The sequence below is a fragment of the Arthrobacter sp. zg-Y919 genome, from assembly GCF_030142045.1.
Lineage (GTDB): Bacteria > Actinomycetota > Actinomycetes > Actinomycetales > Micrococcaceae > Arthrobacter_B.
On the sequence record NZ_CP126242.1, the window covers coordinates 1428309 to 1541847 of the forward strand.

A 113539-nucleotide genomic window follows, 5' to 3' on the forward strand; every position below is an offset into this window, starting at 1 on the left:
TGGAGCGTGTCTGACCTTGCGTTCAAAATCTCCGTCCGCCACCCCGGCAGGACCGGTACGCCCGCCGGAACCGCACCCCTCGGGTGCGGTTCCCCCGCCGGTCCCTGCCGAGTTGGTCCCCGCCCACGTGGCAATCGTGATGGACGGCAACGGACGGTGGGCCAACCAGCGCGGCCTGCCCCGCACCGAGGGACACCGTGCCGGCGAAGCCGCGTTGCTCGACGTGATGGCCGGCGCCATCGAGATGGGCATCAGGCACGTCTCGGTCTACGCCTTCTCCACCGAGAACTGGAAACGGTCACCGGAGGAAGTCCGCTTTCTGATGGGCTTCAGCCGCGACGTCCTGCGGCGGCAGCGGGACCAGCTCAACGAATGGGGAGTGCGGATCCGCTGGTCCGGCCGCCGCCCCAGGCTGTGGCAGAGCGTGGTCCGGGAACTGGAAACGGCCGAAGAAGCCACCCGGACCAACACGGTATGCACGCTGAATATGTGCGTGAACTACGGCGGCCGGGCGGAAATCGCCGACGCCGTCGCTGCGATTGCCGCCGACGTCCAGAAGGGAAAGCTGCGTCCCGGATCGATCTCGGAAAAAACCATCCAGAAGTACCTGGACGAACCGGACCTGCCGGACGTGGACCTTTTCCTGCGTACCTCGGGGGAGCAGCGCTTCTCCAACTTCATGCTCTGGCAGTCCGCCTACGCCGAAATGGTTTTCATGGATACGCTCTGGCCGGACGTTGACCGGCGGACCCTGTGGGAAGCGGTGGAAATCTACGCCCGCCGGGACCGCCGGTACGGCGGCGCCGTGGACCAGGCGGCCGGGTCCGTTACGGGAGCATAAACGCCCGGGCCCACCGCTGGATGCCGGTGTAGACCCGGGTACGGACAGGCAGGGCGGAAAGCAGGGTGTCGTGCAGGGCGCCGTCGAACCGGTACACCGTGACTTCCGGCCCGAGCAGGACACCGCGCTGGACCATCAGGTTCACGTCCAGCACGCTGTCGGTGCTCAGCATCCGGGGATTCCAGGTGGCGGCGACCGTCGACGCTGCGGAAGCCAGCAGCAGCACCGGCACCCGGATGTCCAGGCCGCGGGCCACCCGGGCGTGCCCCGCCAGCACTGCCTTGATCCAGCCGGCACGGACCGGGAAGCTGAACGGCGGCCGCCACTGCGGATTCACATCCCATTCTCCGTCCATTGACGAGCTGATGCTCCGGAAATAAAAACCGAACTCGGGGATCTTCAGCCGGGTCCGGGGCCGCCGGCGGGCCACCGGTTCCAGCAGCCCGCTGGTGGCGAAGCGCAGGATCGAACTGCCGCTGAGCTCCAGCCAGGGGCTGTTCAGGATCAATGCCTGCAGGCGGCCGGGAAAACGGTCTGCCCAGAGCGCCGCGACCAGCCCGCCGGTCGAGTGGGCCATTATCGTGGTCCGCATGCCGGCGCCGTACCGGGCCCGGACATCCACCGCCATGGCCGCCAGCGCGGCTTCGATGTCGGCGTCATACTCCGCCAGGTCGCTCACATACCCCTCGGACTGGCCGGGGCGCAGGCTCCGGCCGTACTTCCGCAGGTCCAGGGCATAAAACGGGACACCCTGTGCGGCCCAGAAGCGGGCCAGATCGGCCTGGAAGAAATAGTCGCTCCAGCCATGCAGGTACAGGACAACGTCGATATCTCCGTCGATATTTCCGTCGATCTTGCTGTCGCCCGGTACAGGAGGTACGGGAGGAAGATAGGTGACCAGGGTGGCAACCACCGGGCCTTCGTCATCTGCCCCCAGATCCAGGGTGAGGCTGTGGAACCCCTCGCCTAGACCATCGGGTTTCCAGGTGGGGTGCTCGTGCCGCATGCCTTCGACAATAGCCGACCCCCGGGCGGATTATCCCCGGGGGTTTGGCACGCGCTGCCGGGTCTGCAATCTTTGACCTATGCGCATTTATCCAACCTTCTTCCGGCTGGTTTTCTCGGGCATGGACCCTGAACTGGCACACCGGATCGGTTTCGACCTGATCCGTGCGGCGGCCCGTACGCCCGCCGGGCCGGTTCTGCGGCGGCTGATGCGGCCGTCGGCGGTTCTGCGGACCGAAGCCCTGGGACTGACCTTTCCGTCGCCGTTCGGTCTGGCGGCGGGATTCGACAAGGAAGGTTCGGGCATTGCCGCCCTGGGCAACCTGGGGTTCGGGCATGTCGAGGTAGGGACCGTTACGGCGCAGGCCCAGCCCGGCAACGCCAAGCCGCGACTGTTCCGCCTGGTCGAGGACCGGGCGGTGATCAACCGGATGGGGTTCAACAACGACGGGGCCGCGGCGGTGGCGCCGCGCCTGGCGAAGGCCCGGAAATCGCTGACGAAAGCCTTCGGCGATCCGCGCCCGGTGATCGGCGTCAACATCGGCAAGACGAAGACCGTTGACCTCGCTGACGCCGTCGCGGACTACCTCGCCAGCGCCCGGGAGCTGGCCCCGTACGCCGACTACCTTGCCGTGAACGTCAGTTCCCCCAACACGCCCGGCCTGCGGCTGCTGCAGGACATTTCCTCGTTACGCCCGCTGCTGGCCCAAGTGGGCAGCGCGGCCGACGAGGCCGCCGGACGGCATGTGCCGCTGCTGGTCAAAATCGCACCGGACCTCACCGACGCCGATATTGACGACGTCGCCGAGCTGGCACTGTCGCTGCAGCTGGACGGGGTCATCGCCGTCAACACCACCGTCACCCGCGAGAACCTGGTGACCGATCCGGAACGAGTGATTGCCTGCGGTGTAGGCGGACTGAGCGGTGCGCCGCTGAAGAAACGCTCCCTTGAGGTCCTGCACCGGCTGCACGCCCGCCTGGGCCAGGACGGCCCGGCCATCATCTCCGTCGGGGGAGTGGAAACCGCCGCGGACGCCCAGGAACGGCTGGATGCCGGGGCCGCCCTGGTTCAGGGCTACACCGCGTTCCTCTACGAGGGGCCGTTCTGGGCCGCCCGGATCAACCGCGGCCTGGCCCGGTCCGCACGCCGGGCAGCCAAGGGCTGACCCGGCCTGGGCTGAACCGGCAAGGACTGACCCGGCAAGGGCTGACCCGGCCAGGAGTGAGCCAAAGAGGGACTTAACGAAAGAAGGGCCGCCCGCGGGCGGCCCTTCTTTGCTGTGGAGCGGGAACTGTCAGGACGGGTACTGGCCGCGGCCAACCTGCGGTTTGGGAAGGCGGAAACGCCGGAGCTGGAGGGACCGGGACACCCCGTACCAGACGTCGCCGGAATTGGGGCCGCCGAACTTGGCGGTCAGCCGCTTGCGGATCTGGCGGCGCAGCATAAAGCTGTCCGCAATGACCAGCAGGATTAGCACCCAGAAAGCCGCCATGACGATCAGCTGGACGTCGATGTTCTGGATGAAGCTGAAGAGGACGAACACAAGTGCCGCGATCATGATGAACTCGCCGACATTCCAGCGGGCATCCACGATGTCGCGGACAAACCTGCGGTTGGGGCCCTTGTCCCGCAGGGGAAGGTAGCGTTCCTCACCGGTGTCCAGGGCGCGGCGGGTCTTGAGCCGCTCTTCCCGCAGGGCCTCACGGTTGGCCGCCTTGGCAGCCTTCCGGTCGTCGGGGACCAGCGGGCGCCGGCGTGCGGCTACCTGGTCCTTGCGGCGGGGCGTAGGAGCACCTTTACCCACCCGTACATTGGCTGCCTGTTCAGCGGCAGCTGCCTGGTCCACAGGTTCCTGCGCGGTGGGCGCTTCTTTCTTTCGTCCAAACACACCCCAAGGATACCGTGAAAGATTGTAGGGTTTTGGCTATGACTTCCAACCCCGCCCAAGACGCAGTTCCCTCGTCCCCGGACATCCACGAGGACGCTCTCCGCTCCAGCGTCGCCGCGGACTTCCCGCGGACCGTCGAGCAGCTCAAGTCCCTGGTCAGCATTCCAGGCATCGCCTGGGACTCTTTTGATCCCGAACACCTTAACCGCAGTGCCGCCGCCGTCGCCGAGCTGGTCCGCGAAGCCGGCATCGAGGATGTGCAGGTGCTCCGCGTGGATAACAACGGGACTCCCGGCGGCCCCGCCGTCGTCGCCCGCCGCCCGGCGCGGGAAGGCGCGCCCACTGTGCTGCTCTACGCCCACCACGATGTCCAGCCGCCCGGAGATCCGGACCTTTGGGACAGTGAGCCCTTCACCGCCGAGGAACGCAACGGGCGGCTCTACGGCCGCGGCGCGGCGGACGACAAGGCCGGCATCATGGCGCACATTGGTGCGCTGCGGGCCCTTGAGGACGTGCTGGGGGAGGAGTCCGGCGTCGGCGTCACCCTGTTCATCGAAGGCGAGGAAGAGGCCGGATCCCCGACCTTCCGGACCTTCCTGGAGACCTACCAGGACCTGCTCCGCGCCGACGTCATTGTGGTTGCCGACTCGGGCAACTGGAAGGTAGGCGTCCCGGCGCTCACCACGAGCCTGCGCGGACTGGTGGACGGCACGGTGGAGGTCCAGGTCCTGGACCACGCCGTGCACTCGGGCATGTTCGGCGGTCCGGTACTGGACGCACCCACCCTGCTCGCCCGCCTGATCGCGACCTTCCACGACGACGCCGGCGACGTCGCCATCTCCGGGCTCGTCTCCACCGATGACGCCGCCGTGGATTACCCGGAGGAGGACTTCCGGGCGGATTCATCCCTGCTCGACGGCGTCCGCCTCGCGGGAACCGGTTCCATTGCCTCGCGGCTCTGGACCAAGCCCGCGCTGTCCATCATCGGGATCGACGTACCCACGGTGGCCATGTCCTCGAACACCATCCAGCCCAAGGCACGGGCCAAGTTCAGCCTGCGCCTGGCCCCCGGGCAGAGCCCGGAGGCCGCCATGGAAGCCGTGCAGGCACACGTGCAGGCCAACGCCCCGTTCGGTGCCAAGGTCACCTTCACCCCGGGGGAGCAGGGCAATGCCTTCGCCACCGACACCACCGCCAGCGCCGCACGCACCGCGCTCTGGGCCCTGGAACGGGCGTGGGGAGTGCAGCCGGTGGAATCCGGCATGGGCGGCTCTATCCCGTTCATTTCAGACTTGGTGGAACTGTTCCCGCAGGCGCAGATCCTGATCACCGGCGTCGAAGATCCGGATTCCCGGGCCCACAGCGCCAATGAGTCACTGGACCTGAACGATTTCCGGAACGCCATCCTGGCCGAAGCGCTGCTCCTTGCCCGCCTGGGGGCCGTCGCCGGCTAGGCGGCAGGACACAGGCAGGTGCCGGGTGGGAATCAACATTGCCCGGCACCTGTTAGATCGTTGGGGGACAGCAGACGTACCATTGAGACACTGGTCCCGGCCCGCGGCAGGCGCATAAGGCTTGCCCGCGGATAGACCAGCTGAGGAAAGAGAGAAACTATGAGCGTTTCCACCAGCGAAAACATCACCACCGCAGCAGAGGCGGAACTGCCCGTACACGAAGTGCTGTTGTCGGATGTCGCAGCGCAGAAGGTCCGCAGCCTGCTGGAGCAGGAAGGCCGCACCGACCTCCGTCTCCGCGTGGCTGTGCAGCCCGGAGGCTGCTCCGGACTCATCTACCAGCTCTACTTCGACGAGCGTGTCCTGGACGGCGACGCCGTCCGCGACTTCGACGGCGTCGAGGTCATTGTGGACAAGATGAGCGTTCCGTACCTTTCGGGCGCATCGATCGACTTCGAAGACACCATTTCGAAGCAGGGGTTCACCATCGACAACCCCAATGCCGGCGGCTCGTGTGCCTGTGGAGATTCCTTCCACTAGGACCCATCGCTCCGGCGGCCCCGTAATAGGAGCATTAATGGCCCGGCGCGGCGGTGATCTGTCACTGGATCGCCGCGCGTACGGGTAAGCTCTACACGTAGTAGTAAAACTAATGTCCGTAACCGGGAACTTTTTTGTGCCTGGGACGGACAGCACTTGCACGCAACAAGAGGAAGGGCCGTCTGTGAGTTCGCAGGACCGAACCAGCAGCCGACGCGCCAGGATCTTAAAGATCTCAGCCGTAACGTCGGCCGGCGCGTTGTTTTTATCGGGGTGTTCATCGGAGGCTCAAACGGGCTGGTTGCCGTCGGACCGCGACACCACTAACCACACCGGCCGCATTATTGACCTGTGGGTCAACTCGTGGATTGCCGCACTGGCGGTTGGTATCCTCACCTGGGCTTTGATCCTGTGGTGCATGGTTGCCTACCGCCGCCGCAAGAACGAGACCGGGTACCCGCGCCAGCTCAGCTACAACCTGCCGCTGGAAATCTTCTACACGGCCGTCCCGCTGTTCATGGTTTTGGTGTTGTTCTACTTCACCAACCAGGACATCAAGGCGATCAATGCGACCAGCGATGACCCGGACCGGGTCATCATTGACGTCCGCGCCAAGCAGTGGTCCTGGGACTTCAACTACGTCAACGAAGACAAGTACTACCAGGGCACGCAGGTCAACCTCGACGGCACCGAAGTTTCGGCCGACGAGTTCCCGACCCTGGTGCTCCCCGTTGACCAGACCATCGAACTGCAGCTGAACACCCGCGATGTGCAGCACTCCTTCTGGGTGCCTGCCTTCCTGCAGAAGATGGATATCTACCCCGGCCGCACCAACGTCATCACCCTCGAAACCGGCAAGACCGGAACCTTCGACGGTAAGTGTGCGGAGCTGTGCGGCGAGTACCACTCCGAAATGCTCTTCAACGTAGAGGTAGTCTCCGAGGCGGAGTACGACCAGTACGTGGAAACCCTGCCTACCGGCCAGGTCACCGGCGACTACGACCGGCAGTACAACTCAGAATCAAGCGAAGTTAGGAGGTAGGAGGACGCTATGACTACTCTCGAATACACTTCGGAAGATTCCAGCACCAGGGTTGCACCCCGCGTAGTACCCGTCTCCAAGGGACGCATCGTCGTCAGTTGGATCACCTCCACTGACCACAAGACGATCGGGTACATGTACCTGATTTCGTCATTCATCTTCTTCTGCCTCGCAGGCGTGATGGCCCTGGTCATCCGTGCGGAGCTGTTTGAACCCGGTATGCAGATCCTGCAGACCAAGGACCAGTACAACCAGCTGTTCACGATGCACGGCACCGTGATGCTGCTGATGTTCGCCACCCCGCTGTTCTCCGGCTTCGCGAATGTCATCATGCCCCTGCAGATCGGTGCACCCGACGTCGCCTTCCCGCGGCTGAATGCCCTCGCGTTCTGGTTCTTCCTCTTTGGCAGCACCATTGCAGTGGCCGGCTTCATCACCCCGCAGGGTGCCGCGTCCTTCGGCTGGTTCGCCTACACGCCGTTGTCCAGCACCACGTTCTCTCCGGGTGTGGGCGGTGACCTCTGGGTCTTCGGCCTGGCTCTCTCCGGCTTCGGCACCATCCTCGGTGCGGTCAACTTCATCACCACGATCATCTGCATGCGTGCCCCGGGCATGACCATGTGGCGGATGCCGATCTTCACCTGGAACACCCTCGTGACGGCCATCCTGGTCCTGATGGCGTTCCCGCCCCTGGCGGCAGCACTCTTCGCCCTCGGCGCCGACCGCCGCTTCGGAGCGCATATCTTCGATCCCGAGCGTGGCGGTGCCATCCTGTGGCAGCACCTGTTCTGGTTCTTCGGCCACCCCGAGGTCTACATCATCGCGCTGCCGTTCTTCGGCATCGTCTCCGAGATCTTCCCGGTCTTCAGCCGCAAGCCGATCTTCGGCTACAAGGGCCTGGTGTACGCCACCATCGCCATTGCAGCACTGTCGGTGACTGTCTGGGCGCACCACATGTACGTGACCGGCGCGGTCATGCTGCCGTTCTTCGCCTTCATGACCATGTTGATTGCGGTGCCCACGGGCGTGAAGTTCTTCAACTGGATCGGCACCATGTGGCGGGGGTCCATTACGTTTGAGACGCCCATGCTCTGGAGCATCGGCTTCCTCATCACGTTCCTCTTCGGTGGCCTGACCGGAATCATCCTGTCCTCCCCGCCGCTGGACTTCCACGTCTCGGATACGTACTTCGTGGTCGCCCACTTCCACTACGTCATCTTCGGCACCGTCGTATTCGCCATGTTCGCCGGCTTCTACTTTTGGTGGCCCAAGTGGACCGGCAAGATGCTCAACGAACGCCTGGGCAAGATCCACTTCTGGCTCCTGTTCTTCGGCTTCCACGGCACTTTCCTGATCCAGCACTGGCTGGGCGTGCTCGGTATGCCGCGCCGCTACGCCGACTACCTGGTGGAAGACAACTTCACCGCGATGAACCAGTTCTCCACCATCGCCTCCTTCGTCCTCGGTGCTTCGATGATCCCGTTCTTCTGGAACGTGTACATCACCTGGCGCCATGGCAAGAAGGTAGAAGTGGACGATCCCTGGGGCTTCGGTGGCTCGCTCGAATGGGCAACATCCTGCCCGCCGCCGCGGCACAACTTCACCTCGCTGCCCCGGATCCGTTCGGAGCGTCCGGCCCTGGATCTGCACCACCCCGAGCTGCAGCAGCACGTCACTGACGATTCCGCCGCTGCCAAGGTATTCGGCCCCGGCGACCGGAAGGAAAAGGTCTAATGAAGGTTGAGACTAAGCTCTTCGCTTACATGACGCCGTTCTTCATCGTCGTCGGTGTGGTCTACGGCTACCTGGTCGAGTGGACAGAACCCGTTGGGTATCTGGCACTCTTCCTCACCGGTGGTATGTCCGGCATGATCGCCTACTACATCGGCTTCACCGGCAAGCGGGTTGGGCCCCGCCCCGAGGACCGCCTCGACGCCGAGATCCACGAGGGTTCCGGCGAGCAGGGCTTCTTCAGCCCCTGGAGCTGGTGGCCCCTGCTGCTGGGTGCCTCTGCAGCTATCGGCTTCCTGGGCATGGCAGTGGGCTGGTGGATCCTGTACATCGGTGCCGGCCTCGCCGTCGTCGCACTGGTTGGCTGGGTCTTCGAATACAGCCGCGGAAACCACGCCCACTAGGGCAGGCATAAGCAACAACACACGAAGGAAGGACCCGCAGGAAACTGCGGGTCCTTCCTTCTTTTGTGCCGGTTGGTTGCCGGGCTGGCAGACAGTGGCCCGCCAGCCTGCCAGTCGCCGGGCGGAACCGGTGTGGGGGAGCGGCGCCCCGTCCTGAGCCCCGGGGGAGTGGTGGACGGCGGCAAGCCGGTATTCTGGGACGGCAGCAGTTTTCCCAGCCGAAGGGGCAGAGTCGAAGCATGCGTAGTAACGGTCTTCCTGCCCGTCCGGGATGCCTGCGGTGAGTAACCGCCGGCTGCGCCTGATTACCGAGGGCATCGACCCTGCCGCGGGCGTTGCCAAGCACGTACAGCTCCAAGGCATCCTGCGCCGGTTTGTCGAAACGCATGCCGGGGCAGGGGAGATCATTCCGTCGGAACGGGAGCTCTCCGAGCACTTCGCCGTAGCCCGGATGACCATCCGGCAGGCAGTCGATGCACTGGTTGCCGACGGCGTCCTGGAGCGCGTCGTCGGGCTGGGCACCTACGTCGCCCGCCCGAAGATGGACCTGCAGGTACAGCTGACCTCCTACTCGGAGGAAATGCACCGCCGTGGCATGGTCCCGGACGCCCATGTCCTCAGCTTCGAACAGATCGGCGCCTCACAGCTGGTCGCACGTGAACTCCAGATCGAGCCGGGCCAGCCGGTGATCCGCTTCCGCCGGCAGCTGCTGGCCGACAGTGAGCCGATGAGCGTCGACGAAAACTTCATCCCGGCCCACTACGTTCCCGGCATCCTCGAGGAGGAGCCGCCTACATCGCTCTACAACGTGCTGAGCGAACGCTACGGACTGGTCATGGAGTGGGGCGAGGACACCATCGAGGCGACGGCAGCCTCTGCTTCCATCGCGCGCCTGCTCAACGTGGAGCTAGGCGCTCCGGTGCTGAAGATCCAGCGCCACGCGTACGTGTCGCGGGCGATGGTGGATTATTCGGTGTCTTATTACCGCGCCGACCGTTACAAGCTCTGGGTGCCGCTCCAGCGTCCCGGAGTGCGTACTCCGCGTTCATACCACCCGCACCGGCACCCAAACGCCTGAGACCCCCCCGGGAGCCTGCTGCGCCCCGGTTAGACCCCACTGCAGGAAGAGGAACACCACTATGGTCACCATTCGGATGTACAAGCGCGACGACGCGGGGGTGCTCCATTTCCGGGAGGCACTCTACGACGAGGATGACGGGCAGCTGATGCTGACCTCCGGGCCGGTGGGCTACGAAGGGTCAGCCAAGGTCCAGGACGTGGCCCCGGAGGCCGCCGAAGATCTGCTGCACGCCTTCGCCGTGGCCTCGGAAGAGGACGGTTACGAGGACATCCTGCCCGCAGACCAGCACTGGGTGATTGTCCAGTACGCGCTCAAGACCGCGGCGGGGACCGAGCGGGACCGGTACCTCGAACACAAGGCCACCCAGGCCATCTCCTCCTACTTCCTGTGGCGGGGACTGGGCGAGGTGGACCACACGGAGTTCGCGCCGTACAGGCTCAATATCTACTGCCTGGTCCCGGACGTGAAAAAGGCAGTGGCCGGGCTGAAGGTGGTGCTGCGGGATCCGCTGCTGGACTTCACCAAGCTGACCATCGGTTCGGCGCCCGTGTCGGACCCGGCGGCACTGAAGCAGCGCTACCCGCTTCCCGCGAAACGCCCGTTCACCCTGGCATAGCGGATCCCCCCGGCCGTGCCCCCAGAACTGGCACCGCAGGACCGGGGGAGCGGAAGCAAGACATAACAGAAGGGCCCGACCGGATCATCCGGTCGGGCCCTTCTGTTATGTACGGTTGCTCAGTTACCGCTGTTCGATCGATGCCTGGTCGTCGGCCTTGGCCTCAACCTCGGCAGGCGATTCGTGGTGGTGCGCATTCTCGAGTTCGGAAGGCGTCACCGGTGCGACACGGTCTTCGAAGAAGAAGTGCGACAGCTTGGCGCGGCGCTTTTCCTTTCCGGAGATCTTGCCGTTGGCGTCCGGCTGGGCCGGGATCACCTTGTGCGAGTCGAAGTCCACCAGGCGGTAGCGCTTGTACTCGTCCAGCGGCTCATGGACCTCGATGTACTCACCGTGCGGGAGACGGACAATGCGTCCGCTCTCAACACCGTGCAGGACAATCTCGCGGTCCTTGCGCTGCAGCGCCAGGGCGATGCGGCGGGCGATGATGAAGCCCAGGACCGGACCAACGAAGAACAGTACCCGCAGCCAGTACGTCACATCGTTCAGTGACACGTGGAAGTGGGTGGCAATGAGGTCCGAGCTGGCGGCTGCCCACATCACGCAGTAGAACGTGATGCCTGCGACGCCGACGGCGGTCCGGTACGGAGCATTGCGCGGGCGGTCCAGCAGGTTGTGGACACTCTTGTCCTTGGTCAGCCAGGCTTCGATCCACGGCCACATGAACAGCAGCGTGAAGACGAGGCCTGCAGGGCCCAGGGCGGGCAGCAGCACGTTCAGCGAGAGCGTGTTGTCACCCCACGGGAACGGAATGACCCACTCCAGCGGGAACGCGCCGATGAAGCCGGGCATCAGGCGCAGGGCGCCGTCGACCCAGCCGATGTACCAGTCAGGCTGGGTACCGGCGGACACGGGGGAGGGATCGTAGGGACCGTAGTTCCAGATCGGGTTGATCGTGAAGAAGCCCGCAATGATCGCGATGATGCCGAAGACGATGAAGAAGAAGCCACCGGCCTTCGCTGCGTAGACCGGGCCCACCGGGTAGCCGACAACATTGTTGTTGGTCCGGCCCGGACCGCGGAACTGGGTGTGCTTGTGAATGACCACCATAAAGAGGTGGATGGCAATCATCAGCAGGATCAGCGCCGGCACCAGGAGGATATGCAGCATGTACAGACGGCCGATGATCGCGGTACCCGGGAACTCACCACCGAAGAGGAAGAAGCTGATGTACGTACCAACCACCGGAACCGACTTGATCACACCGTCGATGATGCGCAGGCCGTTGCCGGAGAGCAGGTCATCGGGGAGGGAGTAGCCGGTGAAGCCAGCCGCGAGGGACAGGATCAGCAGGACGCCGCCCACCACCCAGTTGAGTTCACGGGGCTTGCGGAAGGCGCCGGTGAAGAAGACGCGGAGCATGTGCACCGAGACGGCTGCGACGAACAGCAGGGCCGACCAGTGGTGCACCTGGCGCATAAAGAGGCCGCCGCGGACATCGAAGGAGATGTTCAGGGAGGACTCGTAGGCCACGGACATTTCCACGCCGCGCAGGGGCACATAGCTGCCTGCGTAGTGTGTTTCGGCCATGGACGGGTCGAAGAAGAACGTCAGGAACGTTCCGGTCAGCAGCAGGATGACGAAGCAGTACAGCGCGACTTCACCGAACATAAAGGACCAGTGGTCAGGGAAGACCTTGCGGCCGAATTCCTTGACCATGGCGGAACCGCTGACCCGGGAGTCAACGAAGTTCGTGATGCGGCCCAGACGGGTTTTGGCCTCGTACGGGGTGGCAGAGGGAACACTCATGGTTAGCCACGCTCCCAGTAGCTCGGTCCGACAGGTTCGTGGAAGTCGCTCTGGGCGACCAGGTAGCCTTCGTCATCGACGGCGATCGGCAGCTGGGGCAGCGCGTGCCCCGCCGGACCGAAGATGACCTTGCATTCCTGCGTCACGTCGAAGGTCGACTGGTGGCAGGGGCACAGAAGGTGGTGCGTCTGCTGCTCGTAGAGGGCAACAGGGCAGCCAACGTGCGTGCAGATCTTGGAGTAGGCGACAATGCCGTCCACTGCCCAGTCCTCGCGCCCGGGGGACGGGTTAAGGTCCTCGGGGTTCAGGCGCATCAGCAGGACGACGGCCTTGGCCTTTTCCTCCAGCTTGTGCTCGGGCAGGTCATTCAGGCCATCGGGGATGACGTGGAAGGCCGAGCCCAGGGTGACATCCGAAGCCTTGATGGCCGTGCCGCTGGGATCGCGGGTCAGGCGGGTGCCCTCTTTCCACATGGTGTGGCGGAGGGTGTTGCCCGGAAGCGGACCCAGGTCGCGGAAGACGGCGATAGCCGGCAGCGGTGCCAGGATCATGGCGCCGAGGAGGGTGTTGCGGATCAGCGGACGGCGCTTGATGCCCGTTTCCTCGATGATGTCCCCAACCATCTTCTCGGCAATGACGCGGTCCTCTTCGGGACGGATTTCATGCCGTTCTTCCACGATTTCGTGGTCCGGCATAAGCGTCTTGGCCCAGTGGACAATGCCGACGCCGATGCCAAGCATGGCGAAGGCGGTGCCCAGTCCCAGGAGGATGTTCTGCAGCCGCAGTTCGGCGATGCTGGCATCGTCCAAGTGGATGCTGAAGTATCCGATGAAAAATACGATGGTGCCGATGATCGACACGATGAACAGGCTCGCCACCTGCCGCTCCGCCCGCTTTTCGGCGCGGGGGTTTGTGTCGGCTAGACGAGGGCGGTGTGGGGGAAGTCCCGGATCCTGGAACTTCTCCTCATCTCCCTGGCCAGCCGTAGCGACGGTGCCCGAGGTGTTCGGACTGCCGTGACTATGGTCGCCCATGATCCCCCTCATCCTTCTCTGAAAACTGCATTTATAGACCTATATGTAACTGTGATGTCACCCGTGGAGGTGAGCGCGGCTGTGGCTAGGAAGACCGGGAGGTCAACCAGATGGTGAAAGCGATGATGATTCCCAGACCAGCGGTCCAGATGAACAGACCCTCGGATACCGGACCCAGCGAGCCCAGCTGGGCTCCACCGGGGGAGCCGCTGGACTCGATGTCCTTCAGGAACGTGATGATGTCCTGCTTGTCTTCGGGGGTGATGTTGGTGTCGCTGAAGACAGGCATGTTCTGCGGACCCGTGACCATGGCCTCGTAGATGTGCTTTTCGCTGACGCCGTCCAGGCTCGGAGCGAACTTGCCGCGCGTCAGTGCGCCACCGGCGGCGGCGGCGTTGTGGCACATGGCGCAGTTCACGCGGAAGAGCTCGCCGCCGTTGGCGGATGCTTCTTCATCGGAGGTGTCGGCCTCAAGGTGTTCCGAGTCCGGAACGGAGGGGCCGGCACCAAGGCTGGAGACGTAGGCGGCCAGCTCAGCGGTCTGCTCGTCGTCGAACTGGACGGGCTTCTCCTGGGCCTGGGGGCCCTGCATGGCCATCGGCATACGGCCGGTTCCGACCTGGAAGTCGACCGACGCTGCGCCGACGCCTACCAGGGAGGGGCCGTTTTCCGTACCGGTGGCTTCAATGCCGTGGCACGTTGCACAGTTGGCGACGAACAGCTTCTCGCCCTCGTTGACGTCTTCGGCAGTGTACGTGGTGGTTGCAGCCTGGGCCTGGTTGGCTCCATTGGCCACGGCATAGAGACCACCCGTAACGAGGAGTCCCAGCAGCAGCAGCGCGACTGCTGCGAGGGGATGGCGCCGCCTTTGCGATAGTGCCTTCACTTCGTAGTTCCTAACTTATGTGGTCTTTGGGAAACAGGTGCCACTTTGAAGTATTTCGTGGGGTGCGGGTCCTCAAGCAGTGTTACTTGAGGAAGTAAATGATGACGAACAGGGCAATCCAGACCACATCAACGAAGTGCCAGTAGTACGAAGTTACGATCGCCGAGGTTGCTTCGAAGTGTCCGAAGCGCTTGGCGGCGTAGGCACGGCCGATGATGAAAAGGAACGCGATCAGGCCGCCGGTCACGTGCAGGCCGTGGAAACCGGTGGTCAGGTAGAACGCGGAACCGTAGGAGTTCGACGAGAGGGATACACCTTCAGAGACCAGCATGGCGTATTCGTAGGCCTGTACGGAGACGAAAATCGCTCCGAGTACGAAGGTCAGCAGGAACCACTCAGTCATGCCCCAGCGGGAAAGCTTCAGGAGCCCTCCGGTGCGGCGTGCCTGAAGACGTTCTGCGGCGAAGACGCCAGCCTGGCAAGTGAAGGAACTGGAAACAAGGATCACCGTGTTCACGAAAGCGAACGGGACGTTCAGCTTCTCGGTCTCCATGGCCCACAGGTCGCTCGAGGTCGAGCGAAGGGTGAAATACATGGCGAAGAGAGCAGCAAAGAACATCAGTTCGCTGGAGAGCCACACCACGGTTCCTACGGAAACCATATTGGGGCGGTTCAGCGTGGGGTGAGCCGGGGTACTGGGGGCATGGGTCGCTGTTGTCACATAGACATTATGGCGGTAAAACTGCCCAGTTCTCCAACAGATCAGGGCCAACGGCGCGTCCCCAGCCGACCCCGCCGCCCCGGATCCCTGTATTGGCGCGGAAATAGCCGTCCCAGAAAGAAATCAGCATTTTCTACGAATCGTAGATAACCTAGGGTGTGTGACTACGATTCCGAGTTCCGGTGACACCTGGCCGAGCCTGATTACCGCGCTGATCAGCCGCGAAAACCTCTCCACCGAGCAGACCCGCTGGGCCATGTCCACCATCATGGCGGGCAACGCCACCGACTCGCAGATTGCGGGGTTCCTGGTCGCCCTGCGGGCCAAGGGCGAGACCGTGGACGAGCTCACCGGGCTGGTCGAGGCAATGGTCGCCAGCGCGCGGCCCATCAACATTCCGGGAGAGACCCTGGACATTGTGGGCACCGGGGGAGACCGGCACAACACCGTGAACATCTCCTCCATGGCGGCACTGGTATGTGCCGGGGCTGGGGCGAAGGTGGTTAAGCACGGTAACCGAGCGGCGTCGTCGGCCTCGGGGTCCGCGGACGTGATCGAGGCGCTGGGGGTCCGGCTGGACCTGTCCGTCGACCGGGTGGCACAGGCTGCCGTCGAGGCCGGGATCACCTTCTGCTTCGCCCAGGTCTTTCATCCGTCCATGCGCTTTGCCGCCGTGCCCCGCCGCGAGATGGGGGTGGCCACGGCCTTCAACTTCATGGGGCCGCTGACCAATCCGTCCAATCCCAGTGCCTCCGCCATCGGCGTCGCCGACGCCCGCCTGGCGCCGCTGATGGCCGGCGTGCTGGCCCGGCGCGGGGTGCGGGCCCTGGTGTTCCGCGGCGGTGACGGTCTGGACGAGATGACGACCACCGGTGTCTCCACTGTCTGGGAGGTCCGTAATGGCACCGTAGAGGAGTCCGTAGTGGATCCCCTGGATCTCGGGATCAGCCGGGCCACGCTGGAGGACCTGCGGGGCGGTGACGCCGCCGCTAATGCCGCGGTGGTGCGCAGCGTGCTGGCGGGGGACAAGGGGCCGGTACGTGACGCCGTCGTGCTGAACGCGGCCGCAGCCCTGGTGGCGCTGGACCGGGATGCCGACGGGCCGCTGACGGACCGCCTGGCCCGCGGACTTGTCCGTGCCTGTGACGCGATCGACAGCGGTGCCGCCCAGGCCGCGCTGGACCGGTGGGTGGCCGTCACCCAGTAAGCGGGTCCGGGCCGCCGGCAGTGGTCAGCGGATGCGACTAGCTGTCGAAGCCGAGCGAAAAAGCCGCGTCGAGGTCGTGCTGGGAGTAGGCCCGGAAGGCAATCTGCGTGGTGGTGCCGATGACGCCGTCGACCTTGGACAGGCGGTTGGCAATTGCGTCGGCCAGGTCCTCGTGCCGCTGCACTCGGGCGATGGCGATCAGGTCGCATTCACCGGTCACGGAGTAGACCTCGCTGATGCCGTCGATCTCGGAGATTTCCTCCGCGCATTCCGGGATCCTGGCGGAGTCGGTCTGGATGAGTACAAAAGCGGTGATCATGGCGGGGCCTTCCTAAACGCGGTGGTGTCGACTGCTGCTCTCTTTGAGCCTAGTGGATGGAACGGTGCCGGCGGCCGGAAATCACGGTCCACGCCAGGCGCCGGCCCAGCAGGAACGCGCCCAGCACCACGAGGGTGACCACCTGGAAGCTGACGGCGGTTCCACCCCCGGCCAGTGCGCGGAGGCCCAGGCCGGCGGCGACGGTTCCCAGCCAGATGATGGTGCCTGCAGGCCACAGCTGCGCCGGACGGCGCCAGGCGCGCATGGCCCCCCACGAGAGCAGGCAGGCGATGAGGAACGGCAGCGCGGTGGCCAGGATGCCGGGTACGGTCAGGCCGTGCTCGTGGCTTTGGCGGCCGAGGGCGGCAAAAACGATGATGAGGACAAGGTCCATCCCCAGCACTGCCGGCCATCGTGCGGCGTTGACGGTGTTGGCGGCGGGGGTGGCGGACGGTGCGGCAATTCGGGTCACGGAGAGTCCTCCGGTGCGGTGAGGGTGCGGTTTTCGCGGACGTAGGGGCCGAGGAGTTCCCGAACACGGTCCTCGACCATCTCCGGCCCGGTGCCGGACTCCAGCAGCCGGGTGGACGAATGCACGATGGCGTTGATGAGTTCGGCCGTCACCAGCGGATCCGGAACGCCCATCGCGGTCAGCGTCTCCACCAGCGGAGTGAGCAGCTGGCGGTGCATCATGGCACTTTGGTTGTCGAGTTCCTCGCCCGGGGCGACGGCGGCCAGCGCGTTCCCGACGGCGTGCTCACCCTCCGCCACCAGGCGGATGTTCGTGAGCACGTAAGCCATGATGCGGTCAGCGGGTTCCGGCTCCGCATCCATTGCTTCCCGCACCCGCTGCGTCCAGCGCGGGAAAACATCCAGCACCAGGGCATGGAGGAGGTCCTGGCGGGACTTGTAGTACTGGTAGGCGCTCGGACGGGCAAGGCCCGCCAGCGCAGCCACGTCGGCCATGCTGGGGGCCTCGCCGGTGCGGGCCAGGAGGGTGCGTGCCGCGTCCAGCAGCGCCCGCTGCTGTGCCGCCCGGTGTTCGGCCACCGTGGGCGCAGTGATTCGGGGCACTTATGCCCTCCTGTTCGTGCTCTGGCTAGCTTGAGAGGCGTCCATCCACCATCTCGACGACGCGGTCGCAGTGGTGCAGGACGTCGTGATCGTGCGTCACCATAACTGTAGCAACGCCGCGCTCATGGGTTTCCCGGGCGAGCAGGGCAACCACTTCCTGGCTGCGGGCGCGGTCCAGTGCGGCGGTCGGCTCATCCACCAGCAGCAGCGACGGCCGGTTCACGAGTGACCGCGCAATCCCGACCCGCTGGCGCTCCCCGCCGGAGAGCTGGTCGGGGCGGCTGCGGGCCTTGTGCTCCATGCCTACGGCCGCGAGGAGTTCCAGGGGATCGAGAGTGTCCCGGGAGCCCGCAAGCTTCTGTATCAGGCGCAGCTGTTCGGCGGCATTCAGCGCCGGAATCAGGTTCCCGGACTGGAACACGAAGCCGATCTCCTGCAGGCGGAACCGCGCCCGGGCTGCTTTGCTGAGCGAGCCAAGGTCCACGTTGTTCACCCGGACGGTCCCGGAATCAGGGGTGGTGAGGGCTCCGGCCACGGCCAGTAGGCTGGACTTTCCGGCCCCGGACGGGCCGACGACGGCTACCATCTCGCCCGGCCGGACGCTGAGGGAGACGTTATCCAGGGCCTGAACCGTGCTCTCGCCGTCGCCCAGGGCTAGGTTGGCCGACTCGACCAGCAGTCCGCCGGTACGCGTGCCGGCATTGCGTTCTTCGGTTGCGGTGCTCATCTCTGTCCTCCAAGGGCTGCCAGGGGATCTACGCGGGAAATCCGGACGATGGCCAGGGCGGCGCCCACCAAACCCAGGGTGATCGTCAGGACCGTGGCCGTCAGGATGGGAGTGGCCTCAAGGGCGAAGGGCATGGCCGTACCGCCCAGTCCGGCACCCATGGCGAGGCCGGCCAGTATGCCGACGATGGTGGAGGCGACCAGGATGATGGCCGCCTGGAGCAGCCCGTCACGCAGCAGGTATCCGGTGGAGGCGCCCACAGCGCGCAGCACCGCGAGTTCATACTTCCGCTGGATGGTCCAGACCGTGAAGAACGCGCCCACCACCAGGGCACAGATGGCGTACAGGAAGATCTGGATCATTTCCAGGGTCATGGTTTCGGCGGAGTAGCCGGGGGAGGCGTTGAAGGATTCCGCCAGGGTCGAGGTAACTGTTCCGGCGGCTTCATCGCCGGCGGCGAAATCGATCTCCACACCGTCGGCTGCCTTCAGGGCAATGGTGCTGGCGGTGTCGAAGTCGACGCCGGACACGGTATCAGCGGTCGGCGCCCCGGGGGCACTCTGTCCGCTGGCCAGATACTGCCAGGTGTCCAGCGGCAGGTAGGCCAGGTCAACGTGCCCGAAGGTCTCCTGCCCATCGGTGTAGCCCACGACGGTCAGTTCGACGCCGATCCGTTCCAGGGTGACGACGTCGCCGATGTCCAGGCCTTCGTCGGCGGCGGTGGCGGAAACGACGATCTCGTCGGGGGCGGCAATGCTGCGGCCTTCACCGACCGTCGGCGCCAGGAAGGAACCGTCCTCGATCCCGAACAGCGCCAGGTCCACCTGGGTGCCGTTGCCGGTGGTGCCGTTCATCATGGCGGTGCCCATCAGGGCGGCCTCCGCGACGCCGGGCTGTTCGGCCCACACCGCAGCCTGGTGCTCGTCCACCACACTGCGGGAGAAGGCATTGTCGGTTTTGGTGCCTTCATTGAAGGCAAAGGCGGTTGCCGGCATGGCCTTCAGGCCGGACACGCCGTCGTTAACGAGTCCGGAGGACAGACCGGACAGCAGGACCATAAGTACGGCAATGAGCGCGACGACGCCACCCATCAATCCGAACCTGGCCCGGGCAAAGCGCAACTCGCGCAGCGCTAGGAACATCGGAACCCCTTGATTGAATCGGAACGTTGCCAACACGGTGTTGGTAACATACCAACATAATGTCAGAAAGAGTCGGCCGGGGTGAAATGCGCACCCTGCACTTGCCGGGGCCGGGGGGTGGCTGACATGGATGCAGTTCGTCTGCTGTGCTTGTTCCATGCCCAGGCATGGAACTTCGGCACGCGGCTCCGGACGTCCGGCCCGACGGTGGAGGTACGTGCGTCGGCTGGGCATAGTGGTGCTGCTGGTGCTGATTTTTGAATACGTCGTCCTGCCGCAGCTGGTGGGCACCGACAATGTGCTCCGGTCATTGGTCCGCTTGCCGCTGTTCGTGCTCGTCGGGGCCGTGTGCCTGGAAGTGGGCTCCTGGCTCAGCTACAGCGCCCTGACACGGGTCGTGCTGCCCGGCACCTCGCGGCCCTCTTATTTCACGCTGGTACGGATCGACCTGTGCGACACCGCCATCAACCATGTGGTGCCGGGTGGGGGAACGACGTCGGCCGCAGCCCGGTTCCGGCTGCTGACCCTGGCCGGGACGCCGCCACAGGATGCGCTCAGCGCCGCCACCATCCAGGTTCTGGGTGCGAACCTGGTGCTCGGCGCCTTGTTCGGGCTGGGGTTGCTGTCCATGCTGGGGAAGGTGAATACGAGCCGCGACTACGCGGCCGCCGGGATAGTGGTGCTGGTGCTTTTCGCAGCGGTGGTGGCGCTGCTGACCATCCTGGACCGGCACCTGCAGGGGGCGGTGCGCACAGCGCGCGCGGTGGCGCGGGCGGTTCCGGGGCTCCATGAGGACTCCGCCGAGAGGTTTGTCCGGACGGTGGCAGATGAAACACGGATGTTCCGTGCCCACCCGCGCCGGCTGCTGGCCGGGATCTCACTGGCAACACTGCGGTGGATCCTCGATGCCGCCTGCCTGTGGGTGTTGCTGGCCGCGTTCGGCCACGTGCTGGGGCCGGGCGAGCTGCTGGTGGCTTATTCGCTGGCGGGGCTGGTGGCGATGGTTCCGCTGACCCCCGGTGGGGTGGGCCTGGTGGAAGGGCTGCTGGTGCCTACGCTGGCGGGCTTCGGAACGCCGTCGGGCATCGCGGTCCTGGGCGTCCTGTCGTGGCGGATCATCCAGTTTTGGCTGCCGATCCCGGTGGGGGCGCTGGCCTATCTGTCACTGCGATTTGGGGTGCTGCGCCACGGACACCGCGGACGCCGGGAGATAGTCCTCACCGGCGCCCGCGGTGCCGCGGCTCAGCAGGCGGGCACTCAGGACCAGATGTCGTCCCCGCGCAGCGTGGCGTCGGCGCCGCCGTCGGTGTAGATGGTCTGTCCCGTGGTGTGGGTGTTCTCCTCGGAGGTCAGCCAGACCAGGAGACGGGCGATGACCTCCGGTTCGGAGTGGCCGTTCAGCGGCATGGGCACATTGGCATCCACCATGGCCCGTCCCTCAGGAGTGGACAGCAGGTCGCGCGTCATGGCGGAGGTCACGGTGCCGGGTGCCACGGCGTTCAGCGGGATGCCGGCGCCGGCAAAGGCGGGGCTGATGCTTTCGCGGCGGACCCAGCGGCTCAGGGCACGCTTGCTGGAGGGGTAGTTCAGGTAGCCGGTCTGGGGACCGGCGTCGGCGAGCTCCTGGCCGATCCGCAGGGCTTCCTCTTCGTTGCCGGCGAGCATGGCGTCGACGAGTTCGGGGGAGTTGGCCTGCAGGCTGGCCATGGAACTGACGACGGCGGCGCGGGGTGCGCTGCTCTTCGCCAGGGTCGGAGCCAGTTCGGTCAGGAAATCGGTGACGCCGAAGAAGTTCACGGCAACGGTGATCGGGGCGGGGGCGGAGATGCCGGCGCAGGCGATCACGGCGTCGACGTTGCCACCGGCAAGTTCAATAGCTTTGGCGACGGCGGCGGAGCGGCCCTCGGGCTTGCTGAGGTCCGCTTCGACGTCGGCGTTGCGCAGGTCGACACCGATGACGGTGTTGCCGCGCTCCTTCAGGATGGCGGCGGTGGCTGCTCCGATGCCTGAAGCTGATCCGGTCACAATATAGGTTCTAGTCATGTTTACAGTGTAGACCTGTCAGGCCTGCCGGTGGGCTTCAGTGGAGCAGCTGCTGCCAGTCCGCGGGCACCCGGTCGGCGGGTCCAGGAACGGACTGCCCGAACGGATGGTGTGCGGGCGGGGCCAGTTCCGGTCCGGCGAAGACCGAGGAATCCGCATAGTTCCAGAACCAGTCCTCGCCGGGCTCGAAGCTCCGGATCACGGGGTGCCCGGTTTGCTGCTCATGCAGGGTCGCGTGTTGCCCGGGGGAGCTGTCGCAGCAGCCGATGTGCCCGCATTCGGCGCACCGGCGCAGGTGGTACCACCACCCCTGGAGCTGGTCGCATTCCACACAGCCGGGACCGCTGGGTGGTACTTCCTGGTTGATGCCGGGCAGGGGATCCATAAGGGTGCTCCTTCCGTGTTGCACAGCTGTCGGTGCACTGGCGGAACTGCCGGCGCCGTGCACTCCACGCTAGCCATCCGGCCGGCCCGGCAACAGGTGCAAGGTTTCCGGTGGCGCCTGACGACCTGCAGATGGTGTCCCCTTAGAGGGATGCCGCCCGGCGTTGCAGCACCTCGCGTTCGCGGAGGTTCTTGGCGAGGCGTGCAGCCGTGGTGAATTCCGCACGGGCTTCGTCGGTCCGGCCCAGGCGCGCGAGCAGTTCGGCGCGCACACTGGGCAGCAGGTGGGACCCGGACAGCGTTCCCTCCAGACCGTTCACGATGGCGAGGCCCGCCTCGGGGCCGGTGGCCATCGATACCGCTACGGCACGGTTGAGTTCGACCACCGGGCTGGGGGAAATGCGTGCCAGCGCTTCGTAGAGGACCACAATGCGCGGCCAGTCGGTGTCGTCCGCGCGGGCGGCGGTGGCATGGCATTCGGCGATGGCCGCCTGCAGGGCGTAGCTGCCCCGGGCTCGGCCCAGTCCGCCCGCCAGACGGTCGGCGCTGGCCAGTGATGCCCGGCCGCGTTCTATCTGCGCCCGGTCCCAGCGGGTGCGGTCCTGGTCCGCCAGCAGGACCGGCCCGCCGTCAGGACCCGAGCGGGCAGCGAAGCGCGAGGCAGAGAACTCCATGAGGGCGACCAGGGCATGTGCTTCGGGTACCCGCGGAATAAGACCGGTGAGGATCCGCCCGATCCGCAGTGCCTCGGCTGCAAGGGCCGGGCGGGTCCAAGTCTCTCCGGTGGTTGCCGCGTACCCCTCGGTGAACATCAGGTAGATGACGTGCAGCACGCCGCGCAGCCGCGGCGTCCATTCATTGGGTTCGGGCGGCTCAAAGGGAACCCGGGCTGCGGCAAGGGTTTTCTTGGCCCGGACAATGCGCTGCTGCACTGTGGCCACCGGCACCAGGAACAGCCGGGCGATCTCCTCGGCGCTGAGTGAGCCTACGACCCGCAGCGTCAGCGCAATCTGCGCCTCGGTGGAAAGCACCGGATGGCAGGCAGTAAAGAGCAGCCGGAGCACGTCGTCCGGCAGTGGGTCCCACTCCGGGGCGGCCTCGTCCTGAATCCCGCGTGCCAGCAGTTCGTAGCGGTCCTGCAGCAGCCCAGCCCGCCGCCACCTGTCAATGGCCCGCCGTTTAGCCACGGCAGTGATCCAGGCGCCGGGGTTGCGGGGAATGCCTGTCCGGCTCCAGGCGACCAGCGCGTCGGCGACGGCGTCCTGAGCCGCGTCTTCAGCCAGGCCGACGTCGCCGGTCACCCTGGCCAGGGCGGCAACAATCCGGGCCCCTTCGATGTGCCAGAGCGCATCGACCCGACCCCTGACTGCTGCCTGATCCACGGTTACCTGTTTTCTACTTGTTTTCCGCGTTCAGCTTCTCTTCTTCCTTCCGCCACAGCTCTTCCTTCTGGATGTATTCGTTGTCCGCAAAGTCGGCGAAATCGGAGGCTTCCGTCACGCGGCGCACTTCCAGCTTTGATCCGGGACCCAGCGGGCAGCGGCGGGCCCACTCGGCGGCTTCCTCGCGGGAGCCCACCTGCACGATCCAGAACCCGTTGAAAAGCTCATGGGTTTCCCCGTAGGGCCCGTCGGTGATCAGCGGCGGATCCTCGGCAAAATCCACCACGAATCCGCTGCCCTCGGAGATATCCGCCAGGCCTTCACCGCCCAGCATCACGCCGGCGTTGATCATGGATTCGTTGTAGGCGCCCATCTGGTTGATGATCTGCTCGAAGGGGATGTCCTTGGAGGCTTTCACTGCCTCGTCGGTGGCCCGCATGGTGAACATGTACTTCATGGCACTCTCCTTGCTGTCTGATTCCTGGAAGGTGCTGCTGCGCCTCCTACTATGACGTCGAGCGGGCAGGATGAATATCGACAGCGCGCAAAAAATCTTTTCCTCCTGCCGTGCCTGAGGGCCCGGGCGGAACTATTGCGCGAGCTCCCAGATATGGCCGTCCGGGTCCTGGAAGCTGGCGGTACGGGGACCCCACGGCCGGTCCATCGGCCCGTTAAGCAGCCGCACCCCGCGCCGGACAAGGTTCTCGCACAGGGCGTCGACGTCCCGGACCGGAACGGTCAGCTGGAAGCGGCAACCGGCTCCGGCGCCGCCCACTTCAGCGGGAGCGATCAACTCGGGCGCAGCCGTCGTCACCAGAAGGTTGACGAGGACGTCGCCGAACTTAAAAACCACCGAGTCCTCGTCTTCGAAGATCACTGGAAGGCCAAGGATGTCCTGGTAGAAATACTTCGCGGCGGCAGTATCCTCGACGAACATCGTGACGGCGGCGATGCCTGTGGCCCATGGCTGCATGCGAAACTCCTCTGTCTGGCTGCGATGCTCCATGCGGCACGGTAACTTCACCGGGGACCGGCACGCAACGGGCAGCGGAGGCCCGTTGGTTCCCGAAGTTCCCTGTGCGGACGACGGCGTTGTCCGCACCCGATTGCGCCCCGCGTTCCGGGCCGGGAGGCGGGGTTCTACAGTGTGGTGCATGGCCGTGATTCAGGTGCGCCTCCTGGGGCAGCCGTCAATCGAGTGCCCGGCCGGTGACGGGAGGCAGCCCCGTGGTCGGAAGGGCTGGGGGCTGCTCACTTACCTGCTGCTGCACCGCACTCCCACACCGCGCGGCCAGCTCGCCGCGATGCTGTTCCCCGATGCCGGGGATCCACTCGGGGCCCTGCGCTGGCACCTGTCGGACCTGCGCCGCGTGCTGGGCCCCGGCTCGGTGCTGCAGGGCGATCCGCTGATTCTGCGGCTGCCGCCGTCATCGTCCTGCGACGCCGACACCGCCACACCCTGGTCAGCGGACACCCCGTCCGCCGAACTGCTCGAGCGGCTGGAGTTCGCTGACTGTCCCGGTTTCGATACCTGGCTGACCGTGGAACGCCACCGGCTGCGGCACTTCGTCGAAACAGCGGCCTACGAAAGGGGCTTGGCTGCCCTCGCCGACGGCAATACCGGAAGTGCCGTGAAGTTCGCCGCGCAGGCCGTCAGCCTGGACCTGCTCAACGGGGACTTCCACGCACTGCTTGTCCGCGCCCTCCTGGCCGGCGGGGACCGCAGCGGAGCCCGGGAGCAAGCCGCCCGGTGCACCCGCCTTTTTGCCGAACAACTTGGTCTGGGCATGCCCGCTGAAGTCCAGCAGGCACTGGCCGCCCCGGATGTCAGGATCAGCGCCCTGCCAGCCACCGGCGTCGCGGTCAGGTCCTACCTGGAAGCGGCCGCGTCCTGTCTCGCCGCCGGTGCCACCGCATCCGCACTGGCGCACCTGCGGGTGGCCGGCGGCCTGGCCGAACGGACCGGGGACCGCCAGCTGCAGGCCGAGGCGCTTCTGGCCCTCGCCGGCGCCCTGATCCACGGTGCCGGCGGCCGCGGCGCCGAGGTCGCCGACCTCCTGCACCGCGTGGTGTCACTCTCCGGGCCGGACGGCAGCCCTGCCGTGCAGGCGGCCGCGTACCGGGAACTGGGATTCCTCGCCGTGCAGCGCGGCTTTCCGGCGAGCGCGCTTCGCTGGCTGGACCGGGCGTTGGCGACGGCGGCGGGACTGGCGGACGAAACGGCCAGGGTATTGGGCGTCCGCGGCATGCTCGCCACCGATACCGCTGACTATCCCGCAGCCGCCGATGCGCTGGGCAGATCGGCGGGATTGAGCACCGGCATCCACCGGCAGGAGGTGTTTGCGCATGCCATGCTGGGCCGGCTGTACCTGCTCACGGGGCAGCACCGCACCGCCGCTGAGGAACTCGACGCATCCCTGGTGCTCCTGGCACGTGAGCACTGGGCCGCGTTCCGGCCGCTGGTGGAAGCCCTGCGAAGCGAGGCATACCTGCTTTCCGGTGCTTCTTCGGAGGCGGAGGAGATGGCCGACCAGGCGGTCGCGCTGGCCGAGGCGATCGGGGACCGCTGTTATCTGGACGCGGCGTTCCAAGCCAAGGCCCGGGTCCTGCTCGCTGCCGGCGAGCGGGCTGCCGCGGGAGAATGGATCCGCCGCGGGCTCCGCCCCGATCCTTGGTACCGCTGGTTCCGGGGACGGAACCTGGACCTTGCCTGCACTGTGGCGCTGCATTCGAATCCGCCGCTGGCACTCGGGTACGCACGGGAACTAAGTGAATTGTCCTGCCGCTACGGCCACGATGAACTCACTGTCCGGGCCTATTCTTTCCGGGCGGCGCTGGGGGACTCGGCCGTGGAAACGGCTATTCCGCTAATGGCCGCCCGGATCACCAATCCCCGGCTGCGGGCCGATCTGGCCGACCTTGCACACGGCACCGCACACGCCGGGGTCGAACACTGAGAGGGTCAGAGAGCACAGGGGCGGGATGTAAGCCCCGCAAACACAAGGACGTGAGGATCATGACGGAAACGCAAACCAGTCCCGACCGGGAACTGAAGGCGAGGCTCCGGGCGGTGTGGGCGCTTGGGAACTACACAGCCGTAGCCACCGAGATCATTCCCGGCCTGGGGCCGGTGCTGGTGGAGGCCTGCGCCATTACGGACCGGGATGAAGTCCTGGACGTCGCGGCAGGTACGGGCAACGCAGCAATTCCGGCTGCGGAGACCGGCGCCAACGTGACTGCCTCGGACCTGACACCGGAACTCCTGGAATCAGGGAAACGGATAGCGCGGTCCCGGGGAGCGCACCTGAGCTGGGTGATGGCCGACGCCGAATCGCTTCCGTTCGCGGACGGCTCCTTCGACGCGGTCATCTCCTGCGTAGGAGTGATGTTCGCCCCGCACCATGGGCAGGCGGCGTCGGAAATGGCGCGTGTGTGCCGGCCGGGCGGACGGATCGGGCTGATCAACTGGACCCCGGAAGGTTTCATCGGGCGCATGTTCGCTACCATGAAGCCGTACGCGCCGCCTCCGCCTCCCGGAGCGCAGCCACCGCCATTGTGGGGAAACCCCGAGCATGTGGAGTCGCTCCTGGCGGGCAAGGTGCAGAATTTCACAGCCGCACGCCGGACCCTGCGTGTTGACCGGTTCGAGACGCCGGCGGATTTCCTGGGCTTCTTCAAAACGAATTACGGTCCCACTATTGCGGTGTACAAATCGCTTGGGGACAGCCCGGACCGCGCTGCTGCACTGGATGCGGAGCTGCTGGACCTGGTGAGCCGTTTCAGTTCCGTCGCCGGCACTACGGCCATGGACTGGGAGTATCTGCTGCTCACCGCGCGTCGCGCTTAGGGGAGTGGGATGGGGGAGTGGCCCTGGGTCCGCGCCGATCAGGAAGCCCGCCGCGCACAGCTCCCACTGCCTGCGGCGCATGTGACTGGAGGGTTCACGTCTTACCCATACGTCACAGACCTTGGGATACTGACGGAACCAGTAGCGCCTTGTGTACAGCTGATGTTGCCTACGGGCGATCCAGCCAGCATCAGCTGTACACAAGCGGCACGGACCGGCGCCCGTCGTGAAGCAGGGATGCTGCCGGAGAGGCGGCTCAGGGAATTCGGTCACCACCCGGGACCACAGCCACCAGCACCGCACCGCACCGGACCGGAGGAAATCCTGCCGGGGAACCCGGGGTTAGGGGAGTGGCTCCGGGGGAGCGGTGCCAGGGGAGCGGATCGCCCAGCCCGCGCAGTTCCTAGGCGCCAGGTCCGCTGATCGACACCTCGCCGGTGTTCAGAGTCTGCTTGAGGCAGTCTGCGATGCGCTGTGCATCTTCCGCCGTTGCCGATACAACCAGCCTGATTCCCAGATGCGACGACGGGAAGTCGGCGGACTGCAGTGATTCTTCGATGCTTGGATCATCAAGGCACTGGCTGTATGGGCCGCTGCGGGGACCCGTAACCCCGAGATTCCAGCGGTCGCTTTGTGGGGTCTTTGGTTCGGAAGCAGCACCGCCGGCGCCGCAGCCCACCATGGACAGCACGACGGCACCCGCGATAACCGGGGCTAAGGTCCAAAGCCGCATGATTCCTCCTGGCTTCGCGCGGTGCTGGCGATGGCAGCGACCCTACACGAGACCACGGCTGGCCTCCGTGTGCCGGTCCGGCCGGTTCAGCTTTCTGGCGCCAATGTGTGGGCCCGTGGGCGATCTACTGTACAGATAACGGCCTTATAACCGCCGCATAAGCCCGTTATCTGCACACTAGATGACCGGTTGGTCCGGATAAGCCCGTTATCTGCACACTGAACACCGGCCGCACGGAAGCAGTCACCAGAGGCTGCACCCGGGCGTCCGTCGCGCACAGGCTCCCGCAGTCTGATGGCATTCTGTTTGGAGGAGTCCCATCCGACTCAGGTGGCAAAGAACTTGGAAGCCCGGTCAGGCCGGCCCCGGGGGACCTCCTCCTGAACGCTAGTTGACATAATGTGGATTATCGGCGTTTACGTTGGGGTCCCGAAAGGAGCCAAACCGCCATATATGCCCGTGAACGTCTATGTGCCCGAAACTGACGCTAATCCCCCGGTTTTGAGCGCTTTTGAGTGCATTTTGGTGCTGCGGTGGTGTCCGGCCGGCCGCTGGAGCTTTTGAACAGTTGGACGGCACGATGCGGCATCCGGCTGCACCTGCGGCCTGATGGCCTGGAATGCGTAACCTGGTTCAGCAATTCCGGTCCTCCGCAGACCATCCGGACCGCACAGCGATGAGTTGACATAACGTCCTCCGGACAGCCGGACGGCTTCTGGTGCGGGTTGACATAACCGCCTGCCAACACTTCCCCGCAGCTGAAACCGTTGAAGGTGGTCCACCTTTTTCCGTCCGGCCGCACACCATGCTGCCGCCTGAATCCGGTTGACATAACGCCTCCCACCAGCCGCAGGGACGGGTTGCATGGTTGACATAACCTAGCTGCCGGGCACTGTCCTGCCGCGGAGCCGAACCGTGCACTGAGGCTACCCCGGCGGGAATACCAAAACCCGACGGGATGTTGGTCACTTTCGAGGCGAATTAAGCAATCCGGGGTCCGCCACACCTGTACGGTTTGGTGCAGCGACTTACGTTGCCCTATATGATCTACGCTTCACCCCCCACAATCAGGAGATAAGCACAAGAAAATGGCTACCGATTACGATGCCCCGCGCGTCAAGGAAGAAGACCAGCCGACAGACTCCCTGGAGGGTCTGAAAGCTCAGCAGCGCGGCGGAGCGATGACAGCTGTCATCGATGTCGAAGAGTCAGATGCCATCGACGGGTTTGACCTTCCGGGAGCTGACCTTTCCGGCGAGGAACTCCTCATCAAGGTAGTTCCCCCGCAGGCTGACGAGTTCACCTGCATGTCCTGCTTCCTGGTCCGCCACCGTTCGCAGATTGCCCGCGAAAAGAACGGCGAGGCCTACTGCGTGGACTGCGAAGGCTAGGCTCTCTCCCAAGCCGCACAGCCGGGTACCGCCAGACGGCGGCCCGGCTGTTTGTCTTTTAACGCAGCATCTTCCCCATAGACTCTGCGCATGCCCACTTCCCTTCCCTCATCGGCCCTGCCCCTCACTCCGGCGGACCTGGCTCTCGTGGACCTGGCGCGGCGGACCATCGACGCCGCCACCGACGCCGGGCCCGGCGAAGACGGTATTCACACCATGGGTGCGGCAGTCCGCACGGCCGACGGCCGCATGCACGGCGGCGTGAACCTCTATCACTTCACGGGCGGTCCCTGCGCCGAACTTGTCGCCCTGGGTGCGGCACGGGCGGCGGGAGCTGGCGATCCCACCTGCATCGTCGCCGTCGGCAACCATGGCCGCGGCGTTCAGAGCCCGTGCGGCCGGGACCGGCAGGTCCTGGCCGATTACTACCCCGGGATCCGCGTGATTGTGCCGACGCCGGACGGTCCGGTCAGCATACCGGCGGCAGACCTGCTGCCGCTGGGATTCGTCCCGCCGGCGGGATAACTGCGCCATGCCCACCTCTCCCCTGCTTCGGCCCTGGACAATGGCCGACGCTCCCGCCCTTCGGGCGGCCTTTGCCGCCGACCCATCGCTGGAGTACCAGTTCGGCGCCCGGTTCGACGACGTCGGCCAGGCCGAGGCGTATCTGGTGGCGCATCCTGCCGTGTCCCCGCAGCGGCGAAGCTTCGCGGTTGACGTGGACGGCACGGCAGTGGGCAGTATCGACGTCAGCGCCATTGACCCCCGGCACCAGACCGCCTGGGTGTCCTACTGGGTGGCGCCCTCCGCCCGTGGCCGTTCGCTTGCCGCGCGGGGTGTTGCGGCAGCAGCACAGTGGGCCTTCGGCGACGGCGGCCTTTTCCGCCTGGAGCTGGGACATCGGACCAATAACCCGGCGTCGTGCCGGACGGCGCTGCAGGCCGGGTTCAGGCGTGAGGGTGTTGAACGGGCGAAGCTGCAGTACGGCGGAAGGCGTTTTGACGTGGAGACCCATGCCCGGCTGGCCACCGACCCCGTTCCCGCCGCCGCTCCCCTGCTGTTTCAGTCCCCCGGGCCTTCAACGTCCTGAAGAACTTCGTTGCGGCGCAGGAACCAGGGCCGGAACGGCGGATCGAAGCGCGCAAACCGCGGGCTGCCCAGGACCGTGAACCCCTCGGCAGTCACCGCCGACTGCAGGGCCGCGAGGTGGCCCTGCACATTAGACTCGCTCCAACGCCCCGTAAACGCCGCCGCGGCGGCGGCCTGCCCGGGCACCGGAACAATACTGACGGCTGGATCCTCCGGAACGGGTGCGGTCGAAGCGGTCAGATCCGCGGGCAGCACGAAGGCCACGCAGAATGCGCCCGGTATCGGGCTGGGTTCCATCAGGACCGGTGCGGTCATGGCCAGGCCCGGACCTGCCCGTTGGGCGGAAGCCGGCCAGCCGCTCGACTCCTGACCGTACGACGCCGGGAACGAGCTTCGTCCGCTGAGATAGGCGTACAGGTACCGGAAACCGGCGTTCCCGGCGCCCTGGAACCCTGAGTTCACGGTGACCTGGGCAAGCAGATGCGCCGGATAATGGCGCAGCTCAAAACCGGGAAACCGCCCCAGGACCGTGTACTGCTGCTGCTGGACCATGGTGGAGCCGACGTTACGCCGCCCCGCGGCACCGGAACACAGTAAGGGCCACTAGGATAAAGCGGTGCCCACAGATTCCACCACCCTGCTTCGCGACCTGGTCCTGCCGATGCTCGAGCAGGAACTCGTGCCGATAGTCCAACTGGGGCACCCGGCCCTCCGCCGCGCTGCACTGCCATTCGACGGCGAACTCGATGCCGTTGAACTGGAGGCCCTCGTCGCGCTTATGCGCCGGGTCATGCACGCCGCACCCGGAGTCGGCCTGGCGGCACCGCAGCTGGGTATTCCCCTGCAGATCGCCGTGCTGGAGGACACCTACGACGTCGGAACCGAGGCTGCAGCGGTGCGCGAGCGGGTGCCCCTCCCCTTCTTTACGATCATCAACCCCCGCTACGAGGCCGACGGCGATGAGACGGCTGAGTTCTACGAGGGTTGCCTCTCCTTCGAGGGCTACCAGGGCGTAGTCCGCCGCCCGCGGTCAGTCGTGTTGGACTACACCGACGCGCAGTCCCGGCAGCACATGGAATGCTTCAGCGGCTGGCAGGCCCGGATAGTCCAGCATGAAACGGACCACCTCTACGGCACGGTGTACGTGGACCGTATGCTTCCCCGCTCGCTGTGCAGCAATGCCGAGTACACCCGCCGTTGGGCCTCGCCGGACATCGACGAGGCCCGGCGCGTACTCGGGTTCTAGCGGCCCGGCTGCTTAGATCCGGGCGGGTTCCCGGCCCGCATCCAGTTCCGGTTCCGGTTCGACGGCCTGTTCCGGGGCCGGATTCTGCGGTGTCGGCAGCCAGCGGGCCCACCAGGCCAGCAGGTGCTCAAACCGCTGCCTCCGGTGCCAGGGCGTTCCGCTGCGTGAGAGTTCGTGGTTCTCGCCCGGGAAAAGCAGGAGGTCTGTGGGTACCGAGCGCAGTTTCAGGGCAGTGTAGTACCGCTGGGCCTGTTCCACCGGGCACCGCAGGTCCTGTTCGGAATGGACCACAAGGGTGGGGGTCCGCACCGCATCGACGCAGGCCATCGGACTCTGCGCGGCGACGCCGGCAGGATCGGTCCCCGTATACCCGGCGCTGAAGAACCAGCCGATGTCTGCCGAACCCACAAAGGACAACGGGTCCAGGAACCCGCGTTCCACCACGGCCGCGGTGAACCGGTGGTCGTGGGCAATGGTCCAGGCCGTCAGGTAACCGCCGTAGGAGCCGCCCATGATGCCCAGCCGGTCCCGGTCGAGTTCGGGATGGGCGGCCAGCGCGCCGTCCACGAAGGCCAGCACATCGGCGAGGTCATGGGTGCCCATGGCCTCCTTGATGCTCCGGCCGTGTGCCTGTCCGTAGCCCGCCGATCCGCGCGGATTGCACATCAGCACGGCGTAGCCGGCGTTCGTGTAAACCTGCGTCTCGTCGAAATACCCCCAGCCGTATTGGGCAAAAGGACCGCCGTGGATGTTCACCAGCACCGGGTGCGGTCCCGGCCCCTCCGGCAGGGCGAGCCAGCCGTGCACCGGATAGCCGTCACGGGAGGGATGGGTTTCCTCCACCGGGACCGCCACTGAGGTCTTTTGCCGCAGCGCGTCGGAGAAATCGGTAACCGGACGTATTCCGCCGCCACGTTCGACGTCGACGATGGCCAGGTCGCCGGCGGTGTGGGGGTCGGTATAGGTGACCACCACCGTGCCGCCTGCCGAGCCCGCGGACTCCACGACCCGGGGGCCGGAAACCAGCACCTCCACTCCACCGCGGGGATCGGCTGCGAGGAGTTCGCCCGTCCCGCGGGTGCGGTTGAACACCAGCGCCTCAGCAGCGTTATGGGGCACGATGGTGCCTTCGGCCAGGTCCACCGTCTCCGGATCGGTAAGCCGGCGGACCGCTGCCGGGTCCGCCGTCGGCGCCACGTAGAGCGCGGTATTCCGGGCCACGAAATCCGTACCCGTGGCGGAGACCTCCTGACCCAGATAGAAGAGCCAGTGGCCGTTGGCGCTTTCCACCGGGTCGGAAACCGACAGCGGGTTTGCGGGGTCGTGCGTGGTGAGCCGGCGCAGCCCGGTCCCGTCCGGGCGGATACTGAAGACGTCCGACACCAGGGAGGCATCTGCGTCCGGCGAGGCAGTGAACAGGATCGTCCCGCCGTCCGCGGAAAACACCGGCTGAACGTGGTCGACTCCATCGGAGGTCAGCTGTACGGCTTCGGGTACGCCGGATGCAGTCCGGGCGTCACCGTCCGTGGACTTTGCCCGCCCGCGGGGAGCAATGTACGGCTCGGCATCGAGGTCCGGCAGGGCCAGATGGAAGATGTGCAGCGGTTTGTCCGCGGTGTAGCCCACCCCGTTCATCCGGTACTTGAACGTGGTGATAAGCCGGGGATCCTCACCGTCCGGCCCCACGCCGTCCGTGGTCCCGTAGCGGCCTTCCTCCGGCACCCGGGCGGAAAACACCACGCTGGAGCCATCGGGTGAAAAACTGAACCAGGACACCACCAGCTTCGCGTCGGTCAGCCGCACGGGCTCGCCGCTGCCGGCGCCCAGAACGTATAACTGCGCCGCCTCCCCCGGCGCCGCCCGCAGGAAGCCCAGGCACGAACCGTCGGCACTGTACTTCGGGGAGGTGTCGCGGAAACCGCGGGTCAGGCGGCGCGGCCTGCTCCCCTGTGTCAGCGGCACCCGCCACAGCTGGCCGGTGTAGGCATCGGCCCCGAAGTCCGGACGGGTCACCGAGACCACGCAGTGCAGGGCATCAGGGTGCACCGCCGGGGCGGACAGGGAATTCAGGAGAGGCAGGTCACATGGTTTCACGCTCCGAAGCCTAATGTCCGCGGCGGCCACCGCCAACTGCCGCCTTTAGGATGGAAACATGTCCTCCCTGCCACCGCTGGTATGTCCCGTATGTGGCAGCAGCCTCGAACCAGACGACCTTTTCCGGACACTCAGCTGCCCGGATGGACACCGCTACGATGCGGCCAAGCAGGGGTACTTCAACCTCCTCACGGGTGGCGGGACCAAATTCCAGGCCGATACCGCCGCCATGGTCCAGGCGCGTGCGGATTTCCTGGCGGCCGGGCATTACCTGCCGATGGCCGCCGAGCTGGGACGGATGGTCTCCGATGCCGCTCCGGAGGCCGGCGTCGTCCTGGATGCCGGTGCGGGGACCGGCTATTACCTCGGGGAGGTCCTGCGGACGCTGCCGGAGGCGTCCGCGGTGGCGCTGGATATTTCCAAGTACGCCCTGCGCCGGGCCGCCCGCGCACTGCCTCGAAGCTACGCGCTGGTGTGGGATGTCTGGCGCCGGCTTCCGCTGCCGGATGCCTCCGTGGATGTGATCCTGAATGTCTTCGCGCCGCGCAACCCGGCCGAGTTCCGCCGGGTCCTGGTCCCCGGCGGGCTCCTCGCCGTAGTGACCCCGCAACCAGGACACCTGCAGGAAATCCGCGGCAAAGCGGCCATGCTTGGGATCCCCGCCGAGAAGGAGGAGCGCGTTACCGCGTCCCTGGGCGCCGGTTTCACTCCCCTGCATACCAGCCACTGCACCTACACCATGCAGCTGGCGCGCACCGATGTCCGCAACGCGGTACTGATGGGTCCCTCTGCCCGGCATCTGGCACCTGCCGCCCTTGAAGAGACCATCTCCACGCTGCCGGATCCCCAAGCGGTCACCGCCTCCTTTTCCCTCCAGACATTCCGGGCGGGCTGACCCGCGCAGACTGACCCGGACGGCGGAAACGTTATCCATCCGTCTCCGGGATCCCTAGGTCTGTGGTGCGGACTCGGGCAGAATGAACTAAACGCGCGGCACCGCCGGTTGCACACGCCGGCTGTGGACGCCCGCTGTTTAGTCCGGGGAGGCTCCGGGGTAAGGGGAAACCGATGCAGGAAATCTACGAATGGCTGCTCAGCTACGGCTGGGCCCTCTGGCTGGTGCTTTTTCTGGGCTTCGCCGCGGTGGAAGCCCTCACCCTGGACCTGTTCTTCGCGATGCTTTCCGTCGGCGCACTCGCGGCCATGCTGACGTCCTTCTTCGCCGCACCGTTGTTCCTGCAGGTGGTGGTGTTTGCCGTGGTAGCCGTGCTGATGATCGGCGCGGTCCGGCCTTTCGCCCTCAGGCACCTTCAGCACAGCACGAAGGATCAGCTGTCCAACATTGACCGGATCGTGGGCGCTCCTGCACTGACCCTCGAATCCGTGACTGCTTCATCCGGCACCGTAAAGATCGGCGGGGATACCTGGAGCGCCCGCAGTGCCGACGGGTCCCTGCTGCCGCCCGGCGTCGCGGTGAACGTGGAACGCATCGACGGCGCCACCGCCGTCGTCGTCCCGGCAGCGGACACCGGAACGGCAGCCACGCACTGAACCTTCCCCGCACAGCACCGCCGCTGTCGGAGGACCAACCGCGGGATCCGCCCGGATGCCGCTGAACCCAAGGGGGAACATGGGTACCGGAACAACCGTCCTCATAGTAGTTCTAGCCGTCCTGGTGGTCTTTGTCCTGGTCATCCTGGTCAAGGCCGTAAAGATCGTCCCGCAGGCGCGGGCGGGGGTGGTGGAACGCCTCGGGAAGTACCAGCGCACCCTGAATCCCGGCCTGACCATCCTGATTCCGTTCGTGGACCGGATGCTGCCGCTTCTGGACCTGCGTGAACAGGTCGTGTCCTTCCCACCGCAGCAGGTCATCACCGAGGACTCACTGGTGGTCTCCATCGACACCGTTGTCTACTTCCAGGTGACGGACGCACGGGCAGCCACCTATGAGATCGCCAATTACATCCAGGGCGTCGAACAGTTGACCATCACCACGCTGCGGAACGTGGTGGGCGGACTGAACCTTGAAGAGGCGCTGACCTCACGTGACCGGATCAACGGACAGCTGCGCGGCGTCCTCGACGAGGCGACCGGGCGCTGGGGCATCCGGGTCTCCCGCGTGGAGCTGAAGACCATTGCGCCGCCGCTGACCATCCAGGATTCGATGGAAAAGCAGATGCGGGCGGAACGTGAGCGCCGGGCCACCGTGCTGACGGCAGAGGGCAGCAAGCAGTCACAGATCCTTACCGCTGAAGGGCGCCGGCAGGCCGCCATCCTGGCCGCCGAGGGCGACGCGAAAGCGGCGATCCTGCGGGCCGACGGTGAGGCCCAGGCCATCGCCAAGGTCTTTGGTGCGATCCATAAAGGCAACCCGGACCAGAAGCTCCTGGCCTACCAGTACCTGCAGACCCTGCCCAAGCTGGCGGAGGGCACCTCGAACAAGGTGTGGATCATCCCCAGTGAACTGGGCGAGGCGCTCAAGGGCGTCGGCAGCGCCCTGGGGGATTTTGTCCCCGACGCAAAGCCGTCCTCCAACGGCAGTACGCCGGCACCGGCCACCGGTGCGGCCGTGGATCCGGAGACCTCCCGTCCGGCGTAAGCCGCGCGAAAAGGACTGGTCCTGCGCAGGAACTGCGGCGCGGCCTGTAGGGTGTGCGCCATGGAACCGGCAGCGCACCCGGCGCACCTAACGGAGCAGGGCCTGACAGGGCAGGACCTCTGGCGGCGGGCCGTTGAACATGTCACAAGGCAGTCTGCCGGCCCACCCCTTGACCGGAGCCTGGATATCACCGTGCATTTCCATCCCGACGCGCCAGTGAAGGGCAGGCCGCTGCTGGAGCATTTGGTGCTGGACGGGGCCTACCGCTCGCAGTTCGAGACCGGTACAGGTAACGGCGGCCTGACGGCGTGGGCGGGCGGTGACCGGTGGCGCTGGGAGCAGCGGATGTTCGGCGGGGTGTACGACGGCGCGGGGCCGGGGCAGCGTCCGAAGTACGGTTCGCTGAACTATAGGCGCAGAGACGTGGGCGGTTCGGTCCGCTTCGGGTCGTCCCACTTCCGACTGAAGCGCTCAGAGTACCCAAGGGTCACGTTTTGCTATCCGGACAGCAGCACCGAGCCGGAGCACTTCGGCACGGCAGACGCAATGCCCCTTGTGGACATGGCGCTGGAGCACGCGCCGCGCAGCGGCCTGGATGTCCTCGACGACCATGTGGAAGCCCATATCCACGGACCCTTGAGCATCAGTCGCCACGTTGAGGCCTTGGTCCTCGACCCGTCATACCGGGGCACGGACGTGGAAGCGGCAGCCGAGACCCTGCCCTGTCCGGTGCGGTGGCACCAGGGCTTCCGGCTCAGCGTGGATGAGCTGGAGCGGCACGCGGACTACCGGGGTGGGGCGGTCGTTTCCGCGGGACGGACCATCGCGCAGGACGGTTGGTTGGATCCCCGGGTCATCGGGGAATCCGTCCGGGCACGGACCCACGACCGGCAGACGCTCAAGCAGGTGTGGCACTGTGTGGCACGGTTCGGTTATGACTGGAACAGCTGACCGGGCGGATCTAAGGGGCAACCAGGGACGGCCCCCGGGCCAGCCGAGGCCGTGTTAGCCGATTCCATGCCGGTGCCGGTATAATTGGCTGTTTGCCGGGCAACAGCCGCGGCACCGAACGGTACCGCCGCCGGGAACAGCTGCACCGCCGTTGGCGTTGTACTGATTGTCACGGGCAGTGAGGTTCCGGCCGGTCCCCCGCCCCTTGGGTGGAAGGCCGGGCACGGCACCGGCATAACAGAGGGATCCGCCAGCGGATCCAGCGGATTGAAGAGGGAGAACAGATGAGCGATCGTAGCCTGCGGGGTATGCGCCTCGGCGCACAGAGCATGGAGACGGAATCCGGCGTTGAGCCGGCTCCCCGCCAGCGGGTGGAATACCGCTGTGAGGACGGCGAGCGTGTTTTCGTAACTTTCGCTGCCGAAGCGGATGTACCCCCGGTCTGGATTTCCAAGACCGGCAAGGAAGCCCTTCTGGTCGACGGCGAGAAGCCTGACACCAGCAACGACAAGCCGGTGCGTACGCACTGGGACATGCTGCTGGAACGACGCAGCATCGAGGAACTCGAGACGATCCTGCAGGACCGCCTCACGATCCTGCGCGAACGCCGCGGAGAGCGCACCAGCGCCTAGCCTGCCGCAGCGCCTGTAGGGGTACAGGCGGACAGTAGTGCGGAAAATGTAAAAGCGGGGCGGCTGCCAGTTGGCAGCCGCCCCGCTTTTTGGCTTTAAGCCTGTTGGGTGTCAGTCCCGTCCGGTGAGTTTCCGCCACCGTGCAGACAGTCCCCAGCGGGTGACGTTGGCCATCGCCTCAACGACGATGTTGCCGCTCATCTTGGAATCGCCAAGCTCGCGTTCGACAAAGGTAATCGGTACTTCGGTGATCTTCAGGCCGAGCCGTGCCACGCGGAACGTCATGTCCACCTGGAAGCCGTAGCCCACGGATTCGACGGCGCCGAGATCCAGCTGTTCCAGCGTGTTCCGGCGGAAGGCACGGTACCCTGCCGTGATGTCGCGCACCGGGATGCCCAGCATGAAACGGGAATACGTACTTCCGGCCCGGGACAGCAGCTTGCGGCGGAGCGGCCAGTTGACCACGGATCCACCCGAGACCCAGCGGGAACCGATCACCAGGTCCGCACCGGCCTTCGACGCTTCCAGCAGGCGGGGCAGTTCTTCCGGGCGGTGGGAGCCGTCAGCGTCCATTTCCACAAGGACGTCGTAGCCGCGCTCCAGGCCCCAGCGGAAGCCGGCGATGTACGCGGCTCCAAGACCTTCCTTACCCTTGCGGTGCAGCACGTGGACCTGGGGGTCCGCCGCGGCGATTTCGTCGGCGTAGGCTCCGGTGCCGTCCGGGCTGTTATCGTCCGCGATCAGTACATCCGAATCGGGAACTGCGTTCCGCAGCCGCTTCAGGGTTATGGGGAGCGACTCGATCTCGTTGTAAGTGGGGATGATGGTCAGGACACGCACTCGGTAAGCCTTTCAGCGGACGCACGCCGCGGTGTTCGCGGCCGGGACGGGGTTCCTCCCCCGGCAGACTATCCAGTATATGGGAGTCCGCGGCTCCGCCGGTCAGGGCGCTATAGTCCCAGCACGCACAACCGGGCGGGTCCTGCCGTCTTCGGGCCAGTTCCGGCAGGCTGCCGGACCTGTTTTCTACTGACGGTTGAGCCCACCCGGTTGTGATGATGCTGGACCCGGTCACCCGGTTCCCGAGGCGCATTCGCCCCGGTGCGGGGGAACAGGCCATGGCAGTACGGTGCCGGAAAGGCTGCGCCCGGAGCACTGATGTGGACGAAGTCCAGATCAGTGCCGGGTCAGCCCCCAAGACCGGTCCCGACTGCAGTGCTCATAGCCTACGTGCTGGTCGGCCGCTGTCAATAAGCCGCCTGACTAGGACGTTTCCATGTCCGTGCAGGTCAGAGGCGGTGCCGGCCGGCGTCGGAGGGCGCAGGTAATTTCCCGTTCAGGCCAGATCCGCGGCACGGTAAAGCTCGCGGCCGTTGTGGACGGTCTGCAGGCACCGCGGTTCGTCGCCGTTGTCCAGCGCCGGCAGCAGCGGCGTGCCGGCCCGCGGGTCCGTGCTCCACGCCGAAACGTTGGCGTCGGGCGTCTGGACCATCAGTTCCTGTACTTCCCACAAGGCGAAGGAGGCCGGTGCTCCGGCGGCCAGCTGGCCGCGCATGAAATTGCTCTCCCCCGCCGCACGCCAGCCGGCGCGGGTGTGTCCAATGAAGGCCGCACGCGCCGAGACGCGCTCTTTCGGATTGGAATGGGAGACCGCGGCGCGCACCCCGGACCAGGGATCCAGCGGCAGTACAGGGGTGTCGGAGCCCAAAGCCACGGGTACGCCGGCGGACAGCAGCGAAGCCATCCGGTTCATGCTCCGGCTCCGGTCGCCGAGGCGCTGTTCGTACAGCCCGCCGGGGTGGCCCCAGGCGGCATCGAAGCCTGGCTGGAGGCTGACCGTGACGCCGAAACGCAGCAGTTCAGCGATGGCGGCATCATCCGTCAGCTCGGCATGTTCCAGCCGGTGGTGGGCTGCCCGGACGGCCGCCTCCCCCACGGCATCGGCAGCCAGCCGCAGACCGGCAACCGCGGTGTCCATGCCCGCGTCGCCGATCACGTGGAAACCGCCCTGCAGCCCCGCCTTCGTCATCAGTTCCAGGTGCCGGCCAACCTGCTCCGGGGTGAGGTACATGGTGCCGCAGCTGTCGGACCGGTCGGCGTACGGTTCGCGCAGTGCTGCCGTCCGGGCGCCCAAGGACCCGTCGATGTTCAGGTCGCCGGCCAGGCCCAGCAGCCGGCCCTCGAAGTACTCCACGAGCCCGGCAACTTCGGCTTCGGTCTCCACCAGCTGGCCCCAGTAGGGCAGGATCTGGGGCAGCGGGTCCCCGCTCAACGCTCCGTCCAGGCCCAGCAGCCGGCGCAGATCCTCGGGCGGGGCAATATGCGGTGCGGCCATTTCCGTCACGGCCACGACCCCGCGGGACGCTGCATGCTTCAGGGCAGCCAGCTGGAACACGCCGCGCTGGTCCAGGCCGGCGTCGCGGGCCACGGTGCGGGCCGCGTCATGGGCGGCACGGACGACAAAACCGTCATCCCAGCCGTCGTAGTCCTGCAGGCCCAGTTCGGCCGCCAGACTGCCCGACACGGCCGCGCAGTGCACATCCGACCGGGACAGGTACACCGCCCGGTTGCCGGAGGCTGCGTCCAGTTCGGCGGCGGTGGGCGCGCGGCGTTCCGGCCAGCGTGATTCGTCCCAGTTGGAGCCCAGGATCAGGCCCGTGGTCCCGGCGGCATGGTGTGCCACCTTGTCCAGCAGATCGGCCAGGGAGGTGCACCCGCTCAGGTCCAGGGTAGACAGGGACATGCCCAGCTCGGTGGTGTGGACGTGGGAGTCCACGAAACCCGGGGCAACGAGGGCGCCCCGTAGATCCACCACGTCCATCCTGCTGTCCTGGATGGACGTGGCCGCCTGTTCCGAACCCACCCAGGCGATCGTGTCGCCGTCGACCAGCATGGCGGTGGCAAAAGGGTCTCCGGCGCTGTAAACCGAGCCGTTGCGGTAGAGCGTCAGCGTGCGCGCGCTCGGAAGGGGACTGCCGTTCAAGGACTCACCTGTTTTCTGTAGGACGTGTGGGGTGGGCGGCGGCTGGTCAGTCGCCGACGTTGGAATAGGCGACGACGCCGCGCCGGACCAGGCCGATGGCGTCCAGGAAGCGGCGCCGCATTCCGGCCGGCAGATCCGGGACCTTGGCCAGCTGGTCCAGCAGATCGATAACCTGCTTGGCCCAGCGGACAAAGTCCCCGGCGGCCAGCTCAGTGCCGTTCAGGGCCACCTGCAGGTGCTTGCCCTTGACCCACTTGTACATGGGCCAGACCAGGCCGAGTTCCGGCTCGGTGGTCTGGGGCAGCCGGGATGCCTCTTCAAGGTCCGTCAATTCGGACCACTGGCGGATCACGGTGTCCACAGCGGATTCCAGGGAGACGCTGGGCATCTTCGGCCGCAGGCCGCGCTCTTCACGTTTTGCCTGGTAGACCAGTGCGCTGGCCAGGCAGGCCAGCTCGGCGGCGTCGAGCTCCGCAAAGGCACCGTGTTCCAGCGACAGGGCCACGAGCAGGTCCTTTTCGCCGTAGATCCGCCGCAGCTTCTGTCCGGCGGGCGTCACGGTGTCGATGCCGGTCTCGTCCGGGGCCACGTAGCCGTATCGGGTGAGCACATCGCAGACCCGGTCGAAGGTCTTGGCGATGGTGTTGGTGCGGCCCCGGATCTGGCCCACGAGGTTGTCGGTTTCCCGGCGCAGCTTCCACCAGCGCTCGGCCCAGCGGGCATGGTCTTCCCGTTCGCTGCAGCCGTGGCAGGGGTGGGCACGCATCTTCCGGCGCAGTTCCGCTATGGCCTTCTCCTGCCGCTCCGTGCCGGCGGTGTGCATGGCACTGGCGCGGGCGGCAGCGGGGCGCGGCGGCCGGTGGTCGTGCAGGGCGTTGCGCAGGGACGAGGCGAGGTCCCGACGGTCCTTGGGTGAGCGGGCATTGAAGGATTTCGGGATGCGGATGTGCGAGACCGGTTCGAGGGCATCGTCGAGGTCGGCAGCACTGATGCGCCGGATCTGCTTGTCCTCCGTCAGGATCGAGGGCCGCACCTCGCGGGCGGACGCATCTACGTCCAACACGACGGCGTGGCCGGAGTTCCGGCCGCCGGGAAGGAACACGATGTCACCGGGGCGCAGGTTCTCCAGCGACGCGGCTGCGGAACTGCGGCGGTTCCGGGCCTTCGTTTTGGATGCCGTGTTTTCGAGGTCCGAGAGCTGCCGGCGCAGTGCCGCGTACTCGTTGAAGTCCCCCAAGTGGCAGGTCATGGCCTTTTCGTAACCGGCCAGTGATTCCTCTCGGGAACGCACCTGCTTGGCCAGGCCAACGACGGACCGGTCGGCCTGGAACTGGGCGAAGGAGGATTCGAGGATCTCCCGGGCGCGCTCCCTGCCGAACTGGGCAATCAGGTTGATGCTCATGTTGTAGGTGGGCCGGAAGCTGGAGTTCAGCGGGTAGGTGCGCCTTGAGGCCAGGCCCGCCACGGCTGCCGGGTCGGTGCCGGGCTGCCACAGCACGACGGCGTGGCCCTCAACGTCGATCCCCCGGCGTCCGGCACGTCCGGTCAACTGGGTGTATTCGCCCGCGGTGATGTCCACATGCGCTTCCCCGTTAAACTTGTCCAGCTTCTCCAGCACGACCGAACGGGCCGGCATGTTGATGCCCAGGGCCAGGGTTTCGGTGGCGAAGACGGCGCGGACCAATCCGGCGGCGAAGAGGCGTTCGACCACTTCCTTGAAGGTGGGCAGCATGCCGGCGTGGTGGGCGGCGAAACCACGCACCAGGCCTTCGCGCCAGGTCCAGAAGCCCAGCACCTCGAGGTCTTCCTCGGGGATGTCCTGGGTGGCTTCGTCCACAATGCGGGCGATTTCCCGGCGCTCGTCTTCGTCCGTCAGCCACAGCCCGGATTCGACGCACTGGCGGACAGCCCCCTCGCAGCCGTTCCGGGAAAAGATGAACGTAATGGCGGGCAGCAGTCCGTTGCGGTCCAGCTGCGCGATGACCTGCGGGCGGGAGGCCCGCTGGATGCGCGTGATCGGCGGGCCGCCGTGTCCGGAGCCGCCGGGGCGCCCGCCGCGGGAGGAATCCCGCCGGCCGCCGCGGGAGGAGCCGCGCGGACCGCCCCAGTGGCTGCGCTGGGTAACACGGGACTCGGCGCGTGCCAGTTCCATCAGCTCGGGGTTGACCCGGTAGCGCTCCTTGATGCCCGGCTGTTCATCCGCGGCCTCGTCGAAGGACACATCGGATTCGAACAGGTCAAAGATCTCGCGTCCCACCATGACGTGCTGCCACAGCGGCACGGGCCGGTGCTCGGAGACAATCACGTCGGTGTCGCCGCGGACAGTGTCCAGCCACGCGCCGAATTCCTCCGCGTTGGACACCGTGGCACTGAGCGACACCACCAGCACGTCGGAAGGAAGGTGGATGATGACTTCCTCCCACACTGCCCCGCGGAACCGGTCCGCCAGGTAATGCACCTCATCCATGACCACGTAGCCAAGGTCCATGAGGGTGTCCGAGTTGGAGTACAGCATGTTCCGCAGCACTTCGGTGGTCATAACGACGACTTCGGCGTCCGGATTAATGCTGGTGTCGCCGGTCAGCAGGCCGACCCGGTCGCTGCCGTAGGCTGCGGCGAGCTCAGTGTATTTCTGGTTGCTCAGTGCCTTGATGGGAGTGGTGTAGAACGCCTTCAGCCCCTGCTGCAGGGCGAGGTACACGGCAAACTCCCCCACCACCGTCTTGCCGGCTCCCGTGGGGGCGGCGACGAGGACGCCGCGGCCGGCTTCGAGGGACCGGCAGGCGTCGGACTGGAACGCGTCCAGCTCGAAGCCCAGCGACTGCTCGAAGACACCCAGCCGGGTCCTGGCATGTTCGGAACGTTGTTTCGCGGCAAGGTACCGCTCCGAAGGAGAAGTCATAAACCCAGCCTATGCGCTGTGCCCGCGGCCGATTGCCACAATCATCGGTGGGCGAACGGCCCCCGGCCGGCCCTACAGCTTGTTGATGGGGGTCGCCTTGTCGGCGTCGGCCTCCACGGCGGCTTCGCGCGCAGCCTGTTTCCGGACGCGGCGCCGGTCATTGATCAGGCAGATGCCCACCGCCAGGGCGAACAGCGCCAGGAGCGGTGCAGCCAGGTAGAACATGCTCAGGGCGTCGGCACCGGGAGCCGCCATGGCTGCGAAAAGGCAGATGAGGAATACCGTAATACGCCAGTACTTGATGATGGTCCGGCCGGCCAGGAGCCCGGCCAGGTTCAGTCCCACCAGGAAGACCGGAATCAGGAAGGCAATGCCGAAGGCGAGCATCAGCCGCAGCACAAACGCCAGGTAGACCGAGGCGGTGATGACGTTAGAGCCGCCTTCGGGGGTGAACTCGGTGAGGACGCGGACCGCGTTGGGCAGGATCAGCCAGGCCAGGTACACGCCGCCGATGAACAGCGGTACGGCGGCCGCCAGGAAGCCCAGGGCGGCACGGCGTTCCCTGCGCTTCAGTCCCGGGGTGATGAACGCCCACGCCTGGTAGAGCCACACCGGGCTGGAGACCAGCAGGCCGACGAAGACCGACACCTGGACCATTTGGTCGAACGGGGTGGCCACACCTTCAAAGTTGATGGTGGTGAACCGGCCGTCGCTGTTGCCGGCATCCAGCAGTGGCTGGGTCAGCGCTTCAAATACGGGCAGGTACAGGAAGAATCCGCCAACGGTGCCCAACAGGACAGCGATGGCGGATTTGAAGAGCCGGTTGCGGAATTCCCGCAGATGCTCTTTAAGGGCCATCCGCCCTTCTGGGTTGGATTTGCGCCCTTTGCTCAGCGCCACGGCTGCTAGCGGCTGGTTGGCGGGTTACCCGCAGAGTCCGGGGATGCGCCCGGAGTGCCGGACGGCGGGGTCTGCCCGGGGAAGAACGTCTGCTCGGAGGCCTTCGGATGCGCTCCGGGAGGAACCACCCGGCCCTCCATCGGATCGGTCGAAGCCGGGTCCTTGTCGTCGTCCTTCATCTGGCGCACTTCGGACTTGAAGATGCGAAGGGACTGCCCCAGGCTCCTTGCCAGTCCCGGAAGCTTCGGGGCGCCGAAGAGCAGGAGAGCCAGTACGACAATAACGATGATTTGCCAGCCTTCAAGCCTCATGGCGGTGTCCTTTCGTTGGAGAATATTCTATGTCAGAGTTCCGGGAAATCCCGCCATGCCCGCGGCTGGCCCTTGGCTATACGCCGCTCGACGCGGCGGCGTCGCCTGGCCTCGATGCGGGCGGCCTTGCCGGCGTCGTACGCCTTCCGCGCCTGGGCCGGTTCAGTGAAGATGCCCGCGGGTTCCTCGTCGACGACGGTGGACGGAACGGTGTCCGGTGCCTTCAAGGTCAGCTTCGCGGAAGCAGCTTCGAATTCACGGAGGATGCCAAGAAACCGCCGGAACAACCGGTAGCCGATGAGGGCATAGAAGCCTGCGGCGCCTGCCACAAGGGCAAACCAAATCAGTATCCAGGACCACCAAGGCATACCCCCAGCATAGTGGAGACGGCTGTACGATCCGACCGGAGGCTAGGCGGGCGGATAGTTTGCGGCCGCCTCCTGCAGCCAGGCCAGGGTGGCCTTCCGCAGATCCGCGGGTGCCGCAACCGCGGCGGCCCCGCCCAGCCGGGCGGTAAACGCAGGAATCCAGCCAGTATCCGCAGTGCGCAGTTCCACGGCCGTACGGCCGTCCGCCAGGGGCGCCTGCCGCTCCGCGTCGTAGGCCTCGGCAACCCAGAGGGCGGCCGGCTCCAGGACCAGGGTGACCCGCTGATCCAGCGGACCGGGCGTGAACAGGCTGGACGGGAACGCGGCGCCGGGCTCGGGCGCGTGGGTCAGCGCCGCGCCGGTATCCCGTACTCCGTGGATCCGGTCGACGCGGAAATTACGCGGCGCCTCGGCCCGGTGGCACCAGGCTTCGAGGTACCAGGTGTCGTCCACCGAGAAGAGGCGGCGCGGGTCGACGGTGCGGAGCGTGAGTTCGTCCCGGCGCGGCACCAGATAGCGCAGCTCGAGCTGGCGGGTGCCGGTGATGGCCTGTTGGAGTTCGGCCAGCACGGTGCCGCCGGCGGCGTCGTCCAGGCGGGCCGCGACGGCGGTTCCGACGCCGCCCGCCTCCCCCGCGGCTTCCGTCAGCTTCTCCAGGGTGCTGGCAACCGCGGCGGAGGAACCGATGCCCGGCAGCGCCGACAGCGTGTCGAGGCCGACGATCAGCGCCGCGGCCTCGTCCATGCCGAAACGCACCGGCTCGGAGAGGTTGTCGGCGTTCTCGATGTAGATCCGGTCGTCGTCGAAACTGACATCCATCAGTTCGTTGGGGTAATGGCGGGGGCCGCTGACGAACAACAGGTCCAGGTCCTTGGCGAGTTGTTCCTTGCTGACACCGAAGGCAGCGGCGGTCTCGTTCATGTCCGCGCCCTGGTTCGCGAGGACGTAGGGCACCAGGTCCAGGAGCCGGGTAAGCCGGTCCTGGGCGCCCGTTGCCGGGCGTCGGGCCGGCACGGCGGCTTCGGCCAGTTCGAAATCCGGAAGCGGCAGGCTTTGTGTCTGGAGGGCGCGGGTAAGGGCAGCGCGGACCGCGTCCACATAGTCGGCCGGCTCCACGGCTACGGCTGCCGCGCCAAGGGCGGCGGTGTCCGCGGCCAGTGCGTCCAGATCACGGACGCTCAGCTTCAGCCGGTCCCTGCCGCCGGCAGCCGCTTCGACCGATTCTGCCTGCATCCGCAGGGCGGCCCCGGCACCGTGGCGCACCTCGACGGCGGCCGGCTGCGGAGCGTACAGCCCATCCAGGGAGGCGAGGGAAGCGTCGATGTCGAAGTCCGCGGGCACCGTGTAGGTCCCGGTGCGCAGCCGGACCGGGCCTTCCATGCGGGAAAGCCGGAAGATGCGCTCCGCTGCCCGGTCCAGGTCGTAGCCCACGAGGTACCAGTGGCCGAAACGGCTGCCCATTCCCCAGGGCTGAACCCGGCGTACGGACTGCGCGGCGGAGCCCGGGGGCCGGTAGCCGAAGGTGACCGGGGTGCGGGTGGTCGCTGCCCGCCAGATCTCGTTGAAGTGCGGATCGTTGGTGCGGATGCTGGGCTGGAGGGGGATGCTGCCGGCGTCATCGGGCAGTACTCCCCGGGCATGGAGTTTGCGCAGTGCACGGGCTGCCGCGGAGCCGAGCGAGGCCTGGTCCCACATGCGGGCCGCAAGGGTCAGGACTGCGGATTCCTCGGGGGTGAAGCGGACGCCCGGGAGGCGGTAGGCGTCCTGCCGGATGCGGTAGCGCTGGGTGGTGTTGTCCTCGAACAGGGTTTCTTCGCTGTAGGACTCCACCGGGATCCCCTGCTCGCGCAGGAAGGCCTTGTCGCGGTCGAAGAGCTTCTCCCGGGCATCGGCGGTGGCGGCTTCTCCGTACAGTTCAATCTCTTCGAACAACTCGTGCTTGGTGAAGCCCCTGCGCGTGGAGAGCAGCGCAATGACCAGGTTCAGGAGGCGTTCGGTTCTCTTGGCGGACACGGGAGCTAATCTACCTTCCTTCCGGGCCGTCACATGCGAAGGGGCGGAACCGCCGTCGTTGATGACAGCAGTCCCGCCCCTTTCAGGCAGTACGGATCAGCGGACGCCGAGCAGGTCCACAACGAAGATCAGGGACTCGCCCGGGGCCACGGCCGAACCGGCACCGCGGTCGCCGTAGGCCATGGAGGAGGGGATTTCCAGCCGGCGGCGGCCGCCTACCTTCATGCCCAGCAGGCCCTGGTCCCAGCCCTGGATGACCTGGCCCACGCCGACCCGGAAGTCCAGGGGTGCGCCCCGGTTCCAGGACGCGTCGAACTCCTCACCGGTGGAGAAGGCAACGCCCACATAGTGGGTGGAAACCGTGTCTCCGGCCTTTACTTCCTGGCCGTCGCCGACCACGAGGTCCTCGATGACGAGGTCGGTGGGTGCATCGTGGGCCGGGAAATCAATCTCCGGCTTCTGACGGTCGTATTCACGCTTTCCGAATGACATTGGTGCTCCTTGTGTCGGATGGGTCAGATGTTAAGGCTACTTGACTTCCTGGATGTCCACGACGAAGACCAGGGGTCCGGAAGGGCTGCTGCCCGCGGCGGGATCACCGTAGGCCAATTCGGACGGCAGGACCAGCAGGACCTTGGAGCCGGCCTTCTGACCGGCCAGGCCGTAGGTCCAGCCGGGAATCACGTTGCCCAGCGGGAACTCGGCCGGCTCGCCGCGCTCGTAGCTGGAGTCGAAGGTGCTGCCGTCCCGCAGGCTTACGCCCAGGTAGCCGGCCTTCACCGTGCCGGTTGCCTCCAGTACCGGTCCGTCGCCTTCCTCAAGGACCTTCACGATCAGGCGGTCCGGTTCCTCGGCGCCTTCCGGGATGGTGATGGACGGGGTGCCGTCTTCGGCGAAGGTGACCTCGGGCAGCTTGCCTTCGGCTTCAAGGGCGTCGACGTCCTCGCTGCTCATCAGGAGGGTGCCGTCCTCGTTCCGGGCGGCGGCTTCATCCGGGGAAAGGGCCGGTTCGGCGTCCACTGCATCGGTGATGGTGAAGACGACGAAGTTGGCTTCCGTACCGTTCTCTTCACTGGCCGGAATGAAGTAGGCAAAGTCGGAGCCGACGGGAGCGCCCAGGAGGGCGTCATACATCTGCGAATTGCCGGTCTTCAGGCTCTCATCCACGGCGATGGCTTCGGCGCTTTCGGCACTGTAGGTCTCCTGGCCGACGGTACCGTCTTCGGGGTTGACGATAGCGAGGCGGATCATGGCCGTCTGATCGGCTGCGACTTCCTTGCCGTCGCCGTCGTTGATGCGGTTCAGGGTTGGCTCGTCGGCGCTGAGCGGAGCATCGAATTCGACGGTGGGGACCGAGGTCTCCTCATCGCCGCGTTCAATCTTCACGGAGGAGAGCGGGCCGGTGACCGGGGCTGCGTCGCCGTCGCCGCCGGAGCAGGCGGTGAGGAACAGCAGGAAAGGCAGGAGGATGGCTAGTACTTTACGCACAGTACTTCTTTCAGTGGTGGACGGTGAGCAGTGCGGCCTTTCGCAGGCGCCGCTACGCCGGGCAGCCGGACGCCGCGTGCGGCCGCAACAGGCCCACACTAGCCGGTCCGGCTGGACGAAACCTAGGTGAGGTGCGGCGGCTGTGCCGGGATGGGGCCGGGATGGGGCCGGGCGGCGCGTCAGAGAGTGGAAAGAAGGGCCTCGACGCGCTCGTCGACAGAGGCGAACGGGTCTTTGCAGAGCACCGTCTGCTGTGCCCGGTCATTGAGCTTGAGGTGCACCCAGTCCACCGTGAAATCGCGGTTGGCGGTCTTGGCGCGCCGGACGAAGTCGCCGCGCAGCTTCGCACGGGTGGTCTGCGGCGGTTGGTCCACGGCTTCCTTGATATCGCTGTCCTCCACCACGCGGGCTGTTTCCCCGCGCGCCTGCAGCAGATAGAACAATCCCCGGCGCCGGGAAATGTCGTGATAGGTCAGGTCCACCTGGGCCAGGCGCGGGGAAGCCATGTCGAGACCATGCCGCTCCCCCACCCGGTCCACCAGTTTCTTCTTGATGGCCCAGTCGATCTCGGTGTCGATCCCGGTGTGGTCACCGGATTCGATGGCGTCCAGGGTGCGTGTCCACAGATCGATGATCCGTCCAACGTGCCGGTTGTGCTCACCGTTCGCAGCCACGAAGTCCTGGACCCGCTGCAGGTAGATCCGCTGCAGGTCCAACGGCGTCATGGTGGACCCGTTGGCCAGCTTCAACGGCTGCCGACCGGAGAGGTCGTGGGAGGTTTCCCGGATGCTGCGGATCGGGTTTTCCAGGCGCAGGTCCCGCATCAGCACACCGGCCTCGATCATCCGCAGCATCAGGTCCACGGACCCGGCCTTGAGGAGCATGGTGGTCTCGGACATGTTGGAGTCGCCTGCGATCACGTGCAGGCGCCGGTAGTGCTCGGCGTCGGCGTGCGGCTCGTCCCGGGTATTGATGATCGGCCGGGACCGCGTGGTGGCCGAGGAAACACCCTCCCAGATGTGGTCCGCCCGCTGGGAAAACGCGAACAGGGATCCTGACTGGGTCTTCAGCACCTTGCCCGCACCGACCAGGAGCTGGCGGGTCACCAGGAACGGTATGAGGACATCGGCCAGCCGGGAGAACTCGAGGCGGCGTGGAATGAGGTAGTTTTCGTGGCTGCCGTAGGAGTTCCCGGCGGAATCGGTGTTGTTCTTGAAGAGGTAGACGCTGCCGTTGAAGCCCTCGGCCTTGAGCCGGTCCTCCGCTTCTTCGACCAGGTCGTCCAGGATGAGCTCGCCGGCCCGGTCGTGGGCCACCAGCTGTGCCAGGTCGTCACACTCTGCGGTGGCGTACTCCGGATGCGACCCCACATCGAGGTAGAGACGGGAGCCGTTGGTCAGGAAGACATTGGAGGAGCGGCCCCAGCTGACCACCTTGCGGAAGAGATAGCGGGCTACTTCCTCGGGGGAAAGGGGACGGGAATCGGGTCCGGAATAAGCGATGCCGAATTCTGTTTCCACCCCGTAGATCCTGCGGTCCATCAGTCTCCTTCCGCGCTGGACAACAGACGGTCCAGCTCAACGGTGTTTATCCTGCGGAACGCCCGTACGGTGCCTCGCGTGGACAACGGATCCCGGTCCAGGACGGCTACTTCGAGCAGGCCGGCGCCCAGTGGTTCCGCCGGCTGGCCGTTACCTGTTCCCTCAGCTGACCGGGTGGCGGAGAGGGCGTTCACGGCGGTCCTGATGGCGGAGGCGAAACCGGCGTCCTGGCTCCAGGTCCGGCTCAGGGCTTCGTTGACGATTTCCGCCTGTCCGCCCATCACGGTGTAATTGCTTTCATCCGCAATGGAGCCGTCGAAGTTCAGCCGGTACAGGCGGTCCGAGTAGGGGTCCTCCCCCACCTCCGCCACGGCCAGTTCGACTTCGAAGGGCTTTCCCTCGGTGGTGAACACCGATCCGAGGCTCTGCGCGTACACGCTGGCCAGCCCCCGTGCTGAAACATCTTCACGCGAATAGGAATAGCCGCGCACATCGGCGAAGCGGATGCCTGCCTGGCGGAGGGATTCGAATTCGTTGTATTTGCCGACGGCGGCGAAACCTATCCGGTCGTAGATTTCACTGAGCTTGTGGAGGGACGGCGAAGGGTTTTCCGCCACCAGGGCGATGCCCTCGCGGCAGGTCAGGACCACCACCGAGCGTCCCCTGGCAATGCCTTTCCGGGCGAAGTCCGCCCGGTCCTTCATCAGCTGTTCGGGCGAGACATAGAACTGCTGGGTCACGGCTACGCCTCCAGTCCGGCGGCGGTGCGCCTTGAGATCAGGTCATGGGACAGCTGCTGCAGTTCCCGCTCGGGGATCTCCCGGTTGCCGGCGCTGTTGACCACGAAAACCACGGGCCAGAGCCGCCGGACCATGTCCGGTCCGCCGGTGGCTGAGTCGTCGTCGGCCGCGTCGTAGAGGGATTCCACTGCCACCCGCACCGCTTCCTCCTCATCCAGGTTCGGCCGCCAGAGTTTCTTCAGGGCGCCGCGGGCGAAGACCGAGCCCGAGCCCACACTGTGGTGCTCGTACTCCTCATACCGGCCCCCGGTCACGTCGTAGGAGAAGAGCCGTCCCGTACGCCGCTGGGTGTCGAACCCGGCGAAGAGCGGGACCACGGCCAGCCCCTGCAGCGCCAGCGGAAGGTTGGAACGCACCATGGCCGCAAGCCGGTTGGACTTGCCGTCCAGGCTCATGGGCGTTCCTTCGATTTTTTCGTAATGCTCCAGTTCCACCTGGAACAGCCGGATCATGTCCAGGGCCAGCCCCGCCGTGCCGGCAATGCCCAGCACGGAGAAGTTGTCCGCAGGAAAGACCTTCTTGATGTGCCGGCTGGCAATCATGTTGCCCATCGTGGCACGCCGGTCCCCAGCCATCAGGACTCCCCCGGCGTACGTCAGGGAGACGATGGTTGTGGCCTGCGGGGCCAGTTCCGCAGCGGACCCCTGCGACGCCGGTCCCAGGGAGCGGGAGGAGGGCAGCAGTTCGGGGCGGTGCCGGGTGAGGTGGTCGGTAAAGGAAGCGGAGGGGGCTTGGTGGATGGAGGCGGCAGGGTCCCGGGGGGCCATCCGTTACTGACCGCCCTTTTGGATGAAGCCGCGGACGAATTCTTCGGCGTTGCTTTCCAGCACGCCGTCGATTTCGTCCAGGAGGTCGTCTACGCCCTCAGTCTCGGTGGATGCTTCCGCCTCGGGTGCCGGGGCAGGGACGGCCTCTGTTTCTTCTTCTTCAACTGGATGCGTTCCGGTGGTTTTGCGGTCCTGGGTTGCCATGATGCCTAGCCCTTTCTTGCCCGGGGGTTGAATCCTAGTCCTATGGTGCCACGGTGGCATCCGAACCGGTCAGGAGTCTGGCGACAAAATCTTCCGCATCGGCGGATGCATTGAAGAGTTCCTCGGTCAGCGCCCGGGTTCCGCGCAGCGGCTCCCGGGTCGGGATCCGCTGGAGCCGCCGCCGGGAGGGAAGTTCGAAGATGATGGAATCCCAGCTCGCACCGATGACTTCCTTCGGGAACCGGGTGAGGCAGTTCCCGCGGAAATACGCCCGGGTGTCATCCGGCGGGCGGATGACGGCCCGGGCAATCTCCTCGTCGGTGAGCACGCGTTCCATCTGTCCCCTGGCCGCAAGGCGGTAATAGAGCCCCTTCTCCGGACGCATATCCGAGTACTGCAGGTCCACCAGGTGCAGCCGCGCGTCCGACCAGGCCAGCCCGTCACGCTCACGGTAAGCCTGCATCAGCTTCAGCTTCGCCACCCAGTCGACGGAGGCGGCAGCCTCCATCGGGTCCCGCTTGAGGGTCCCCAGCAGTGCGGCCCAGCGGGTGAGGATGTCCTCGGTGTCCGGGTCGCTTCCGCCGCCCGCACGGGCGTGTGCCGCTGCCGCTTCGCAGTAGATCTCCTGCAGGTCCAGGCCGGTGACCATCCGGCCGTCCGTCAGCTCCACCAGCTGCTCGAGGGTGGGGTCGTGGCTGATCGCCTGCAGCGCACCCACGGGGTCGCGGAGTTCGACGGCGGGGGCGGTCCCGGCTTCGATCATGGACAGGACAGCCGCCGTGGTGCCGATTTTCAGCAGGGCGGAAACCTCGCTGAGGTTCGCGTCCCCGATGATCACGTGCAGCCGGCGGTACTTTTCCGCGACCGAATGCGGCTCGTCCCGGGTATTGATGATTGGACGGCGGATGGTGGTTTCCAGTCCGACTTCCGTTTCGAAGAAGTCCGCGCGCTGGCTCAGCTGGAAACCCTGGCGCTGGTTATTGGTGCCAATGCCCACCCGGCCGGATCCGGCGATGACCTGGCGCGACACGAAGAACGGCACGAGCCCGCTGACCAGCGCCCCGAAGGGGACGCTGCGCGGCACCAGGTAGTTCTCGTGGGAACCGTAGGACACGCCCTTGTTGTCGGTGTTGTTTTTGTACAGGTGCACCGGGGCGAAGCCGGGCATGCGGGCAATGTGCCGCATGGCGGCCAGCACCACGGCGTCGCCGGCCTTGTCCCACAACACCGCGTCGCGGGGCCGGGTGACTTCGGGCGAGGAATACTCGGGATGGGCGTGGTCCACATACAGGCGTGCGCCGTTGCCCAGGACCATGTTCATCAGCACCGGGTTGTCGGCGGTCTGCTCCCCGTAGAGGGCGGCCGGTCCGCCGCCTTCCATGGCGATTTGTTCGGCGTCCAGCACCGGGGGTTCGTCGGTGAGCTGGGTGGGATCCGCCGCGGCGCGGGGCACGGCGTACCCGCGTGCGTCGTTCAGCGGCGCCTCGTCCGTGTAGTCCCAGCGGGTTCCCGACAGGTTGCCCGTGCCCGTCCGCAGCGTGGCCGCATAGGCGTTGACGATCTGGCTGGAGAGGACGGTCGCGTTGGCGGACGGCAGGGACGGAGCCAGGACGCCGTACTCGGTTTCCGTCCCCATCACACGGCGCACGGTCACAGATACTGTCCCGGGTTGGCCGCGGTTTCGATGGTACGGCCCGGTTCCTGGCCCGCCTTGCCCTGGACAATGGTGCGGATGTAGGTGATCCGCTCGCCCTTCTTCCCCGAGATCCGTGCCCAGTCATCCGGGTTGGTGGTGTTGGGCATGTCCTCGTGCTCGCGGAACTCGTCCACCACGGCACGCATCAGGTGCTCGATGCGCAGCCCGCGCTGGTGCAGCTGCAACAGGTCCTTGATGGCGTACTTCTTGGCCCGGTCCACCACGTTCTGGATCACCGCTCCGGAATTGAAGTCCTTGAAGTAGAGCATCTCAGTGTCGCCGTTGGCGTAGGTGACTTCCAGATACTCGTTGGCCTTGTCCTCGGCGTACATCTTTTCGACGGTGCGGCGGACCATTTCGCTGACGGTTTCCACCGGATCGTAACCGTGTTCCGCCAGGTCCTCGCGGTGCAGCGGCAGGTCCGGGGTGAGGTACTTGGCAAAGATCTCTGCGGCGCCTTCGGCGTCGGGCCGCTGGATCTTGATCTTCACGTCCAGCCGGCCGGGGCGCAGGATGGCCGGATCGATCATGTCCTCCCGGTTCGAGGCACCGATGACAATGACGTTCTCCAGCTTCTCCACCCCGTCTATTTCGCTGAGCAGCTGGGGGACGATGGTGGTTTCGACGTCGGAGGACACCCCGGTGCCGCGGGTGCGGAAGAGCGAGTCCATTTCGTCGAAGAACACCACCACGGGGCTGCCGTCGGACGCCTTCTCCCGGGCCCGGCCGAAAATCAGCCGGATGTGGCGCTCGGTCTCCCCCACATACTTGTCCAGCAGTTCCGGTCCCTTGATGTTCAGGAAGTAGCTGCGGGCGCCCAGCGTTCCGGTCTGCTCCATCACCCGGGCGGCCAGGGCATGCGCCACAGCCTTGGCGATCAGGGTCTTGCCGCAGCCGGGAGGGCCGTACAGCAGGATGCCCTTGGGTGGCTTCAAGCCGTGTTCGCGGTAGAGGTCGGGGTGCATAAACGGCAGCTCGACGGCGTCGCGGATCTGCTCGATCTGTGGGCCGAGGCCGCCGATGTCGGCGTAGGAGATGTCCGGAACCTCCTCCAGGACCAGGTTCTCGACTTCGCTGCGCGGAATCTTCTCCAGGGCGTACCCGATCCGGGTGTCCACCGTCAGCGCATCGCCTACGCGGACCTTCTCCTGCCCCAGGGGTCCGTTGAGCCGGACCACGCGCTCGTCGTCGGCCCGTCCAATCACCAGCACCCGGTCCGGCTCCAGGAGTTCCTTCACCGTGAACAGCTCGCCGGCACGTTCGAAGCCGAGGGCCGCAATAACGGTGAGGGACTCGTTGAGGAGCACCTCCTGGCCCGGAACCACCTGTCCCAGGTCCAAGAGGGGCGAGACGGCCACCCGGAGCTTGCGGCCGGACTGGATGATGTCCAGGCTTTCCTGCATGGCCGCCACGGTGGTGACGCCGGGCACCGCCTCCCGGCGCTGGTTCACGCCGAGGACGGTGCCGAAGCTGAAGGGTGTGGCGCCCTCGTTTTCCAGGGCGTCCTTCAACCGGATAATTTCCGCCTTCGCGGTCTCCAGCATGGCCACAAGCCGGGCATTGTTGTGGGTGAGGGTCGCCAGCTGCCGGTCCAGATTCCGGAGTTTGTCGCGGAGGATGTTCACCTGGCGTGCCTCGGGACCTGCTGCAGCCGCTGTGGACACTGGACGGGATTCCCCTGTCCCGGGACCGACGTTCTCTGGTTCAGCCATGATACGGACCGCCTTCACGTAGCTCTGGGTCTGTCCAATGACAGTAACCCAGGGCTGCGCAAGATACAGCGGGTCCGGCGTCTTGTGTTTCGCCGGTACCTCCCGCTATGGGGTGTCGGTCTCCTGCTGGAACTTTTCAGCGTTTTCAAGGGCTCCGCGCTGCACGGTGGAGCTGGCATCCTTGGCGGCGCGGCGCAGCTTGTGGGCGGAAACCTCGCGTTCGCCCACGGCTGCGGGAGTCCAGGCGTTCAGGTCCTCTTCGCTGAAATTGGTTTTGGAGGCACGGCGCTTGGCGACGAGGCCGGTGGCGCCTTCCGCAAGCCGGCGGGCGGTCAGCAGGAAGCCGGTGTGGGCCACCATGCGGTGGTCCGGACGCACGGCCAGGCCCTCCAGGTGCCAGCCGCGGACCATGGATTCCCAGCCGTCCGGCTCCGTGAAGCGGCCGTCGGCGCGGATGGCTTCGGCGGTGCGGGAGAGCTGCGTGACGGTGGCCACGTAGGAGATCCACACTCCGCCCGGGGCGAGCACTGTGGCTACGGCGTCGGTGCATTCCCACGGTGCCAGCATGTCGAGGACCACCCGGTCCACGCTGCCCGGTTCTTCGGTTTTGACGACTTCGTCCTGGAAATCACCGAGGGTGATGTCCCAGGCCGGGTGCGGTCCGCCGAAGAAGGTCTCCACGTTGCCGCGGGCGATCTGGGCGAATTCCTCGCGCCGTTCAAAGGAATGCAGGCTGCCGTTGTCTCCGACGGCGCGCAGCAGCGAAATGCTCAGGGCTCCGGATCCGACGCCGGCTTCCACTACGCGTGCGCCCGGGTAGATGTCCGCCATGGTGACGATCTGGGCGGCGTCCTTGGGGTAGACGACGGCGGCGCCGCGCGGCATGGAGAGGACGAAGTCAGAGAGGAGCGGGCGCAGGATCTGGTATTGGTGTCCGGCCGTATTGGACACGACGGACCCTTCGGGCAGGCCGATGACGGTGTCGTGCTGCAGGTAGCCGCGGTGGGTGTGGAAAGCGCCGCCCTCGGTGAGGGTAATGGTGTTGCGGCGGCCCTTTTCGTCCGTGAGCTGGACCCGTTCCCCGGGGCGGAGCGGTCCCCTGCGGATCTCGGCGCCGTGGGGTGCAGCAGTTGTGGGCTGCTCCTGGTGATGGGAGTTCATGGTTTTCCTTTGGTTCTCTTGCGGGTCTGTAGGAGCCGGCGATGTTCCGCCGGCCTGCGTGGTGAGGCTGAAAAACTGGAGGCCTTAGCGCCCTCCGCGGGTCCGTTTCCCGGTGACTGCGGCGACGACGGCGGCCTGGTAGAGCATGCCGGTGACTCTGCCGTCCCGGTTGATCACTGCGTATTCGCTGCCCTGCAGCTGGGCCAGGTACTGGACGAGCTCCTGGCCGGTGGCGGCTTCGGGGACGTAGGCGCCGGCTGCCAGCGGGCGGGCCACGGCGCTGACCGGTATCTGCCCGGCCTGCTCGGGCGGAACGGAAGCCAGCGCCCCGGCGTCGACGACGGCTTCGGGCTGGCCGGTGTCAGCGGTGGCTACGACCACGGCGGCAGGGTGCTCACGGGCCAGCCGGAGTGCCTGGGCGACGGGCGCACTGATGGGCAGGGACACCGCGGGCGCCATGAGGGCCGCGGCGGTGACCTGCGGCAGCCGCAGCCGTACCCGCGCGTTATCGATCGCGGCTCCCGCCCCCATCCACAGGAAGCTGGACAGGAGGGCGGCCAGCAGGACCAGGCTCAGCGACGGGACGTCGTCCCGGAGATAGATGGGCACAAAGACGGCCGCCAGGAGCAGGACCGCGACGACGCGGCCGGCCCAGCCGGCGGCAACGGTGCCGCGTTCCTGTGAACCGGTGATTTTCCAGACGGTGCTTTCCACGATCCGCCCGCCGTCAAGCGGAAGCCCGGGCAGCACGTTGAAGACAGCCACCAAGGCGTTGGCGTAAACAAAGACGAGGGTCACCAGGGCTGCCACGCTTAGGTCCGGAAGGAGCTGCAGGATCCCGAACCCGGCTGCGGCGAGCAGGAAATTGGCGGCAGGTCCCGCCAGGGCGACCAGCAGGGAGCGTCCCGGCGTGGAGCGCAGGTCACCGAACTGGGTGTGCCCGCCCCACAGCGTGAGGACGATCTTCGACGTCGGCCAGTGGTAGGCACGGGCGGTGAGGGCGTGGGCCGCCTCGTGCGCCAGCACGGAGAGCAGCAGCAGGATCGAATAGCCCAGCGCCACGGCATAGGCGCCGGCTCCCAGATACGGGAAGGCACTGCGTACCTGCGGTCCGAACACGGCGACGATCAGTGCCGCGATGAGGAACCATGAATATGCCAGGAACACGGGAACCCCTGCAATGCTGCCGAGCGGGATCCCCTCCCTGCGTCCGGTGCCGGCGGGTCCAGTGCTGCTCACCTGGCCGCCTCCAGGACGGAACCGGGAAGCAGCCGGGACAGCTGGCCCACTCCACGGCCCGCCAGCGAGTCCCACACATGGCGGAACATGCCCGGGGGCAGGGGTATGAAGTTCGGAACCGCGAGGGTGACCAGGCCTGCCGACTGTGCGGAGGTGGCGCCGGGCAGGGAATCTTCAATGGCCACAACCGAGGCCTTATCCAGTCCCGGCACAGCCGCGGCCAGGGTGTCGAAGGCAAGCTGATAGGGCTCCGGGTCGGGCTTGCCACTGCTCACCATGTCGCCGGTAACGACGACGTCGAACGTTCCGGCCGGGAGGGCGCGGACGATTTCCCCGGCCAGCACCGGCTCGGACATGGTGACCAGGGCGCACGGGATCCCGGCTGCCCGCAGGTCCTCCAGCAGTTCGCGGGCTCCGGGACGCCAAGGCACCTGGCGGCGCACCTGCTCCGCGACCTGCCCGATCAGCCGGTCGATGATTTCGCGGGACCCGAGGGGAACCCCGGCGCGCTGGAGCATGCCGGCACTGGTTTCCAGCGCCTGGCCCACCATGGCTTCGGCCTGGGCATCAGTCCAATCGACCCCGAATTCGGAGGTCAGTTCCTTTTCAGCAGCGATCCAGTACGGCTCGGTGTCTACGATGGTGCCGTCCATATCCCAGAAGACTGCCTGCAGTGCTGTACCGGCTGGGCTGGGGAGGGAATCGTCTGCGGGAACTGGAGGCATGTCCTAAGTCTAAGGGGCCACGGAAGCCGGTCTTTCTTTTGCTCTCCGCGAAGCCCCGCGGCCCGGTCCTGACATGCCGGGTGAACGGGCTTAGTGTGAAGTGGTGAGCAATACCGAAGGATTTCCGGCCACAGGCCTCCAGGACTTTTTTGGCGACGAGTCCTCCCCCGAACGCGTCACCGTGATGCTGGCTGCGTTTGAAGGGTGGAACGATGCCGGCGAAGCTGCCTCCGACGCCCTGAAATTCCTGAGCCGGCACTGGGACAGCGAAAAAATAGCCAGTATCGACGCCGACGAATACTACGATTTCCAGTTCACCCGGCCGGCCATCAAGCGCACGGCCTCCGGTGGGCACCGGATCAAGTGGCCCACGACCCGTATTTCCCGGGCCGAAGTTCCGGACAGCAACCTGGACGTCATCTTCGTGACCGGCGTCGAGCCCTCCTACAAGTGGCGGGCCTACACCGCGGAACTCATCGCCCTCGCCAAGGAACTGGATGTGGACTGCATTGTCCTGGCCGGCGCGCTCCTTGCCGACGTTCCGCATTCACGGCCCATTCCGGTGACGGCGTCCTGCGAGGAACCGGACCTGCAGGAGAGCCTGAGCCTGGAGTCGTCCACGTACGAGGGGCCGATCGGCATCGTGGGGGTCGTGTCCGAGATGGCAGGGCTGGCGGATATCCCCTCCATCTCGCTGTGGGCTGCGGTACCGCACTATGTGGGTCAGTCGCCGTCGCCCAAGGCGCAGCTCGCGCTGCTGAACCGCATCGAGGAACTGCTGCAGGCTCCCCTGGACACGCATCTGCTGACCGAAGAGGCCGAGGCCTGGGAGCGTGGTGTGGATGAACTGGCTACGGAGGATCCCGAGGTGGCGGCCTACGTGCGCCAGCTCGAAGAGGCCAAGGACACCGCCGAGCTTCCTGAAGCCAGCGGCGAGTCCATTGCCCGGGAGTTCGAGCGTTACCTGAAGCGCCGCCGCCGGGACTGACCAGGGGCGAACCGGACACCGGACACCGGACAGCAAAACGCCGGCCGCACCCGATGGGTGCGGCCGGCGTTTTCGATTCCGCTTAGAGCTGGAGTCCGAGCAGGGCGTTCAGCGAGGCACAGACGAGTTCGGCACCGGCCTGGCTCCCCGTCGTCCCGCTGCGGACGGCTGCTCCGGCCCATGCGTCTACGGCAGCCAAGGCGGCCGGAGCGTTCAGGTCATTGGCCAACGCGGCACGGATCTGCTGCAGGAGTGTGGCGGCGTCGTCGTCGTTGGTGTACTGCAGCGCCTTCCGCCAGGAAACGAGGCGTTCCTCCGCCTGATGCAGCTGGTCGGAGGTCCAGAACCAGTCGGTGCGGTAGTGGTGCGAGAGCAGCACCAGCCGGATGGCCGCCGGTTCCACTCCCTCGGCCCGCAGCTTGGAGACCAGGACCAGGTTGCCCAGGGACTTGCTCATCTTGGCGCCGTCGAGCCCCACCATGCCGGCGTGGGCGTAATGCGACGCCAGGGGGGTGCCGGCACAGGCAAAGGCGTGCCCGGCACTCATCTCGTGATGCGGGAAAACCAGGTCGGAGCCGCCGCCCTGCACGGTGAAGGGGCGCGGCAGGAACCGCTGGGCGATGACCGAGCACTCAATGTGCCAGCCGGGGCGTCCCGTGCCGAGCCGGCCGCCGTCCCATGATGGTTCACCGGTGCGTGCCACCCGCCACAGCAGCGGGTCCAGGGCGTTGCGTTTGCGGGGACGTTCCGGGTCGCCCCCGCGCTCGGCAAACACCGGCAGCATCTGCTCACGGCTCAGGTGCGAGACCTGGCCCAGCCACCACGCGTCGGGGTCGCCGTCGGCCAGGCGGGAGGCCGCATCGACGTCGAAGTAGAGGTCGCCGTCGGGCTCTGTTCCGGTGCCGGGCACGCGGTACGCAAGGCCGCGGTCCATCAGGTCCTCCACCACGGGGACTATCCACTCCACGGCCTCGACCGCACCGACGTAGTTGTCCGGGGCGAGGACGTTCAGGGCTTCCATATCCTCGCGGAAAAGCTGGGTCTGTTCCCGAGCGAGCTCCCGCCAATCCGCGCCGGTGGCATTGGCCCGCTCGAGCAGCGGGTCGTCCACGTCCGTCACGTTCTGGACGTACCGGACGGTGTACCCCGCGTCCCGCCATTGGCGGTTCAGCAGGTCAAAGGCCACATAAGTGGAGGCATGGCCCATGTGCGTGGCGTCATACGGGGTGATCCCGCAGACGTAAAGGCTTGCTTCCCCGGCGGGCCGGACGGTTACCCGTGCCTGGGCGGACGTGTCATAAAGCTGGACGTCGTCCGACGTTCCGGGCAGGGAGGGCAGGGCTGAAGATTTCCAGGCAATCACCCTTCAACTCTAACGGGCGCAGCTAGGCGGTGAGGACGCCGAAGCCCAGCAGAAGGTAGATGCAGATGCCCAGCAGGATGCGGTACCAGACGAAGAGGCGGTAGCTGCGGGTGGAGACGTACCGCAGGAACCAACCGATGATGATGAAGCCCACAACGAAGGCAACCACGGTGGCGGCGCCGGTCTGGAGGGCGGTGTAGGGCATCGGCTCGTCCAGCGACTTGACCAGCTGGAACAGGCCGCTGCCGAAGACCGCGGGAATGGCCAGCAGGAAGGCGTACCGTGCGGCCGCTTCACGGGTGTAGCCCATAAACAGGCCCGCGGTAATGGTGCCGCCGGACCGGGAAACGCCGGGAATGAGCGCCAGCGCCTGGGCGAAGCCGTACAGGATGCCGTGCTTATAGGTGAGCTGGTGCAGGGTGCGCTGCTGGCGGCCCAGGGCGTCCGCTGCCGCGAGGATGATGCCGAAGACGATCAGCATGGTCGCGACAATCCACAGGCTGCGGAACGTGCTTTCGATCTGGTCCTGGAACAGCAGGCCCAGGACCACGATGGGGATGGTGCCGATGATGATGAGCCAGCCCATGCGTGCGTCCGGGTCGCTGCGCGGCACGCGGCCAAGGAGGGAGCCGAACCAGGACTTGATGATCCGGACAATGTCTTTCCAGAAGTACACCGCGACGGCGGTCTCCGTGCCCAGCTGGGTGATGGCCGTAAAGGCAGCGCCCGGATCCTGCGCTCCGGGCAGCAGTTCCCCCACGATGCGTAGGTGGGCACTCGAGGAGATGGGGAGGAATTCTGTCAGGCCCTGGATCAGGCCAAGGAAGATCGCTTCAAACCAATTCACACCTAAGACTCTAATTCACGCCCGCCCCACCGCCGTGCACGGAGGCCGGCGGACCGGAGCCTATCGGTTGGCCGACCGGCCCAGGGGGTCCCCGTCTCCCGAATCCCGGCCTGGTTCCGCTTCCAGGACTTCGTCCACGTCCTCTCCGGCTTCGTAGTCGGCGTCGTCCTCGTCATCCTCGTAGATCTCCAGCGGGGTCACCTCACCGTAGGCGTCGTAGAGGACCTCCTCGTAGACTTCAAAGGCATCGGCAATGGCAAGGTACGCGCTTTCGACCACTGGATCCTTGTCACCGCGGCGGGCGGCCGCAGCCGCGAGATGCTCCTCGAATGCAGTGATAAGGGACTGGAGCGCGATGCGCGGATCTATGCTCATGCCCTAGACGTTATCGGTAAACTGGGGAAAATTGGAGGGAAATGCGCGAACAAATTCTTGCACCGGAAGTCTCCCGCCGACGGGAAAATTCCCGGGATTATGAGTACCTGGTGGTCTCGGTCGACCCGCATGAATCACTGCCGGATGCCCGCCGGCGGCTGGTTGAGCATGCCGAATACGGCAAGTGGGAACTCCACCGCAGCCGCATCTACAGCGGCGGCGGCAGGCGGTTCTGGCTGCGGCGCAGGGTCCTGCGCGTCCAGCGGACCTCGTAGCTCCGGGCTGCGCATCTTCTGCGGGGCCTCACTCCACCGGCCCCAGAACCGCGTTGGCCACGCTGGCATGGACCGAATCCTCACTCGAGGGGTGGAACATCCCGGCGAGGACGTCCCGGTAGAGGCGTTCCAGTTCGGCACCCCGGAAATAGCTGCGTCCGCCGGCAACCCGGACGGCGGTTTCGACCACGCCGCGGGCCGTTTCGGTGCTCCGGTACTTCAGGCCGGAAAGCAGCGGGAACCAATACGTCCCGTGGTCGGTGCCGTCCTCCAGGTCCCGGGCGACCGCGCCGAGCTGCAGATGCACGCCGTCCATCCGTAGTGCGGCGTCCGCAATCTTCCACCGGGTGCCGGGGTCTGCCGACGCCGGTGCACCCTCCCGCGAAACGCGGCCTGTGGCAGCCTCAACGGCCAGTTCCACTGCCCGGTCTCCGATTCCCGTGTAGACCGCGGACAACAGCGTCTCGAACAGCGCGAAGATCCAGAAGACGAAGGGATCCCGGTGCGGACCCACCGGCGTCGTACGGACCATCCGCTCCCCCGGCACCACTGCATTGTCCAGGCGGGTGGTGCAGGACTGGCTGGCCCGCATGCCCATGGTGTTCCAGTCGTCCGCGATGGTGATCCCCGCGGTCCCGCGGTCGGCGAAGCCGAACACCAGCCGCGGCTCCTCCGGGTCCGAGGAGTCCTTCCCGAAGATGCCCAGCCGTGTCCAGGCCGGGGACAGGCTGGTGAATATCTTGGTGCCGGTGAAGGCATAACCGCCGCCGTCCGTGGGGAGGGCCTCGGTATGCGAATCGAAGAGCACGGCGGGGTTCCCCGGCTCCGACACCCCGAAGGCAAAGAGCTCTCCTGCTGCGGCTTCACGCAGCACGAAATCCAGCGAGTCATCACCCTGCAGTGCCAACAAATGCGCCACACCGCACCAGACCAGGTGCATGTTCACCGCCAGTGCTGTGGCGGGAGCGGCGGAGGCCAGGAGCCGCTGGCAGGAGACGACGTCGGGAATCCCCATGCCGGCCCCTCCCCTGTCCGGGGAGGTGAACAGGGCGAGGTAGCCCGCTGCGCGCAGGTCTTCCAGGTCCTCCGTGAAGAAACTATTGTCCTCGTCATAACCGGCGGCACGGGACCGCAGCCGCGACAGCAGTTCCGGGGTCAGGATTTCGGTGGCCTGCACAGGGCTCTCCTTCGAACGGGGCTTAGTACCGGGTCAGCAGGCGGGACAGTACCCGTGTGCCGAACTTCAGCGAATCCACCGGCACCCGTTCATCGACGCCGTGGAACATGCCGGTGAAGTCCAGATCCTCCGGCAGGCGCAGCGGGGCAAAACCGTACCCGGTGATGCCCAGGCGGCTGAGCGACTTGTTGTCCGTACCGCCGGAAAGCGTGTAGGGCAGCACCGGCGCCCCTGGATCCTCGGCCTGCAGTGCGGAGATCATCGAATCCACGAGGTTGCCCTTGAACGGCACCTCGAGGGACACATCCTGGTGCTCGTAGCTGATGTCGATGCCGTCGCCGGCGAGTTCGCGGATGGTGGCGAGCACCTGCTCCTCCTGGCCGGGCAGGGTGCGGGCATCGATGAGGGCCTCGGCAGTGCCGGGGATGACATTGTGCTTGTAGCCGGCCTTCAGGACCGTCGGGTTGGACGTGTTCTGCAGTGTGGCACCGACAAAGCGGGCCACGGTGCCCAGTTCCGCGAGGATCCGGTCGGGGTTGTCCGGATCGAACTCGACGCCGGTCAGTTCCGTGACGCCGTCCAGGAAGGCACGGGTGGTGTCCGTCAGTTCAATGGGCCAGGGGTGGCTGCCGATGTTGGCAACAGCCCGCGCCAGCTGGGTGACCGCGTTGTCGGTATTGATCTGGGAGCCGTGGCCGGCCCGGCCGTGGGCCACCAGGCGCAGCCAGGAAATCCCCTTTTCGGCTGTCTGCAGCAGGTACGTCCGCTGTCCGCCGATGGTCGCGGAGAAGCCGCCCACCTCGGAGATGGCCTCGGTGGCACCGTCGAACAGTTCCGGCCGGTGCTCAACCGCCCAGCGGGCGCCGTAGTCGCCGCCGGCCTCCTCGTCGGCAAAGAACGCGAAGACAATGTCCCGCCGCGGCCGGGTTCCGGTGGCGGCCATGGACCGCATCACGGACAGGATCATGGCATCCATGTCCTTCATGTCCACGGCGCCGCGGCCCCAGATCAGTCCGTCCCGTTCCTCGCCGCTGAACGGGTCCACGGTCCAGTCCTCTTTCTGCGCCGGCACCACGTCAAGGTGGCCGTGCACCACGAGGGCGGGCAGGGAGGAGTCGGTGCCTTCCATCCGGGTGACCACGGAGGCCCGCCCCGGGGCAGACTCGAAGAGATCGGCGGACAGTCCGGCTTCCTCGATCAGGCCCGCGGTGTACTCAGCTGCGGCGCGCTCCCCTGGACCGGAATTGTCTCCGAAGTTGGAGGTGTCAAAGCGGATGAGCTCCTGGCAGATCCGGGCCACCTCATCTTCGGCACGGGGCAGATCGGCGCGGATGTCATCAGGCATGGTCTTCTCCTTCGGTGAACTGTGCAGCCAGCTTAGCCAGAGCCGGGGTGTGACGGGCGGTTATTTGCCGCCACATGACCGTTTCCTGCCCGTGGCTAGGGCCGATTCGTGGTTCCCGGCCAAACCGTGTTAGAGTTTTTTCCGTTGCTTTTGAAGGTTTCGAACGACGGAAACGGCGTAAGAACACCGGCAAAACCACCTCTGCGCGGGTGGCGGAATGGCAGACGCGCTAGCTTGAGGTGCTAGTCCTCTAACGAGGGTGGGGGTTCAAGTCCCCCTCCGCGCACAGTGAAGTCCTCCTGGAATCTACGGATTCCGGGAGGACTTTTTTGTTTGCCTGAAACGGTGCCATGTGATCTTTGCCTCACATGCCCCGCCGCCCTTCGATACGCTCGCAGCATGGACGTCAGTGCAGTCGTAAATCTCCTCCTGGTGGTGTTCTTTATCCTGGTGGGCGGAATCTTCGCCGCCGCGGAAATGGCATTGGTCACCCTGCGCGAGAGCCAGCTCAGCGGCATAGAACGGAGTGGGAAGCAGGGCAGGCGCACCGCGCACCTGGCCCGCAATCCCAACCTGTTCCTGTCGGCGATCCAGATCGGCGTGACTCTCGCCGGTTTCTTCTCTGCGGCCTATGGTGCCTCCGCCCTGGCTCCGACGGTGGTTCCGCTGCTGCGGCAGTGGGGCCTGGCGCAGCCTGCAGCGGAGGCGACGGCGTTCATCCTCCTGACGCTGGCCGTGGCGTACCTGTCCCTGGTGTTCTCCGAGCTGGTCCCCAAACGGCTGGCCATGCAGAACGCGGTGCTTTTTGCCCGGGTCCTCTCCCCCGGACTGAACCTGTTTGCGGTGCTTATGCGTCCCGTCATCCGGCTCCTCTCCTTCTCCACGGACACCGTGGTGCGGTTGCTGGGCGGAAACCCGGAGGCCAGGACCGTGCCGGTGAGCAGCGAGGAGCTCTGGGACATGGTGGCCGCCAGCCCGATGCTGGCCGAGGACAGCCGGCGGATCCTCAACGACGTCTTTGGGGCGGGTACGCGGCTGGTGCAGGAGGTGATGCGGCCCCGGACCGAAGTGGTGTTTGTCCGGGCGGACCTTCGCTTGGACGAGGCACTTCACCAGGTGCGGCACCAGCCCTATTCCCGTTATCCGGTCACCGGTGCCTCGGTGGATGACATTGTGGGGTTCATCCACGTCCGGGATCTCATGCCGGACCCTGAAGGTCCGGAACCGGACCGGCGTACCGTCGCCGACATCCTGCGCCCGATCCTGTTCCTGCCCGGGACAGCGGCAGTGCTGCCCTCGTTGGGCCGGATGCGCCGGGGGAACAGCCATATCGCGGTAGTGGCCGACGAATACGGCGGCACGGACGGCATAGTCACGCTCGAAGACCTGGTGGAGGAGCTGGTGGGGGAAATCTATGACGAGTTCGACACCGGCGAGGACCCCGAGGACCGCTACCACCGGGAAAAGGGACAGCTGGTGGTGGACGGGGCACTCATTCTGCAGGAATTCGAACGGCTGACCGGCGTCGGACTGCCGGAGGGCCAGTATGAAACGGTTGCCGGATACATCCTGGACCAGCTGGGGCGGGTGGCACGGCCCGGCGACACCGTACCGGCCCCGGGCTGCCGGCTCGAGGTCCTAGGCGTGCGGCGGCGGCGGATCGGAGCTGTCCGGGTGATTCCCGGGGCACCCGCGTAGGCCGTCAGTGCATCCCATTGCCAGACCCGGCACCCACCGCGCAGAATACGTCCCAACGCGGTATCAGGGAACGTCCGGAAGGACAGCCATGGCTGACACCAAGTCTGAGACAGGCCAGACCGAGCTAAAGCGGGTCATGGGCACCAAACTGCTGCTGCTGTTCATTGTCGGCGACATTCTGGGAACCGGTGTCTACGCGCTTACCGGACAGGTGGCCGGCGAGATCGGCGGCGCGGCATGGGCGCCCATCCTCCTGGCGTTTGCGGTGGCCACGATCACCGCCTTTTCGTATCTGGAACTGGTGACCAAATATCCGCAGGCCGCCGGTGCCGCGCTGTACACGCACAAGGCCTTCGGCGTGCACTTCCTGACGTTCCTGGTGACATTCGCCGTGCTCTGCTCGGGTATAACCTCCGCTTCAACGGCTTCCAAGTTCCTGGCCGAGAACTTCATTGTGGGGTTCGACCTGGAGTGGGGGCAGACCGGCGTCACCTGGATCGCGGTCATCTTTATGCTGTTGCTGGCCGCCGTTAACCTGAGGGGCGCGGCGGAAAGCGTGAAGTTCAACATCGTGCTGACCGCCATCGAACTGACCGGACTGCTGATAGTCATCGCCATCGGGTTCTGGGCCATGAGCCAGGGCAACGCGGATTTCTCCCGGGTGGTCGTGTTCGAAACCGAAGCGGGCAAAAGCGTGTTCCTCGCCCTCACCGGAGCCACGGCCCTGGCGTTCTTCTCCATGGTCGGTTTCGAGGACTCGGTAAACATGGCCGAGGAAACGCATGACCCCGTCCGGATTTTCCCCAAGGTGATGCTCACCGGCCTGACGATCACCGTTTGTGTCTATCTCCTGGTCTCGGTGGCTGCCGTGGCCGTGGTGCCGGTGGGACAACTCTCCGAGTCCGCCACCCCGCTGCTGGAAGTGGTGCGGGCCGGCGCACCCAACCTGCCCGTGGACGTCATCTATCCGTTCCTGTCGATTTTCGCCGTCGCCAACACCGCCCTGATCAACATGCTGATGGCGAGCCGCCTGCTCTACGGCATGGCGAAGCAGGACGTGCTGCCACGGGGGCTCTCCTCCGTCCTCCCCGGACGGCGCACCCCCTGGGCCTCCATCGCCTTTACGACGGCGATCGCGGTCGGTTTGATCATTGTGGTCACCAACTTCATGGGCCGGGAAACGGTGACGGCGCTTGGCGGCACGACCGCGCTGCTGCTGCTGGGCGTGTTTACGGTGGTCAACATTGCCTGCATTGTCCTGCGCAGGATCCCGTCCGAGCGTGCCCACTTCCACTCCCCTCGGGTGATGCCTTTCATCGGTGCCCTGACCTGCGCCTTCCTGATCGGCCCGTGGGCGCAGGACGCCATCGAGTACCGGATCGCCGGGCTGCTGCTGCTGCTCGGCCTGGTGCTGTGGCTGCTCACCTGGATCTGGAACCGCGCAGTGAAGGCCCGCAAAACCCGCTTCAGCGACCCATCGCAGCTGAGTTGAGGGGATCAGCGATGGAGGAGGCAGGAAGAAGGAAGCCATGAGCGTCGTCGTCGGATTCGTCCCCACCCCGGAAGGGGAGGCAGCGCTGCGCGCTGCGATCCGTGCAGCCCGTGACCTGGCCACCGGACTCGTGGTGGTCAACGTCGAAAGCACGCGCAAACCCCGGCCCGAACATACCCCGGACTATCTCAAGGCACTGACCAGTGTCCTGGACGGCAGTGGGGTGTCGCACGTTCTGCTTCACCCAATGGGTGACTTCGATGCCTCCGAGGAAATTCTGAAGGCCTCGGAAAACCACGGCGCCCAGCTGGTGGTGCTGGGAATCCGGCACCGGACACCGGTAGGCAAGCTTTTCCTTGGCAGCACGTCCCAGCGCGTGCTGCTGGAGGCTGCCTGCCCCGTCCTGGCGGTCAAAGCGGGCCAGGCCTGAGGCCTAGCTTTCCGGATCAAACATGAACTCGCGGAGCTCCTGCGCACAACGGCAGGACACCGCTATCTTTCGGGCCCACTCCACTGCGTCCTCACGGGTCGGCAGCTCCAGGACAGTGAAGCCGCCCAAGAGGTGGCTGCCGGGATAGATTTCGGGGTTCACGGATCCGTCGGCGGAGACAATCACGGGATCCACCTTTTCCTCGATCCCACCGCCGAAGATATACACACCGGCCGCTTTTGCCTCCCTGATGACGGCGCGCGAATCGGCTGCAACAACCGGAAACTCCTCGTCGGTGAGTACCATGGCTTCGCTCGGAAAGGAGATGAGGTATTTGGTCATGCCCGAAGGGTGGCCCGTAGACGGGCGGATGGCAACGGGTATCCGCGTGCGCCTAGAGCTCGGCCAGAATCGCTTCAATCCCGGTAAAGGTCTCCGTAAAGGAGGTGGACAGGGGTGAGAGCCCCAGCCTGATGCCGTCCGGATTGCGGTAGTCCGGAATGATGCCCTGCTTCCAGAGCGCCGCCGTGGCGGCCTTGAACTTCGGATGGTCGACGGTGATGTGGCTGCCGCGCCGGTCCGGGTCGCGCGGCGAGGCCAGCACGACGCCGCGCGGCGCCAGCAGCGCATCGGTTGCGGTGACGGCGTATTCGGTGAGGGCCTGCGACTTGGCGCGGACGGCAGCCATCCCGGCCTCGCGGATCAGGGCAATCATGTCCTGCATGGCGAGCATGCCGAGAATAGGCGGGGTGCCCGAGACCAGGCGCCGGATGCCCGTCGCAGGAACATAGCCCTGCGCCATGCCGAACGGGTCATCGGAACCCAGCCATCCCTGGATGGGCTGCGAGAAATCCTCCTGGTGGCGGGCTGCCACGTAGGCCCAGGCCGGAGCGCCCGGTCCCCCGTTGAGGTACTTATAGCTGCAGCCCACGGCGTAGTCCGTGCCGTCTGCGTCCAGCTCGGCGGGCACAACCCCCACAGAATGGCACAGGTCCCAGAGAACCAGGCCGCCGGCGTCGTGCACCACGTTGTTGATGGCCGCTGCATCGGCAAGGTAGCCCGACCGGTAGGCCACGTGGCTGAAAACGGCCAGTGCCGTCTGTGGTCCGACGGCGTCCGCCACTGCTTCTGCGGTGACCCCTCCCGCGTACCCGGCGGGCACCCACCGCAGGGTGAGGCCGCATTCGCGGGCCACGCCTTCCAGGACGTACCGGTCCGTCGGGAAATTGTCCGCATCGAGCAGGATTTCAGTACGGCCGGGCCGGGCGGCAACAGCGGCGCGGGCCAGTTTGTACAGCAGGACGGTGGTGGAGTCCGCCACGATGCATTGTCCGGGCGCAGCTCCAAGGGCCACCTCCCCCAGCTGGTCGCCGATTACGCCGGGCAGCTCCAGCCACTGCTCGTCCCAGCCCCGGATCAGCCGTCCGCCCCACTGCCGGGTGACGAAATCCTGCAGGTTTTCCGCAGTGGCGCGCAGGGGGCGTCCCAGCGAATTTCCGTCCAGATACGCACGGACACCGTCCGCAGGAAGGAAACGGTCACGGTACCCGGCGAGGGGATCCGCCGCGTCGAGTTCCTTAGCGGTAACGAGCAGCCCTGCAGCATCAATCATGAGGGAACCTTAGCAGCGCACCGCTGCCCAAAACGAAGCACGCCTGCTTCCGGCAGAACCGGAAGCAGGCGTGCGGTGACTCGGTCCGCAGGCTACGCCAGCGGTACCACGCTGCCGGCGAAGTGCCGGCGCTGGGACCGCGGGTTCCAGCCGGTAAAGCTGGAACCCGTCCACCCGTCCGGTGTTTCATCGTCGGAGATGGTCACGGCAACGGTGGCCGGCAGGAACACAGGTGACTCAAAGTCAATGCTCCACTGGAACGGACCCTCATGGGTCTGCACCGTATCGCCGATAACCCTGGATGCGAGGTACATGCCATGGGCCAGGGACTGTTTCATGCCCAGTGCCTTCGCCGACAAGCGGCTCAGGTGGATGGGGTTGAAGTCCCCGGAGACCCGGGCATAGTTACGGCCGGCATCGGCACCCAGGCGCCACAGCGCCGTCGGGAGCGGCGGAACGAATTCCGCGCGTACCGCTGACTTGTCCGGCCGGTCAATCCTGGGCAGGAAAACGCCCTTGGCCAGGTATGTGGAACGGCCCCGCCACACGGTCTCGGAAACACCGTCGGCCTCCACCGTGACTTCGGCGACGAGTTCCACCTGCGTTCCGGCCCGGTGCCCGCCGAGGTTCTCCGCCCACGCCGTCACCGTCAGGGGTTCCGAGTAATGGATCGGACGGAAATGCTGCACCTCGTTACGCAGGTGCACCATGCCCAGCAGCGGCAGCGGGAAGTCCTCCCGTGCCATCAGGCTCATCGCCACGGGGAAGGCAAACGTGTGCACGTAGCCGGTGGGCAGGTAGTCGGTGGCGCTGTGCAGGACCAGACGCTGGAAATCGGTGAGCCGGGCCAGGTCCACGGCGGCGCCGCGCACCACATGCCGGTCCGCCGGCAGGAGGCCGGTGCCCTTGGCCGGTGACAGCCGCGACTTCGCCGCGCTGCCCACCGCGCCGGCGTACAGCCGTCCGAGTGCGGGGATCTCACTCAGCTGTGTGTCGGTCATGCGCCCACCATGTTCTGGCCGCAGACGCGCACTACCTGTCCGTTGACGCCGGCAGCGGCGTCGGAGGCCAGGAAGGAAATGGTCTCTGCCACGTCCACGGGCAGTCCGCCCTGCTGCAAGCTGGACAGACGGCGCGCCACCTGCCGGGTGAGGGCGGGAATAGCTGCCGTCATATCGGTTTCAATGAAGCCGGGTGCGACGGCGTTGATGGAGCCGCCGCGTGGTGCCAGCAACGGAGCCGTTGCACGGACCATGCCAATGACGCCGCCCTTGGAGGCTGCGTAGTTGGTCTGTCCGCGGTTGCCGGCGATGCCGCTGGTGGAGGCCAGTGAGACGATCCGGCCCTCCGGGCTGAAGCCGCCCGAGGCCAGGAAGGTCTCGTTCATCCGCAGCTGCGAGGCAATGTTGACGGCAATAACCGAGCCCCAGCGCGCTTCGTCCATGTTGGCCAGAAGCTTGTCACGGGTGATCCCGGCGTTGTGGATCACGATGTCCAAGTGACCGTAACGCTCGGCTGCGTGGGCAAGGATCCGGTCCGCCGCGTCTTCGCGGGTGATGTCCACCTGGAGTGCGGTGCCGGAAATCTCGTTGGCAACCTTCGCCAGCTGTTCTCCTGCGGCAGGTACGTCCACCACGATGACGGAGGCGCCGTCACGGTGCAGCACCCGGGCGATGGCGGCACCGATACCGCGGGCGGCACCGGTAACGACGGCGACCTTGCCGGCCAGCGGGGCGTTCCAGTCCAGGGGCAGGGTTCCGGCATCCGAACCGACGGTCACGAACTGGCCGCTGACGTAGGCGCTCTTGCCCGAGAGCAGGAACCGCAGGGCGGCTGCCACCGACGGGGCTGATGCCTGTACGCCGTTGGCCAGCACGATGCCGTTGGCGGTCGCACCGCCGCGCAGCTCGTGGGCAATCGAGCGCAGCGTGCCGTCGACACCCTGACGGGCCGCGGCGGCTGCCGGATCCTGGGCTTCCGCTGCGGGCCGGGAGACGGTGATGACCCGTCCGCCCGGGGCCAGGTCGCGCAGGGCGGCGCCCGCTGCCAGGGTCGGTTCGCCCAGGTCGGTGGGTGCCGCGGCGTCGTCAAGCACGATCAGGATGGCGCCGAGCTTTTCCTTCGGCGTCGCATGCCGGCGGACGTCCTGGTCCCAGTCGAGCAGGAGCCGGGACAGCTCGTCTGCGGTACCGCTCTTGCCGAGAACCAGCACCGGTCCCGGCACCAGGGGCTTGGTGGGATCGAAGCGGCGCAGAATGGCGGGCCGGGGCAGGCCGAGCTTCTTGGACAGTTCCTTGGTGAAGCCGCTGTTGACAAGGTTGAGGTAGGTATCGGCCATGATCAGCGTGCCTCGAGAATCGCGACGAGGCCCTGGCCGCCGGCGGCGCAGATGGAGATCAGGCCGCGGCCTGAACCCTTTTCGTGGAGCATCTTCGCCAGCGAGGCAACGATGCGTCCGCCGGTGGCGGCGAAGGGGTGTCCGGCAGCCAGCGAGGAGCCGTTGACGTTCAGCTTGGTGCGGTCGATGCTGCCCAGCGGCGCATCCAGGCCCAGCCGGGTCCGGCAGAATTCCTCATCCTCCCAGGCGGCAAGGGTGGAAAGGACGGTTCCGGCGAAGGCCTCGTGGATTTCGAAGAAGTCGAAATCGTCGAAGGTCAGGTTGTGGCGTGCCAGCAGGCGCGGCACGGCAAAGGCCGGAGCCATCAGCAGTCCGTCCTTGCCGTGGACGAAGTCGACGGCGCCGGCTTCGGCATCGACGATGTTGGCGAGCATCGGCAGGTCGTGTTCGCGGGCGTAGTCCTCGGAGCCCAGCAGGACAACGGAGGCGCCGTCGGTCAGCGGGGTGGAGTTGCCGGCCGTCATGGTGGCTTCGTCGCCGAGGCTCTTGCCGAATGCGGGCTTCAGCTTGGCCAGCTTTTCCATGCTGGTGTCGGGCCGCAGGTTCGCGTCCTTGGCCAGGCCGCGGTACGGGGTCACCAGGTCGTCGAAGAAACCGCGGTCATAGGCGGCTGCCATGTTGCGGTGGCTGTTGAAGGCCAGCTCATCCTGGGCCTCCCGGGTGATCTTCCACTGTGCGGTGGTCAGGGCCTGGTGCTCGCCCATGGACAGTCCCGTGCGGGGTTCGCCCGTGGACGGTGCATTCGGGGACAGGTCCTTGGGGCGGATCCTTGCGACGGCGGCCAGCTTCTGTTTGGTGGTCCGGGCGCGGGAAAGGTCCAGGAGGGCACGGCGCAGGCCTTCGCTTACGGCGATGGGCGCGTCGGAGGCGGAGTCGACGCCGCCGGCAATGGCGGATTCGAGCTGCCCCAGCTTGATCTTATTGGCCAGGCTGACCACTGTTTCCAGCCCGGTGGCGCAGGCCTGCTGCACATCGTAGGCGGGGGTCTCCGGCGACAGTGCCGAGCCCAGGACCGCCTCGCGGGTCAGGTTGAAATCACGGGAGTGCTTGAGGACAGCGCCGCCGGCGACTTCGCCGATCCGCTCCCCCTGCAGGCCGAAGCGGGCAACGAGTCCGTCGAGGGCTGCGGTCAGCATGTCCTGGTTGGAGCTGTAGGTGTACTTGCCGCCCGAGCGGGCGAAGGGAATGCGGTTACCGCCGATGACCACTGCTTTGCGCACCGAAGACCCGGCGGCGTTGTTCGTGGGTGTAGCTCGTGCGGGTTCAGGCTGTGCAGCCATTCGTCGTTCTCCTTGGGAGTCCATGGGTGGGGGTGTGACGTTAGTTACTGTTACCCAGCGTACCTGATACGCTCAGTATCGTGAACAACACACTGAGGGATCCTTCCGCGCCGGCCCCGGCCGCGGACGGGCGCGCGCTCCGCTGGGAGGCCCACCGGGCCGAACGCCGCCGCACCCTGATCCGAACCGCGCGCCGGGCCGTCCACACTCTCGGGTGCGCGGCATCGATGGAAGAGATCGCGGCCGCCTCCGGCACCTCGAAGTCGGTCTTCTACCGCTACTTCGGCGACAAGGCCGGGCTGCAGAAAGCCATGGGCGAAGTGGCCGTGGCACGGATGCAGGAGAAGATCCTGGAAGCGGGGCGCACGGCAACATCGGCCCGCTCCGGCCTGCGGGCCATGGTGTCGGCCTACCTGCAGATGGCGGAGACCTCGCCCAACGTATATCTGTTCGTCACGGGCCGGCTTGCCGACGGCGGTACGGAGCAGCAGTTCGACACCACCCTTTCGCACTTCTTCGAAACCATCACGGCAATGATGGATTCGGCCATGCGCCACTATCTGGCCGGCCGGGAGGTACCCCGGGATGCCAGCGCCACGGCGTCGTACTGGCCGGCCGCGGCCCTCGGGATGATCCGTGCCGCGGGCGAACGCTGGATTGCCGCGCCGCCGGGCCCGGACAAACCCACCGAAGAACAAATGACTGACCAGCTGACCGCCTGGCTCTTTGACGGCATCGGCTACGACCAGGGGCATTCGCCCCTTCCCCGGATTTCTTCACCTACCCCAGTCTCCAACCACGAGAAGGAAACGCAATGACGCAAACACTCTCCCCCACCGAACGCCAGCTCCCGGCCAGCGCGACCATCAGCGACAATGACGCCGCCGTGGTGGACGTCGAGGCGCTGGGCCGGGTCCTGCTCGGCAAATGGGCTGAAAAGCGGCTGGCGGCCCGCAAGCTCGCCGGCATGGAAGCCATGCAGACCCCCGCGGGGCTGACCTATACAGAGCACCGCGAACGGGTCATGGACCAGCTGAAGATCCTGGTGGACAGCAAGTCCGTCCACGGCGCCTTCCCCAAGTACGTGGGCGGCGAAGACAGCCACGGCGCTAACGTTGCCGGCTTCACGGAACTCGTGGTGGCTGATCCGTCCCTGCAGATCAAGGCCGGCGTGCAGTGGGGCCTCTTCGGATCCGCCGTGATGCACCTGGGCAACCGGGAGCACCACGAAAAGTGGCTGCCGGGCATCATGAGCCTGGATATCCCGGGCTGCTTCGCCATGACCGAAACCGGACACGGTTCCGATGTTGCCAGCATCGCCACCACTGCCGAATACGACGCCGCGGCCGAAGAATTCGTTATCAATACCCCCTTCCGCGCTGCCTGGAAGGACTACATCGGCAACGGCGCCGTCAACGGCAAGGCCGCCGTCGTCTTCGCTCACCTCATCACCAAGGGCGTGGACCACGGCGTGCACGCGTTCTACGTGGACCTGCGGGACGACAACGGGTTCCTGCCCGGCATCGGGGGCGAGGATGACGGCGTCAAGGGCGGCCTGAACGGCATCGACAACGGCCGGCTGCACTTCTCCAACGTCCGCATCCCGCGGACCAACCTGCTCAACAAGTACGGGGATGTCGCCGCCGACGGTACCTACACCTCGGACATCAGCAGCCCCGGCCGCCGCTTCTTCACCATGATCGGCACCCTGGTACAGGGCCGTGTATCGCTCGACGGCGCAGCAGTCAACGCCAGCAAGCTGGCCCTGAAGACCGCCATCCAGTACGGCACCGAGCGCCGCCAGTTCAACGGCGCCTCGGACATCAAGGAAGAGGTGCTGATGGACTACCAGCAGCACCAGCGCCGCCTGCTCCCCCTGCTGGCCACCACGTTTGCCGCCGCTTTCGCCCACGAGGAACTGCTGCATAAGTTCGACGACGTCTTCTCCGGCGCCCATGACACCGATGCAGACCGCCAGGACCTGGAAACCCTCGCTGCCGGACTGAAGTCCCTGTCCACCTGGCACGCCCTGGACACGCTGCAGGAATGCCGCGAAGCCACCGGCGGTGCCGGGTTCCTGGCCGAGAACCGGTTCACCGCCCTGCGCGCGGACCTTGATATCTACGCCACGTTCGAGGGCGACAACACGGTGCTGCTGCAGCTGGTGGCCAAGCGCCTGCTCGCGGACTACGGCAAGGAATTCGCCGGTGCGGACTTCGGCGTCCTCGCCCGCTACGTTGTGGGACAGGCCACCGATGCCACCCTGCACCGCACCGGTCTGCGCCGGATTGCCCAGTCCTTCCGTGACTCCGGCTCCGAGAAGAAATCCGCCATTGCCCTGCGCGATCCGCGGACCCAGCACGACCTGCTGGCGGACCGGGTCGGCACCATGGTTGCGGAGGTGGCCACGGCCCTCAAGGAAGCCCGCGGGCTGCCGAAGGAAAAGGGCGCCGCGGTGTTCAATGAGAACCAGCATGCCCTGATCGAAGCCGCGCGTGCCCACGCCGAGCTGCTTCAGTGGGAAGCCTTCACCCGGGCCCTGGACCGGATGGAGGACGCCGGCACCCGGCAGGTGATGACCTGGGTCCGCGACCTGTTCGGGCTGCGCCTGATCGAAAAGAACCTTGGGTGGTACCTCATGAACGGCCGCCTGTCCGCACAGCGTGCCCGCACCCTGGGCCCGTACATCAACCGGCTGCTGGCGAAGATCCGCCCGCACGCCCTGGATCTGGTCGATTCCTTCGGCTACGGCCAGGAGCACCTGCGGGCCAAGATTGCCTCGGGTGCCGAAAAGATCCGCCAGGACGAGGCCATGGAGTACCAGCGGCTGCTGCGTGCCAGCGGTGCCGCTCCGGTGGACGAGAAGGTTCTGATTGCCCGGAAGAAGGCAGAGCAGAAGAAGTCCGGCCGGAAGTAACGCAACACCGGTAGAAAGGGCGCCTCCGCAACTGCGGAGGCGCCCTTTCGGCGTTCCGGGTGTCTGGCTCCAGTGCTCGTGCACAGCGTCCCACTGGGTGGGGCTGGTGTTACCTCTTGGGGTCACGGTGGTCACAACAGCACCACCGGGTGGGACCCTGTGCGGAAGGGCGAGGTGCCAGACCCCAGTCCGGGCACAGAAAGGGCGCCGTCGCACTGTGCGGCGGCGCCCTTTCGGCGTTTAGCTGTGTTGGCTACAAGGGGTTGGCTACGCCAGGACCGACCGGTAGACAGCCAGGGTTTCCTCGGCAATGGACTCCCAGGAGAACTGCTCGGTTGCCCGGACCCGTCCGGCCTCACCCATTTGCCGGGCGAGGGCCGGATCGCTGACCACGGAGGTCAGCGCCTCGGCGAAGTCGCGTACGAATTTCTCCGGGTCCAGCGGCGTGCCGGTCCCGTCGGTGACCTGGTCGATGGGCACCAGCACACCGGTGACGCCGGAATCCACCACTTCCGGAATGCCTCCGGTTGCACTGGCGACGACGGCGGTGCCGCAGGCCATCGCCTCGAGGTTCACGATGCCCAGCGGTTCGTAGACCGACGGGCAGGCAAAGACGGTGGCGATGGAAAGGATCTTGATCAGCTCGGCGCGCGGCAGCATGCGCTCAATGACCACGACGCCGGTGCGGGTGCGCCGCAGGTCCTCGATGAGGACGGCGGTTTCCGCCGCCAGCTCCGGGGTGTCGGCAGCACCCAGGCACAGCACCAGCTGGACCTCCGGCGGCAGCAGCGCGGCGGCCCGGAGCAGGTACGGCACACCCTTCTGGCGGGTATTGCGGCCGACGAAGACCACGCTGGGGCGGTCCGGATCAATGTCGAAGGCGCGGACGCCGTCGGGGTCGATATCCGGCTGCCACTGCTGCACATCGATGCCGTTGTGGACCACCCGGACCTTGCCCGGGTCCACATCCGGGTAGCTGCGCAGGATGTCCTGGCGCATGCCTTCGGACACGGCGATGATCGCGGCGGCTGCCTCGTAGGCGGTTTTCTCCACCCAGGAGGACACTGCGTATCCCCCGCCGAGCTGCTCGGCCTTCCACGGACGCAGCGGCTCCAGGCTGTGGGCACTGAGGACGTGCGGAATACCGTGCAGCAGCGACCCCAGATGGCCTGCCATGTTCGCGTACCAAGTATGCGAGTGGACCAGGTCCGCCCCGGCCAGTCCGCCCAGGATTTCAAGGTCCGTACCCAGGGTCTGGACGGCGGGATTTGCCGACTGCAGTTCCGCCGGCACCGCATAGCTCTTTACTTTAGCTCCATGGAAATCCTCAGGGCGCGGGGCCCCGAAGCAATGCACATGGAGATCTACTTCTCCGGCCAGGACACGGCTGAGCTCGGCGACGTGAACGCCTGCTCCCCCGTAGATTTCCGGCGGGAATTCCTTCGACACAATATCTACTCGCACTAAACCAACGTAGTGCACCGGGCAACCAGTGATCTAGTCTGAAGTCAGTAGACTTATTTTCGGAAGAGGTTCAACACAATGGCGCCAAAGAAGGTCCTGGCAGTAGTTCTTGCAGGCGGCGAAGGTAAACGGCTGATGCCGCTCACGGCTGACCGCGCAAAACCGGCGGTTCCCTTTGCCGGGCGCTACCGCCTCATTGATTTCGCATTATCGAATCTGGTGAACTCCGGATATCTCCAGATAGTGGTTCTGACCCAGTACAAATCCCACAGCCTTGACCGGCATATCTCCGAGACATGGCGGCTCTCCACCCAGCTGCAGAACTACGTCGCCTCGGTGCCTGCACAGCAGCGCGTGGGCAAGAGCTGGTTCCTGGGCAGCGCGAACGCCATCTACCAGTCCATGAACCTGATTGAGGACGCCCAGCCGGACATCGTCGTCGTCATCGGCGCGGACCATGTGTACCGCATGGACTTCTCCCAGATGGTTGAGGCACATATTGCTTCCGGCGCGTCAGTGAGCGTTGCCGCCGTGCGGCAGCCGCTGCACCTCGCGGACCAGTTCGGCGTGATCGAAACGGACGCCGAGAACCCGGAACGCATCGCCGCGTTCGTGGAAAAGCCGGAGACGACCCCGGGCCTGCCCGACGATCCGGGCAGCTTCCTGGCCTCCATGGGCAACTACGTCTTCAATACCGACGCCCTGGTTAAGGCGCTGCAGTGGGACGAGGAACGCCTGATCACCAAGCACGACATGGGCGGGGACATCATTCCCTACTTCGTGGAACGCGGTGACGCTGCCGTTTACGACTTCACCCGCAACGTCATCCCCGGAGCCACCGGCAGCGACCACCAGTACTGGCGCGACGTCGGCACCCTGGATTCCTATTACGACGCCAACATGGACCTGATCTCCCCCATGCCGGCGTTCAACCTGTACAACCTGAAGTGGCCCATCTACACGCGGCAGAGCATCTCCCCGCCCGCCAAGTTCGTGCGCAGCGCCTCCGATCAGGCCGGAACCGCCTTCGACTCGATCGTGTCCGACGGCACCGTCATTTCGGGCGGCAAGGTAACCGGCTCCGTGCTGGCACAGGACGTGTACGTTGCCTCCAACGCGGAGGTGACCGACTCGGTGCTGATGGACAAGGTGCACGTAGGTGAGGGTGCGGTGGTCCGCCGGGCCATCATTGACAAGAACGTGCGGATCCCGGCCGGTGCCACCGTTGGCGTGGACCGGGAACTGGACCTCAGACGCGGCTTCACCGTAACCGAATCGGGACTCACCGTGCTCAGCAAGGGCCAGCGGATTCCCGAAGCGTAGCAGCGGACTGGGACAGCAGCAGGGGCGCCGGGTGTGAGATTCCCCGGTGCCCCTGCTGCTGATACGGGGCGTTGCCGGCTTCTCCGGTATCCTCGTCATGGCGCACCCGGTGCGCCTGCACCGTGGATCCTCCGGTGCCGATAAGCGTAAAGGCCACCATGAGCACCCCTGAACTAAACCCGGAAGAAATCCAGACCGCCCTTCGGGTCCTGGCTTCCATCCACGTCCTGGATGAAGAGGACCCCGACTACGTCGCAGTCCGGCGGGCCACCGCCAAGATGTTCAAGTCCGTGAAGAAGCACCGGAAGAACGAAAAGCGCTCGGCCGTTGCCGAGGCCGACCGCGCCGTCGTCGCCCTCACGGCCACGGGTGCGGCAGACCGGATCGACGATGAAACCCGCGGCGCGCAGCTGACCACCGCCGCCCACGGACCGTCCGCCGGCACGTTGCTTAAACCGCGCAACTGCTACATCTGCAAGCAGCCCTACACCGTGGTGGATGCCTTCTACCATCAGCTCTGCCCTGAATGTGCGGCCTTCAGCCACACCAAGCGCGACGCCCGGACGGACCTGACGGGGAAACGGGCGCTGCTGACCGGCGGCCGGGCGAAGATCGGTATGTACATTGCCCTGCGGCTGCTGCGCGACGGTGCCCACACCACCATCACCACGCGCTTCCCCAAGGACGCCGCACGCCGGTTCGCCGCCATGGAGGACTCCGCGGACTGGCTGCACCGGCTGCGGATCGTCGGCATTGACCTGCGCGACCCCGCCCAGGTCATTTCGCTGGCCGAGTCCGTCGCCGAGGCCGGTCCCCTCGACATCCTGATCAACAACGCGGCCCAGACGGTCCGCCGCTCCTCCGACGCCTACCGTCCGCTGACCGACGCCGAATTGGCGCCCCTGCCGGACGGCCCCATGCCCGAACTGGTGACCTTCGGGCACACCTACGATGCGCACCCCACAGCGCTGGCCGGCTCCGTTGCCGCGCACCCGGTACTGGCCGCCGACGCCGTCACCGCCCTGGCGCTCACGGCAGGGTCCTCGTCGCTGGCGCGGATGGAAGCCGGAACGGCCATCGACGCCGGCGGTCTTGTGCCGGACACGGCCCCGATTAACAGCTGGACACAGGTGGTGGACCAGGTGGACCCGCTGGAGATGCTTGAAGTGCAGCTGTGCAACGTCACGGCGCCGTTCCTGCTGGTGAACCGGCTCCGCCCCGCAATGGCTGCCTCCTCCGCGCGGCGGAAATACATCGTCAACGTCTCCGCCATGGAAGGCCAGTTCTCCCGCCGCTACAAGGGCCCCGGACATCCGCACACCAACATGGCCAAGGCGGCGCTGAACATGCTCACCCGCACCAGCGCCGAGGAAATGCTGGAAACGGACGGAATCCTCATGACCGCAGTGGACACCGGCTGGATCACCGACGAACGTCCCCACCCCACCAAGGTGCGGCTGGCGGAGGAGGGCTTCCACGCCCCGCTGGACCTGGTGGACGGCGCGGCCCGCGTCTACGACCCGATTGTGATGGGCGAAAACGGCGAGGACCAGTACGGCGTCTTCCTCAAGGACTACAAGCCCTCGCCCTGGTAGGCCTTCGGCACGGGTGCTGGCCCCGGCCTGCGGCGGCGGGCGGCCAGCCGCTGCACCACCTTGCCGATCTCGGAGGCCACCAACACGGTGGCGCCGACCGCGAGGCAGAGGAACCACTGCGCCGACGTCAGCGGCACGGTGTCGAAGATGCCGGTAAAGATGTCCAGCTGCACCACCAGGACCTGCAGCACCACCACTGCAGCCAGTGACACCCAGATGGCACGGTTGGTGAAGGTCCGGAGCGCAAAAACACTGCCGGTCTCGGAACGGACGTTCAGCAGATTGAACACCTGGTAGAACACGAAAGTCGTAAACGCCATGGTGGTGGCGAAGTTGGTGTTGCCGGCACTCTCCGGGAACCACCGCGCGGCGTTCTCCAGCACTATGCAGGTGCCTGCCGCCATCACGATCCCCAGCAGGGTAAGCACCACGATCCGCCGCCCGGTCAGCAGGGGTTCCGCGGCAGGCCGGGGCGGCCGTTTCATCACCTCGGGATCGGTCCGGTCCACGCCGAGGGCCAGGGCAGGCGGTCCGTCCATGATGATGTTCACCCACAGGATCTGCAGTGCGGTGAACGGCGTCCCGCCGGCGAACCCGAAGGTCGCCGCTGCCAGGAAAATCAGCACGAACCCCCAGGCAGTGGTCAGCTGGAACCGGACAAACTTCAGGATGTTGTTGTAGATGCCGCGGCCCTCTTCGACGGCAGCCACAATCGTGGCGAAGTTGTCATCGGTGAGGATCATTTTGGCGGCACCCTTGGAGACGTCCGTTCCCGTGATGCCCATGGCGATGCCGATGTCCGCACGCTTCAGCGCCGGGGCGTCATTCACGCCGTCGCCGGTCATCGCCACAATGTAGCCGTCCGCCTGCAGTGCCTTCACGATCCGGATTTTATGCTCGGGGGAAACCCGCGCCAGCACACCCAGGTGCGGGGCCTCCTCCCGCAGCTGCCCCTCATCCATGGCATCCAGTGCGGTGCCTGCGGCAGCCCGGCCCGGAATCCCCAGGTCCCGGGCAATGGCCGATGCCGTGACCAGGTGGTCCCCGGTGATCATGTGGACATCGATCCCGGCGGCATGGGCCCGGGCAATGGCCTCTCCGGCTTCCTGCCGGGGTGGATCCAGAATCCCGACGACGGCGTACAGCACCAGGTTCGCAGCCTCGGCAAAGAGGGCCTCCGGCCGGGACGGCAGCGGCGCGTCCAGAACCCGTCCGGCCACGGCCATGGTCCGCAGGCCGGCATGAGCCAGGGACTCCACGTCCTGGGAAATCCGGGCCCGCTCCTCCGGGTCCAGGGGCACCAGCCCGGCAGGGGTCTGCAGGAAAGCGGTCCGGTCCAGGACCACGCCGGGCGCACCCTTGACGTTGCAGGTGACCGCCGCTCCGGCGTCGTCGGCGTTGAACGTGGCCATGAACTTGTAGTCGGAATCGAACGGCACCTCGGCCAGACGGCGGTGGGTGGCCCGCGCACCCGCGACATCGATCCCGGCCTTCTCCGCCAGGACCACGAGGGCGCCCTCGGTCGGATCCCCGGTCAGCCTGCCGTCCTCCACGGACGCGTCGTTGCACAGCGCCATGGCCAGGTATGCCTCGGCCGGGACCGGAGCGTGCTGCCCATCCGGGCTGAGGATTTTCCCCTCGGTGGAATAGCCGGATCCGGTCACCCGGAAACGCCGCCCGGAGGGTGAATACACCCGCCGGACCGTCATTTCATTGAGCGTCAGGGTGCCGGTCTTGTCGGTGCAGATCTGCGAGGTGCTCCCCAGCGTTTCCACCGCCGCCAGCTGCTTGATAATCGCGCCGCGGGCAGCCAGCCGGGATGCACCCATGGCGAGCGTGAAGGCGACGACGGCGGTGAGCCCCTCGGGGATGGTCGCCACGGCCAGCGATACCGCGGTCAGGAACAGGTCCTCCCAGCTGTCCCCGCGCAGCAGCCCCAGCACAAACACGAGGGCAACGACGGCGAAGGCAATGTAGGTCAGCACCCGTGCCAGCTGGTCGATACTGCGCTGCAGGGTGGTTTTCTCCTCGGTGGTGCTTCCCAGCAGATGCGCAATCGTACCGATCTGCGTTTCCATGCCGGTCCCGGTGACCAGCAGGACGCCCCGGCCGCGGGTCACATCGGTGTCCATAAAAAGCAGGTTGGTGCGGTCGGCCACCGGCAGCTGCGGATCGGACAGCGGTGCGGTGGTCTTGTTGGTGGGCTTGGACTCTCCGGTGAGTGCCGCCTCGGCCACCTGCAGCCGGACGGCCTCCAGCAGCCGCCCGTCCGCCGGCACGCTGTCCCCTGCTTCGAGCAGCACGACGTCGCCCGGCACCAGTTCCATCCGTTCAACCCTCGCCTGGCTGCCTGAGCGCAGCACGCGGCAGCTGTCCACGGAGGCATTACGCAAGGCTTCGAGACTGTTTTCCGCCCGCTGCTCCTGCACATAGTTCAAAGCGGTGTTGAGGATGATTACCAGCAGGATCACCACCGGGGTTTCCCATTCGCGGGACACCACGGCACTGACCACCGCGGCGATGAGCAGGACGATGGTCAGCCGGTCCGAGAGCAGCCGCAGGACCTTCCGCCACACGGGTGCTTTTTTGTCCTCGGCCAGCCGGTTCGGGCCGTACCGCTCCAGCCGTCCACGGACCTCCCCGGTGTCGAGGCCGGTGGCCGGGTTGGTTCTCAGGGCCGCTGCGGCGTCCGCGGCGGGAAACAGCCAGGGGCAGTCCAGGACCTGCTGTGCCGGGGCGGCCGGGGTGCTGCCGCCGCTGCCTTGCGAACTCGTGGGCGAACTCATGGGTGCTTCCCCCGGTCGCTTGAGGATGGTGCCCCCATGCTAACAAGGGGCGGGTGCCGGGCAGTATGGCAACCGGGCCTCCGGGAGGCCGGTGCGCCAAAGCCGAAGCGCTTTGGATAACCGCCGCCACTGCGGCAGGGTGTAACCGTGCCCGACTCCTCCGCTGCCTCCTCTGCTGCTTCCGCCCCGGTACCGGGCCCGCCGCCTGCCCGCCTGCGCGGTACCGTCCCCGGCCTGCTGGCCGCGGCGGCCGCCGTCGCCGCGTCCTTCCTGGTGCATCTGCTCCTGCCTGCGGTACCCGTACTGACAGCGGCGGTGGTCCTGGGGCTGCTGGCTGCCAACCTGCCCGGCAGTGCGGCCATGGCTTCCGGAGCCTGGAAACCCGGGCTGGCCCTGGCCGCCCGGAAGTTCCTGCGGGCCGGGATCGTGCTGCTGGGATTGAAGGTATCGCTGGTGGACATTGCCGGGCTGGGCTGGTCGGCGCTGGGGCTGATTGTGGTCCTGGTGCTGGCGGCGTTCGCGGGGACGTACGCCATCTGCCGCCTGTTCCGCCTGCCCGGGGATGAACCGGTCCTGATCGCCTCCGGGTTCTCCATCTGCGGGGTCTCCGCCATTGGTGCCATGGCCGCTGTCCGCCGGACCCGGGCTGAAGACACCGTGGTGCCGATTGCCCTCGTAACGCTCTGCGGCACACTGGCCATCGCGGCCCTGCCGCTGGCTGGCGGGCTCCTGGAGCTCAGCCCCGAGGTGTTCGGTGCCTGGGCCGGAGCCTCCGTCCACGACGTCGGACAGGTCGTGGCCACTGCCCAGACCGCGGGCGGCACGGCGCTGGCGGCCGCCGTCGTCGTCAAACTGGCGCGGGTGGTGCTGCTGGCACCGCTGACCGCTGCCGCGGGCCTGCTGGCCCGGCGCACGGACACCCGTAAAGGCGGCAGCCGGGAAGACCGTGCCGGGACGGGCAGCCGGCCGCCGCTGGTGCCCCTCTTCGTCCTGGGCTTCCTTGCCCTGATCCTGGTCCGCACCTCCGGCCTGCTGCCGGAACCGGTGCTGGAGGGAGCCGCCGTCGTCCAGGACCTGCTCTTCGCCGGCGCCCTGTTCGCGCTGGGAGCCGGCGTCCGGGTCCGCACGCTGTTCGCCTCCGGTGCCCGGGCGGCCGGCGCCGCGCTCACATCCTGGGTGTTGATCTCCGGCCTGGGCCTGGCGGTGGCCGTGCTGCTGTAGGGCACGCGGAAGTGATTGAATGAACAGGTGCCTAACCAGAACCTGAGCCGTGATGAAGCCGCCCTGCGGTCCCGCCTGCTGTCCGTGACCGCCTACGATGTCCACCTCGACCTGGCCAACGCCGAAGACGAGGGGGCTCCGGGCTTCCATTCCCGCAGCACCATTACCTTCGGTTGTTCCGAGCCCGGTGCCGGTACGTTCCTGGACTTCATCCACGGCGGCGTGTCTTCCGTGGTCCTGAACGGCATCGAGCTGGACCTGGCGGACGCCGTGGACGACTCCCGGATCCACCTTCCCGGCCTCAAGGCGGAGAACACCGTGACGGTGGAGGGCACCGCCTTGTACAGCCGCAGCGGCGAAGGCCTGCACCGTTTCCGCGACCCTGCGGATGGGCGCACGTACCTTTACACCCAGTACGAGCCCGCCGATGCGCGGCGGGTCTTTGCCGATTTTGAGCAGCCGGACCTGAAGGCCTCCTTTTCCTTCAGCGTGACCGCACCGAGCGGATGGCAGGTCGCGTCCAACGGCGTCGAAACGCAGCGGACGCCGCTGGGTGACGGCACCCTCAGCCGCTGGGAATTCGCACCCACCCAGCGCATTTCCACCTACATCACCACCGTGCTGGCGGGGCCGTACCACCGCGCCGACGACGAGTGGTCCACCCGGCTCGACGACGGCACGGAACTGCGGGTTCCCCTGGCCGCCTACTGCCGGTCCTCCCTGGCCGGGTACTTCGACCCGGAGAACATCTTTGCGGTGACCAAGCAGGGACTGGACTACTTCCACGACCTCTTTGCCTTCCCGTACCCCTTCGGGAAATACGACTCCGCGTTTGTTCCGGAGTACAACCTGGGTGCCATGGAGAATCCCGGCCTGGTGACGTTCACGGAGGCCTACGTCTTCCGGTCCCGCGCCACCGAGGCGCAGTACGAAGCGCGGGCGAACACCATCCTGCACGAGATGGCGCACATGTGGTTTGGCGACCTGGTCACGATGAAATGGTGGGACGACCTGTGGCTCAAGGAATCGTTTGCCGACTACATGGGTGCCCTGGCCGTGGACCAGGCCACCGACTTCACCAATTCCTGGGTCAGCTTCGCGAACCGGCGTAAGGCCTGGGCCTACGTCCAGGACCAGCTGCCCACCACCCATCCCATCGTGGCCGATATTCCGAACCTGGAGGCGGCGAAGCAGAACTTCGACGGCATCACCTACGCAAAGGGCGCCTCGGTGCTCAAGCAGCTGGTGGCCTACGTCGGGTTTGAAGCCTTTATCGACGCTGCCCGCGGCTACTTCCGCGACCACGCCTACGGGAACACCACCCTCGCCGACCTCCTGGCCGCCCTGGAAACGGCTTCCGGCCGGGACATGGGCCTCTGGTCCGCCCGCTGGCTCCAGACCGCCGGCGTTCCTGTCCTGGTCCCGGACACGGAGACCGGCGACGACGGCGCCTACACTTCCGTGGTCATCCGGCAGAACGCACCTGACCCCGTGAGCGGAGAACAGGTTCCCCGGCCGCACCGGCTGCGCATTGGCCTCTACGACTTCGACGGCACCGGAGCCCTGGTCCGCACCGACAGCGTGGAGCTGGATGTCGCCGGGTCCAGGACCGAGGTGCCTGAACTGGTGGGCAAGCAGCGTCCGGCCCTGCTGCTGCTCAACGACGAGGACCTGACGTACGCCAAGATCCGTTTCGACGACGCGTCGCTGGCCACGCTGCTGGACTCCCTGCACCTGCTGTCCGATCCCCTGGCCCGGGCCATCACCCTCTCAGCCCTGTGGAACACGGTCCGCGACGGTGTCCTGAGCGCCAAGGACTACGTCCGGCTCATCCAGCGGGTGGCACCGGTGGAAACCGGGGCCGGAGTGCTCCAGGTCCTGCTGGACAACGCCCTTAGCGCCATTGAGTACTACGCCCCGGCGCAGCGCCGGGAAGTGCTGCGGGAGGAGTTCTCCACCCACATAGCCGAGCAGCTGGCGGCAGCAGAACCGGGCAGCGACCGGCAGACCATCTGGGCGCGCGCCGCAGCCGGCGCCGGGCGCCGCAGCAGCAGCCATAACGCACTGCTGCGGGGACTGCTGGACGGCAGCGCCGGTATCCAGGATCTTGCTGTGGACTCGGACCTGCGCTGGCGGCTCTGGGTAGCCCTGGCGGCGACCGGTTCCGCCACCGCTGCCGAACTGGACGCCGAGCTGGCACGGGACAACACGGCGTCGGGACGGGTGGGCTTCACCACCGCGTCCGCCGCTTTCCCGGACCCAGCCGTCAAGGCAGCTGCGTGGCAGGCAATCATGCACTCCGACGCCTTGTCCAACGAGTTGCTCTCGGCCACCATCACCGGCTTCGGCCTGGGCAGCCACGAACTGCTGGACGGCTATCTGGACGACTATTTCGCCTCACTCACGGATGTCTGGTCCGGGCGCAGCATTGAGCTGGCCTCACGCGTGGTCGGCGGACTCTATCCGGGACACCAGGACGCAATGCCGGGCATGGTGCCGGCCGATCATCCAGTGGTGCAGAAATCCGTGGAGTGGCTGGAGCTGCATTCCGGCGCTCCGGCGGCGCTGCGGCGGATCATCATCGAGCAGCAGGACCAGCTGCTGCGTTCACTGCGGGTGCAGGCTGCCGGAATGTAGCCTGCGGAATCCGGCCGGGCGGGGGGCTGTGCGCTGCCCGCCCGTCCGGCTTAGGCCAGCTGCGGCTTCGCCACCGTCAGGAGGATGGCGGAGTCCTCCAGCGCCGCCACGGAATGCCGGGCCTGCGGAACGATCAGCAGGTCCCCGGCGGAGCCGTCCCAGGTGTTGCCTTCGGCGGAGAGGGCAACCCGCCCTTTGAGGACATAGATCGTGGCCTCCCCGGGATTCTCATGCTCGTCCATCACAAACCCGGAGCCGAGGGCGATGACGGTCTGCCGCAGGACGTGCTCGTGTCCCCCGTAGACCGTGGAGGCGCTGCGTCCGCTGGCCGCCTGCCGTGCTGATTCGAGGTGTTGGCGGGCAAGGGCGGTCAGCGACTTTTTCTCCATTTGCGCAGTCTAGGCCCACGGACCGCCGCCGGGTAGCGCGGTGGCCCGTGGGCAGGGCTGCTAGGGAACCCGGTTCAGCCACTCCGGGGTATCGAACTTGTCCTTGACCTTCTGCTGGGCAAGGGCGATTTCCTCGTCGGTAATGCCGGTCTGGACGGCACCGTACCGGCCCGCGAAGGTATCCATCATCGTGGCGATGATGTCCTCGCGGGAGAGCCCGGTCTGGCGCTTCAGCGGGTCCACCCGCTTCTTGGCACTGGTGGTGCCCTTGTCGGAGAGCTTTTCCTTGCCGATACGCAGGACTTCGACCATCTTGTCGGCGTCGATGTTGTAGGACATGGTGACGTGGTGCAGCATGCCGCCGCTGCTGAACCGCTTCTGCGCGGCGCCGCCGATCTTGCCCTGGTCGGTGGCCATGTCATTCAGTGGAACGTACCAGGCCTGGATGCCGAGTTTCTTCAGGGATTCCATCACCCAGGCGTCCAGGAAGGGATAGGAATCGGCGAAACTCAGGCCATCCACGAGGGACTGGGGAATGTAGAGGGAGTACGTGATGGCGTTGCCGTGTTCCATGAACATGGCTCCCCCGCCGGTGATGCGCCGGACCACGGTCACCCCGTGCCGTTCCGCGCCGTCGGGGTCCACTTCGTTCTTCAGCGACTGGAAGCTGCCGATGACGACGGACGGCGATTCCCATTCCCAGAACCGGAGGGTGGGATTGCGGCGGCCGGCCCCGACTTCCTCGGCGAGGACCTCGTCCATGGCCACGTGCATATGCGTCGACAGCGGCGTGGGGGGAATGATTTCCCACTGGTGGTCGCCCCACCCGGTCGCTTTGCCGAGGGCGCGGCGGACGGCGGTTGCCACGGCTTCCGGCGAGAAGCCGAAAAGGACGGCGTCCGAGGGCAGCCGCAGACGCACGGCCTCGGCAATGTCACCGAAGGAAGTCTCGGCGGGCAGGCCCTCGAGTGCCGCGTTGATGTCCCCCAACGCTTCATCCGGTTCCAGGAAGAAGTCACCGCCAAGGGAAACTCCGGCCAGCCGGCCGTCGCGGACATCCAGATCCACTACAACCAGCTTGCCGCCGGGGACCTTGTATTCCCCGTGCCGGCGGCCGCTGTTATCTGCGCTTGCCATCGAGACTCCTCTGTTGGAACCGGTGCCGGGACCGGACGGTCCCTCTGACAGGGAAAGGCCCGCCGGGCTGATGCCGACGGACCTCTCCAGGTACTGCTGTGTTTCCGGACTGGCTACTTCTTGCCGCCGAAGCCCTTGAAGCGGGCGTTGAAGCGCTCGACGCGGCCGGCGGAGTCCATGATGCGCTGCTTGCCCGTGTAGAACGGGTGCGATGCGGAGGAGATTTCCACCTCGATGAGCGGGTAGGTGTTTCCGTCTTCCCACTCAATCGTCTTGGAGGAGGTGGCGGTCGAGGCCGTCAGGAAAGCGGTGTCGGACGCGAGGTCACGGAAGACAACCGGTGCATACTTGGGGTGGATATCAGACTTCACAGTTTTACCTTCTTTTGGTGCCTGGATTTTGCCAGCCACGGTGTGGTTGAAAGCTTTATTGGCCGTGCATTGCGGCCAGCAACCAATACTAACGCATTTAGGGTTCCGGCAGGAAACGACACGGGCCCGGATTCAGGACAACGGCCGGGTTCCCCAGTGTGTGTTGACGGCCGTGATGGTCGAGGTGACCCCCTGGATCAACCCGGTGATTTCGATCCGCAGCGGACGGTAGTAGTCGTCCAGGTACAACACGAAGGAGCCGGCCGGCAGCACCGCTGATGAGCCTGGCTCCCCGGCGGCTTCCTTTCCGGCTGCTTCCTGCCCAGCCGTATCGAAGCTGCCGCTGAGCCGGGTGTATACCGTTCCGTCTGCGCCGTAGTCCACCGCAACCTGTTCCGCCGGAGCAAGCAGGCCCGCGACCCGTTCGGGCCGCACGGTGAGTTCCGCGGCATCGGCAAGGACAGCCGCGTAGGCCTCCTCCGCAGTCCCCGCAGGGTCTGCGGAAATGTCCGCTTCCGCCTGGTGCAGCACCCGGTGCCCTTCACGGATGCTGATCCCCAGGTCCTCGTCCGTGTCCTGCAGGGTCATGGCGAAGCCCGGAGTCGTCATGAAACGGACGTCGTAGGTGCCGGCGGGCAGCCAGCTGGTGCTGGTCTGCAGGGTTTGGACGCCGCCCTCCCCCGCTGCCATGGCAGCGGAGACACAGGCTCCGGCCTCAGGGCCAGGCATCGGCCCGGGGTCCCGGCGGAGCATCCACTGGCACGCGTCCTGGACTGCCTGCGGCATGCCCGCCTGACGTCCGGTGACATCCACCGGTGACTGTGACGGTGACGCCGACGGTGCAGGTTCCGTGGACGGGACAGGCGCAGGCCGGGGGTGGGCAGGAGCTGCAACCGGCGGCACGGACGGGGACCGCGAAGCTGCAGCCTGGCGCTCCCGCAGCTGATCCGCCGTCGGACCACAGGCGGACACCGTCAGCAGCAACCCCGCACACAGTGCCAGCACGGTACCTTGCCGGGTCTTTGCACGGGATTCCATGGCTGCTCCGCTGGCGTCCTCAGGGGGTCGGTGGCTGGGGCACAGTCTGGCACCTGGGGGGCCGCAGGGTAAGGGCAATGGCCCCTGAACGGGGTTAGGGCCGGCACTCCCAGAACGCCACAGCACTGGCGGCGGCAACGTTGAGTGAATCAACGCCTCCGCTCATCGGAATCCGTACCGCAAGATCGACACCGGCAAGGGTGGTGTCCGCCAGGCCGTCGCCTTCCGTCCCGAGGACCAGGGCCAGCCGCGGGTCGCGCCGGGCGCTGAGCTCATCCAGCGTCAGCGAGTCCTCACGCAGGGCGAGGGCCGCGGAAACGAACCCTGCCTCCCGGAGCTCTTCGAGCTGTCCGGGCCAGTCCGTCAGGCGTACCCACGGGACCTGGAACACTGTTCCCATGCTCACCCGGATGGCCCGGCGGTAGAGGGGATCCGCACAGCGGGGCGTGACCAGGACGGCGTCGACCTGCAGGGCTGCGGCGGAACGGAAGATGGCGCCGATGTTGGTGTGGTCGACAATGTCCTCCAGCACGGCGACCCGGCGGGCGGTAGCCAGCACGTCCGCGAGGTCCAGCGGAGCAGGGCGTTCCATGGCGGCAAGGGCACCCCGGTGCAGATGGAAGCCGGTAATTTCCTCCAGGACCTCCGCCGTACCGACGAAGGCGGGAACATCGGGGAACCGCTCCAGGATGTCCTGCAGGTCGGGCAGCCACTTTTCGGCCAGGAAGAAGGACCGCGGGCGGTGCCCGGCGTCAACGGCCCGGCGCAGGACCTTGGAGGATTCGGCTATGTACATGCCCTCCTCCGGTTCACGCCGGCGCCGCAGGGACGTGTCAGTCAGGGAGGTGTAGTCGGAAACACGGGGATCGCCGGCCGACAGCAGGTACTGAAGGTTCACCCGGGGCCTGCTCCTAGCCGCGCCGGGCGGTGGCGGAATACCGGCCGTCCTCGCGCCGGAGGTCCAGCGGGAGGTCGAATGCCGTGCTCAGGTGTTCTTCGGTGAGCACCTCGTCGATGGGACCGGCGGCCACAACGCCGCCGTCGCGCAGCAGCAGGGCATGCGTAAAGCCGGTGGGAACTTCTTCCAGATGGTGGGTGACCAGCACCATGGCCGGGGCTTCTTCGTCGCGGGCCAGTTCGCCGAGGCGGAAGAGCAGGTCTTCGCGCCCGGCCAGGTCCAGGCCTGCTGCAGGTTCGTCCAGCAGCAGCAGTTCGGGATCCGTCATCAGGGCGCGCGCAATCTGCACCCGCTTGCGTTCACCTTCGCTGAGCGAGGAGAAGCGGCGGTTCATGAAGGTGGACATGCCCCACTCGTGCAGTAGGCGGAAGGCGCGGCGCTCGTCGAGCTTTTCGTACTTCTCGCGCCAGCGTCCGGTCATCCCGTAGGACGCCGTGAGCACGACATTGAGGACGGTTTCGTCTTCCGGGATCTGTCCGGCCAGGGCTGCGGAGGCCAGGCCGATACGGGGGCGGAGTTCAAAAACGTCCACCGCACCCAGGACTTCATCGAGGATTCCCGCTACGCCGCGCGTGGGGTGCATCCGGCCGCTGGCAATCTGCAGCAGCGTGGTCTTGCCGGCACCGTTGGGGCCCATGATCACCCAACGTTCGCCTTCCCTGACCTGCCAGTTCACGCCGTCCAACAGGGTTTTACCGCCGCGGACAACGCTTACACCGGCAAATTCAAGAACATCACTCATAGCACTAGACATTAGGCTAAGGAAAGGGGCATTGGCCAAACGATAGGCCGCAGCGGCCACGTGGCCGCTGCCGGGAATCCCCTGCCGAACAGGTACCTACCCGCTGGACCGAACAGAACGGAAACCATGCCCAACTCCCCTGAATACAGTGTCGTCAGCTACGGACGGGACCTGTCCGACGCGTACCTGGGTGCCGTGCAGGGGGCCGTCACCGGTCTGGGCGCGCGGATCGTGGAGCTGGAGAACGCGGTGGGAGACGGTTACACGGTGTCCAAGCTGTATGTGGCGTACGACGGCGGCCTGGCGCGGCTGAGGCGGTGCGTTGCCGCGGCGGCGGCAGCGGTGCCGGACAAGCGGGGCGGTGAGCACAGTGCCGTGGTTCCGCCGTCGCTGCTGGAGGATGCGCGGAAGCTGCTGGTGATGGACGTGGACTCGACCCTGATCAAGCAGGAGGTTATCGAGCTGCTGGCAGCCCACGCGGGCCGTGAAGCGGAGGTGGCCGCCGTGACCGAGGCGGCCATGCGCGGCGAACTGGACTTCGCCGCCAGCCTGCACGCCCGGGTGAAGACCCTCGCCGGGCTGCCGGCGTCGGTCATTGACGAGGTGGGCGCACGGATCGAGCTCTCGGACGGCGCGGAACTCCTCGTGAAGGAGTTCCTGGCCGCCGGGCACGGGGTTGCCGTGGTGTCCGGTGGTTTCAGCCAGGTACTGGATCCGCTGGCGGACCGCCTGCGGCTGAGCTTCCGGCGGGCGAACCTGCTGGACATCGAGGACGGCGTCCTGACCGGCGCGGTGTCCGGGGAAGTCGTCGACCGTGCGGTGAAGGCGCGGTCACTGGCCGAGTGGGCACGGACACTGGATGTGGCACCGGGCCACACCATCGCGGTGGGCGACGGCGCCAATGACCTGGACATGCTTGCGGCGGCCGCACTGGGGGTGGCGTTTAACGCCAAACCGGCAGTGCAGGCCGCCGCGGATGCCGTGCTGAACCTGCCACGCCTGGACGTGGTGCAGCACTTCGTGAAGCTCTAGGCGGGGCCGCCCGCAGAGTCCGCCGCCGCGCCGGCGGCCAGGTAATCGGCGCCGCCCACGTATTCGGTGTGACCGGAGGCGACGTCGGCGGTGGCCATGCGGGCCACTTCTGCACCGAACTCCTGCACCGAATACAGCCGGCCGGCTTCCTCGCGGCGGGCTTCAATGGCACCGGGGTTGGCCCGGTCCAACAGGGTGGCCGTCACCGTGCCCTCGATCATGTCACCGGAGACCACAACGAGGGTGATGCCCTTTTCCTCCAGCTGCGGGAGCATGCTGCGCAGGGCATCCTCACCGGCGCGCTTGCTGAGGGCCACGGCTTCGTACTCCGGCATGGTCGGAACCGAGCGGATGAAATGCGCCTGGTGGCTGGTCACAAAGACCACCCGCGAACCGGACGGCATCACCTCTAGGGCGGCGGTGAGCATGTTCACCTGTGCGTCGCGGTTCAGCTTCAGTGCGTAGTTTTCCTCCACCCCGGTTTCCATTCCGCCGGAGGCGTTGAGGACCAGTACGTCGAGCCCGCCGAAGTTTTCCTTTGCCGCGGCGATCAGTGCCGCAGTGCCTTCGGCCGCGGTGAGGTCGGCGCCGACGGCGACTGCGCGTCCACCGGCCTCCTCAATGGCAGCGACCACCTTGTTGGCACGCGGTGCCTTCTGGCGGTAATTGACGACGACGCCTGCGCCTTCGGCAGCGAGGAACCGGGCAACCTCGGCTCCGATTCCACGCGATGATCCGGTGACTATCGCGGCTTTGCCTTCCAGCAGGCCCATGGAAACTCCTTTTTGTAGAAAGTATCTAAGCGTTCAGCTCTCCGGATCCCATCCTGCCAGCCGGCGGACGGCCCGGCAGTTGTGGAAACCTCCAACGATTCCGCAGCAGCGCGTTGGACCGGGTCAGTGCCCCATGCCCAGGCCGCCGTCGACCGGGATGACTGCGCCGGAAATGTAGCCCGCTTCGGGGCCGGCGATCCAGCGCACCACGTTGGCTACTTCTTCGGGCTCGGCGAACCGGCCGGCGGGGATGGAGGACAGGTAGTTCTTCTGGGTGTCCTCCGGCAGTGCGCGGGTCATGTCGGTGTTGATGAAGCCCGGCGCAACGACATTGGCCGTGATGTTCCGAGAGCCCAGCTCGCGGGTCAGGGAACGGGCAATGCCGATCAGTCCGGACTTCGACGCCGAGTAGTTGATCTGCCCGGGTGAGCCGTAGAGTCCCACCACCGAGGAGATCAGCACTACCCGGCCCTTCTTCATCCGCAGCATGCCCTTGGAGGCCCGCTTGATGACCCGGAAGGCCCCCGTGAGGTTCGTGTCGATGACGTCGGTGAAATCGTCTTCGCTCATCCGCAGGAGCAGGGTGTCGCGGGTGATGCCGGCATTGGCCACGAGGACTTCGACCGGACCATGGGCGGCTTCCACCTCGGTGAACGCGGCGTCGATGGATGCCATATCCGTCACATCGGCCTTGACGCCCAGCATGCCGGCGGGAACCTCGCCGCTGCGGTAGGTGATGGCCACGCGGTCGCCGGCGGCCAGGAACGCGGAGGCAATCGCCAGCCCGATTCCACGGTTTCCGCCAGTCACCAGGACGCTGCGGCCGGACTCGTTCTCAGGGGTGTTCTGCACGGATGTTCCTTCTTTCAGCCTTCGATGGGGGTTGCCTCGATCCTACGTGCGCGGGATTCAACTTCTACAACGCCGCTGCTAGTGAGAGAATGAACGAACCTGTTTGGAGGGTGATGACGACTACCGATGGCTACTGATGGCTAGGGACACAAACCGCGGCGACAGCGTTCCCAGAATCACCGACGCTCCCAACCCGCACACTGACGAAATGCGCACCCGCATGATCAAATACGGCGTGTCCATGGGTATCCGTGTGGTCTGCCTGTTCCTGATGTTCTTTGTCCACGGCTGGCTGCTGTGGGTGGTGATTGCCGGTGCGGTGGTCCTGCCGTATTTCGCGGTCATCATGGCCAACGGTGGCGCGGACACCCGCAATATGACGGCTTCCGACGCCCTGATCGACCGCCCGCCGGCAACAGCCCTGAATGCCCCGGCCGCCCCGGAGGCAGCCCCGGAAACTCCCGAGACCACGGTGGTGGCGGGCGAAATCGTAGACAACGACGACGACGAAGACAAGGCTTGATCCCCCAGCATGAACCTCCTCGATTCCCTCTCCGGCACCCCCGCAGCAGACGCAGGCGAACGCACACCCGTGTGCTCACGCAAGGCCTGCCGGCTCGACGCCCAGTGGCGGCTGCTCTGGAACAATCCCCGCATCCACACGCCGGAGCGGCGGAAGACCTGGCTTTCCTGCGGGGAACACCGCGAATGGCTGGAGGACTACCTGCAGACGCGGGGACTCTGGAAGGAAACCCTGCCCCTGGAAAGCGACGCGCCCGGCGCCGGAGCCCAGGGCGGTAGGAACTAGATGTACCGTTTCCTCTTCTCAGCCCGCTGGCTGGGCTGGTTCGTGCTCGTCTGTGTCCTGGCCGCCGCCTGCGTCAGCCTTGGCCTATGGCAGATGGACCGCCGCGAGGCGTCCCTCGCCGACACTGCGCGCATTGAGAACAACTACGACGCCGACCCGGTTCCCTACACGGAGGCCGAGCAGTACTTCGACACCTATGACGAGGGCGCGGAATGGCTGCCCGTGAGGCTCGAGGGCACCTACGACTCCGAATCGCAGCGCATTGTCCGCAACCGTCCGCTCAAGGGCCGGCCCGGGTATGAGGTGCTGGTGCCGCTAAAGCTCGACGACGGCAGCAGCGTGGCCGTCAACCGCGGCTGGCTGCCGATCGGCGATGACGAAGCCGGCCGTCCGGACAGCATTCCGGCTGCCCCTGAAGGGCGGGTGACCGTGGTGGGCCGGATCAAGGCCGCGGAACCAACCCTCGCCCGCACCGCCCCCGAGGGCCAGCTGCCGTCTATCGACCTGGGCGCTTTCGCCAAACAGCTCGACTATCCGCTCCATCAGGGCGCCTACGCCCTGATGTCCAGCGAGGACCCGCGGGCCGACGTCGTTCCCGAAACGGCTCCGCGCCCCGAAGTCGATGAGGGCCTGCATCTCTCCTACGGACTGCAGTGGTACGGGTTCGCACTGATGATGTTCCTGGGCCTGGGGTACGCCGCCCGCCAGGAAGCGCTCAACCGGTACTACGACGGTATTGAGGACGAGGACGACGAACTGGACGACGACGAAGTCATCGCCGCCCACCCGGCCCCGTCCCGGCGTCGTCCGCCGCGCCGCAAAAAGCGCGGTCCTACCGGCGAAGAGGAAGAAGACGCGATCCTCGACGCACAGGGGTTCTAGCCCCGCGCTCCCCGCAGACAAAACAGCGGCCCTGCTCCAATCGGAGCAGGGCCGCTGTTCTTTGCCAAAGAGGCGGTGGCGGTTAGGCCAGCGTCACCAGTTCAAGATAGTTCTCGTTCCAGTGGTCCTCGTCGCCGTCCGGCAGCAGCACCACGCGTTCGGGGTTCAGCGCCGCGACGGCGCCCTCATCGTGGCTGACCATCACCACGGCGCCGGTGTAGTTGCTCAGGGCGCCCAGGATTTCCGCACGGGAGGCGGGGTCCAGGTTGTTGGTGGGCTCATCCAGCAGCAGCACGTTGGCCGAGGACGCCACGATCGTGGCCAGGGCCAGTCGGGTCTTCTCGCCGCCGGAAAGGACGCCGGCCTTCTTCTCGACGTCGTCGCCGCTGAACATGAAGGAGCCCAGCACACTGCGGACCTCGGCGTCGTCCATGTCGGGGGCGGAGGAACGCATGTTCTCGAGGACCGTCCGGTCCGTATCGAGGGTTTCGTGCTCCTGGGCGTAGTAGCCCACCTTGAGTCCGTGTCCGGCGATGACCTTGCCGGTATCCGGCTTGTCGACGCCGGCCAGCATCCGCAGCAGGGTGGTCTTGCCGGCGCCGTTCAGGCCCAGGATGACCACCTTGGATCCTCGGTCGATCGCCAGGTCCACGTCGGTGAAGATTTCCAGCGAACCGTAGCTCTTGCTCAGGCCCTCTGCGGTCATGGGCGTCTTGCCGCACGGTGCCGGATCCGGGAAGCGCAGCGCAGCGACGCGGTCGGTGGCGCGGACGGCGTCCAGGCCGCCCATCAGGCGGTCGACGCGCTTGAGCATGCTCTGTGCCGCGGAGGCACCGGAGGCGCGGGCCTTCATCTTGTTGGCCTGGGCCAGCAGGATGCCTGCCTTCTTCTCGGTGTTGGCGCGTTCGCGCTTCCGGGCACGCTCGTCCGTCTCGCGCTGGATCTTGTAGCGCTTCCAGTCCATGTTGTAGATGTCGATGGTGGCGCGGTTGGCATCCAGACTGAAGACCTTGTTCACGGTTGCTTCAAGGAGCTCGGTGTCGTGGCTGATCACGATCAGGCCGCCGGTGTGGTTTTTCAGGAATTCGCGCAGCCAGGCGATGGAATCGGCGTCGAGGTGGTTGGTGGGCTCATCGAGGAGCATCGTCTCGGCGTCGGAATACAGGATCCGGGCCAGTTCCACACGGCGGCGCTGGCCACCGGAAAGGGTCTTCAGGGGCTGGTTCAGCAGCCGGTCCGGGAGGGCCAGGTTGGCACAGATGGTGGCCGCTTCCGACTCCGCGGCGTAACCGCCGGCGGACAGGAACTCGGACTCCAGCCGGTCATACCGGTTCATGGCCTTCTGCGAGATTTTCGGGTCGTCGCTGGCCATTTCGTCCTGGCACTTCTTCAGCTGCGCCGAGACCAGGTCCAGGCCACGGGCCGAAAGAATGCGGTCACGGCCCAGCTGGTCCATGTCCGGGGTCCGCGGATCCTGGGGCAGGTAGCCGATGTCGCCGACCCGTTTGACGGTGCCGGAAGCCGGAAGGGCCTCACCGGCGAGGACTTTGGTCAGGGTGGTCTTGCCGGCGCCGTTGCGGCCCACCAGCCCGATTTTGTCTCCCTTGTCAACACGGAATGAAACCGCTTCCATGAGCAGCCGTGCGCCTGCACGCAGCTCGAGACCAGATACGGAAATCACTCAGTGGACCTTTCGAAGGTTTTTGGTATTGCAGATACGCTGCGCGGTGCGCGGGCCTCAAAACGATGGGAGTCCATCGAGGAGGGAAGGGTCACTTGGACCGGTCATGGGGGCCTGGTTGGCCGTAACAGCCTTTCCAGTCTAGCCGCCATCGTCCATTTGTAGAAAACCTCCAATGGAATCCCGCCCCTGCGCAGCTAGTGTTCAAAACGCATCCCGGTCCGTTTTTCTTCCCCTACAAGGAAAAGTACAGCGATGAACAACACTTCGGCCGACGCGCCCCGCCCCGCTCCCCCCGCCGGCAACGGTGCCCACGGTTCAGCGCGCACCGGACTGCGCTCCGGCCGCCGGTGGACGTCCGCGGACCTGTCCCTGATTGCCGTCTTCGCTGCACTCACCGCGGTTTTCTCCATCCTTCCCGGAGTGCCGCTGGGTGCCGGTGTACCGATCACCCTGCAGACACTGGCCGTTATGCTCACCGGGATCCTCCTTGGGCCCGGCCGGGGAGCTGCCGCCGTGGGGCTCTTCCTGCTGGCGGGACTGGCCGGGCTGCCGGTCTTCAGTGGCTTCAGCGGAGGGCTGGGCGTGCTCGCGGCGCCCTCCGCCGGGTACCTGCTGTCCTTCCCGGTGGCCGCCGCCGTCGTCGGGCTGTTGTCAGGACTGGTGCTCCGGCGTACCCGGCGGGCACGGACCGTCCTGCTGTTCGCCGCGGCGCTGGCGACGAGCTTCCTGGTGGTCCATCCGGCCGGAATTGCCGGGCTGATGCTCAACGCGCACCTGTCCTTCCCTGCAGCGCTGGCAGCCGACATGGCTTTCTGGCCCGGAGACGTGGTCAAGAACATACTGGCGGCCGTGGTCGCGGTCAGTGTGTTCAAGGCTTTCCCGGCTGGCCTGCGCCGGAACCGCTGATGCCCTCGATCCTGCTGCAGGATGTCAGCGTGCTCCCGTCCGACGACGGCGGGGCGCGGAAACCGATCCTGCACCCGCTGTCGCTGGAGCTCACCACGGCGCGTACCGCCGTCGTCGGGGCCAACGGCTCAGGCAAATCGACGCTGCTCAAACTGCTGAACGGGCTGGTGCTGCCGGATACCGGTTCGGTTCGCGTGGACGGGTTGGACACTGCCCGGCAGGGGGCGGCCGTGCGGCGGCGCGTCGGATTTGTCTTCACGGATCCCCTCTCGCAGCTGGTGATGCCCACCGGGAGGGACGACGTCGAACTGTCGCTGCGGTCCTCGGTCCGGAACCGCTCCCAGCGCCGCGCTGCAGCCGAGGCGCGGCTTGAGGCGTTTGGGCTGCTGGAACTGGCCGACCGGAGCATCTATGACCTGTCCGGCGGTGAACGGCAACTGATGGCGCTGGCCTCGGTCCTGGCGGTCGAGCCTGCCGTCCTCGTCGCGGATGAACCCAGCACCCTGCTGGACCTGCGCAACACCGCGCGGCTGCGGCGGCTTTTCGCCACGCTGCCGCAGCAGCTGATCTACACGACCCATGACTTGGACTTCGCCGCCGACGCCGACCGTGTGCTGGTGATGGACCAGGGCCGGGTGGTGTTCGACGGCGGTCCGGAGGAAGCACTTACCGCGTACCGGGCGCTGGCTCTGGGGGTCGGATGAAACGTTCCGTCCGCACCACTGACCTGCCGGGCGCCTACCGTCCGGGCTCTTCCCCTGTGCACGCTGCGCCGCTGGCGTTGAAGGCCGGTGCCTTGGTTATCCTCTCCGCGGCAGTGCTCGTGCTGCGCTCCCCCGCAGTCCTCGCCGTCGCTGCCGTCCTGGTGCTTACCGCCTACGCGTCCGCGCGGCTGCTGCGCGGGATTTGGCAGCCGCTGAGGATGATGTGGCCCGTCCTGGTCCTGCTGGGGATTTTTCAGTGGTGGACCAACGGGGTGCCGGCCGCTGTCATGGTGACCGGCAGCATCGTGGTCTGCGTCCTGGCGGCGCGGCTGCTTCCGCTGACCACTGCCCCGCAGGTACTGCTGGACGGACTGGTGTCGCTGGCACAGCCGCTGCGTCCGCTGGGTGCGGACCCGGAACGGTTCGGGCTCACCCTGGCCCTGATGCTGCGCAGCATCCCGTTCCTGCTCGGCTCCGCCCGGGATGTCCGCGAATCGGCCATGGCACGCGGGCTGGAGCGGAATCCCCGGGCCCTCACCGTTCCGGTAGTCATCCGGGCGGTCGCCTATGCCCGTCAGACCGGCGATGCCCTGGCGGCACGCGGAATCGGCGAAGCTTCGGAGACAAAGGTTGCCCGAGGCAACCGATAATCTGGGCACATGAGTTTCAACAACAACGCCCGGCTGGATTCTTCACGGGTCAGTGACCGGCGCGGTAAAGGTAAAGGCATCGCCGTAGGTGGCGGACTGGGCGGCGGTCTGTTGCTGATCCTGTCCCTGTTCTTCGGTTCGGATGTGATTGACGGGCTGGGTCTCAGCGACGGGTCCGGCGTCGCTGCCGGCCAGGCGCAGTCCGAAAGCATCGATACCTGCCTCAACGGTGAAGATGCCAACGAGCGGCTGGATTGCCGCATCCTCGGCACTGCCGAGAGCCTCGACAGCTTCTGGGAGCCGTACCTGGCCGGCTACGGCCAGACCTATACGGAACCCGGCGTCGTCCTCTTTACGGACCAGACCAACACTGCCTGTGGTGCGGCCACCAGCGCCGTCGGACCGTTCTACTGCCCGGCGGACGAGCAGACGTACTACGACACCGCGTTCTTCTCCCATCTGGTCACCGACTACGGATCCTCCGGCGGCCCGCTGGCGCAGGAATACGTGGTTGCGCATGAGTTCGGCCACCACATCCAGCAGATCACCGGTTCCAGTGCGGGCCGGAACGCGGACCCGCAGGGCGCCGACTCCGCCTCGGTACGCACGGAGCTGCAGGCCGACTGCTATGCCGGCCTGTGGGCACGGCATGCGGCGGACCAGCCGGCTCCGGGTTCGGACGTGCCGTTCCTGGCTCCGTTCACCGAGGCGGACATCAGTGACGCCCTGTCGGCTGCATCTGCCATCGGCGATGACCGGATCCAGGCGTCGGCCACCGGACAGGTCAACCCGGAAAGCTGGACCCACGGCTCCAGCGCGCAGCGCCAGGCCTGGTTCCTTGCGGGCTACAACGACGGCGGCAGCCTGGAAGCGTGCGATACCTTCAGCGCTGCGGATCTGTCCCGGCCGTAAGGGGGCTGGCCGCATGCCTGCTCACGCGTAGGGCGGAACGAACGTCTGATCACCCGTAGGGCGGCCGCGTTCGACCGTGGCAGCGCGGTGTCAGAACGGCGGTGCTGCCTCCGGTCCTTTGCCACTCCCCGGACCGGATGCCGGATGAGGTGCCACATTCGGTGGGCCCAGTTCCAGGAAGGGATCGGTCCGGTAGGCGCGTCCGGTGGGCGAGGTCCACTGGATCACCCCGGGCGTGGGTTGGCAGGCTTTCCAATAACCAAGTGTCTTGAACCGGTGATGCCGGCGGCACAGGTGTTCCAGGTTCCCGTGGTCGGTAGGACCACCTTTCGCCCAATCAGTTGTGTGGTCGATGTCCGCGTTCGCGGTAGTGACCCGGCAGCCGGGGAACCGGCAGGTCCCGTCCCGGGCACGCAGCCAGCGGCGCAGTCCGGCGGGCACTTTTCGCCGCCTTCCCACCCCAAGGATTTCCCCGGTCCGCGGGTCCTGCGCGAGTCCGGTCCAACCTGCGGCGTTGCGAGCGAGCCTGCGGGCAGCCTCGGCGCTGATGGGTCCGTAGCCGTGCAGTTCCGCCGGCCGGTCATCGGCACCGAACAGTGTTTCGGCGTTGATCAGGACCATGATTTCCGCCCGCGGCACGGCACCGGTCTCATCGCCATCCCGGCAGTCGATTCCATCCGCGCCCGTTGCTGTCCCGCGATGGCTCCCCACCCCGCCGCCACGCGTGGAGCTGAGCCCGCCCATCAGCAGCTGCGCCAGGATGTCTGCCCGCAGCTGATCCGCGGTCCGGGTATCCCCATCGGACTGTTCGCCCCGCGCTGCGGTAGTCAGTGTTGCGTAAATCTGCTGGGCCTCCTCGGCCCGCAGATGAGCCGACAGGCAGGACATGCCATCCTCTTCACGATCCAGAGTGACCTTGCGCTGCTCGAACGCGGTGAGGTGTCTTTTCGCGATGGCGTCCGGGTACTGTTTCTCGCGCAGCCGCCGGGCCTTCGCGGAGAACTGCGCCCGGGTCTGCCCCTCGGCAGCCTCGAGCAGTTCGGATTCGAATTCCGGCAGTGCAGCGGAGGGGACGTTCTGACACTGGTCCAGCACCACCTGCGCGTGGGCGTAGCTGAACCGTCCTTCTTCCAGACCGGCCAGGGTGGCGGTATGGGTACTGCACAGGCTGCCCGCTTCGAACATCATGCGCTGGGCGGTGACCTGAGGAACGTTCAGAATGGTCGCGCATTCGGACGCTGCAACACTAAACGCCATCCCGGGCTCAACCCGCCCTGATGCATTGAAGAAGCGGTCCGTGAAGAGCTCTTCCACCCGGTTCACCAGCCGGGCCTGCTGTGCCTGCGCCCACGACATCAGGTGCGCCACCCTGGCTAAAGCGTCTCCGACAGTTTGCTCATCGAAGGCTTCCAGGTTCTGCAGCGCCAACGTTCCGGTGAAGCCATCCGGGTACAGGCGCTCAGGGCTTCCTACGTCGCCCCGATCATCAGCGCTGGCAGGACTTTCGTCGGCAGCGGATGTGAAAGCAGTGTCTGTAATTCCGGCCCCGGTCCCGGCACCGGAGTTGGAGTTGGCGGCTCGCCAGGGAGGGCTTCCAGCCGGAGCGGCGTCAGCGGCCTGCTCGGCAGAAGTTGGGAAGAGGGAAGGGCCGCGATCTGCATCCAGTTCCGCCCGGTACACCGCTAGGGTGCAGGGCGTCTCTGCGCCACCAGTCCGTCCTTCCGGCTGCTGGTCTTCTTCATGCTGCTCTTCGGTTATCCGTTCGGTGTTCCCGAGCTGATCCATGCTTCAGGATTTCATCCGGCACTGACAATTTCGGGTCGAAAACAGGCCCAAAACGGCCCGTCAGGAAAGCTCTCATACTCGTCTTTTCAGGACGATTACCTAGCGGGCCGTCAGCCGTCAGCCGCAACGCGGGATGGACGCGGCGAGCCAGACTTCCGAATCCGAGCCATGGAAATCCACCGACAGAGACACTGATTGAGGGCGCTCCAGCATCCTAGGCGTCGGGCTGCCAGACGTTCACTTCAGTGAAATCGCGGCAAAGCAGCCACTGGCCCTCGAGCCGTCAGGATTCCATCAACAGGGCCCGCCCGGTCACGTCGCCGCCTGAACGGTAGGTCATTCCGTAGGACACCACGAACTCGTCCCGGCCGCGTACACAACTGCACACAGAAAGGGCCGCCCCCGGATCTCCGGGAGCGGCCCTTTCAGCTGCAGAACCTGCTAGATGTTGAAGCCGAGGGCCCGCATCTGGTCGCGGCCGTCGTCGGTGATCTTGTCAGGTCCCCACGGCGGCATCCACACCCAGTTCAGGCGCCACTCATCAACGACGCCGTCCAGGGCCTGGGCGGTCTGCTCTTCGAGCACATCGGTCAGCGGGCAGGCCGCCGTCGTCAGTGTCATATCGATCAGAAGTGCACCGTCTTCGGCGTACTTCAGTCCGTAGAGCAGCCCGAGGTCAACGACGTTCACCCCGAGTTCGGGGTCGATGACGTCCTTAAGGGCCTCTTCAACGTCCTCAAGGGACGTTGTGGCCAGTTCGGAGTCGCTCATATTTGCTCCTTCAGCTGTCTTTATTAGGCGCCGGCTGCGGCGGCGTTGGCGCCGGTGAAGCGGTCGTAGCCTTCTTCTTCGAGGCGGTCGGCAAGTTCCGGGCCGCCCTGCTCGGCGATGTGGCCGTCAACGAAGACGTGTACATAGTCGGGCTTGATGTAACGAAGGATACGCGTGTAGTGCGTGATGAGCAGCGTGCCCATGCCGCCCTTGGAGTGCTCGCGGTTAACGCCTTCGGAGACGATCTTCAGGGCGTCGACGTCGAGGCCGGAGTCGGTCTCGTCGAGGATGGCGATCTTCGGGTGGAAGAGTTCCATCTGCAGGATCTCCACGCGCTTCTTCTCGCCGCCGGAGAAGCCCTCGTTGACGTTGCGCTGGGCGAAGTCGGCGTCGATACGCAGCTCGGCCATGGCCGCCTTGACGTCCTTGGTCCAGTGGCGCAGCGAGGGGGCTTCGCCGTCGAGCGCGGTCTTGGCGGTACGCAGGAAGTTGGTCATGGTGACGCCGGGAACCTCAACCGGGTACTGCATGGCCAGGAAGAGGCCGGCGCGGGCACGCTCGTCAACGCTCATCGCGAGGACGTCTTCGCCGTCGAGCGTGATGGAGCCGCTGTCGACGCTGTAGCGCGGGTGGCCGGCAATGGTGGAGGCCAGCGTGGACTTGCCGGAACCGTTGGGGCCCATGATGGCGTGTGTCTCACCGGTGTTGATGGTCAGGCTGACACCCTTCAGGATCGGCTTGCGGCCCTGTTCGGTCTCAATGCTGACGTGAAGATCCTTGATCTCAAGAGTAGACATGCGAGTTGGCTTTCTCCTTTGCACCCGCGGGTGCGTTACTAAGCTTTGGCGTTGGAAGGCGAGAGGGTCCGGGTGCCGGATTGCTCCGGCACCCGGACTCGATCTCAGTAGGCTCCGGAGGCTTCGAGCTCGCGCTCGACGGCGTCGGTGAGACGCTCTTCCAGGGCAGGAACCTTGATCTGCTGGATGATCTCGGTGAGGAAGCCCCGGACCACCAGGCGGCGGGCGGTGTCCTCGGGGATGCCGCGTGCCATCAGGTAGAACAGGTGCTCGTCGTCGAACCGGCCGGTGGCGCTGGCGTGGCCGGCACCTTCGATCAGTCCGGTTTCGATCTCCAGGTTCGGCACGGAGTCGGCCCGGCCGCCCTCGGTCAGCAGCAGGTTGCGGTTGACCTCGTACGTATCGGTGCCTTCAGCTTCCTTGCGGATCAGGACGTCGCCAACCCAGACAGTGTGCGCATCGCGGCCCTGCAGGGCGCCCTTGTACATCACGCGGGACTTGCAGTTAGCCACGGCGTGGTCCACGAAGAGGCGCTGTTCCAGGTGCTGGCCGGCATCTGCGTAGTACAGGCCGAACATCTCCACGTCGCCGCCGGTGGCGGTGAACTTGGAGGACGGCGTGACGCGCACCAGGTCGCCGCCGAGGCTGACGACGACGTGCTTGAACTTCGCGTCGCGGCCGATCTTGGCGTACTGCGCGGAGGCGTGCACCGCGTCGTCGTCCCAGTCCTGGACGGAGACAACGGTCAGTTCCGCACCGTCGCCCACCACGATTTCCACGTTCTGGGACAGCACTGCCGAACCCTTGTGGTCCAGGACCACAACACCCTTGGAGAACTTCTCCGCGGTGATGACGATGTGCTGCGCGGACGGATCCTTGCTGACACCGTTGATGGTCAGCGTGACGCTGCCATCGACCACGGTCTCGGCGGGAATGGTCACGGCAGTGGCCTCGCGGAAGTCTTCCCACGCGGCGGCGGCAACCCGGTCTTCGGGGATGCCTGCCGAACCGATGCGGGCATCGGTGCGGGCAATGCTTTCAACCCGCACGCCGTCGGGCGCGACGACGGCGAGCTCGGGAGCCGTGCCGTCCAGGTCCGCGGTGTGCAGGCCGCGCAGGCGCTTGAGCGGGGTAAACCGCCAGTCTTCTTCACGTCCGGTCATTTTGCCGAAGTCAGCACGGTGGAAAGAGGTGGTCCGGCCGGCGCGTGAGCTGTCCGGGATGCCCTCTCCGCCACCGTGGCTGTGGGACTTGCTGCTGTCGCCGCCCAGCGGTGAGGAGGCCTCGTTCAGCGGGGAAAGGTTTTCGCCCTCCTCGGTGAAGCCGTCAATGCGTACACGGTTGGTTTCCCGAGGGGAACCTACCTTCGCCTTGACCTCCTCCACTACATTGCTGACCTTTTCGGTCACGGTTTCGACGACGTCGTTAAGCTTCGACATTAACCGACGGCTCCTTCCATCTGGAGTTCGATGAGGCGGTTGAGTTCAAGGGCGTATTCCATCGGCAGCTCACGGGCGATCGGCTCAATGAAGCCGCGCACGATCATTGCCATTGCCTCGTCCTCGGGAAGGCCGCGGGACATGAGGTAGAACAGCTGCTCCTCGCTGACGCGGGAAACAGTCGCTTCGTGGCCCATGGTCACGTCATCCTCGCGGATGTCCACGTACGGGTACGTGTCCGAGCGGGAGATCGTGTCCACCAGCAGGGCGTCACAGCGCACGGTGTTGGCCGAGTGCGTGGCGCCTTCGCGGACCTGGACCAGGCCGCGGTAGGCGGCGCGTCCGCCGCCGCGGGCCACGGACTTGGAAATGATGGAGCTCTTGGTGTTCGGGGCAATGTGGACCATCTTGGATCCGGTGTCCTGGTGCTGGCCTTCGCCGGCGAAGGCGATGGACAGCGTCTCACCCTTGGCGTGCTCGCCGACCAGGTAGACAGCCGGGTACTTCATGGTGACCTTGGAGCCGATGTTGCCGTCGATCCATTCCATGGTCGCGCCTTCGTGTGCAATGGCGCGCTTGGTCACCAGGTTGTACACGTTGTTGGACCAGTTCTGGATGGTCGTGTAGCGGACGCGGGCGCCCTTCTTCACGATGATTTCGACGACGGCGGAGTGCAGCGAGTCCGAGGTGTAGATCGGTGCGGTGCAGCCCTCGATGTAGTGGACGTAGGAATCCTCGTCCGCAATGATCAGGGTGCGCTCGAACTGGCCCATGTTCTCCGTGTTGATACGGAAGTAGGCCTGCAGCGGGATCTCCACGTGGACGCCCTTGGGGACGTAAACGAAGGAGCCGCCGGACCACACGGCAGTGTTCAGCGAGCCGAACTTGTTGTCACCGACCGGGATGACGGTGCCGAAGTATTCCTGGAACATCTCCGGGTGTTCCTTCAGCGCGGTGTCGGTGTCCAGGAAGATAACGCCCTGGCGTTCCAGGTCCTCGCGGAGCTGGTGGTACACCACCTCGGACTCGTACTGCGCTGCGACGCCGGAAACCAGGCGGCCGCGCTCAGCTTCGGGGATGCCGAGCTTCTCGTACGTGTTGCGGATGTCCTCGGGAAGGTCTTCCCAGGTGTTCGCCTGCTTCTCCGTGGAGCGCACGAAGTACTTGATGTTGTCGAAGTCGATGCCGGAGAGGTCTGCGCCCCAGGTCGGCATGGGCTTGCGCTCGAAGTACTTCAGGCCCTTCAGGCGAAGGTCCAGCATCCACTGCGGCTCGCTCTTCTTAGCCGAAATGTCGCGGACGACTTCCTCACTCAGGCCACGGCGGGCGGTTGCGCCGGCAATGTCCGAGTCTGCCCATCCGTACTCGTATGTACCGATGCCCTCGAGTTCGGGGTTCTTCTCCAGGATGTCTGAAATCACAGACTCCGGCACCATGGAAGGTGCCGTTGGCTTCTGGGTTACTTGATCCGTCATCACGGCCTTTCTTGCTGATGAATGGATGTGGACTGGTTGGTCTCGGCGTGCAGTGGAACCTGCGGCGCGGATCGGGTCCGGCCCACGGGAATGTGGGTCGTACAAACGTGGCCGCCCCTGGAGAGCGTGGACAGTCGGCGGACGTCCACCTCCAGGAGGCGGGCAAAAACTTCGGTCTCCTTGTCACAGAAGACGGGGTAGGCCGTGGCGAGTCCCTGGATGGGGCAGTGCGCCTGGCACAGCTGGATACTCAGCAGCGTGCTCTTCTTCGCGGCGGCGCCGATCATGGTGGTCGACGCGACGAAGCCGTCCTTGGTCAGTTCGGCGGCCAGCGCCTCGGCGCGGTCGGCGACCTCGGGGCCGGCGGCCTCGACGACGGGACGGTAGCGTTCCTCCATGCGGCCGAAACGCTCTGCGGCGAAAGCCTCAATTGCCTGGGGTCCGAGGGCGGCGCCGAGCTGGCGCAGCGCTTCGGTGGCGATGTCAAGGTAATCGTTGCCCAGGTGTGCCTGGCCCTGCGGGCTGAGGACGTAGCGGCGTGCAGGCCGCCCTGCCCCGGAGGATGAGTTGCGGACGAGCTTGACCTGGATCAGGCCCTTCCCGGACAGCGCATCCAGGTGCCGGCGCACGGCGGCAGGCGTGAAGCCCAGCCGTTCGCCCAGTTCCGCAGCGCTGACAGGACCGTGTTCCAGTACGGCACCCAGTACTTTGTCCCGGGTGCGCTCCTCCGCCTCGCGGGCAGCACTAGGCACGGCCGCTGCCTTAGTCTCAGAGTTGCTCACAGAATACACAACACAAGCATGACCTAATCTGTTCCCCGATTCCACTAAGGCAAGGCTTGCCATCGCCCGGAATAGCGGGCCAGGCCGTCCGTGCCGGGACGCTGTACTACCTAACGTAGAATATGCAGGTGCCTACCGATGAACCCTGCCTGACCATTAAAGGTCTGATCAAGGACTGTGGCCCGGTTGCTGGTCTCGACGGCAAAATGATCCGCGTACTCGCCGGCGTCGACTTCACAGCCCACCGCGGCTCCGTCACAGCCCTGCTCGGCGCCAACGGTGCCGGCAAGACCACCACGCTGGAGTGTGCCCAAGGCCTTCAGCCCATTAACGGCGGCGAAATCCGGCTGCTCGGGCAGGACCCCTACGGAGCGGACGCACACCTGCGCAGCCGCGTCGGCGTGATGCTCCAGGAAGGCGGCCTCCCGCCGTCGGCCCGCCCTGTGGCCCTGCTGGAGCATGTTGCCCGGATGTACCAGGAACCCCGTCCCGTGGCTGAACTCGTGGAACGCCTGGGCATCGGCAGCTTCGCCAACACCGGCATCCGGCGGCTCTCCGGCGGGCAGAAACAGCGCCTGGCCATGGCTGCGGCGCTGATCGGCCGGCCTGAAGTTCTTTTCCTGGACGAGCCCAGCGCAGGCCTCGATCCACAGTCGCGCCAGATCGTCTTCGATCTGATCGCCGAGCTGCGGGCGGAGGGGATGGGCATCATCCTCACCACCCACCTGATGGATGATGCGCAGAAGCTGGCGGACTACGTCTACATCATCGACGCCGGCAAGACCGTCGCCTCGGGTACCGTGGCCGAGCTGATCTCCGAAGCCGGCTCCCCCGCCGAACAGCGCCTGCTGACGTTCGACGCCGCACCCGGCCTTGACGTCGCAGCCCTCGCCTCCGGTCCGCTGCACCACCTCGAAGCAGTGGAAGCCGCACCCGGACACTATGCCGTCCGCGGCACCCTGACACCGCCGGACCTCGCCGCCGTGGCCGGCTGGTGGGCGGAGCGGGACATCCTGCCATCCTCGGTCCACATGGCCTCCCGCACCCTGGAGGACGTTTTCCTCGACCTTTCCGGAAGGACCATCCGTTGAGTGCTCCCGCATCGCTTCAGGCCCGTATCCTGAACCAGGGCCGCTACGAGGCCGTCATGATGCTGCGCAACGGTGAGCAGCTGATCCTCGCCGTCGTCCTGCCGCTGCTCGCGATGGTGGCACTGGTCGTCACTCCCCTGCTGGACGGTTACGGCACCAGCCGGATCAATATGGCCACCCCGGGCATCTTTGCCCTCTGCGCCATGTCCACTGCCTTCACCGGACAGGGCATCGCCACCGGCTTCGACCGGCGCTACGGTGTGCTGCGCTACCTTTCCACCACCCCGCTGGGGCGTGCCGGCCTGATCGCCGGGAAGGTCATTGCGGTCCTGGCCGTCCTGGCCATCCAGGTGGTGCTGGTGTCCGTGGCGGCGCTGCTCTTCGGCTGGCAGCCGGAGCTCAGCGGGCTGCTGCCGGCCGCGGCCCAGTTGGTCCTGGGCGCAGTGGCGTTTACGGCGCTGGGCCTGCTGGTCGCCGGCACCGTGCGGCCTGAGGCAACCCTGGCCATTACCAACCTGCTCTGGATCCTCCTGGCGGCCGCCGGCGGTATCATCATCCCCGTGGGGCACCTGCCCGGCGTGCTGCAGCCCTTCATCGAGGTCCTTCCGTCGGCTGCCTTGGGTGACGCCCTGCGCTCGGCCCTCATCGATTCACAGTTCAACATTTCCGCCACCCTGATTCTTCTGGTGTGGACAGTACTGGGCGGCCTGGGTGCCGTCCGATGGTTCAAATGGAGTTAGAAACCGTGTCACAGACCTCGGCTGGTGTCCCCGCCCGGCAAACCCACGTTCCCGCCGCGGGACGCCTCATCCGCAGCCTCGCCGTTGCCTCGCTGGTGGCCAATATCGTGATCGTGGTGACCGGCGGCGCCGTGCGGCTGACAGCGTCCGGCCTGGGCTGCCCCGAGTGGCCGCTGTGTACTGCCGATTCCCTCGTGACGACGCCGGAAATGGGTCTACACGGGATCATTGAGTTCGGCAACCGGCTGCTGACGTTCGTGCTGACCGCGGTTGCCTTCGCGACGGTGTTCTCCGTCTGGCGGGTGCGCCATGAACGCCGCGATCTCTGGTGGCTGTCCATCGGCCTGCTGGCCGGCGTCCCGGCCCAGGCCGTCATCGGCGGGATCACCGTCCTGACCGACCTCAATCCGTGGGTCGTGGGGCTGCACTTCCTTGCCTCCACGGTCATGATCAGCGTTGCCGTGGTGATGGTGAACCGAACCCGGCTTTCCGTCCTCGATCTTGCCGCCCGCCACGCGCCGCTGGCAGATAAGACCCTGCGTCCGCTGCTGGGCGCCATCGGTGTCCTGTCCGCGCTGACCGTGGTGCTGGGCGTTGTGGTCACCGGTTCCGGTCCGCACGCCGGAGACCATGGCGCAGCACGCAACGGACTGAACCCGGACCTGATCACCCGCATCCACGTGGTCCCTGTCTATCTGCTGGTCTTTGCCCTGGCCGTCGCCCTGTACCTGGTTTACCGCCGGAACGCGGATGCACGGGTACGCCGGGCAGTGGTGCTGCTCGCCGTCGTCGTCCTGGCCCAGGCTGCGATCGGCTATGCCCAGCACTTCCTGCACCTGCCCATTGCCCTGGTGGCGCTGCACATGTTGGGTGCCTGCCTGCTGACGGCTGCCGCTGCGCAGACTGTCTACATTGGATTCAACAAGCAGGTTCCCGGTGGTGCGGCTGTTGCTGTGGCCCAGGCCCGGGCGGCCAGGAACGTCCGGGGCCGGAAGTCCCCGGCTGGCCGGAAGTAGTACCTGCTGGAAGCATTCTCGGACGGAAGTAGCGCCGTTCCGTGAAGGGCCGGATCCCCTGGGGTCCGGCCCTTCTTTTGTGTCCGGTCTTCCCACTCCGGTCTTCCGTCTCCGGCGCCGCCGTTGGAGCGTTCTGGGGCAAGGAACGCGGGTCAAGCGTTCATAGTGCAGTTGATGCTGTTTGGACTGCCCACTGGCAGCATCAACTGCACCATGAACAGGCGGGTGGGGTCCGGCCGATCGTTGACTGTACAGATAACGGGGTCATGCGGGGTTTCGGGGCACTGGGTGTACAGATAACGGGGTCATCTGCGGTTCCCGGGGCACTGGGTGTACAGATAACGGGGTCATCCGGGCTTTTTAGCCCCGTTATCTGTACTACCGAATCTGTACTCCGGATGGCTATGGCCGCTCGCAGGGGACTATCCCCCGGACAGGGTCCCACCCGCTGGTTCACTCACCAGGCTCACGTGTCCCAAGTTCTGTAATGCCGTGGTCGGAAGAGCTGGAACATCGCTATGCGGGCAGCTTCTGGACTGCGCTGCCTGATTCCCTCCGGTTCGTGACAAACCCTGCACCGTGCGGCGGAGGGATTGCCACAAAGTGGAGGGTTTCCGACAAACCGGAGGGTGGCGCGCACAGGGTCCCACTCCCTGGTGCTGCTGTGGCTGGGGTGGTCCCACCAGCAACACCTGTCCCCAAGCCTGGGCTGCTGTGCTCCGGAGGGCTTGTTCCCCGCACAGGGTCCCACGCCCTGGGGCTCGAGTGGCTGGCGTGGCCCCACCAACAACAGCCGTCCCCCTTCCTGGGATGCTGTGCTCGGGACGGGACGATTCCCGCACAGGGTCCCACACCCTGGTGCTGCTGTGCCTGCAGTGGTCCCACCGGTACCACCTGTCCCAATGTCTGGGATGCTGTGCGCAGTGGCTGTCCCCCGCACAATGCCCCCCCGTCCTGGTGATGCCAGCGAGTCATTGCTGGAGCAGCGCGAAGGACGGGGTTAGGCGGCTTTAATACTCCTGCGAGCTCCGCGGGCCGGGAGTTTCGTTGCCGCAGTTCCGGAACGCCCTACCCCCACCCGGACACAACGCCCCACCCCGGCCCGCACCCAGCACCAACGCCCCCGGACACAACAATGGCCGGACCCCGAGGGGATCCGGCCACCGTAAAGCGGAGTGAAAAGCTAAACCAGCGCGCTTCCCACGAACGGGTCCACGGCCAGGGCCAGGAAAAGGATCGTGAGGTAGCTGATGGACAGGTGGAAGACCTTCATGGCCGACTTGTCGTTGAGGTCTTCGCGCTGCGCCCGGGAGTGCAGCTTGTGCGCCTCGGCTACGAACCAGCCGCCGGACAGCACCGCGGCAATGGTGTAGACCCAGCCGGCACCGCCGACAGGAATCAGGAGCAGGGAGCAGGCCACCGTGGCGTAGGCGTACAGGACCACCTGGACGGAGACGAGCTTCGCACCGGCGACCGCACCGAGCATCGGCACGCTGGCGTTGCGGTAGTCCTCCCCGTACTTCATCGACAGGGGCCAGTAGTGCGGCGGCGTCCACAGGAAAATGATCATGAACAGGATGATGGCCGGCCATTCAACCTTGTTGGTGACGGCAGCCCACGCGATGAGCACGGGCATGCAGCCGGCGGCACCGCCCCAGACAATGTTCTGGGTGGTGCGGCGCTTGAGGATCAGCGTGTAGAAGACCACGTAGAGCAGGATGGCGCCGACGCCGAGCAGACCCGTCAGCGGGTTGGCACCGAACCAGAGCAGGACGATGGAGACAATACCCAGCACCCAGGCAAAGACCATTGCCTCCCGCGGAGAAACCTCGCCGGTGACCAGCGGACGGTTCTTGGTC

At 66.3% G+C, this 113539-nt stretch carries 109 protein-coding genes, 1 tRNA gene and 1 pseudogene (2 of these 111 only partly in view); 46 read left to right on the forward strand and 65 right to left on the reverse strand.

Annotated features, from left to right (window positions below):
- Both recO and QNO10_RS06770 read left to right on the forward strand, forming a co-directional pair.
- Positions 1-14, forward strand: the 3' portion of a protein-coding gene (recO, locus tag QNO10_RS06765; RefSeq protein WP_229948467.1) for a DNA repair protein RecO. Its footprint begins 736 nt before the window's first position; the window shows 14 of its 750 coding nt (coding positions 737-750); its start codon lies off the left edge, out of view; it ends in the stop codon at positions 12-14.
- Complete coding sequence (locus tag QNO10_RS06770; RefSeq protein WP_442860255.1) at positions 11-841, forward strand: isoprenyl transferase; 831 nt, start codon at positions 11-13, stop codon at positions 839-841. Before recO ends, QNO10_RS06770 begins: the two co-directional genes overlap by 4 nt.
- Here the strand turns inward: QNO10_RS06770 and QNO10_RS06775 are convergent.
- Positions 828-1847 carry an alpha/beta hydrolase gene (locus tag QNO10_RS06775; RefSeq protein WP_229948465.1) on the reverse strand — a complete coding sequence of 340 codons (1020 nt, stop codon included), beginning with the start codon at positions 1845-1847 and terminating at the stop codon, positions 828-830. The genes QNO10_RS06770 and QNO10_RS06775 overlap by 14 nt on opposite strands.
- A gap of 79 nt (positions 1848-1926) precedes the next feature.
- Between QNO10_RS06775 and QNO10_RS06780 the strand changes: the two genes are divergently transcribed.
- A complete protein-coding gene (locus QNO10_RS06780) occupies positions 1927-3012 on the forward strand; it encodes a quinone-dependent dihydroorotate dehydrogenase (protein ID WP_229948464.1) in 1086 nt (361 codons plus the stop codon).
- Positions 3013-3141: 129 nt separating this feature from the next.
- Here QNO10_RS06780 and QNO10_RS06785 read toward each other — a convergent pair whose 3' ends face one another.
- Entirely contained in the window at positions 3142-3735 is a 594-nt protein-coding gene (locus QNO10_RS06785; protein ID WP_229948461.1) for a DUF3043 domain-containing protein, read from the reverse strand.
- 38 nt (positions 3736-3773) lie between these two features.
- On the opposite strand from QNO10_RS06785, the gene QNO10_RS06790 reads away from it, so the two are divergent.
- The 7 genes from QNO10_RS06790 to QNO10_RS06820 all read left to right on the forward strand — a co-directional run bounded on the left by QNO10_RS06790 (position 3774) and on the right by QNO10_RS06820 (position 10603).
- Positions 3774-5189 (forward strand): dipeptidase, encoded by a 1416-nt coding sequence (locus QNO10_RS06790; RefSeq protein ID WP_229948459.1) that lies wholly within the window; start codon positions 3774-3776, stop codon positions 5187-5189.
- Positions 5190-5348: 159 nt separating this feature from the next.
- Positions 5349-5729, forward strand: coding sequence for a HesB/IscA family protein (locus QNO10_RS06795; protein WP_229948456.1), 381 nt, complete (start codon positions 5349-5351; stop codon positions 5727-5729).
- Between the two features lie 184 nt (positions 5730-5913).
- The gene (gene ctaC / locus QNO10_RS06800; protein ID WP_229948453.1) at positions 5914-6771 is read left to right on the forward strand and encodes an aa3-type cytochrome oxidase subunit II; all 858 of its coding nucleotides are present in this window, start codon (positions 5914-5916) and stop codon (positions 6769-6771) included.
- Between the two features lie 9 nt (positions 6772-6780).
- Positions 6781-8505, forward strand: coding sequence for an aa3-type cytochrome oxidase subunit I (gene ctaD / locus QNO10_RS06805; RefSeq protein WP_229948451.1), 1725 nt, complete (start codon positions 6781-6783; stop codon positions 8503-8505).
- Positions 8505-8906, forward strand: a complete 402-nt coding sequence (locus QNO10_RS06810) for a cytochrome c oxidase subunit 4 (RefSeq protein ID WP_229948448.1) — start codon at positions 8505-8507, stop codon at positions 8904-8906. The genes ctaD and QNO10_RS06810 overlap by 1 nt, the downstream gene beginning before the upstream one ends.
- A 280-nt stretch (positions 8907-9186) precedes the next feature.
- Positions 9187-9984 carry a GntR family transcriptional regulator gene (locus QNO10_RS06815; RefSeq protein WP_442860249.1) on the forward strand — a complete coding sequence of 266 codons (798 nt, stop codon included), beginning with the start codon at positions 9187-9189 and terminating at the stop codon, positions 9982-9984.
- Between the two features lie 61 nt (positions 9985-10045).
- Positions 10046-10603 carry a hypothetical protein gene (locus tag QNO10_RS06820; protein ID WP_229948445.1) on the forward strand — a complete coding sequence of 186 codons (558 nt, stop codon included), beginning with the start codon at positions 10046-10048 and terminating at the stop codon, positions 10601-10603.
- A 123-nt stretch (positions 10604-10726) separates the two neighbouring features.
- Here QNO10_RS06820 and qcrB read toward each other — a convergent pair whose 3' ends face one another.
- From qcrB to ctaE, 4 genes are all read right to left on the reverse strand, one after another.
- Positions 10727-12412 carry a cytochrome bc1 complex cytochrome b subunit gene (gene qcrB, locus QNO10_RS06825; RefSeq protein ID WP_229948442.1) on the reverse strand — a complete coding sequence of 562 codons (1686 nt, stop codon included), beginning with the start codon at positions 12410-12412 and terminating at the stop codon, positions 10727-10729.
- A gap of 2 nt (positions 12413-12414) precedes the next feature.
- Complete coding sequence (qcrA, locus tag QNO10_RS06830; RefSeq protein WP_229948439.1) at positions 12415-13446, reverse strand: cytochrome bc1 complex Rieske iron-sulfur subunit; 1032 nt, start codon at positions 13444-13446, stop codon at positions 12415-12417.
- 85 nt (positions 13447-13531) lie between these two features.
- Positions 13532-14332 (reverse strand): cytochrome bc1 complex diheme cytochrome c subunit, encoded by an 801-nt coding sequence (gene qcrC, locus QNO10_RS06835; RefSeq protein ID WP_229948437.1) that lies wholly within the window; start codon positions 14330-14332, stop codon positions 13532-13534.
- A gap of 82 nt (positions 14333-14414) precedes the next feature.
- Positions 14415-15053 carry an aa3-type cytochrome oxidase subunit III gene (gene ctaE / locus QNO10_RS06840; protein ID WP_229948434.1) on the reverse strand — a complete coding sequence of 213 codons (639 nt, stop codon included), beginning with the start codon at positions 15051-15053 and terminating at the stop codon, positions 14415-14417.
- Between the two features lie 160 nt (positions 15054-15213).
- Here ctaE and trpD point away from each other — a divergent pair, with 160 nt between their 5' ends.
- Positions 15214-16260, forward strand: a complete 1047-nt coding sequence (trpD, locus tag QNO10_RS06845) for an anthranilate phosphoribosyltransferase (protein WP_229948431.1) — start codon at positions 15214-15216, stop codon at positions 16258-16260.
- A gap of 37 nt (positions 16261-16297) precedes the next feature.
- Here trpD and QNO10_RS06850 read toward each other — a convergent pair whose 3' ends face one another.
- From QNO10_RS06850 to QNO10_RS06870, 5 genes are read right to left on the reverse strand one after another with little or no spacing between them, the layout of a single operon-like run.
- A complete protein-coding gene (locus tag QNO10_RS06850; protein ID WP_227921514.1) occupies positions 16298-16579 on the reverse strand; it encodes an Lrp/AsnC family transcriptional regulator in 282 nt (93 codons plus the stop codon).
- 49 nt (positions 16580-16628) lie between these two features.
- Complete coding sequence (locus QNO10_RS06855; protein WP_229948429.1) at positions 16629-17051, reverse strand: DUF3054 domain-containing protein; 423 nt, start codon at positions 17049-17051, stop codon at positions 16629-16631.
- On the reverse strand, positions 17048-17653 hold the full coding sequence (locus tag QNO10_RS06860) for a TetR/AcrR family transcriptional regulator (RefSeq protein ID WP_229948428.1): 606 nt from the start codon (positions 17651-17653) through the stop codon (positions 17048-17050). Before QNO10_RS06860 ends, QNO10_RS06855 begins: the two co-directional genes overlap by 4 nt.
- A 25-nt stretch (positions 17654-17678) precedes the next feature.
- Complete coding sequence (locus tag QNO10_RS06865; protein WP_229948425.1) at positions 17679-18380, reverse strand: ABC transporter ATP-binding protein; 702 nt, start codon at positions 18378-18380, stop codon at positions 17679-17681.
- The gene (locus QNO10_RS06870) at positions 18377-19522 is read right to left on the reverse strand and encodes an ABC transporter permease (protein ID WP_229948422.1); all 1146 of its coding nucleotides are present in this window, start codon (positions 19520-19522) and stop codon (positions 18377-18379) included. The genes QNO10_RS06865 and QNO10_RS06870 overlap by 4 nt, the downstream gene beginning before the upstream one ends.
- A gap of 217 nt (positions 19523-19739) precedes the next feature.
- Between QNO10_RS06870 and QNO10_RS06875 the strand changes: the two genes are divergently transcribed.
- Positions 19740-20834: a lysylphosphatidylglycerol synthase transmembrane domain-containing protein gene (locus QNO10_RS06875; protein WP_229948420.1), complete on the forward strand. Its 1095-nt coding sequence runs from the start codon at positions 19740-19742 to the stop codon at positions 20832-20834.
- Here QNO10_RS06875 and QNO10_RS06880 read toward each other — a convergent pair.
- From QNO10_RS06880 to QNO10_RS06900, 5 genes are all read right to left on the reverse strand, one after another.
- A complete protein-coding gene (locus QNO10_RS06880; protein ID WP_229948417.1) occupies positions 20780-21565 on the reverse strand; it encodes an SDR family oxidoreductase in 786 nt (261 codons plus the stop codon). The genes QNO10_RS06875 and QNO10_RS06880 overlap by 55 nt on opposite strands.
- A gap of 37 nt (positions 21566-21602) precedes the next feature.
- Complete coding sequence (locus QNO10_RS06885; RefSeq protein ID WP_229948415.1) at positions 21603-21950, reverse strand: UBP-type zinc finger domain-containing protein; 348 nt, start codon at positions 21948-21950, stop codon at positions 21603-21605.
- Positions 21951-22092: 142 nt separating this feature from the next.
- Positions 22093-23331 carry an RNA polymerase sigma factor gene (locus QNO10_RS06890; RefSeq protein ID WP_229948413.1) on the reverse strand — a complete coding sequence of 413 codons (1239 nt, stop codon included), beginning with the start codon at positions 23329-23331 and terminating at the stop codon, positions 22093-22095.
- 13 nt (positions 23332-23344) lie between these two features.
- Positions 23345-23788 carry a YciI family protein gene (locus QNO10_RS06895; protein ID WP_229948411.1) on the reverse strand — a complete coding sequence of 148 codons (444 nt, stop codon included), beginning with the start codon at positions 23786-23788 and terminating at the stop codon, positions 23345-23347.
- A gap of 132 nt (positions 23789-23920) precedes the next feature.
- Positions 23921-24304 (reverse strand): VOC family protein, encoded by a 384-nt coding sequence (locus QNO10_RS06900; RefSeq protein WP_229948408.1) that lies wholly within the window; start codon positions 24302-24304, stop codon positions 23921-23923.
- Between the two features lie 181 nt (positions 24305-24485).
- On the opposite strand from QNO10_RS06900, the gene QNO10_RS06905 reads away from it, so the two are divergent.
- Positions 24486-26288 carry an AfsR/SARP family transcriptional regulator gene (locus tag QNO10_RS06905; protein WP_229948407.1) on the forward strand — a complete coding sequence of 601 codons (1803 nt, stop codon included), beginning with the start codon at positions 24486-24488 and terminating at the stop codon, positions 26286-26288.
- Positions 26289-26347: 59 nt separating this feature from the next.
- On the forward strand, positions 26348-27178 hold the full coding sequence (locus QNO10_RS06910; protein ID WP_229948406.1) for a class I SAM-dependent methyltransferase: 831 nt from the start codon (positions 26348-26350) through the stop codon (positions 27176-27178).
- 403 nt (positions 27179-27581) lie between these two features.
- Here the strand turns inward: QNO10_RS06910 and QNO10_RS06915 are convergent, their stop codons facing one another.
- Entirely contained in the window at positions 27582-27911 is a 330-nt protein-coding gene (locus QNO10_RS06915) for a hypothetical protein (protein WP_229948404.1), read from the reverse strand.
- Between the two features lie 1088 nt (positions 27912-28999).
- Here QNO10_RS06915 and QNO10_RS06920 point away from each other — a divergent pair.
- From QNO10_RS06920 to QNO10_RS06930, 3 genes are all read left to right on the forward strand, one after another.
- The gene (locus QNO10_RS06920) at positions 29000-29302 is read left to right on the forward strand and encodes a DUF4193 domain-containing protein (protein ID WP_146361938.1); all 303 of its coding nucleotides are present in this window, start codon (positions 29000-29002) and stop codon (positions 29300-29302) included.
- Between the two features lie 90 nt (positions 29303-29392).
- Positions 29393-29827, forward strand: coding sequence for a cytidine deaminase family protein (locus QNO10_RS06925; protein WP_229948401.1), 435 nt, complete (start codon positions 29393-29395; stop codon positions 29825-29827).
- 7 nt (positions 29828-29834) lie between these two features.
- Positions 29835-30392, forward strand: a complete 558-nt coding sequence (locus QNO10_RS06930; RefSeq protein ID WP_229948399.1) for a GNAT family N-acetyltransferase — start codon at positions 29835-29837, stop codon at positions 30390-30392.
- On the opposite strand, the gene QNO10_RS06935 is transcribed toward QNO10_RS06930, so the two are convergent.
- Positions 30365-30943, reverse strand: coding sequence for an SOUL family heme-binding protein (locus QNO10_RS06935; RefSeq protein WP_229948397.1), 579 nt, complete (start codon positions 30941-30943; stop codon positions 30365-30367). The two genes, QNO10_RS06930 and QNO10_RS06935, sit on opposite strands and share 28 nt — an antisense overlap.
- 109 nt (positions 30944-31052) lie before the next feature.
- Between QNO10_RS06935 and QNO10_RS06940 the strand changes: the two genes are divergently transcribed.
- Positions 31053-31637: a peptide deformylase gene (locus tag QNO10_RS06940; protein WP_229948909.1), complete on the forward strand. Its 585-nt coding sequence runs from the start codon at positions 31053-31055 to the stop codon at positions 31635-31637.
- 12 nt (positions 31638-31649) lie between these two features.
- Here the strand turns inward: QNO10_RS06940 and QNO10_RS06945 are convergent, their stop codons facing one another.
- Positions 31650-33731, reverse strand: a complete 2082-nt coding sequence (locus QNO10_RS06945) for a S9 family peptidase (protein WP_229948394.1) — start codon at positions 33729-33731, stop codon at positions 31650-31652.
- Between the two features lie 58 nt (positions 33732-33789).
- Between QNO10_RS06945 and QNO10_RS06950 the strand changes: the two genes are divergently transcribed.
- From QNO10_RS06950 to QNO10_RS06970, 5 genes are all read left to right on the forward strand, one after another.
- Positions 33790-34626 (forward strand): methyltransferase domain-containing protein, encoded by an 837-nt coding sequence (locus QNO10_RS06950; RefSeq protein ID WP_229948391.1) that lies wholly within the window; start codon positions 33790-33792, stop codon positions 34624-34626.
- Between the two features lie 173 nt (positions 34627-34799).
- On the forward strand, positions 34800-35282 hold the full coding sequence (locus QNO10_RS06955; RefSeq protein WP_231707472.1) for an NfeD family protein: 483 nt from the start codon (positions 34800-34802) through the stop codon (positions 35280-35282).
- 79 nt (positions 35283-35361) lie between these two features.
- On the forward strand, positions 35362-36330 hold the full coding sequence (locus QNO10_RS06960; protein ID WP_229948387.1) for an SPFH domain-containing protein: 969 nt from the start codon (positions 35362-35364) through the stop codon (positions 36328-36330).
- A 192-nt stretch (positions 36331-36522) separates the two neighbouring features.
- Entirely contained in the window at positions 36523-37281 is a 759-nt protein-coding gene (locus QNO10_RS06965) for a DUF3626 domain-containing protein (protein WP_229948385.1), read from the forward strand.
- Between the two features lie 284 nt (positions 37282-37565).
- Positions 37566-37913, forward strand: coding sequence for an RNA polymerase-binding protein RbpA (locus QNO10_RS06970; protein ID WP_227921562.1), 348 nt, complete (start codon positions 37566-37568; stop codon positions 37911-37913).
- Between the two features lie 111 nt (positions 37914-38024).
- Here the strand turns inward: QNO10_RS06970 and QNO10_RS06975 are convergent, their stop codons facing one another.
- The 18 genes and pseudogenes from QNO10_RS06975 to QNO10_RS07060 form a co-directional block, all read right to left on the reverse strand.
- Positions 38025-38753, reverse strand: coding sequence for a polyprenol monophosphomannose synthase (locus QNO10_RS06975; RefSeq protein WP_229948383.1), 729 nt, complete (start codon positions 38751-38753; stop codon positions 38025-38027).
- 496 nt (positions 38754-39249) lie between these two features.
- Positions 39250-40896, reverse strand: a complete 1647-nt coding sequence (locus QNO10_RS06980) for an amidohydrolase (RefSeq protein ID WP_229948381.1) — start codon at positions 40894-40896, stop codon at positions 39250-39252.
- A gap of 46 nt (positions 40897-40942) precedes the next feature.
- Positions 40943-43798 (reverse strand): DEAD/DEAH box helicase, encoded by a 2856-nt coding sequence (locus QNO10_RS06985; protein WP_229948379.1) that lies wholly within the window; start codon positions 43796-43798, stop codon positions 40943-40945.
- 72 nt (positions 43799-43870) lie between these two features.
- Positions 43871-44656, reverse strand: coding sequence for a twin-arginine translocase subunit TatC (gene tatC / locus QNO10_RS06990; RefSeq protein ID WP_229948376.1), 786 nt, complete (start codon positions 44654-44656; stop codon positions 43871-43873).
- 47 nt (positions 44657-44703) lie between these two features.
- The gene (gene tatA, locus QNO10_RS06995; protein ID WP_229948374.1) at positions 44704-45009 is read right to left on the reverse strand and encodes a Sec-independent protein translocase subunit TatA; all 306 of its coding nucleotides are present in this window, start codon (positions 45007-45009) and stop codon (positions 44704-44706) included.
- A gap of 32 nt (positions 45010-45041) precedes the next feature.
- The gene (locus QNO10_RS07000; RefSeq protein WP_229948372.1) at positions 45042-45377 is read right to left on the reverse strand and encodes a hypothetical protein; all 336 of its coding nucleotides are present in this window, start codon (positions 45375-45377) and stop codon (positions 45042-45044) included.
- 42 nt (positions 45378-45419) lie between these two features.
- A complete protein-coding gene (locus tag QNO10_RS07005; RefSeq protein WP_229948370.1) occupies positions 45420-47390 on the reverse strand; it encodes a helix-turn-helix transcriptional regulator in 1971 nt (656 codons plus the stop codon).
- A 96-nt stretch (positions 47391-47486) separates the two neighbouring features.
- Complete coding sequence (locus QNO10_RS07010) at positions 47487-47882, reverse strand: FKBP-type peptidyl-prolyl cis-trans isomerase (RefSeq protein WP_229948368.1); 396 nt, start codon at positions 47880-47882, stop codon at positions 47487-47489.
- A 36-nt stretch (positions 47883-47918) separates the two neighbouring features.
- A complete protein-coding gene (locus tag QNO10_RS07015) occupies positions 47919-48878 on the reverse strand; it encodes an FKBP-type peptidyl-prolyl cis-trans isomerase (protein WP_229948364.1) in 960 nt (319 codons plus the stop codon).
- 179 nt (positions 48879-49057) lie between these two features.
- Positions 49058-50419, reverse strand: a complete 1362-nt coding sequence (gene pafA / locus QNO10_RS07020) for a Pup--protein ligase (RefSeq protein ID WP_229948362.1) — start codon at positions 50417-50419, stop codon at positions 49058-49060.
- Positions 50419-51159 (reverse strand): proteasome subunit alpha, encoded by a 741-nt coding sequence (gene prcA / locus QNO10_RS07025; protein WP_229948360.1) that lies wholly within the window; start codon positions 51157-51159, stop codon positions 50419-50421. Before prcA ends, pafA begins: the two co-directional genes overlap by 1 nt.
- Before the next feature lie 2 nt (positions 51160-51161).
- Positions 51162-51986: a proteasome subunit beta gene (prcB, locus tag QNO10_RS07030; protein ID WP_229948359.1), complete on the reverse strand. Its 825-nt coding sequence runs from the start codon at positions 51984-51986 to the stop codon at positions 51162-51164.
- Positions 51987-51989: 3 nt separating this feature from the next.
- Positions 51990-52190 (reverse strand): ubiquitin-like protein Pup, encoded by a 201-nt coding sequence (locus tag QNO10_RS07035; RefSeq protein ID WP_229948358.1) that lies wholly within the window; start codon positions 52188-52190, stop codon positions 51990-51992.
- A 40-nt stretch (positions 52191-52230) separates the two neighbouring features.
- Positions 52231-53826, reverse strand: coding sequence for a depupylase/deamidase Dop (gene dop, locus QNO10_RS07040; RefSeq protein WP_229948905.1), 1596 nt, complete (start codon positions 53824-53826; stop codon positions 52231-52233).
- Positions 53827-53840: 14 nt separating this feature from the next.
- A pseudogene (gene arc, locus QNO10_RS07045) lies at positions 53841-55517 on the reverse strand (proteasome ATPase); the annotation flags it as partial.
- Positions 55518-55703: 186 nt separating this feature from the next.
- A complete protein-coding gene (locus QNO10_RS07050; RefSeq protein ID WP_229948357.1) occupies positions 55704-56759 on the reverse strand; it encodes a tRNA (adenine-N1)-methyltransferase in 1056 nt (351 codons plus the stop codon).
- 84 nt (positions 56760-56843) lie between these two features.
- The gene (locus QNO10_RS07055; RefSeq protein WP_229948356.1) at positions 56844-57998 is read right to left on the reverse strand and encodes a site-2 protease family protein; all 1155 of its coding nucleotides are present in this window, start codon (positions 57996-57998) and stop codon (positions 56844-56846) included.
- Positions 57995-58723 (reverse strand): HAD family hydrolase, encoded by a 729-nt coding sequence (locus QNO10_RS07060; protein WP_229948355.1) that lies wholly within the window; start codon positions 58721-58723, stop codon positions 57995-57997. The genes QNO10_RS07055 and QNO10_RS07060 overlap by 4 nt, the downstream gene beginning before the upstream one ends.
- Before the next feature lie 103 nt (positions 58724-58826).
- Between QNO10_RS07060 and QNO10_RS07065 the strand changes: the two genes are divergently transcribed.
- Positions 58827-59711: a PAC2 family protein gene (locus QNO10_RS07065; protein WP_229948354.1), complete on the forward strand. Its 885-nt coding sequence runs from the start codon at positions 58827-58829 to the stop codon at positions 59709-59711.
- A gap of 82 nt (positions 59712-59793) precedes the next feature.
- Here the strand turns inward: QNO10_RS07065 and mshC are convergent, their stop codons facing one another.
- Genes mshC through QNO10_RS07080 form a run of 3 tightly spaced genes read right to left on the reverse strand, consistent with a single transcriptional unit; the run spans position 59794 to position 62296 of the window.
- Positions 59794-61074 carry a cysteine--1-D-myo-inosityl 2-amino-2-deoxy-alpha-D-glucopyranoside ligase gene (mshC, locus tag QNO10_RS07070; RefSeq protein ID WP_229948353.1) on the reverse strand — a complete coding sequence of 427 codons (1281 nt, stop codon included), beginning with the start codon at positions 61072-61074 and terminating at the stop codon, positions 59794-59796.
- 22 nt (positions 61075-61096) lie between these two features.
- A complete protein-coding gene (locus QNO10_RS07075; protein WP_229948352.1) occupies positions 61097-61921 on the reverse strand; it encodes an undecaprenyl-diphosphate phosphatase in 825 nt (274 codons plus the stop codon).
- A 60-nt stretch (positions 61922-61981) separates the two neighbouring features.
- Positions 61982-62296 (reverse strand): hypothetical protein, encoded by a 315-nt coding sequence (locus QNO10_RS07080; RefSeq protein ID WP_229948351.1) that lies wholly within the window; start codon positions 62294-62296, stop codon positions 61982-61984.
- A 41-nt stretch (positions 62297-62337) separates the two neighbouring features.
- On the opposite strand from QNO10_RS07080, the gene QNO10_RS07085 reads away from it, so the two are divergent.
- Positions 62338-62571 carry a DUF5703 family protein gene (locus tag QNO10_RS07085; protein ID WP_229948350.1) on the forward strand — a complete coding sequence of 78 codons (234 nt, stop codon included), beginning with the start codon at positions 62338-62340 and terminating at the stop codon, positions 62569-62571.
- Between the two features lie 28 nt (positions 62572-62599).
- Here QNO10_RS07085 and QNO10_RS07090 read toward each other — a convergent pair whose 3' ends face one another.
- Both QNO10_RS07090 and QNO10_RS07095 read right to left on the reverse strand, forming a co-directional pair.
- Complete coding sequence (locus QNO10_RS07090; protein WP_229948349.1) at positions 62600-63748, reverse strand: acyl-CoA dehydrogenase family protein; 1149 nt, start codon at positions 63746-63748, stop codon at positions 62600-62602.
- A 22-nt stretch (positions 63749-63770) separates the two neighbouring features.
- The gene (locus tag QNO10_RS07095) at positions 63771-65093 is read right to left on the reverse strand and encodes a M20/M25/M40 family metallo-hydrolase (protein WP_229948348.1); all 1323 of its coding nucleotides are present in this window, start codon (positions 65091-65093) and stop codon (positions 63771-63773) included.
- Between the two features lie 203 nt (positions 65094-65296).
- Between QNO10_RS07095 and QNO10_RS07100 the strand changes: the two genes are divergently transcribed.
- The 4 genes from QNO10_RS07100 (at position 65297) to QNO10_RS07115 (ending at position 68713) form a co-directional block, all read left to right on the forward strand.
- Positions 65297-65379 (forward strand) — tRNA-Leu (locus QNO10_RS07100).
- Positions 65380-65492: 113 nt separating this feature from the next.
- A complete protein-coding gene (locus tag QNO10_RS07105) occupies positions 65493-66791 on the forward strand; it encodes a hemolysin family protein (RefSeq protein ID WP_229948347.1) in 1299 nt (432 codons plus the stop codon).
- An 88-nt stretch (positions 66792-66879) separates the two neighbouring features.
- Positions 66880-68283 carry an APC family permease gene (locus QNO10_RS07110; protein ID WP_229948345.1) on the forward strand — a complete coding sequence of 468 codons (1404 nt, stop codon included), beginning with the start codon at positions 66880-66882 and terminating at the stop codon, positions 68281-68283.
- Between the two features lie 37 nt (positions 68284-68320).
- A complete protein-coding gene (locus QNO10_RS07115) occupies positions 68321-68713 on the forward strand; it encodes a universal stress protein (protein WP_229948343.1) in 393 nt (130 codons plus the stop codon).
- A 3-nt stretch (positions 68714-68716) separates the two neighbouring features.
- On the opposite strand, the gene QNO10_RS07120 is transcribed toward QNO10_RS07115, so the two are convergent.
- The 5 genes from QNO10_RS07120 to QNO10_RS07140 all read right to left on the reverse strand — a co-directional run bounded on the left by QNO10_RS07120 (position 68717) and on the right by QNO10_RS07140 (position 74003).
- Positions 68717-69055, reverse strand: coding sequence for a YciI family protein (locus QNO10_RS07120; RefSeq protein ID WP_229948341.1), 339 nt, complete (start codon positions 69053-69055; stop codon positions 68717-68719).
- A 52-nt stretch (positions 69056-69107) separates the two neighbouring features.
- Positions 69108-70325: a kynureninase gene (locus QNO10_RS07125; protein ID WP_229948339.1), complete on the reverse strand. Its 1218-nt coding sequence runs from the start codon at positions 70323-70325 to the stop codon at positions 69108-69110.
- 92 nt (positions 70326-70417) lie between these two features.
- Positions 70418-71326, reverse strand: coding sequence for a MaoC/PaaZ C-terminal domain-containing protein (locus QNO10_RS07130; protein ID WP_229948337.1), 909 nt, complete (start codon positions 71324-71326; stop codon positions 70418-70420).
- Positions 71323-72663, reverse strand: a complete 1341-nt coding sequence (locus QNO10_RS07135; RefSeq protein ID WP_229948335.1) for a 3-oxoacyl-ACP reductase — start codon at positions 72661-72663, stop codon at positions 71323-71325. Before QNO10_RS07135 ends, QNO10_RS07130 begins: the two co-directional genes overlap by 4 nt.
- Positions 72664-72665: 2 nt before the next feature.
- Positions 72666-74003 carry an acetyl-CoA C-acetyltransferase gene (locus QNO10_RS07140; protein WP_229948333.1) on the reverse strand — a complete coding sequence of 446 codons (1338 nt, stop codon included), beginning with the start codon at positions 74001-74003 and terminating at the stop codon, positions 72666-72668.
- Between the two features lie 80 nt (positions 74004-74083).
- On the opposite strand from QNO10_RS07140, the gene QNO10_RS07145 reads away from it, so the two are divergent.
- Together QNO10_RS07145 and QNO10_RS07150 are read left to right on the forward strand one after the other, a co-directional pair.
- On the forward strand, positions 74084-74821 hold the full coding sequence (locus QNO10_RS07145) for a TetR/AcrR family transcriptional regulator (RefSeq protein WP_229948331.1): 738 nt from the start codon (positions 74084-74086) through the stop codon (positions 74819-74821).
- The gene (locus tag QNO10_RS07150) at positions 74818-76920 is read left to right on the forward strand and encodes an acyl-CoA dehydrogenase family protein (RefSeq protein ID WP_229948329.1); all 2103 of its coding nucleotides are present in this window, start codon (positions 74818-74820) and stop codon (positions 76918-76920) included. The genes QNO10_RS07145 and QNO10_RS07150 overlap by 4 nt, the downstream gene beginning before the upstream one ends.
- Positions 76921-77187: 267 nt before the next feature.
- Here the strand turns inward: QNO10_RS07150 and glgA are convergent, their stop codons facing one another.
- Positions 77188-78384 (reverse strand): glycogen synthase, encoded by a 1197-nt coding sequence (gene glgA / locus QNO10_RS07155; protein WP_229948327.1) that lies wholly within the window; start codon positions 78382-78384, stop codon positions 77188-77190.
- A 78-nt stretch (positions 78385-78462) separates the two neighbouring features.
- Between glgA and glgC the strand changes: the two genes are divergently transcribed.
- A complete protein-coding gene (glgC, locus tag QNO10_RS07160; protein ID WP_331460330.1) occupies positions 78463-79707 on the forward strand; it encodes a glucose-1-phosphate adenylyltransferase in 1245 nt (414 codons plus the stop codon).
- A 158-nt stretch (positions 79708-79865) separates the two neighbouring features.
- Positions 79866-81302, forward strand: coding sequence for an SDR family NAD(P)-dependent oxidoreductase (locus tag QNO10_RS07165; RefSeq protein ID WP_229948325.1), 1437 nt, complete (start codon positions 79866-79868; stop codon positions 81300-81302).
- Here QNO10_RS07165 and QNO10_RS07170 read toward each other — a convergent pair.
- Positions 81281-84088, reverse strand: coding sequence for a cation-translocating P-type ATPase (locus tag QNO10_RS07170; protein ID WP_229948323.1), 2808 nt, complete (start codon positions 84086-84088; stop codon positions 81281-81283). The genes QNO10_RS07165 and QNO10_RS07170 overlap by 22 nt on opposite strands.
- A 213-nt stretch (positions 84089-84301) precedes the next feature.
- Between QNO10_RS07170 and QNO10_RS07175 the strand changes: the two genes are divergently transcribed.
- Both QNO10_RS07175 and pepN read left to right on the forward strand, forming a co-directional pair.
- A complete protein-coding gene (locus QNO10_RS07175) occupies positions 84302-85309 on the forward strand; it encodes a YeiH family protein (protein ID WP_229948904.1) in 1008 nt (335 codons plus the stop codon).
- 27 nt (positions 85310-85336) lie between these two features.
- Complete coding sequence (gene pepN, locus QNO10_RS07180) at positions 85337-87946, forward strand: aminopeptidase N (protein ID WP_229948322.1); 2610 nt, start codon at positions 85337-85339, stop codon at positions 87944-87946.
- Between the two features lie 50 nt (positions 87947-87996).
- Here the strand turns inward: pepN and QNO10_RS07185 are convergent, their stop codons facing one another.
- The 6 genes from QNO10_RS07185 to QNO10_RS07210 all read right to left on the reverse strand — a co-directional run bounded on the left by QNO10_RS07185 (position 87997) and on the right by QNO10_RS07210 (position 92581).
- Entirely contained in the window at positions 87997-88335 is a 339-nt protein-coding gene (locus QNO10_RS07185) for a cupin domain-containing protein (protein ID WP_229948320.1), read from the reverse strand.
- Positions 88336-88395: 60 nt separating this feature from the next.
- Complete coding sequence (lplAB, locus tag QNO10_RS07190; protein WP_229948318.1) at positions 88396-89472, reverse strand: lipoate-protein ligase LplAB; 1077 nt, start codon at positions 89470-89472, stop codon at positions 88396-88398.
- A gap of 113 nt (positions 89473-89585) precedes the next feature.
- Complete coding sequence (locus tag QNO10_RS07195) at positions 89586-89843, reverse strand: type B 50S ribosomal protein L31 (protein WP_229948317.1); 258 nt, start codon at positions 89841-89843, stop codon at positions 89586-89588.
- Positions 89844-89975: 132 nt separating this feature from the next.
- Positions 89976-90881 (reverse strand): hypothetical protein, encoded by a 906-nt coding sequence (locus QNO10_RS07200; protein WP_229948315.1) that lies wholly within the window; start codon positions 90879-90881, stop codon positions 89976-89978.
- A gap of 94 nt (positions 90882-90975) precedes the next feature.
- Entirely contained in the window at positions 90976-91779 is an 804-nt protein-coding gene (locus QNO10_RS07205) for a TrmH family RNA methyltransferase (protein WP_229948313.1), read from the reverse strand.
- 13 nt (positions 91780-91792) lie between these two features.
- Positions 91793-92581 (reverse strand): ABC transporter ATP-binding protein, encoded by a 789-nt coding sequence (locus QNO10_RS07210; RefSeq protein ID WP_229948311.1) that lies wholly within the window; start codon positions 92579-92581, stop codon positions 91793-91795.
- 126 nt (positions 92582-92707) lie between these two features.
- On the opposite strand from QNO10_RS07210, the gene serB reads away from it, so the two are divergent.
- The gene (gene serB, locus QNO10_RS07215) at positions 92708-93613 is read left to right on the forward strand and encodes a phosphoserine phosphatase SerB (RefSeq protein WP_229948309.1); all 906 of its coding nucleotides are present in this window, start codon (positions 92708-92710) and stop codon (positions 93611-93613) included.
- Here serB and QNO10_RS07220 read toward each other — a convergent pair.
- Both QNO10_RS07220 and QNO10_RS07225 read right to left on the reverse strand, forming a co-directional pair.
- A complete protein-coding gene (locus QNO10_RS07220) occupies positions 93610-94386 on the reverse strand; it encodes an SDR family oxidoreductase (protein WP_229948307.1) in 777 nt (258 codons plus the stop codon). The genes serB and QNO10_RS07220 overlap by 4 nt on opposite strands.
- Before the next feature lie 123 nt (positions 94387-94509).
- Positions 94510-95238 carry a beta-ketoacyl-ACP reductase gene (locus tag QNO10_RS07225; RefSeq protein ID WP_229948305.1) on the reverse strand — a complete coding sequence of 243 codons (729 nt, stop codon included), beginning with the start codon at positions 95236-95238 and terminating at the stop codon, positions 94510-94512.
- Between the two features lie 136 nt (positions 95239-95374).
- Between QNO10_RS07225 and QNO10_RS07230 the strand changes: the two genes are divergently transcribed.
- From QNO10_RS07230 to QNO10_RS07240, 3 genes are read left to right on the forward strand one after another with little or no spacing between them, the layout of a single operon-like run.
- Entirely contained in the window at positions 95375-95761 is a 387-nt protein-coding gene (locus QNO10_RS07230) for a DUF3099 domain-containing protein (RefSeq protein WP_229948303.1), read from the forward strand.
- 9 nt (positions 95762-95770) lie between these two features.
- Positions 95771-96046: a hypothetical protein gene (locus QNO10_RS07235; protein WP_229948302.1), complete on the forward strand. Its 276-nt coding sequence runs from the start codon at positions 95771-95773 to the stop codon at positions 96044-96046.
- Entirely contained in the window at positions 96047-96928 is an 882-nt protein-coding gene (locus tag QNO10_RS07240) for an SURF1 family cytochrome oxidase biogenesis protein (RefSeq protein ID WP_229948301.1), read from the forward strand.
- 82 nt (positions 96929-97010) lie between these two features.
- Here the strand turns inward: QNO10_RS07240 and QNO10_RS07245 are convergent, their stop codons facing one another.
- Entirely contained in the window at positions 97011-98609 is a 1599-nt protein-coding gene (locus QNO10_RS07245; protein ID WP_229948300.1) for an ABC-F family ATP-binding cassette domain-containing protein, read from the reverse strand.
- A gap of 255 nt (positions 98610-98864) precedes the next feature.
- On the opposite strand from QNO10_RS07245, the gene QNO10_RS07250 reads away from it, so the two are divergent.
- Genes QNO10_RS07250 through ypfJ form a run of 4 tightly spaced genes read left to right on the forward strand, consistent with a single transcriptional unit; the run spans position 98865 to position 101784 of the window.
- Positions 98865-99518, forward strand: coding sequence for a biotin transporter BioY (locus QNO10_RS07250; RefSeq protein WP_229948299.1), 654 nt, complete (start codon positions 98865-98867; stop codon positions 99516-99518).
- The gene (locus QNO10_RS07255) at positions 99518-100222 is read left to right on the forward strand and encodes an energy-coupling factor ABC transporter ATP-binding protein (RefSeq protein WP_229948298.1); all 705 of its coding nucleotides are present in this window, start codon (positions 99518-99520) and stop codon (positions 100220-100222) included. Before QNO10_RS07250 ends, QNO10_RS07255 begins: the two co-directional genes overlap by 1 nt.
- The gene (locus tag QNO10_RS07260; protein WP_229948297.1) at positions 100219-100872 is read left to right on the forward strand and encodes an energy-coupling factor transporter transmembrane component T family protein; all 654 of its coding nucleotides are present in this window, start codon (positions 100219-100221) and stop codon (positions 100870-100872) included. The genes QNO10_RS07255 and QNO10_RS07260 overlap by 4 nt, the downstream gene beginning before the upstream one ends.
- Positions 100873-100881: 9 nt before the next feature.
- Positions 100882-101784 (forward strand): KPN_02809 family neutral zinc metallopeptidase, encoded by a 903-nt coding sequence (ypfJ, locus tag QNO10_RS07265; protein WP_229948296.1) that lies wholly within the window; start codon positions 100882-100884, stop codon positions 101782-101784.
- A gap of 90 nt (positions 101785-101874) precedes the next feature.
- On the opposite strand, the gene QNO10_RS07270 is transcribed toward ypfJ, so the two are convergent.
- The 6 genes from QNO10_RS07270 to QNO10_RS07295 form a co-directional block, all read right to left on the reverse strand.
- Positions 101875-103212: an HNH endonuclease signature motif containing protein gene (locus QNO10_RS07270; RefSeq protein WP_284162438.1), complete on the reverse strand. Its 1338-nt coding sequence runs from the start codon at positions 103210-103212 to the stop codon at positions 101875-101877.
- Between the two features lie 798 nt (positions 103213-104010).
- Positions 104011-104340 (reverse strand): metal-sulfur cluster assembly factor, encoded by a 330-nt coding sequence (locus QNO10_RS07275; RefSeq protein ID WP_229948292.1) that lies wholly within the window; start codon positions 104338-104340, stop codon positions 104011-104013.
- A 23-nt stretch (positions 104341-104363) separates the two neighbouring features.
- Positions 104364-105137, reverse strand: coding sequence for a Fe-S cluster assembly ATPase SufC (sufC, locus tag QNO10_RS07280; RefSeq protein ID WP_229948290.1), 774 nt, complete (start codon positions 105135-105137; stop codon positions 104364-104366).
- A 104-nt stretch (positions 105138-105241) separates the two neighbouring features.
- Positions 105242-106576, reverse strand: coding sequence for a Fe-S cluster assembly protein SufD (gene sufD, locus QNO10_RS07285; protein WP_229948288.1), 1335 nt, complete (start codon positions 106574-106576; stop codon positions 105242-105244).
- Positions 106576-108051: a Fe-S cluster assembly protein SufB gene (gene sufB, locus QNO10_RS07290; protein ID WP_269437823.1), complete on the reverse strand. Its 1476-nt coding sequence runs from the start codon at positions 108049-108051 to the stop codon at positions 106576-106578. The genes sufD and sufB overlap by 1 nt, the downstream gene beginning before the upstream one ends.
- Positions 108051-108803 (reverse strand): helix-turn-helix transcriptional regulator, encoded by a 753-nt coding sequence (locus tag QNO10_RS07295; protein WP_229948286.1) that lies wholly within the window; start codon positions 108801-108803, stop codon positions 108051-108053. The genes sufB and QNO10_RS07295 overlap by 1 nt, the downstream gene beginning before the upstream one ends.
- Positions 108804-108955: 152 nt before the next feature.
- Between QNO10_RS07295 and QNO10_RS07300 the strand changes: the two genes are divergently transcribed.
- Genes QNO10_RS07300 through QNO10_RS07310 form a run of 3 tightly spaced genes read left to right on the forward strand, consistent with a single transcriptional unit; the run spans position 108956 to position 111680 of the window.
- Entirely contained in the window at positions 108956-109924 is a 969-nt protein-coding gene (locus QNO10_RS07300) for an ABC transporter ATP-binding protein (protein WP_229948284.1), read from the forward strand.
- Positions 109921-110664, forward strand: a complete 744-nt coding sequence (locus QNO10_RS07305; RefSeq protein ID WP_229948282.1) for an ABC transporter permease — start codon at positions 109921-109923, stop codon at positions 110662-110664. The genes QNO10_RS07300 and QNO10_RS07305 overlap by 4 nt, the downstream gene beginning before the upstream one ends.
- 5 nt (positions 110665-110669) lie before the next feature.
- Positions 110670-111680 (forward strand): COX15/CtaA family protein, encoded by a 1011-nt coding sequence (locus QNO10_RS07310; protein ID WP_229948280.1) that lies wholly within the window; start codon positions 110670-110672, stop codon positions 111678-111680.
- 1183 nt (positions 111681-112863) lie between these two features.
- On the opposite strand, the gene QNO10_RS07315 is transcribed toward QNO10_RS07310, so the two are convergent.
- A protein-coding gene (locus QNO10_RS07315; protein ID WP_283995878.1) for a heme o synthase crosses the window boundary here: on the reverse strand, positions 112864-113539 show its 3' portion. Its footprint extends 263 nt past the window's final position; only the last 676 of its 939 coding nucleotides appear in the window; its start codon lies beyond the right edge, outside the window; its stop codon occupies positions 112864-112866.

Coding starts and splice junctions, on each gene's coding strand:
- QNO10_RS06775 (WP_229948465.1), bottom strand. CDS start 1,847: ATGCGGCACGAGCACCCCACCTGGAAACCCGATGGTCTAGGCGAGGGG.
- QNO10_RS06780 (WP_229948464.1), top strand. CDS start 1,927: ATGCGCATTTATCCAACCTTCTTCCGGCTGGTTTTCTCGGGCATGGAC.
- QNO10_RS06790 (WP_229948459.1), top strand. CDS start 3,774: ATGACTTCCAACCCCGCCCAAGACGCAGTTCCCTCGTCCCCGGACATC.
- QNO10_RS06795 (WP_229948456.1), top strand. CDS start 5,349: ATGAGCGTTTCCACCAGCGAAAACATCACCACCGCAGCAGAGGCGGAA.
- ctaD (WP_229948451.1), top strand. CDS start 6,781: ATGACTACTCTCGAATACACTTCGGAAGATTCCAGCACCAGGGTTGCA.
- QNO10_RS06810 (WP_229948448.1), top strand. CDS start 8,505: ATGAAGGTTGAGACTAAGCTCTTCGCTTACATGACGCCGTTCTTCATC.
- QNO10_RS06820 (WP_229948445.1), top strand. CDS start 10,046: ATGGTCACCATTCGGATGTACAAGCGCGACGACGCGGGGGTGCTCCAT.
- qcrB (WP_229948442.1), bottom strand. CDS start 12,412: ATGAGTGTTCCCTCTGCCACCCCGTACGAGGCCAAAACCCGTCTGGGC.
- qcrA (WP_229948439.1), bottom strand. CDS start 13,446: ATGGGCGACCATAGTCACGGCAGTCCGAACACCTCGGGCACCGTCGCT.
- QNO10_RS06850 (WP_227921514.1), bottom strand. CDS start 16,579: ATGATCACCGCTTTTGTACTCATCCAGACCGACTCCGCCAGGATCCCG.
- QNO10_RS06865 (WP_229948425.1), bottom strand. CDS start 18,380: ATGAGCACCGCAACCGAAGAACGCAATGCCGGCACGCGTACCGGCGGA.
- QNO10_RS06870 (WP_229948422.1), bottom strand. CDS start 19,522: ATGTTCCTAGCGCTGCGCGAGTTGCGCTTTGCCCGGGCCAGGTTCGGA.
- QNO10_RS06880 (WP_229948417.1), bottom strand. CDS start 21,565: ATGACTAGAACCTATATTGTGACCGGATCAGCTTCAGGCATCGGAGCA.
- QNO10_RS06885 (WP_229948415.1), bottom strand. CDS start 21,950: ATGGATCCCCTGCCCGGCATCAACCAGGAAGTACCACCCAGCGGTCCC.
- QNO10_RS06895 (WP_229948411.1), bottom strand. CDS start 23,788: ATGAAGTACATGTTCACCATGCGGGCCACCGACGAGGCAGTGAAAGCC.
- QNO10_RS06900 (WP_229948408.1), bottom strand. CDS start 24,304: ATGCAGCCATGGGCCACAGGCATCGCCGCCGTCACGATGTTCGTCGAG.
- QNO10_RS06905 (WP_229948407.1), top strand. CDS start 24,486: ATGGCCGTGATTCAGGTGCGCCTCCTGGGGCAGCCGTCAATCGAGTGC.
- QNO10_RS06910 (WP_229948406.1), top strand. CDS start 26,348: ATGACGGAAACGCAAACCAGTCCCGACCGGGAACTGAAGGCGAGGCTC.
- QNO10_RS06915 (WP_229948404.1), bottom strand. CDS start 27,911: ATGCGGCTTTGGACCTTAGCCCCGGTTATCGCGGGTGCCGTCGTGCTG.
- QNO10_RS06920 (WP_146361938.1), top strand. CDS start 29,000: ATGGCTACCGATTACGATGCCCCGCGCGTCAAGGAAGAAGACCAGCCG.
- QNO10_RS06925 (WP_229948401.1), top strand. CDS start 29,393: ATGCCCACTTCCCTTCCCTCATCGGCCCTGCCCCTCACTCCGGCGGAC.
- QNO10_RS06930 (WP_229948399.1), top strand. CDS start 29,835: ATGCCCACCTCTCCCCTGCTTCGGCCCTGGACAATGGCCGACGCTCCC.
- QNO10_RS06935 (WP_229948397.1), bottom strand. CDS start 30,943: ATGGTCCAGCAGCAGCAGTACACGGTCCTGGGGCGGTTTCCCGGTTTT.
- QNO10_RS06940 (WP_229948909.1), top strand. CDS start 31,053: ATGCTCGAGCAGGAACTCGTGCCGATAGTCCAACTGGGGCACCCGGCC.
- QNO10_RS06950 (WP_229948391.1), top strand. CDS start 33,790: ATGTCCTCCCTGCCACCGCTGGTATGTCCCGTATGTGGCAGCAGCCTC.
- QNO10_RS06955 (WP_231707472.1), top strand. CDS start 34,800: ATGCAGGAAATCTACGAATGGCTGCTCAGCTACGGCTGGGCCCTCTGG.
- QNO10_RS06960 (WP_229948387.1), top strand. CDS start 35,362: ATGGGTACCGGAACAACCGTCCTCATAGTAGTTCTAGCCGTCCTGGTG.
- QNO10_RS06970 (WP_227921562.1), top strand. CDS start 37,566: ATGAGCGATCGTAGCCTGCGGGGTATGCGCCTCGGCGCACAGAGCATG.
- QNO10_RS06985 (WP_229948379.1), bottom strand. CDS start 43,798: ATGACTTCTCCTTCGGAGCGGTACCTTGCCGCGAAACAACGTTCCGAA.
- tatC (WP_229948376.1), bottom strand. CDS start 44,656: ATGGCCCTTAAAGAGCATCTGCGGGAATTCCGCAACCGGCTCTTCAAA.
- tatA (WP_229948374.1), bottom strand. CDS start 45,009: ATGAGGCTTGAAGGCTGGCAAATCATCGTTATTGTCGTACTGGCTCTC.
- QNO10_RS07000 (WP_229948372.1), bottom strand. CDS start 45,377: ATGCCTTGGTGGTCCTGGATACTGATTTGGTTTGCCCTTGTGGCAGGC.
- QNO10_RS07010 (WP_229948368.1), bottom strand. CDS start 47,882: ATGTCATTCGGAAAGCGTGAATACGACCGTCAGAAGCCGGAGATTGAT.
- pafA (WP_229948362.1), bottom strand. CDS start 50,419: ATGGACCGCAGGATCTACGGGGTGGAAACAGAATTCGGCATCGCTTAT.
- prcB (WP_229948359.1), bottom strand. CDS start 51,986: ATGGCCCCCCGGGACCCTGCCGCCTCCATCCACCAAGCCCCCTCCGCT.
- QNO10_RS07035 (WP_229948358.1), bottom strand. CDS start 52,190: ATGGCAACCCAGGACCGCAAAACCACCGGAACGCATCCAGTTGAAGAA.
- dop (WP_229948905.1), bottom strand. CDS start 53,826: ATGGGGACGGAAACCGAGTACGGCGTCCTGGCTCCGTCCCTGCCGTCC.
- QNO10_RS07050 (WP_229948357.1), bottom strand. CDS start 56,759: ATGAACTCCCATCACCAGGAGCAGCCCACAACTGCTGCACCCCACGGC.
- QNO10_RS07060 (WP_229948355.1), bottom strand. CDS start 58,723: ATGCCTCCAGTTCCCGCAGACGATTCCCTCCCCAGCCCAGCCGGTACA.
- QNO10_RS07080 (WP_229948351.1), bottom strand. CDS start 62,296: ATGAGCATAGATCCGCGCATCGCGCTCCAGTCCCTTATCACTGCATTC.
- QNO10_RS07085 (WP_229948350.1), top strand. CDS start 62,338: ATGCGCGAACAAATTCTTGCACCGGAAGTCTCCCGCCGACGGGAAAAT.
- QNO10_RS07095 (WP_229948348.1), bottom strand. CDS start 65,093: ATGCCTGATGACATCCGCGCCGATCTGCCCCGTGCCGAAGATGAGGTG.
- QNO10_RS07105 (WP_229948347.1), top strand. CDS start 65,493: ATGGACGTCAGTGCAGTCGTAAATCTCCTCCTGGTGGTGTTCTTTATC.
- QNO10_RS07110 (WP_229948345.1), top strand. CDS start 66,880: ATGGCTGACACCAAGTCTGAGACAGGCCAGACCGAGCTAAAGCGGGTC.
- QNO10_RS07115 (WP_229948343.1), top strand. CDS start 68,321: ATGAGCGTCGTCGTCGGATTCGTCCCCACCCCGGAAGGGGAGGCAGCG.
- QNO10_RS07120 (WP_229948341.1), bottom strand. CDS start 69,055: ATGACCAAATACCTCATCTCCTTTCCGAGCGAAGCCATGGTACTCACC.
- QNO10_RS07125 (WP_229948339.1), bottom strand. CDS start 70,325: ATGATTGATGCTGCAGGGCTGCTCGTTACCGCTAAGGAACTCGACGCG.
- QNO10_RS07130 (WP_229948337.1), bottom strand. CDS start 71,326: ATGACCGACACACAGCTGAGTGAGATCCCCGCACTCGGACGGCTGTAC.
- QNO10_RS07135 (WP_229948335.1), bottom strand. CDS start 72,663: ATGGCCGATACCTACCTCAACCTTGTCAACAGCGGCTTCACCAAGGAA.
- QNO10_RS07140 (WP_229948333.1), bottom strand. CDS start 74,003: ATGGCTGCACAGCCTGAACCCGCACGAGCTACACCCACGAACAACGCC.
- QNO10_RS07150 (WP_229948329.1), top strand. CDS start 74,818: ATGACGCAAACACTCTCCCCCACCGAACGCCAGCTCCCGGCCAGCGCG.
- glgC (WP_331460330.1), top strand. CDS start 78,463: ATGGCGCCAAAGAAGGTCCTGGCAGTAGTTCTTGCAGGCGGCGAAGGT.
- QNO10_RS07165 (WP_229948325.1), top strand. CDS start 79,866: ATGAGCACCCCTGAACTAAACCCGGAAGAAATCCAGACCGCCCTTCGG.
- QNO10_RS07170 (WP_229948323.1), bottom strand. CDS start 84,088: ATGAGTTCGCCCACGAGTTCGCAAGGCAGCGGCGGCAGCACCCCGGCC.
- QNO10_RS07185 (WP_229948320.1), bottom strand. CDS start 88,335: ATGGAGAAAAAGTCGCTGACCGCCCTTGCCCGCCAACACCTCGAATCA.
- lplAB (WP_229948318.1), bottom strand. CDS start 89,472: ATGGCAAGCGCAGATAACAGCGGCCGCCGGCACGGGGAATACAAGGTC.
- QNO10_RS07200 (WP_229948315.1), bottom strand. CDS start 90,881: ATGGAATCCCGTGCAAAGACCCGGCAAGGTACCGTGCTGGCACTGTGT.
- QNO10_RS07210 (WP_229948311.1), bottom strand. CDS start 92,581: ATGAGTGATGTTCTTGAATTTGCCGGTGTAAGCGTTGTCCGCGGCGGT.
- serB (WP_229948309.1), top strand. CDS start 92,708: ATGCCCAACTCCCCTGAATACAGTGTCGTCAGCTACGGACGGGACCTG.
- QNO10_RS07220 (WP_229948307.1), bottom strand. CDS start 94,386: ATGGGCCTGCTGGAAGGCAAAGCCGCGATAGTCACCGGATCATCGCGT.
- QNO10_RS07230 (WP_229948303.1), top strand. CDS start 95,375: ATGGCTAGGGACACAAACCGCGGCGACAGCGTTCCCAGAATCACCGAC.
- QNO10_RS07235 (WP_229948302.1), top strand. CDS start 95,771: ATGAACCTCCTCGATTCCCTCTCCGGCACCCCCGCAGCAGACGCAGGC.
- QNO10_RS07240 (WP_229948301.1), top strand. CDS start 96,047: ATGTACCGTTTCCTCTTCTCAGCCCGCTGGCTGGGCTGGTTCGTGCTC.
- QNO10_RS07250 (WP_229948299.1), top strand. CDS start 98,865: ATGAACAACACTTCGGCCGACGCGCCCCGCCCCGCTCCCCCCGCCGGC.
- QNO10_RS07255 (WP_229948298.1), top strand. CDS start 99,518: ATGCCCTCGATCCTGCTGCAGGATGTCAGCGTGCTCCCGTCCGACGAC.
- QNO10_RS07260 (WP_229948297.1), top strand. CDS start 100,219: ATGAAACGTTCCGTCCGCACCACTGACCTGCCGGGCGCCTACCGTCCG.
- ypfJ (WP_229948296.1), top strand. CDS start 100,882: ATGAGTTTCAACAACAACGCCCGGCTGGATTCTTCACGGGTCAGTGAC.
- QNO10_RS07275 (WP_229948292.1), bottom strand. CDS start 104,340: ATGAGCGACTCCGAACTGGCCACAACGTCCCTTGAGGACGTTGAAGAG.
- sufC (WP_229948290.1), bottom strand. CDS start 105,137: ATGTCTACTCTTGAGATCAAGGATCTTCACGTCAGCATTGAGACCGAA.
- sufD (WP_229948288.1), bottom strand. CDS start 106,576: ATGTCGAAGCTTAACGACGTCGTCGAAACCGTGACCGAAAAGGTCAGC.
- sufB (WP_269437823.1), bottom strand. CDS start 108,051: ATGACGGATCAAGTAACCCAGAAGCCAACGGCACCTTCCATGGTGCCG.
- QNO10_RS07300 (WP_229948284.1), top strand. CDS start 108,956: ATGCAGGTGCCTACCGATGAACCCTGCCTGACCATTAAAGGTCTGATC.